The following is a 99,719-nucleotide window of genomic DNA, read 5'->3' as shown; positions in this document are numbered from 1 at the left end:
GGTGAACCCGCAAGTCAATCCGCAGGTGAACCCCAACATCAGCCCGCTGATCTCGCCGGCGAGCGCACCTCAGCTGTCACCGGTCGGCCTCGGACAGGTCGCGGCACCCCCCGTCGGCCAGCTGGGGCTTCCCCGACTCGGCTGACAGCCCGTCCAAAGACCGGCCCGCAACCCTTTTGTTGTCAAAGAACCTCGATCGACCACACGGAGAAGTCATGCGCAAGCTTCACTCGGCAGTCCTCGTCGGCGCCATCATCGGCACCGTCGGATCCCTCACCGCGCCCACCGCCCTCGCCGATGACATGGAGAAGGAACTCGAGATCACGCAGGGCATCGAGTGCCGCTCACACGACATGAACATCGAGGTGCTCGGCAGTGTCGGCGCCCTCAACGGCCTGGCAGGCAACCTGGTGAATGGTGAAGGCAACCCGGGTGCTCAGCAGAGCCACCTCGGTTCGGACATGGGCTGCAACAGCCAGGCGCTCTGACCCCACACCCCGCACCCCGCACCCCGGAGCAGGCCGGTGTGTGCTCCGTTCGAGCTCTTCCGGCGAGGAGTCGTGCCGGGGGTCCACTCCTCACCGGACCACCCCCGGCCGACGTGACCGGCTTCAGGGAAGGCCGGGGTGCGGGATGCAACTGCACGCGGATTCCCAGGGGCACTCGTCCGTCCCTGGCCGGGAGCGGCAGGGTGATGCCCCATCGATCGTGAAGGCCACAGACCGGTCGATCCTCACAGGGGGCATCCCCTGCCTTCGTCACGTATCCGCCGGAGTCGCACGACCTGCCCGGACACGCGTGGCCCGTGCACCTCGACGAGCCAAGGCCTGGCGGCCCCAGACTCTCTGACACCAGAGTGACGTGAGTCCGCCATTACGGCCGCCAGTCGCTGGTGGCGTGGAGCACGGCTTCGGCGATCTCCCGCACGCGCTCCAGGGTGATCCCCGTGCGCTGTTGCCCACACGGCCGGGGCCTCGGCCGTGTGGTTCATCGGCAGCTCAGCGTGGGGCGCGTCGCAGCGGGAGTAAACGAATCCCGGATCACAGTGTATGTGCGGGAGCCTAGTGACCGGCTGCAGCCGGGGCGGGGCGGCCTCATCGGGAGCCGACGGTGTCGATGCCCGGCCTCGGAACGGGTGGGTCACGGGACTCGACCGATGCCGGAGGAACGCTTGTGTGACGGCCCGGACTCCGGCCGTGCGTGCGTGACGACTGGGCCCCGGAAGAAGTTGCCACTTCTTCCGGGGCCCAGTTTCGACGAGGAACGCAACTTTCATAACGACACTGCGCCGCACAAGTTACGCCGCGCGGCGGCTCGTTGTCCCTGTCCGCCCCGTGCGTGTCGAGTGCGGTGTGCCTGGTCCCTGGTCCCTGGTCCCGGGTGCCGGGTCAGCGGGTGTGGGCGGGGCGGCAGCGGCGGTAGAGGAGGGCGCCGGTGAGGAGCGCTGCGCTGCCGGCAACGGCGGACGCTGTGAGGTCCGCCCCGGTGTCGGCCAGCATCGGTGCCACCGCGTCCGGGGTCTGTGGGTCGGACCGGACAGGGGCGAGGCCCGAGGGCTTCAAGGCCCGAGGCTTCGGCGCAGGGGCGTTGGAAGGCCGACTGGGCTCGTCGCCGGGGCCGTTGACCGATTCGTTCCCGAAAACCGCGTTGCCCAGGCCGGCCGCGTTGGCACTGTTACCGGACGCGTTCACCGGAAGGTCGACCGGCAGCTGGATGCCATTGCCTGCGATCAGCCCCGGGGAATCCGCAGTGAGACCCTCGGCCGACGCCCCGCCAGAAGCAACCGATCCGCCGCTTGTTTCCGGGCGGGCCTCCGAATCGCCTCCCTCCGAACCGCCGGTCTCGGAACTGTTCGCCTCGTCGGCCTTCGCCGCCCCGCCGTTGGCGCAGGCATTGCCCGCGGCCGGGTTGAGCAGCCCCACGACGTCCACCGTGTTGCCGCAGATGTTCACCGGCACGTTCACCGGGACCTGGACGGCGTTGCCGGACGCCAGTCCGGGAGAGCCGGCCGCCGTGGCGTCGGCACCGGCTCCGTCCGCCGCGAGGGCGGCGGACATCGGGAGCGCCATGGCCATCACGCCGGACGCGGCGGCGACGGCGAACACACCGTTTCGGTTGGCCCGTTTCATAGGTTCCCTGCCTTCCTGACACCGAAGCGGGCACTCACCCGCACCCCCTGGAACGCAGGGGGACCTTCATCAGTTATGGGTCCGGTCTTCGAAGCCACTCAGAGGCACCAAGGGCGTGTTTCGAAAGTGGCGTCGTCCGCCCCCGGCCAGACGGGACTTTCGAAACACGCCCTGGTCCTCAGACTTCTGCCGGAAAACCCCGGTGGAGGCCTCCGTAAGCGACGCAGGTTCCTGGACAGGATTCCGCAATCGCGTGCGTGGCTCCGCTGAGCCATGGAAGGCAGCCACCCATGTGTCGGGGTCCGTGCCGTGAGAGGCACTGCCGTCGCGTGACGTTGCCACCGACTCGACCGTGCAGCGGCCTCCGGCCGAACGAGTTCGCCCCTCCGGTGCTGTGAGCGCGACTCTGCTCGGTGGTGCGCTGCTCGGGGACGGGCAGTTGGTTGCGATGAGGTTACTTCCGTCCCGCGGGTTCCCAGCTGTGGCCGCGGTGTGCTGTGATGCAGCGCAGTTGATCAACACCAGTGAATCAGGTGACAACACATGCGTAAATTCGGACGTATCGCGCTCGTCTTCGCCTCGGTTGCGGCTCTCTTCGGGCTGCAGCAGGGCAACGCCCACGCCCTGGAGGCGTTCTGCTTCACTGACGACGGCGACGACGGCGGCAAGTCGTGCTACATCTACCACGAGGACAGCGACGGCAGAGTGGACTCGGTGAAGTTCGACGCGTGGGGCGAGTACCTCACGGTCAACGACCTGGTCCCGAACGGCGAGGGTGTCGTCGCCTATGTGAACGGCGCTCGCTACCCCGGGCAGCCGGCGGCCTACGGTCCCGTCCAGTACAACCTCAGCATCACCGAGGGCAGGTCAGTGGAACTGACCTCGTGCCAGGTGAGCGATGGCAGGGAGTACGACTGCCACACCGAGTGGGCCGTCGCCTGACCACAGGAGCCCGCTCCGGCGCCCTGGGGCGGCCGACGTCCTGCCACGGGCCTGGCGCGCGCCCATCCCCGATGTCGTCACAAGAGGACGTCCGCCGGGGGAGACACGGGCGGACGGCAAGGCCGTGAATGACTGGGCAGGCCGCGTTTCGGGGAGGTCGGCGCGAGCGTCCGGACATGGTCGGCGCCGGGGCGCGAAGGTGTTGGTCTGCCGGCGCGGTCGCGTCCCTGCTCCGGCACGACTGTTCCGGAGGCAGAAGGCCGACCCGGCCAAGGCGGGGCTGCTCCGCGGTCAGCCCGTCCCCGACCCCGGCCGTGGTCGCACGGTCTCGCGCGTTCCGAGGCTGTCGGGTCGCCCATGCGGCGTATGCCTCCGCGGGGAGGGGGCTCCGTCGTGGCGGGCGTGGCTCGATGTCCGTGCACCGGGGACGGTGCAAACTGTTGGCATGGCCGAGGACGAGGCGCAGCTCAGCCCTCCTGAGTCGCTGCTGCAGCTGATCGAGAATCTCGCGCGGTTCCATCGCGAGCACGAGGAGTACTACGCGCAGGCGCCGTTGCGTCAGGCCGGCGAGTTGCAGGCGGCGTCCCGGGTGCTGAAGGCGCTGGCTGACCGGTGGAGCGCCGTCGTCGTGCGCGAGCAGCCGTCGGCGGGCGGGTTCGCCGGTGCGGAGGACCTGAACGCCCCCGGGCTCGTCGCGGAGTCGGGGGTGCTCTTCATGGAGGGCGAGGGAGAGCCCCCCGAACTGCGGAAGCTGAAGCGTGAAGTCGGGCTGCTCGCCGATGACGTCGAGCAGACGGGTGCCTGGCTGGCTCAGGCGATGGAGCAGGCGTGGGGGCTCGCGGGCGCGCTTGCCGCCTATCCCGCGCTGGCCGACCTGCTCGGGGAGCGGCACCGGATCATCACCAACGACTGGCAGTCGGCCGTACTGCAGTCGCTGGTCGCGCGCTTGCTGCGACGGTCCCTCGACCTGCTTGACCGGGTCGACTTCGCCCCGGCGGCACTGCGGGAGGACCTGGCAGGCGACCGGACGGCCCCCGCCTACCTCTACTCGGCTTCCGAACTGCTGGACCGAGCGGCGGATCTGGTGGCGGAGTCGGCGATGCTGGTGCACGACAACGAGAGGCGCTGGCGCGTCTTCCGGGCCCGGGTTCGCGAATTGCGGTCCGCGTAGGCGAGGCCGTGGGCGGAGCGATCACATCGTCCGGGCCGTGCCGACCCGGTGGTCAGACCCCGGGGGCGTCGTCGAGGCGATAGGCGAGGTGATCGGCATCGACCGAAACAACACCGTCGACGCCCGCGCACAGCCGCAGGACGACGGGAATGAGGCTCTTGGCCTCGACGAGACCGTCGAGGGTCACCTGGCCGTCACGCACCTGCACGTTCACGGCCGAAGGCGCCAGTCGTAGCGTCCGCTGGAACAGGTCGACGCTGATCTCCTCGTGGATCGCCTCGTCCCTGCGGAGGAACACGCGCAGCAAGTCGCTGCGGCTGACGATGCCCACGAGAGTGTCCGTCTCGTCCACCACCGGCAGACGCTTGACGTTCCTTTCCGCCATGAGCCTCGCCGCCTCCGCCACGGTCCATTCCGGCCGCGCGCACATGGCCGGAGCGGACATGATCTCCTCGGCGCGAACGCCCGCGGCCTTGGCCCGCTCCCACGCGTCGGGCCGGGGCAACAGAGCCAGGCCTTCGGCGTCGGGCTGGTCGGACACCTTCCGCAGCAAGTCCGCTTCCGAGATCACGCCGACGACGCGATCGGCTCCGTCCACCACGGGCAGGGCGCTCACGGCGCCGTCGGTGAGCAGACGAACAATGTCCTTGAAAGGGGTGTCGGGGCGCACCCGGAGGACGTCGCGGGTCATGAGCTCGGTGATGCGGCGGTGGTGCATGGACTCTCCTGCCAGGCTCACGCGGCGGCAATCGGCGTCTGTCCCCCCAACCTCGCAGAGCAGCGAGTTTCACGCCAGCGGGGCACGCGGTGGCCTCGGTTCCGGGTGGCCGGGGCCGGTGGATCACCGTGGAACGCCCGGCCGGTCCAGGCGACGACGTGTCGGCGCGGCGTGCCGGTGGGGCTCCACTGCGCCATCCGGTCGAACGGCGTGGGAGGAGGCTCCGCCGACGGGCCTCGCCGCCGCGCGACCGTGGTGGGCTTCAGCAGTCCGACGAGCCGTGCCCGGGCGGCGTCGCCGGTCTGCTGCGGGTCTGCCCGCATCCGGTGCCGGGCCCCTCCGCGTGCGCACGGTGGTGGGCGTGTGGGACGGCGACGACGGGTCCGGTGTCTCATCCGTGGGGCACCACGGCGACAGGAGCAGTGGAGTGATGGATCGCCGCATGGGCCACGTGGCCGAGGCGCGGCCCCAGGGGCGCTCGCCGCGGTCGTCGGCCCACGACGACCAGGGCGGCATCGACGGATTCGTACACCAACTGCGCCCCGGGCGCGCCGGTCACCGCCTTCGCGGTGACCGGAACCTCCGGGAACGTCTTCTGCCAGGGCGCGAGCGTCGCTTCGAGGGTGTGGGTGATGGCCGCTTCCCGTTCCACCCCTGTTCCGGGGTCGACGGTCTCGGCGTAGCCGTAGGAGGAGGGCAGGGACCAGGCGTGCACCACACGCAGTGCACAGCCACGACGCGCCGCCTCGGCGAACGCGAAGGCCGGCAGGGTGTCAGCACCACCGACGTCCCCGATGCCCAGGCCGAGTACAACAGGACCGGCACCGGTCGACGAACCGTGTCCTCCCCTGTCCGCGGGCGGTTCCCCCTCGGGGCCCGGCCGGTCGCCGGCCCGTACGAGGATCACGGGGCGCTCCGCCGAACCGGCGACGGCCAGGCCGACGGACCCGACGAGGAAGCCGCGCATGCCGCTGAGCCCGCGGGAACCGAGCACGAGCACCTCGATCGCACCAGGTTGCCGCGCCTCGGCAAGGAGTACGGGACCCGGGCGGCCCATGAGCGTGCCGGTCGTGACGGTCAGACCGGGATGGCGATGCCGGACCTTCTCCGCCGCGTCGCCCAGCAGCTTTTCCGTCCACTGTGAGGGGACGGCCGGCTGGGGCGCCTCCGGTGTGAGCGGCCATTCCTGTACATGGACGATCCGCAGGGGCAACTGACGCAGTTCCGCTTCGCGGGCTGCCCACGCCACGGCGAAGTGGCTCTCGGGCGAGCCGTCCAGTCCGACGGTGACGTTGACGGTCATGATCGGCCTCCTCCAGCACACCGCCTGGCGGGTTCCTGGGAACCTGCACCGCTGCTTCGTCGAGGGGCGGGGTCTGCCGCTGCGGAAGCGGCTTCGGTGGACGCGGTGAGGCGTACCGCGGTGACCTTGTACTCGGGGCAGGACGTCACGGTGTCCGCATGGTCCGAGGTCAGCCGGTTCACACCGCTGGCGGGGAAGTGGAAGGAACAGAAGACCTGGCCGGGCGGCGTCTGTCCGCCGACCCGGGCGATGAGACGCGCGTCCCCGTGCCGGCTTTCCACCGTGACCGGCGTGCCGCTGCGCACGCCGTGCCGGGCGGCGTCGTCGGGGTGGAGGTCGAGGAAGTCGGCCGGGTCGAGGGCGAGGTTGCCGCCGCGTCGGGTCATACTGCCCGAGTTGTAGTGGGCCCAGCGCCGCCCGGTGACGAGGATCAGCGGGTAGTCGTCGTCGGGCTGTTCACCCGGCGGGAGGTAGGGGGCCGCGGCCAGGAGGGCCCGTCCGTCCGGCGTGGCGAACCTCTCCGTGTACAGCTTCGCCTCCCCCGGGCGGGTGGCGTCCGGACAGGGCCACGGGACGGCGCCCTCGCGGTCGAGCCGCTCGTGCGAGAGGCCGCCGAAGACGGGTGCGACCCGTGCGCACTCGCCCAGGGCGTCCGCCGGAGTGGCACAGCCGAGGTCGGTCCCCATCACCTCGGCCAGGGCCCGCACGATGTCGAAGTCGCTTCGCGCCTCGCCGGGTGGCGGCACGGCCGGGCGGACCCGCTGGAACCTGCGGTCGAAATTGACGAATGTGCCGTCCTTCTCCAGCCAGGAGGCCGCCGGCAGGACGACATCGGCGTGGCGGGCTGTCTCGGAGAGGAAGAGCTCGCTGCAGATGACGAGCGGGCAGGCGTCCAGGGCCTGGGTGACCCGGTTCGCGTCCGGGTCCGTGGCGCACACGTCTTCGCCGATCACCCACAGGGCCCGCAGGTCGCCGGCCCGTGCGGCGGCGAACATGTCCGGGATGCGCAGCCCGGGCCGTTCCGGAACGGGCGCCCCCCACACCGTCTCGGCCCTGGCCCTGGCGGCCGGATCGGCGACCTTCCCGTACCCGGGCAGGACGTCGGGCAGCGCGCCCATGTCGGAAGCGCCCTGCACGTTGTTCTGACCGCGCAGCGGATTGACCCCGAAGCCCCGGTCCGTGCCGACGGCCCCGCGAAGGATCGCCAGGTTCGCCAGCGAGCGCACCCCGTCCGTCCCGTGCAGATGCTCCGTGACGCCCAGGCCGTAGACGATCGCGGGCCGCTCGGCGCTGCCGTACAGCCGGGCGGCGGCGACGAGATCACCGGGGGGCACGCCGGTGACTTCGTGGACCCGTTCGGGCGGGTAGTCGGCCAGCAGCTCGGTGAGCTCGGGCAGGCCGGACGCCCTCGTCCGCAGGAACTCCTCGTCGGCCAGCCCTTCGGCGAGCAGGACGTGGGCCAGGCCGTGGAAGAGCGCCACGTTGGTGCCGGGACGCGGCCGCAGGTGTACGTCGGCGTGCCCGGCCAGGCCCACGGCGCGCGGATCGGCGACGACCAGCCGCGCCCACCCCTGCAGCACCTGCCGCAACAGCCGCGCCCCGACCACCGGGTGGGCCTCGACCGGGTTCGCCCCCACGACGAACAGGCAGTCGGCCCGCTGGAGATCGTCGAAGCTGTCGGTGCCGCCGGAGAGACCGAAGGAGGCGGTCAGACCGGCGGCGGAGGGGGAGTGACAGAGACGAGAGCAGTTGTCTACGTTGTTGGTGCCGATGACGACCCGCATGAACTTCTGTACGAGATAGTTCTCCTCATTGGTGGCACGGGCGGACGAGATCGCCGCCACGGCGTCCGGCCCGCCGGCGTCCACGGCCCCGCGCAGTCCCCGGGCGACTCGGCCGAGCGCCTCGTCCCAGCTCACGGGCTCCAAGCGGCCGTCACGCCGGATCAGCGGCCGGGTGATCCGGTCGGGGGACGTCACGTACCCGTGGGCGAAGCGCCCCTTCACACAGGCGTGCCCCTGGTTGACCGGGCCGTCCCGGGCGGGCAGCACCGAGATGACCTCACCACCGGAGGCGACGACGTCCAGGGCGCAGCCGACACCGCAGTACCCGCATGTCGTACGGGTCGCCGGCGGCCGATGGGCGGAGGTGAGCCCGCGGCCCGGACCCGGCTCGGTGAGCGCGCCGGTCGGGCAGGTGTCCACGCAGCCGCCGCATGCCACACAGTCCGACTCCGCCCACGGCCCGCCGGTGCCGGGGGCGACCTGGGTGTCGGCGCCCCGACCGACCAGGGTGAGCGCGAACGTGCCCTGCACGTCTGCGCACATCCGCACGCACCGGCCGCAGGCGATGCACAGGTCCCGGTCGAGGTGCACATAGGGGTGGGAGTCGTCATGGCCCCGGCCTCCGGCGCCCTGGGCGGTGTCCGGGCCGATGCCCAGCGAGCGGCACTCGTGCGCCAGCTCGCTCGGGTTGTCGTCGGCGAGGGCGCGGGGCGGCAGAGTGGAGACGATGACCTCCAACGCTTCCCGGCGCAGCTGCCGGAGGTCCGCCGTGGCGGTCTGCACCCGGGCACCCGAGACCGCCGGTGTCACACAGGCCGCCGCGATCCGTCCGTCCGCACGCACCAGACACGTACGGCACGAGCCGGCCGGGCTCAGCCGGTCGTCGGAGCAGAGCGCGGGCAGCTCGACCCCCGCCGCACGCACCGCCGCGAGCAGGGAAGCCCCCTCGGGCACGACGACGCCCGCGCCGTCGACCTCGATCGCGATGCCCGTCATGAAGACCACCCCGCCGGCCTGCCCCCGTAGGCGCGGGCGAGGCTGCGCACGGCGGCGGGGATCCGTCGCCCGAAGGCGCACAGACTCGCCTCCGCGAGGACGTGCGACAGCCGCTCCCACTCCTGCCCCGGCGGGGCGTCCCCGGCAGCGAGCTCCAGCCCCCTGCGCGAGCCCACGCGGCAGGGAGAGCACGCGCCGCAGCTCTCGGCGGCGGCGAATTCCCAGACGTGCCGCAGGACGTCCGCCGGAGCGACGCGCCGGTCGAACGCGACGAGACCGGCATGGCCGAGGGCGGCGCCCCGGGCGTCGAGGTCGGCGGCCGTCAGGGGTACGTCCAGGTCGCCGGGCGCGAGGAATCCGCCCAGCGGTCCGCCGACCTGGAGCACGGCCAACTCCGCCCCGTCCTTCAGGCCTCCGCCCAGTTCGGTGACGATCCGGCCCACCGGAGTGCCGAGTTCGACCTCGTACGCGCCGGGCCGGGAGAACCGCTCGGACAGGCAGACAAGCTTCGTGCCGGTCTCGTCGGGAGTCCCGCGCAGGGCGTACGCCTCGCCGCCCCGGGCGACGATCCACGGGACGGCGGCCAGGGTCTCGACGTTGTTCACCACGGTCGGCGCGTCCCACAACCCCCGCTGCGTCGGGTAGGGCGGGCGTGGCCGGGCACACCCGCGGCCGCCCTCCAGGCTCGCGATCAGGGCGGTCTCCTCACCCGCGACGTACGATCCGGCGCCCTCCACCACCCGGACCTCCAGTTCCGTGTCCGTGCCGTGCACGGACCGGCCGAAGTGCCCCTCGGCGTAGGCCTGCCCGACCGCCTCCCGCATCCGGAACAGCGCCCGCGGGTACTCCGAACGCACCAGCACCACACCGCGGCGTGCCCCGCACGCGAAGCAGGCCAGGGCCAGCCCTTCCAGCACCCTGGCGGGAGCCGACTCCATCAGCAGCCGGTCGGCGTACGAGCCCGGGTCCCCCTCGTCCCCGTTGACCACCACGACGGTGTCCGGCGCCCCGCCGGCCGCCTTCCACTTCGCCGCCACCAGGAATCCCGCGCCGCCCCGGCCCCGTAGCCCGGATGCCGCCACTTCCCGCCCGACGTCGTCGGGAGCCCCCGATGTCACCGTCAGGGGCCACACCTGCCATGCGGGCTCGCCGGCCACCAGGCCGCCGAGCAGGACGGGATCCCCGGTGTCGTCGGCCACCGGGATGTCCGGGGCCGACGGGGGCTCCTGACCGGCCAGCTGCGCGGCCAGCGCCGGACCGCTGCAGGGGGTGTCGCCGTCGAGCGCGGCGGGACCCGCGTAGCAGTAACCCAGACAGCGCACGCCCTGCGCCGACGTCGCGCCGTCCGCCGATGCCGTACCCACGGTGACGCCGAGCGCCTGCTCCACGTCGGACGGCCGCCGCCCGCCCCGGGCGGCGAAGCAGGCCGCCGCCGTGCAGACCCGGACGTGCCGTATGCCGTGCGAGGTGGCGAGATCCGCGTAGTACGCGGCCGGTCCGAGCCCGGCGGCCGCGGGCAGTCCGAGACCGGCCGCGACCGCCGGTGCCCACATCTCGGGGCCGTCCGCCGTGCCCGCCCTGGCCTCGGCCAGCGACTCCAGCAGCAGGTCTCCCGGCCGGCCACGCCGGTCCGCCAGGGCACGAAACGCGTCGAAGCGGCGCACAGGACCCACGGGAACCATGTCTTCATCGTGGCGACAGTCGGGTGCGCGCGCATCCCGGCTCCGTGGTGCGCGAGCACGCCCACGCGGGTAGTCCCCCAACGCCCCGCCCTGTTCGGGGGGCTCTCCCGGCACACGCGGGGACGCGCATCACCCGAAGTGGCGGCGCGCCGCGCGACCGCCGGGACCGGCCACGCACGAGCATCGTCAGCGGGGCGCGGCACCGTGCGCCCTGTGCTGGTGTCCTGACCGCCGTCCTGGAGGAGGAACCGCCTTGAGCCGGTCGTCAACGCCTCGTTCCGGTGGCGCGGCAGCGTCCTCACGGCCGGCGCGCATGCTCGCCCTGGCGACGGCAGGGTTCGCGCTCTGCTTCTGGGCGTGGGCCCTGCTGGCGCCGCTCGGGCCCACTCTCCGGGCGGACCTGGGCCTGTCCTCCCTTCAGCAGTCGCTCGTCGTGGCGGTCCCGGTGATCGTCGGCTCGCTCGGGAGGATTCCCGTGGGCGCCCTCACCGACCGCGTCGGAGCGCGTCGGATGTTCCCGCTCGTCTCCGTTCTCACCGTCCTGCCGGTGCTCTACCTCGGACACCTGGCCGACTCATTGCCGGAGGTGCTGGCCGGCGGGTTCTTCCTGGGCCTCGGTGGCACGACGTTCGCCGTCGGGGTGCCCTTCGTCAACGCCTGGTACCCACCTGAGCGGCGAGGACTGGCGCTGGGGATCTTCGGTATCGGCACCGGAGGCACCGCCCTCTCGTCCTTCACCACCGTGCAACTGGCCGACGCGGTGTCGTTCTCGTTTCCCTTCGACGTCGTGGCCGGCCTCCTGGCCCTGTACGGCGTCGCCTCGCACCTCCTCCTGCGTGACCGACCCGACCGGGCCGTACCCGCCGGCTCGCTGCTGACGCGCACCGTGGCGAGCCTGCGGATGCCCGTCACCGGACAACTGGCGTTCCTCTACGCCGTGGCCTTCGGCGGTTTCGTGGCCTTCAGCGTCTACCTGCCCACGTACCTCACCAACGCCTACGCTCTCGGACGGTCCGACGCCGCACTGCGCACCGCCGGCTTCGTCGTCCTGGCCGTCGCCATGCGCCCGGTGGGCGGCTGGCTCTCGGACCGGGCACACCCCGTACCCGTGCTCATCACCGCGTACACGGCCGTGTGCGGCTTCGCGCTCCTCGCAGCCTTCGAGCTTCCGCTGATTCCCGTCGGGACGGCGGCACTCCTGTGCACGGCGGCAGCACTCGGCACCGGGTCCGGAGCCGTGTTCGCACTCGTGGCACGCCTCGTGCCACCGGAGCGCGTCGGCTCCGTCACCGGCGTCGTGGGCGCCGCCGGAGGGCTGGGCGGCTTCTTCCCGCCCCTGGTCATGGGGGCCGTCTACGGAGCGGCGGACGACTACACATGGGGTTACGTGCTGCTGGCGGTCACGGCGGCCGGCGCGGCTCTCTTCACGGCCACGCTCGTACGGCGCCAGGCCCGGCGGGGCGGTGGTGACGCCGGAACGGTCCGGTGAACCGCGGAGCGTGAGCGGCTTTCGGAGATGAAGCCGCTCGGCCCCCGGTGTGGGGCCACATGGCCCTAGGAGACGCTCTCCCGCCCGGTTTCGTATGGAAGACATGGACAGTCGTCAGCCACTTCTGGCCGCCTCCGGAGTGCGGAAGGTCTACCGGACCGGCTCGGTGGAGGTCACCGCCCTCCTCGATCTGGACCTGGTCGTTCACCCGGGCGAGATGGTGGGCGTCATGGGCCCGTCGGGATCCGGGAAGACCACGCTCCTCAACTGCCTGTCCGGTCTGGACGACATCGATGCCGGGCGGGTCGAGATCGAGGGCCGCGACCTGTTCGCCATGTCGGACGCCGCACGTACCGAGCACCGTGCCCGCACCATGGGTTTCGTCTTCCAGGCGTTCAACCTGATCCCGGTGTTCTCCGCCGTGGAGAACGTGGAACTGCCGTTGCTGCTCGTCGGAACACGGCCGGCCGAGGCACGGCGCAGGGCCCTGGGCATGCTGGACCGGGTGGGCCTCGCCCACCGGGTCGAGCACCGGCCGAGCGAGATGTCCGGCGGCGAACAGCAGCGCGTGACGATCGCACGGGCGCTTGCCGGGCGCCCGGCGATCGTCTGGGCGGACGAGCCCACCGGCAACCTCGACAGCGCGATGGCCGACCAGGTCATGGACCTGCTCTGCGAGCTGAATCAGGACGAGGGACAGACGATCGTCCTGGTCACCCATGACAGCGCCATCGGAGATCGTGTGCCCCGCCTGATCCGCATGCGCGACGGGCGCCTCGTCGACGACATCCAGCGCCGAGGCCCCACGAAGACCGCGGACGCGGACGTCCGCACGGGCTGATCATGTATCCGAATCTGCTGACGCCGCTGCTCATCGCGCTCGCGATCGCTCTCGGAGCGCTCCTGACGGTCGCGGTCAGGCAACCGGTGTCCCGTCGGCTGGCCTTCCGCCAGCTCGTCCGGCGACGGACCGAGGCGGCGCTGGTGATCAGCGGATCGGTACTCGGTACGGCCATCATCGTCGGTGCTCTCGTCGTCGGCGACACCTTGAACTTCTCGGTCCGCCAGGAGGCGTACCGGACACTCGGCCCCGTGGACGAACGGGTCATCGCCCCGCCCGGGCGGGCAGATGACGTCACCCGCCGACTGGCCGGCCTCTCCTCCGACCCCGACGTCGACGGTGTGCTGAGCGCCCGGGTCACGCAGGCCGCGGCAGTCAGTCGCCCGGACGGCGACCCGGTCGCCGAACCCCGCGTGCTGGCGTGGCAGACGGACTTCACCGAGGCGTCCCGATTCGGGCGGGCGGGCGGAGACCCGGGACTCGGCGGCCCGAACCCGAAGCCCGGCGGCGTCGTGCTCAACCAGCCACTGGCCCGCTCCCTGAGCGTGGGGGCGGGTGACGCCGTGACCATCTACCTCTTCGGAACACCCCATGCGTTCACCGTGGACCGGGTGGTGCCGGAACAGGGGCTGGCAGGCGTCGGGCTGGGCGGCAGGCTGAACCGCGACGCCTTCCTGCCGCCGGGCGCCCTCGACGCCGCGGCCCGAGCGGCCGGAACAGAACCGCGATCGGTCACCTTCGTGTCCAACCGGGGTGGTGTGGAGAGCGGCGACGCGTTCACCGACGAGGTCACCGGGGACATCCGCCGTGCACTCGGCGACCTCACCGGACAGACGGTGGTCGAGACGCCGAAGCACACGGTGTTGCGCGACGCGCAGCAGGCCGGGGACTCCCTCGGCGCCCTGTTCCTCATGATCGGCAGTTTCAGCATCATCGCGGGCTCCCTGCTGCTGGTGAACATCTTCGTCATGCTGGGGGAGGAGCGGAAAGCCCAGATGGGCATGTTGCGTGCGGTCGGCATGAAACGGTCGCGCCTGGTCGGGTCCTTCACCCTCGAAGGGGCGGCCTACGCCCTCCTGTCGGCCGTGCCGGGCATCGCCATCGGCGTCGCGGTCGGCTGGGGCGTCGCCGTGGTGGCCGCCGAGATCTTCCGCGGCTGGTCGGTGGGCGGCAGCAGCATCCGGATCGTGTTCGCCGTCACCCCCACCAGCATCCTCAACGGGGTGGCCATGGGCCTGCTCATCGCCTTCGCCGCCATCCTCGTGACGACCGTACGCATCAGCCGGTTCAACATCATCGCCGCCATCAGGGATGTTCCGCCGGCCGGCGGGCGCGCACCGCGGCGCAGGCTCCTGCTCGTCTCCAGCGCGCTCGCCGTGCTCTGCGCCCTCGCCGCCGTCCCGGCGCTGGCCCGCAGCCAGGCCGAACAGACCTACCTGATGCCGGCACTCGCCATCGCCTTCGCCACCCCGGCCCTCCTGCGGGTCCTTTCCCGGCGCACGGCCGTCAACGTGGTCGCGGGCTCCGTACTGGTGTGGACCCTGCTGGCCCCGGTCGTCCGTCCCCGCATCTTCGACACACCGTCGATGTCCGTCTACGTCATCCAGGGAGCCCTCGCCGCCTTCTCCGCCGTGGTCCTCGTCAGCAACAACCAGAAGACGCTGCTCGGCCCGGTGCGACGATTTCTGGAACGACCCTCGGAGTCGGGCCTGGCCAAACGGCTCGCCATCGCCTATCCCCTCGCCAAACAGTTCCGCACCGGTGCCACGCTGGTGATGTACACGTTGATCGTCTTCGTGCTCGTCCTCCTGACCGAGATCTCCAGCATCCTCAGCGCCAGTGTCGACAGCGCCGTCGCCGACGCCACCGCGGGATATTCGCTCCGTGTCGACTACAACCCCCAGGCCGCGGGTGAGCGGCTACCGGCCGGCCTGCGCGGCGGCCCGTCGGCCGACGACATCGCCGCCGTCACCCCGCTGCTCAACGCCACCGGCCGTGCCACCGACCCCGGCCGGCGCACCGCCGCGCCCCTGGACGCCGCTGTCGTGGGCGTGCCGGACGGAGCGATCGGCACCATTGCTTTCCGAGAGCGGCTGGCGGGCCTCGAAGACGACGCGGCGGTCTGGCGCGCGCTCGCCTCGAACCCGCGCTACGTGGCGATCGACGCCTTCTTCGGCAGCACGGGAGGACCCGGAGGCGACTACTACGACCCCGGTGACACGCTCGCCCTGATCAATCCGCGTACCGGCGACGTCGAACAGAAGGTCATCGCCGGCGTCCTCACCAACGGCAGGGTCTTCTACCCGGGTACCGGAGCGAGTTCGACGGTCTATCCCGTCGTCATCGGAGAGAGCGGCATGCGCGGCCTCTTCGGGGCGGAAGCACAGAACGCCTCCGCGCTCATCAGGACCCGCCCCGGTACGTCCCCCGACGTCCTCGCGACCCAACTGCAGGGCGAGTACCTCTCGTCCAGCCTGGTCGCCACCCCGATCGCTTCCGACGTACGCCGTCAGTTCGACTCCAGCACCGCCTTCTTCCGCCTCATGCAGGGTTTCCTCGCGCTCGGACTGCTCGTCGGTGTCACCGGCCTCGGCGTCGTCATGGTCCGAGCCGTACGCGAGCGCCGGCGCACCATCGGCATCCTGCGGGCGCTGGGCTTCCGGGCCCGGACCATCCAGCGGTCCTTCCTGTGGGAGAGCTCCTTCATCGCGGTGGAGGGCATCGTGCTGGGTTCCGCGCTGGGCGTGCTGACCACCTGGCTGATGTATCGCGACAGCGCCGCGTTCGAGGGGTTGGAGGGAGGGTTCCCCATCGCATGGGCGAGCATCGGCGTGCTGGCGGCGGCCACCTTCGCCGCTTCCCTCCTGGCCACCTTCGGACCGGCGCGTCGCGCTGCCGCCATTCGTCCGGCACTGGCCGTACGGGTCACCGAGTGACGCGCGACCGCGTTCGCCCGGAAGGCGGGCGGACCGAGCCGCCGCGAGGGACGCGGCAGACCGTGCTCCGGGCGGCCCGGAGCCCCGCTCGTGCCGCCGGACGACCGCGGTGGTCCCGCGGCCCCTCCGGCCGCGCCGTCACCGCCCGGTGGCACGGTGACGGCCGCACCCGCCGTTGGGGGAACGGCCCGCCCGGTCGCCTGCACCTCCGGCCGGGGTCGCCACGCCACCAGCCCTCGTCCCACGCTCGACGAGGTAGGGGCCTGGCGGCCTCGCTCCGGGGCCGATAGGCCCAAGCGCGCTCCTCACCGCGCGACGAGGCTGGAAGAAGAGCGCGAGCAGAGAGGACGACGTCATGAAGGCACTGGTGTTCCACGGGCCTGGACGGACATCCTGGCAGGACGTCCCGGATCCCCGGATCAAGGACGCCGCCGACGCTGTGGTACGTGTCGACGCGGTCACCATCTGCGGCACCGACCTCCACATCATCAAGGGCGACGTGCCCGAGGTGGCACCCGGCACCGTTCTCGGCCACGAGGCAGTGGGCGAGGTCGTCGAGGTGGGCTCCGACGTACGCACCGTGCGCCCCGGCGACCGCGTCCTGGTCTCGTGCATCGCCGCGTGCGGCCGGTGCCGCTTCTGCCGGGAGAACCGGTACGGACAGTGCCGCGGGGGAGGCGGGTGGGTACTCGGGCACCTCATCGACGGGACCCAGGCCGAATACGTCCGTGTGCCCTTCGCCGACCTCTCCGTCCACCCGCTGCCCGCCTCCGTCGCCAGCGAGGACGCGGTACTGCTCGCGGACATCTTCCCCACCGCGTACGAGGTCGGTGTCCTCAACGGGCAGGTGCGCCCGGGAGACACGGTGGTGGTCGTCGGCGCCGGGCCCATCGGGCTGGCCACCATCGCCACCGCCCGGCTGTACACGCCACGCCGGATCGTCGCGGTCGATCCGGCGCAGGCACGGCTCGAAGCCGCGAGAGCCGTGGGGGCGGACGCGACGGCGAGCGTCGCCGAGGGACCCGAAGCACTGGTCGAGGACCTCACGGAAGGGCTCGGGGCGGATGTCGTCGTCGAGGCGGTCGGGGTTCCCGAAGCGTTCGAACAGTGCACCCGCATGGTGCGCCCGGGCGGCCACGTCGCCAATGTCGGCGTCCACGGCAAGCCCGCGGCCCTGCACCTCGAGGACCTGTGGATCAAGGACGTGACGATAACGACCGGACTCGTGGACACCCACTCCACGCCGCTGCTGCTGCGCATGATGGCCGCGGGGCGGCTGCCCGCGGCGGCGGCACTGGTCACGCACCGCTTCGAACTGGGGGAGATGGAGGAGGCATACGACGTCTTCTCCCGTGCCGCCGACACCGGAGCCCTCAAAGTCGTCCTCGGCGGCCCCCGGCACGACACGGTGGAAGTGGCCGGCTAGACCTGGGGCGTGTTGCGAACGTCCCGTCCGGCCGGGGGTGCCTGGCACGCACGCGCGCGGCGTTGCCGGTCGTCGGCGCGGCCCGCCGCGCCCTCTCCCCCCTGCGCCTGGCGGCGCGGGAGCCACCCCCGCCCTCCGTCGTGCGCTCGCACGCACCGGGCGCCCCGGCCTCCCGGGCGGGCGACGCCACTTTCGAAACACCCCCTACGTGTCCGTTCGGTCCTGGACCCTGGGAGCGCAGTTCCCGCAGGCGGCTGCGCAGCCGTCCGGCCCAAGGGGCACCGGGCCGGACGGCTGCGCACGCGGGGCCCTCGGGCTCTGGTGCCGCGTCCGGCACGGTGGGAGCCTGTAAGAGGCGGGAGGAGTTCTGAAGAGGCGCGGGGAAGCGGGTACGGGCCGCGCACCGCGCAATCGGGATCCGCGAGAAGTGGATGGGCTCCTTCCGTTTCTCGCTGTCTCCAGCAGGACGGCCTCGGAAGAACGGCGAGGCTCGTCCTGCGGCGCGACAGGCCCCTGGGCCCGCGCGAGGAAGTGGCGCGGGACGACATAGGGGCGCGGGCGGCGTCACCGCCGGCGGCGGTAAAGGCGTCGCGGGGGAGCCCGGCACGTCCTACGGTGATATGGGGACGGGGGGTCGTGTCGTAGCCGTCCGGAGGCGTCATGAAGGACAGCGAGCCCCGGGCCATCGAGCAGCTCTCCAAGCTCCGGCTCGATGAGCTGCTGGACGAGCTGAAGGCGCGCATCGACGCAGTCCGCGGCACGCGGGACAGGGTGCACGGCCTGCTGGAAGCGGTGCTCTCCGTCGGGACCGAACTCGACCTGCCCTCCGTCCTGCGCCGGATCGTCGAGGCCGCCACCGTCCTGGTGGACGCGGAATACGGTGCCCTCGGTGTGATCGGAGAGGACCAGATGCTCTCCGAATTCGTCCCGGTCGGCATCAGCGACGAGCAGTGGGCCGCCATCGGGGCACTCCCCACCGGACACGGTCTGCTGGGGGAGCTGATCCGGCACCCCGAGCCCCTGCGTCTCGCGGAGCTGTCGGAGCACCGCTCGTCCTCCGGATTCCCCCCGCACCACCCGCCCATGCACTCGTTCCTCGGCGTGCCGATCAGAGTCAGGGACAGGGTCTTCGGCAACCTCTACCTCACCGAGAAGCGCGGTGCCGAAGAGTTCGACGCCGACGACGAGGTGGTGCTGTCGACCCTGGCGGTCGCCGCGGGCGTCGCCATCGAGAACGCGCGGCTCTACGAGGAGGCCCGCCGACGCGAACACTGGCTGGCCGCGAGTGCCGAAGTGACCAGCAGCCTGCTCTCCGGCCGGCCCCGGGCGGAGGTGCTGGAGCTGATTCTCGACCGAGCCCGGGGGAACGTGGCGGCCGACCTCGGTTTCATCGCCGTCCCGGTGGAGGGGACGCCCCGTCTGCGCATCGCGCTCGCGGCGGGCGCGGACACCGAACGGCACCACGGTGCCATTCTGCCCGAGGGCGACGGCTACGTGAGCTCCGCTTTCGCCGCGTCAACGCCGGTGACCAGCGCCGACATCGAGAACGACACACGCACGCACGACGACACCGCCCAATGGGCCGGCCTGGGGCCCGCGGTGGCGGTTCCCCTCCGCTCGGGCGGGGTGGTCCGAGGTGTCCTGGTGCTGGCCCGCGGCAAGGGCCGGGCTTCCTTCATCGACGAGGAGTCGGCACCGCTGATGAATTTCGCCGGGCAGGCGGCGCTCGCGATGGAGCTCGCGGAACGCCGCGACGACGCGGAGGAGATCGCCCTGCTCGAAGACCGCGACCGCATCGCCCGGGACTTGCACGACCTGGCCATCCAGCGCCTCTTCGCCACCGGAATGACCCTGCAGAGCGCCCGGCGCCTCGTAGAGCACCCGAAGGCGGCGGAGCGGATCCAACGCGCGGTCGACGACCTCGACGAAACGATCAAGATCATTCGTTCGACGATCTTCGGCCTGCGTACCCACGAAGCCGTACCCGGCCGAGCCCAGTCCTTGCGCAGGAGGATCGCCGAGGTCGCGGAGACCGCGGCGGCATCGCTCGGCTTCGCCCCCGCCCTGCGGGTGGAAGGCCTTCTCGACACTCGCGTACCGGGGGCTGTGGGCGACCACCTCGTGGCGGTGCTCGTCGAGGCACTGTCCAACGTGGCCAGGCACGCCCGGGCCACGGCCGTCGACGTGCACGTCTCGGTGACCTCCGACCTGCTGAGCCTGACGGTGACCGACGACGGAGCCGGCATCCCTCCGGACGCCGCCCGGAGCGGGTTGAAGAACATCGAGGATCGCGCCCGGGCGGTCGGCGGCACCGCCGAGGTGGGGCGACGCGCGGAGGGCGGAACCCGCCTGCTGTGGACCGCGCCCCTGCCGCGCGCCGAGGACCCCGGCCCGTCCGCATGAGGCCCGGGGCCGCCGGGCCACCGGTGGGGTCCGAACGGCCCTAGGACCGGCACCCCGGGCGTGTGACCGTGGAACCGAGCCCGATCCCGAGGCGAAAGGCGGTGGGGACGATGGTGTTGCCCCTCGTGGTGGGCGTGGACGGCTCCGACCCCAGCTTCCTGGCCCTCGACTGGGCGGCGGACGAGGCACTCCGCCACGACCTGCCGCTGCGTCCCGTGTACGCGTCCCTGTGGCAGCGCTACGAGGGCGCGGCCCTCGCGAACAGCCTCGGCCGTCCCTCGGAACGCGTGCTCGCCGACAACATCGTGGGAACGGCCGCGGAGCGCGTACGGCGCCGGTATCCGGACCTCAAGATCGTCACCGATGTCCTCCCCGAGGACGCGGTGGCCGCCCTCCTGCGCGAGGGTGAGCACGCCTTCGCCGTGGTCACCGGAGTCCGGGGACGCGGCGACATCGCCGGGCTCCTCCTCGGTTCGGTGAGCCTGGCCGTGGCCGCGGGGGCGGTCTGCCCGGTGGTCGTCGTCCGCGGCGATCAGGCCGGACTCGGCGGCGCGCACGAGCGCATCATGCTGGGAGTCGGCGACGACGACATCGACTCCCCGGCCGTGCGGTTCGCCTTCCGTGAGGCGGAGGTACGGGGCTGCACGCTGGACGTGGTGCGAGCCTGGCGGCGTCCCGCCCATGAGACCGCTGATCACCTCCTCATCGCGGGCGACCCGGGCCGCCACCACGAGGAGCGGGCGTCGCTCCTGCTCGACCAGGCCCTGGAGAAGGCCCGGAAGGACCACCCGGACGTATCGGTCCGCCGTGCCACGGTCGAGGGACCGGCACGCAAGGTGCTCACCGAGCGTTCCGCCGCGGCCGACCTGCTGATCGTCGGAGCGCAACGCAGGCACAGCGCGATCGGCATGCAACTGGGCAGGGTCGGGCACACGGTGCTGCACCATGCCGCCTGCCCCGTCGCCGTAGTGCCCCAGCGGAGTTGAAGCCAACGTCGTCGCCGGTCGTCGCCCGGAAGGGACCAGCCATGAACCGCCGCTCACCGCACACCGTCGCCGATGTGATGACGTCGACCGTCGTCGCAGTGGGCCCGGACGCACAGTTCAAGGAGATCGCGAGCGCCATGAAGCAGTGGCGGGTCACCGCCGTTCCCGTCCTGGAAGGGGAGGGGCGCGTGGTCGGCGTGGTGTCCGAGGCGGACCTGCTGCCCAAAGAGGAGCTTCGCGACAAGGAGCCGACCCTGATCGGGCAGCGGGAGCGGCTGACGGACTACGCCAAGGCCGGCGCCGTGACCGCACGCGATCTCATGACCAGCCCCGCGGTCACGGTGCGCGCCACCGCCACCTTGCCGCAGGCCGCCCGGCTCATGGCACGACACCGGGTCAAGCGACTTCCCGTGGTCGATGCCCAGAACGTCCTGAAGGGGATCGTCAGCAGGTCCGACCTGCTCAAAGTCTTCCTGAGGACCGATGAGGACCTCGCCGCCGAGGTGCGTCAGGAGGTGATCGCCCGCTTCTTCCCCGTGTCGCGCCACGACATCCGGGTGGAGGTCGACAAGGGCCGCGTCACGATCACCGGTTCCGTGAGGGACGCCGCGCTGATCCCCGTGGCGGAGCGCCTGACGCGGGCGGTGGAGGGCGTGGTCGACGTCCGTTGCGATCTCACCGCTCCCGTGGTCAGGACGCCCGGGACGAGCTTGTGACGACGGCGGTGCCGACGACGGCGGTGCTGACACGGCGGCGCTGACGACGGCGGCGCTGACGACGGCGGTGCTACTCCACGTCGGGCCGCTCCGTCCGGCCCGGCGCATGCTGCAGCCGTCTGGCGATGTCGTCCGCCCAGGCGTCGACCTCCGCCCAGTTCCGGTGGTCTCCGTACCGACAACGCAGCAGCCGGAACAGCAGCGCGCCCTTCCGGTCGAGGTGCTCGCGTCGGATCACGCCCGAGAAGCGTCGGTGCGCGCGGGGCCGGACGAGCTCGACGAGGCGGGCGATCCGCGGCTGATCGGCCCTGGCCGCGAGCGCACGCAGCGGCAGGGGCAGAGCCGCGGTCATGCCCACGCTGAACATCCACGTCGGCCGCACGCGCAGGCGCTCGGCAGCGGCCTCGACATATGTCTCCGCCGCCGGCAGCCAGGCGCCGTTGTGCACGGCGCTGCCCACCACGAAGCTCGCGGACGGGGGCGGCTCAGGGACCTCGCCGGCCCGCTGTCGCAGGTCGTGCACCCGGACACGGTGGTCGTGCTCGCGGAGCCGCCCGACGATCCGCAGGGCGATCTCCCTCGTGGATCCGTGCTCGGACGCATAAAGGATCCACACCTCGGCCATGGCGCCCGCTCCTTCGGTGTTCGGCACTGAGGAAACGTTCTCGCCGCGGGGCGGCAGCCGCATCCGCCGGCGGGCCGAACGGACCGGGCGGGGGCCCAACGGCCCCTCCTGCGGACTGCCGACGGGGACCAGGGTGGTAGTTGGAACAGCCGCCTCCGTAGAAGGAGCCCACCATGACTCGAGCTGTCATCGCCGGCATCGACGGGTCCCACGAAAGCCTCACGGCGGCGGACTGGGCCGCCGGCGAAGCCGTCAGCCGTGGTCGCCTCCTGAGGCTGCTGCACGTGTGGAGCGACGACACCGACGCCGTCACCCGCTTCGTCGATCCGGAGACACAACGCCGTTGGGCCGAGGGCCTGCTGCACTCGGCCGCTCAGCATGTGCGAGCACGCCATCCCGACGTGCGCCTGGAGACCTCGCAACACCCCGGGGATCCCGTCGAGGCGCTCTGCGACGCGGCCGGGAAGGCGGATCTGCTGGTCCTGGGCTCGCGTGGTCTCGGCACCCTGACGGGCTTCATCGCCGGCTCGGTATCCCTCGCCGTCCTGGCACGGGTGCGTCACCCCGTGGTACTCGTCAGAACGCGCACCGCCAAGGATGAAGAAGCGGCGGTTCCCGAGAGCGGCGACGTCGTCGTCGGCCTCGACCTGCCGAAGGCCAACGACGACGTGCTGGCCTTCGCCTTCGCCGGCGCCGACCGCTACGGCCGCGGGCTGCGCGTGGTGAACTCATGGGGCCTTCCGCCGGTGTACACACCCAACACGGCCGCCGTGTTCCCGGTGCTCATGGAGCAGATGGCGGCGGAGCGGAAGAAGGAACTCGACGCCGCTCTGGCGTCCTGGACCGGCAAGTACCCCGGCGTGCGCGTGAGCGCGCAGAGCCGTCACGGGTTCGCCGCCCAGGACCTGGTCGAAGCGTCGCATGGCGCCGCACTCGTCGTCGTCGGGCTCCGGCGCCGTACCTCGCCCCTGGGCGCGCACATCGGCCCCGTCGTCCACTCCGTGATCCACCACACGGCCGCCCCGGTGGCGATCGTGCCCCACGACTGACTGCGCCCCGCCTCGGAGGGGTGAGGATCTCAACCGATGACGAGGACCTCGGACACCGGCGCGCTCGTGCATGAACGCGCCCTGACGGCGTCGGTCACCCTGCGGTCGCTGACGTCGCGTCGGGGCATGGCGCGCTCATGGCATCCCCTCCGCGGCTGCGGGCAGGCCCGGGCTCAGGGGCCGGGGGACCCCTCGGGCTGTTCCGCGGCCTCTCGGGCAGCGCGCGGCGCCGACGCCACGGGGGCACCCGTACCGAGGACGTCGGCCTCCAGGCGGCGACGTACCTCCGCGGTCAACTCGCCGAGCCGCCGCGTGGTGTCCGGCCTGAGCGGTTGCGGCGCGTGGACGCGGAGCGCGGATTCAGGAAGGGCGGCCAGGTCGGCTACGAGCCGGGCGTGCGCGTCGGCCAGGCTGTCCGGCGGCCCCGTCCTGACGCCGTCGGCCATCACCGTCCGCAGCAGGCTCTCCGCCCCCGGCGGGGGTGGCTCGTCCCGCAGGCCGATCCGGTCGGGCGTCCCGGGGATCCGGAAGACCTGCTTGCGACCGGGCGCCGTGACCTTGGCGGAGGACAGTTTCATGACGGGCCGTCCGTCGTACTCCACGAGTTTGTACGCGGAATCGAGATAGGGCGCGTCGGCCGAGGTGCCCACACGAGTACCGACCGCGTAGACGTCGACGGGGGCGCCGGAGCGGACCAGCGCGTCCACGCCGTACTCGTCCAGCCCCCCGCTGGCGATGATCGCCACATCGGGAAGGCCGGCCGCGTCGAGCATCGCGCGGGACCGCCTCGCCAGCGCCCCCAGGTCGCCGCTGTCGAGCCGGACGGCACATCCCGGACCGCGCCGCAGATCCCGCAGCACGCGTGCGGCCGTCGCGACACCTCGCGGGGTGTCGTACGTGTCGACGAGAAAGGTCACGGGCCCCGGGTGCGCCCGTGCGAACGCGCGGAAGGCCGTCTCCTCGTCCCGGAACGCCTCGACGTACGAGTGCGCCATGGTCCCGGACGCCCGCAGCCCCCACCGGGTGGCCGCGGCGACGTTGCTCGTTCCTGCGAAACCGGCCAGGGCACCGAGGCGGGCCGCCTGCATACCGGCCTGCGGCCCGTGCGTGCGGCGCAGCGAGAAGTCGATGACCGGATGACCCGACGCGGCGAGCACGCACCGCGCGGCCTTGGACGCGATCGTCGTCTGATGGTTGATCAGGCTCAGCAGGTAGGTCTCCACCAGCTGGGCCTGGGGCAGTGGTGCCGTGATCTCCAGCAGCGGCTCTCCGGCGAAGACGACGCGCCCCTCGGGGACGGCGCGTACCTCACCCCGGAAGCGGAGGCCGGCCAGCGGCTCCAGCTCGCGGGGGGGACGGTGCAGCGCGGTGGCGAAGTCCCGGACGTCGGCGGTCGTCACCCGGAAGTCCGCGAGGTAGGCGAGGGCCGGTTCCAGGCCCGCGCCGACCAGGAAGCCCCGGTCGGGCGGCAGATCCCGTACGAACAGGCTGAACGTCGCGGGCCTGTCCATGCCCTCCCGCAGGTACGACAGGGCCATCGTCACTTCGTACAGGTCCGTGGTCGTGACGTCGGACATGGTCCTCACCCTGCTTCCCGCCGCGCGATCGGAGCGGCGAGCCGGAGCCGGGTGCGTGCGCGGGGTACGCGGGGCTCGCCGGGCTGCCGTACGTCCAGCGTGGGACGGACCGGAGGAGGAAGGAAGGGCCGATCGGTCCCCCCTCCACCAGTGGGTCCGGGGCGGGAAGAGGGACCTTCGTCCCCATGACACACCTGAGCGGCCCTCGCCGCCGCACGCCGTGGATGGCACCGTGAGGATGACGAAGATCCAGCCGCCGAGGAGGGATCATGGATTACTCCAGCGCCGCAGTCCCGGAACTCGGGGCGGTCGTCGTGGGTGTCGACGGGTCGGCGCCCGCGAGGGCGGCGGCCCTCTGGGCCGCCGACGAGGCGGACAGACGTGGCACGCAGCTACGTCTCGTGTATGCCGCGAACCTCGACAGCGTGACGCGGCTCGCCTCTCCCGACACGATCGACGACATCCACGAATTCGGCCGCGATCTGCTGAAGGACACTGGCGAGGCCGTGCAGGAACGGTTTCCCCGCCTTGCAGTCGTCAGACAGCTCAGCCGGAGGGATCCCGTGGAGGGCCTGCGCTCCCTTGCCGGTGCCCATGACACCGTCGTGGTCGGCAACCGCGGCCGCGGAGGCTTCGCGTCGCTGATGCTGGGGTCGGTCGGCCTGGAGGTGGCGGCCAGGACCCCACTGCCCGTCGTGGTGGTTCGGGGTGAGCACGGAGGGCCGGAGTCCGCCGCCGTGGTCGCGGCGGTGCGCGGTGCGGCCGACGCCGACTGGCTGCGGCTTGCCGCCCGGGAAGCGGAACTCCGCAAGACCGTGCTGAGGTTGCTGAGCGTCTGGAGCCCGCTCTCTCATGTAGGGACCGCCGTCACCATGCTCGACGACATGGACGAGATGGCCGGGGCGCGCGAGCGAAGGGTGAAGGAACTGGCCGAATCGGTGCACGAGGCGTTCCCCGGCCTCACGGTCACCACCGAAGTCGCCGGAGCCATGTCGGCCGCCGGCACACTCGTCGAGGCGAGCGGGGAGGCGCAGCTGCTCGTCCTCGGCAGCCGACGGCCCCCCATGGGTCTCGGGCCGAGCCTCGGGCGGGTGGCCCACGCGCTGATCCACCACGCGCACTGCCCTGTCATGATCGTGCCCCGTGGGGGCGCGGCGCGGGGCGAGGAACAGCCATGACACACCTCGGAACACGGGGCGGCATCCTGATGGGAGTCGACCCCAGGGAACAGTCCGTACCCGCCCTGGCATGGGCTGCCGACGAAGCCGCGCGGAGGGCATCGCCCCTGCGGCTGGTGGTGGCCATCCCGCCGATGCACGACACCCAGCACGTGGACACGATCCCGCACTACATGACATCGCGGGCGAGAGGGGAGACGGCGCTCGCGGCAGCAGCCGAAACGGTCCGGTCCCTCCGCCCGGACGTGCCCGTGACCACGGAACTCTTCGACGGGATACCGGCGGCGGTGCTCTGCCGGCAGGCGGCCGCGGACGTGCACCTGATCGTCGTGGGCTCACGGCGACTGAGCCGGCCGGAGGAGATCCTGAGCGCCGGTTCCGTGGTCGTACCGGTGAGCGCACAGGCCGAATGCCCCGTCGTGGTCGTGCGGGAGCCCGAGCACACGGCACACAGCCCCGCTCATCTGGTCCTCGGTGTCGACGGCAGCGCGTCGTCCCGGACGGCCGCCGCCTTCGCCTTCGAGGAGGCGAGCCTGCGTGGAGCCGCCCTGCACGCCGTGTGGGTGTGGCAGCCGCCCGTGGTCTCGTTCCGCGACGAACGGGCCGCCGTGGACCAGCGGCGCGATCTCCTCACGGAAGCGCTCGCCGACCTGACGGACAAATACCCGGACGTCGAGGTCACGCAGGAGGTGCGGCGCGGTCATCCGGTCGAGCAGCTGGCACAGGCCTCGTCCGACGCGCTCGCGGTCGTCGTCGGACGGCGTGGAAGCGGCGGATACACCGGAATGCGCCTCGGATCCGTCGTCCACGGTCTGCTGCACCGAGCAAAGTGCCCGGTGATCACGGTACCCACGCCCACCCTGCCCGGCGTCTGAGCCCCGGGACCGGCGGAGACGCTCCTTCCCGGTGGGGCCGTATGGCCGGACGAGAGGGCCCGGTCGGCTCTGGGGCGGGGAAGGCCGTCGAGAGACGCTGGTGGAGAACCGAGTGGCGCCGTTCCGGCGCACCCGACGAGGAGGCCGTCATGGCACACGGCACAGCCAAGCAGCTCGTCACCGAGAGCAGGACCGGACTCGAGCGCGGCAGCGACACCGGGGTACGAGCGGAGACCGGGGACCAGATCGTCGTGGAGGGGCCTTCGGTCGGTGTGATGCGTCGCGACGGCGAAGTGGTCCGCCTCCACCACGAAGACGGCAGCCCGCCCTACGACGTGCGCTGGTCCGACATGGGACGGACCACGCTGTTCTTCCCCGGGCCGGACGCCCACATCCGTCATCTTCACCGAACGGCACCGGGAAAGAGCGGCGGAACGGAGCAGCCGGACCGGGGCTGAGCCGTTTCGTGCGGGTCGCCGATCCGCCGTGGCCGTCCAACAGTGGCTCCTGGGTGCCACTCGAGCGCGGGGCAGTCGTCCAACCCCGGTGTCCGTTGCCGGGGCATTGCCCGTTGTCGCGACCCGCTGCTCACGTGCCAGGCGGCGGATCGTGTCAGGCGGCGGACGCCGTCGGCCTGTGCAGGTCGAGACGGATGTCCACCACACCCTCCACCGCCCGCACCGCCCGCGCGAGCAGGGGAACCAGGGACCGGTCTCGCAACTGCCCGCCGAGGGTCACCACACCGTCCTCGACGTCCACGCTGAGATCAGCGACCGCGGGTAGCTCCGGGACGACCGCGTCGCGAATCTCGGCGGCGATGTCCTCGTCCGACCGCAGGAACACCTTCAGCAGGTCGCTTCTGCTGACCACCCCTTCGAGCAGCCCGAACTCGTTCACCACCGGCAGGCGCTTCACCCGCCGTCGGGCCATGATGCGGGCCGCCTCGGCGATGGTGGCGTCCGGATGGACGGTGACGGCCGGGGCCGACATGAGCTCCTCCGCGTACACGGCACCCGCTTTGGCCGCGTCGCCGCGCGGCCGGTCGGGGACCTCGCCGCCGTCGACGTGGTACTCCTCCTTGGGCAGCAGGTCGGCCTCCGACACCACACCGATCACCCGGCCCTCACCCGCGAGCACGGGGAGCGCGCTGACCTTCCACTGGTCCATCAGCTCGACGATCTCCTTGTACGACGCGCGGCTGCCCACCGCCACCGCGGTATGGGTCATCACATCGCTCACGGTGTGGGGTGATGCGCTCATCGCTTCCTCCTTCGCGGAAGGTGCGCCGGCTCGGGCAGCGCAACTCGGCTCGAGCGGGCCGTCGTCACGCCCGGTTGTTCCATCTCGGTTCCACCTGGTTCCACTCGTCGTCCCACTCGGCCGCGCGGCGCCGGTCGCACCCGATGCGGACGCCCGCCACGGCCACGGCGCCGGCGCCCGCGCTCAGGGCCGCACCGAACAGCCCCGCGGCCACCGTTCCGATCCAGATGTCCCGATCGTTCAGCGGAGCGGCCGAGACGTTTCCCTGCCGGTCCACCCATACGGCGACGCGGTCACCGCGCTCGGTACCGGCGGGAACCGGGACGGTGCCCTTCCTCGGTTCCCCGTCGGCCGTGGTCCACCGCGCCGGGACCGGCACTCTCGCGAGGTGACCGCTCCCGTCGGCGGAGGGCGACGGCGCGGCGGCGCCGGCGAGCACCTCGGCGCGGACTTGGTGCCGGGACTGCTGTTGTGCCGCGGCGACCGCCCGGTCATGACGATAGGCGTGAACGCCGAGTGTCGTACCGAGCACCGGGGCGCACACCAGTACCGCGCCGTAGATGACTACGAGAGCCCGGCGTTCCAGCACGTCGACGCGGCGACGCAGTGGATGCTCCCGCCATGCGCGCGTCCATACCGCGGCGGCCATCCCTCATCGTCCTTCCGGGTCCCTGATCTCCCCGGCCAGGTCGGCGGCCCACGCCGCGACGCGGTTCAGGTCACGGAAGTCGCCGCCGCGGTTCTCGTCGAGGATCGCCCTGGCCATGCGGCCCTTCGCACCGGCCTGGAGCCGGCCGCCGAAAGTGATGTGCCCCCTGGCCCTCGTCCGGCGTTCCGCGCGGCGAGCGCCGGGTACCGACGGTATGTCCCTCTGCGACGCGGACGGGTCGAGGGGGCCGCTGCTGAACAGCCAGACCGGCCGTTCCCGCAGGGCCTTGCGGTGCTGCCGGGCGAAGCGCCGCGCGTCGCGGTGCCAGCGGCCCATGTAGAGGGCGCCCCCGATGACGACCGCGTCGTACCGCTCCACGTCCGCCACCTCCGAGGGCGGACGGGCCTCCGCCGTCAGCCCTTCGTCCCGCAGGACGGAAGCGATGACGCGGGCGATCTCGGCGGTCGACCCGTTCTTCGTTCCGTACGTGACGAGTACATTGCCGGGCACGGGTTCCACCGCCCTTCCACGGCTGCGTGCCGAGGGGCGCCGCGCTCACCGTCCGCGGGTGTGCGTGGGCCACCACTGACGATTTTGCCGCCGGCGCAGCGAGCCGCTGAAGGGCCTTTCAGGCACGGGCGCAGGGCCGAATGGCCCCCGTCGGACCGCTCGCCGGTCGGCACCGGCCCGGGCGGAGGACGTTTCCACGGCGGTCACGGCGGTCACGGCGGTCACGGCGGTCACCGCCACGGCCACGGCCACGGCGCCAGGCCACGTGTCCGGCCGGGACGGCACGGTTGCGTGGCGGTCCTCTGCTCGTCGCGATGCCCACGGCGATCCGCGGCGGCGGCGAATCGCCCGTACGGTGCAGTGCGACGGTTCGCGAACGATCGTCGATACGGGGCACGGCCGGTCAGAGGCGCGACGCCATGCGCGTGGACGAGAACGGCGCGGCAGCCGGGTGCACGAGCTGCGCGCGGCGCAGACGCGGAACCCAACGCGTTCCGCGGCCGCCGACGGCGGTGGTGGTTCCGGCGGTCGCGTCACACGATGGGAGAAGGCCGCCGGCGACGGGCGGTGGACCGGGACGCAAGACCGCCGAGCTCCAGGGAGTCCTTGATGGCTGCCTCGTACAAGGCCACCCGCGCGATCCGCCCGGTGCCGCCCGCGGCGCCCCCCGCACCGTGCGGAGCGGGATGATGCGCACCGGTGCGGCCCCGCCGCCGGCCGGAGGCACGGCCCCGGCCGCCGGCGCCCCGCCCGGCGCGAGCCCGAGGACCCCCTCGGTGCGGCAGATGGCCGCCGACGACGCGGTCACGGCGCTGCACTCGTCACGGCGCGGCCTCTCGCCGGCCCAGGCCACGACCGCACTCGAGAAGTACGGACCCAACGAACTGCCCCGCGCACGGCGCCGCGGCCTGTGGCGGCCGCTGGCAGCGCAGTTCACGGACCTCTTCGCCGTGGTTCTGCTCGTCGCCTCGGCCGTCACCTTTCTCGCGTACGTACTGGAGGAGCCGCGCGAGGCGGGCACCTTCCAGCTGGCGGTCGCCATCCTGGGCGTCGTGGTGCTGAACGCCGCCATCGGCTTCGCCCAGGAGTACTCGGCCGAGCGGACCGCGCAGGCACTGGCGGCGATGGTCCCCCACACCTCCCGGGTGCTGCGGGGCGGCCGGCGGATGGAGCTGCCGGCCCGGGAACTGGTGCCGGGCGACCTGGTGCTGCTGGAGGCCGGTGACGCGGTGTCGGCGGACTGCAGGGTCGTCGAGGCTCACGAGCTGGCGGTGAACAACGCCCCGCTCACCGGTGAGAGCACCGCCGTCGGCCGCACGGCCGACCCGGTGGCCGCCGGGCCGCCGCTGGAGGCCCGCAACTGTGTGTTCATGGGAACCGACGTCGTGGCCGGATCGGGGAGAGCCGTGGTCTTCGCCACCGGAGCGGCGACCGAGTTCGGCCGGATCTACCGGCTGGCCGCGGCCGCTCCCCGGCAGAAGACCCCGCTGCAGCATCAGGTGGCCTCCATGGCACGTCGGGTGGCGGGCGCCGCCCTGGCGATCGGCGCGCTGATGTTCGCCGTCCGGCTGCCCACCGGAGAGTCCGCGGTGACCACGTTCGTCTTCGCGCTGGGCGTGATGGTCGCGCTGGTTCCGGAGGGGCTGCCCGCCACCCTCTCGGTGTCCCTGGCGATCGGCGTACGGCGGATGGCGCGCCGCCACGCCCTGGTGAAGCAGCTCCTGGCGGTGGAGGCGCTCGGATCGACCACCGTGGTGTGCACCGACAAGACCGGAACGCTGACCCAGGCGGAGATGACCGTCACCCAGGTGTGGGCGGGTGGCGTGGGCCACGCGGTGACCGGCGTCGGGTACGAGCCGAGCGGCGAGGTCGCCGACGCGGCCCCGGTGCGCGAGCTGCTGCGGGTGGCGGCCCTGTGCTGCAACGCCCGTCTGGTCCCCTCCGACCCGTCCCGGGGGCGGGAACGCCGCCGGGTCCTTGGCGACACCACCGAGGGCGCGCTGCTCGTCGCCGCCGCCAAGGCCGGCCTTGACGTCGAGGCGGAGGAGGCTCGGGCCCCGCGCGTGACGGAGTTCCCCTTCGACTCCGACCGCAAGCTGATGACCACGGTGCACAAGAGCGGCGCGGGCTACCGGGCGTGCGTCAAGGGAGCCCCCGTGGAACTGCTGGAGCGGTGCACCGAGGTGCGGTGGGAGGGGCGGCACGGACCGCTGACCGAACAGGACCGAACGCTGGTCGTCGCGGCGAGTGACGCGCTGGCGTCGCAGGGGCTGCGGGTGCTGGCGGTCGCGCAACGGGAGCTGGACGGGCCCCGACCGCCGCAGGCTGAAGCGGAGTCCGCGCTGACGCTGCTGGGTCTGGTCGGCATGCTGGACCCACCCCGCCCCGAGGTCACCGACGCGGTCGCCGCCTGCCGCCGGGCCGGCATCCGGATCGTCATGGTCACCGGTGACCACCCGCTCACCGGGGAGGCCGTCGCCCGTCGGGTGGGGATCGTACGGAGCCAGGACCCGCTGGTGGTGACGGGCGCCCGGCTCGACACGATGGACGACGAGGCGCTGGACGCGCTGCTCGCCCGGCCGTCCGAACTGCTGCTGTGCCGAGTCAGCCCCGAGCACAAGACCCGCGTGGTCACCGCTTTCCAGCGGCGCGGCGAGGTGGTGGCGGTCACCGGCGACGGCGCGAACGACGCCCCCGCGCTCAAGCACGCGGACATCGGCGTGGCGATGGGAGCGTCGGGCACCGACGTGGCGCGGGAGGCGGCCTCCATGGTGCTCCTGGACGACTCGTTCGCGTCGATCGCCGCGGCGGTGCGGCTCGGCAGGTCCGTCTACCAGAACATCCGCAAGTTCCTGGTCTACGTCTTCAGCAGCAACGTCGGCGAACTGGGTCCGATCCTGGCGGCGACGTTCGCCGGGTTCCCGCTCGTGCCGATCAGCGCGGTCCAGATCCTGGCCGTCGACCTGGGATCGGACGTGATGCCCGCCCTGGCGCTCGGCGCGGAACGACCCGAGCCGGACGTGATGGACCGTCCGCCGCGCTCCCGGCGCGAGCGCCTCTTCTCGTCGGCCGTGGTGGGACGCATCCTGTTCCTGGGAGGCATCCAGGCCCTCGGCGTGTGCGCGGTGTTCTTCCTGCACATCCACGCGTCCGGTCTCCCCTTCGACGAATTCACCGAGGACAACGCCGTCTACCGGGAGGCCGTCACCCTGGCCCAGGGCGGGATCGTCCTCAGCCAGTTCTTCATCTCCCTCGCCGTCCGCACCGACCGCCAGAGCGTCCTCAAGGCGGGACTGCTGTCCAATCCCGCCCTGCTCGCCGCAGGAGGCTGCGGCGTCGCCTTCATGGCCGCCATCAGCTATCTGCCGCCGCTGCAGGCCGTCTTCAACACCGCACCGCTCGACGCCGCCGACTGGGCGCTCCTGGCCGGACTCGGCACCCTGCCCCTGATCGCGGACGAGGTGCGCAAGGCCTGGCTGCGCCACGCCGACCGCAGGAAAGGAGCCCTCCGATGAGGGTGATCGTCGTCGGCTGCGGACGGGTGGGCTCCGCCCTCGCCGGTCTGCTCGCCGTGGAAGGACACGACGTGCGGGTCGTCGACCGGCACCCCGAAGCGGCCCGGCGGCTGCCCGACAGCCCCCGCATCCGCTTCCACGAGGGCAACGGCTACAGCCGCGCCGTACTCCGGGCGGCCGGCATCGAGCACGCGGACGCCTTCGTCGCCGTCACCTCCCGCGACAACAACAACATCGTCAGCGCCCGGACAGCGAAGGAGACCTACCGGGTGCCGGTCGTCCTCGCCCGCATCTACGACTCCCGCAGCGCCGACGTCTACCGCGACCTCGGCATCCCGACCATCACCAGCGTGCAGTGGACCGTGCAGCAGATGCACCGGATGCTGCTGCACCGGCACCTGAACCCCGAACTCAGTTTCGGCAACGGCGAGACGATGCTCGTCCGCTCAGAGATACCCGACTACCTCGTCGGGCGCCGGCTGACCGAGTTCGACGTCGACGGCGAGATCCGCGTCGTCGAGGTCACGCGCGCGGGCCGCTCCCTGATCCCCGCCCACAGCACACCCGCACAGGCGGGCGACCTGGTCACCTTCGCCGTCGCCGCCACCGCGCTGGGCAGGCTGCGCGGCTTCCTGGACAAGGAGCTGGGGACGTGAACGTACTCATCGCCGGCGCGGGGCGGCTCGGCACCCAGATCGCCCAGGTACTCTCCGCAGCCCGCAACGAGGTCACGCTGATCGACGTCGACGACGTGCGCGTCGCCGAACTCCGGGGCCGCGTCCCCGCCGTGCGGCTCGTCACGGGGGACGCCAGCGATCCCGTACTGCTCGAACACGCCGGTGCGCTGACCGCCGACCTGCTCATCGCCACCACCGGGACCGACGAGGACAACCTCGTCATCAGCCTCCTCGCCAAGCGGCAGTTCTCGGTGCCGCGCGTGGCCGCCCGGGTCAACGACGCCGACAACGCCTGGCTGTTCGACGAACGCTGGGGAGTCGACGTCCCCGTGCCCGCCGCCACTCCGCTGATCTCCCTCATCGAGGAGGCCACCGGGGCCACCGACACGGTCGCCCTGCTGAGACTCAGCAAGGCCGGCGTCGACGTCATCGAGACGGCCATCACACCGCAGTCCAGAGCCTCCGGCCGGGCCCTGGGAGAGGTCCGGCTCCCCGAGGGCACCGTCGTCGCCACCATCGTCCGCGACGGGCAGCCCACCGTGCCCGACCCGGCCGTCCGCCTGCGGCCCGGCGACGAACTGCTCCTCGTCTCGCACACCGCGACCGAACAGGAGATCCACGCGGCGTTCCAGTGATCACCGGAAGCGGGACACCGGGACCACCGGAAGCGGGACTCCGGGGACGGTCATCCCGCCGCCGTCCCGTGCCCACCACCCCGGCCTGCGACCCAGCGGCGGCGGACGGCGACCTCGTGCTCGGACCGCTCCAGCGCCAGATCGTTGCTGGCCTGCCTGTCCGCGCCCGACAGGTCCGCGACCTCGCCGACCTGATCGGCCGGGCCGGGCCGAGCCCGACCGACCGCCGCCACGTCGACTTCGAGGAGGCGTTCCTGCGGGACTTCGCCGACCAGCGGGCGGACGAGTCCCGGATGACGATCGGCTGGACCGTCCTCAGGGGCGCACGACACCCGGAGGGGGTGGCGACGACCGTACCCACCCGCCCGCCCGCCCACCGCCGCCCCCGAAACACGGCTCTCGTCCCCGCCGAGGCGGCCTGCGGCCGCGCTCTACGGGCACCTGGGGGACCATGCCGGCGGCGTGACATCACCCCTCCGGTGCCGGACCTGACGAGTCACATCACGGAGGGTCGGATCGTCCCGTCGCCCGAGACTCACGCGCGGGGCGTCCGACCGCCGGTGGACGCGCGGTCGTTCGCTCTCCCGGCCGATGCGCAAGAGGGCCGGTCCCGGGCGGACCCGGGACGACCACCTGGACGCCGAGGCCCAGTTTGGGCGGTGGCCCGACGCGCCGCGCCGCTCGGCCCTCCGCGACGGCGAGACGCTTCGGCCGGCTTTCACGGCGCGCGGGCCATGAGGAAGTCGGCACTCCCGGACAGTGTGGTGAGCCGGGGCGCGTCCTCGTCGTCGATGCGGACGCCGGACCGGTCACTGAGGATCTCGACGAAACTCAGGAAGTCCAGCGAGTCCATCTCGAGCACGTCGCGGAACGCGTCGTCGGGGCCCAGTGTGTCCACGTCGGCGTCGGGGACGACGCGGGAGATCGATTCCTTCACCATGTCCAGGGCAACGGTTCGGTTCATGGTCACAGGTGCTCCGGGTTCTGCAGGAGGCGGGTGACCGCCGTGAGGTAACGGGCGCCGACAGCGCCGTCGGTCGCCCGGTGGTCCGCCGAAAGGGTCGCCGTGACCAGGGGCCGCACGCCCAACAGGCCACCGACGGCCCACGGCCCGTCCGCCACCCTGCCGAAGCCGACCAGGGCCACCTGCGGCGGGTGGATCACCCCGAAGACGGCCTCCACGCCCTGATCGCCGAGGTTGGTGACCGTGATCGTCGTTCCGGACACCTCGGAACCCCGCAGTCGGCCCGTACGGGCCCTGGTCACCACGTCCTTCAGCGAGGCCATCAGCCGTGGCAGCGTCAGGGTGTCGGCGTGGCGGAGAGCGGGGGCGATCAGCCCGCCGCCGCGCAGGGACACGGCGACACCGAGGTTGACTTCCTCGGCCGCGGAGAAGTGGTCCTCGGTCCAGAAACCGTTGAGGTCGGGCACCTCCCGGGCGGCCAGTGCGGCCGCCTTGAGCAGCAGGGCCGCCGGCAGCAGCCGCTCGCCGACCGGACTGCTCCGGTTGTGCTCGTGCAGCCAGTCCGTTGCGGCGGCCATGTCCACCGTGGTGGAGAGGTAGTAGTGGGGGATGTCACGGTTGGCACGCGTCATCAGCCCGGCGATCGCGCGGCGCATGGATGCCGCCCGGTCCTCCGGCGGAGTCGCGGAACGTTCCTGGGCGACGCCGGGGTGAGGGGGCGCCGCCCGGTCCGGCGCCGCCCGGTCCGGAGCAGCCCGGTCCGGCCCGACCCGGCGTACGTCGTCGGCACGGACGGCCGCCCCCCGGCCCGTGCCCCGAACCGTGCCGAGGTCGACGCCCAGTTCCGAGGCGAGCCGGCGGGCGAGAGGGGTGGCGCGCACGCGCTCCGTTCGGCGATCGGTCCGGAGCGCCTCCTCGACGTCCCCCCGGGTGATGCGTCCGCCGGGGCCGGAGCCGTGCAGCGTCTCCAGGTCGACGCCGCTGTGCTCGGCGAGATGCCGCACCAGGGGTCCCGCCTCGATGTGGTCGCGCTGCCCCTCGCCGGTGGTGGCCGGGTCCGGGGCGGGTTCGCCAGGTGGGCGCAGGGGCGCGGAGGGGGGCCCGGGCGGTCCTCCTCCGGACGGGCCGTGCCGGACCCGTCGTCCCTCCTCGGCCTTCCCGGCCGCCACGGCCTCTTCGTGCTCGCCCGTCTTGACGGGCTTTCCGGCCTCCCCGTGCTTCCCGCGCTTGCCGGCCGCCTCCTTCTTCCCGGCCTTGCCGGGCTTCCGGCGGCCCGCCGGCTCGGGTGGCTCCTCCGGGTGCCGCGGCTCCTCCGCCACCGGACCGATCACCGCGAGCGGCGTGCCCACCGGCACCGTCGTGCCCGGCTCGACGAGCACTTCCGCGACGGTGCCGTCTTCGAAACACTCCACCTCGATGGCGGATTTCGCGGTCTCCACCACCGCGACCGGATCGCCCTTGTGCACGACGTCTCCGGGAGCGACCAGCCATTCCTGGAGCGTGCCCTCGTCCATGTCGGCGCCGAGGGACGGCATGGTGAACTCGGCCATGATCAGCCCACCGCCCGATGGGCGGCCGCGACGATGTCGGCGGGCTGAGGCAGGGCGGCCTCCTCGAGCCGCCGGGCGTACGGTATGGGCACCTCGGCGCTGCACACCCGCTCGACGGGCGCGTCCAGGTCGTAGAACGAGCCCTCCGCGATCCGCGCGGACACCTCCGCGGCGAGGCTGCCCGTGCGCCACGCCTCGTCGATGACCACCACACGGTGGGTGCGGGACACCGAGGCGGTGATGGTGGCGTCGTCGAGGGGCCGGAGCGTGCGCAGGTCGATGACCTCGGCGCTGATGCCCTCGGCGGCCAGTTCGTCCGCCGCCGCGAGAGCCTTGGGCAGCGAACCGCCGTACGTGATCAGGGAGATGTCGTTACCGGCCCTCCGGATGGCCGAGTGATCCAGGCTCGTGGGTGCGGAGGCCGGGGGAAGGTCGGCGGAGGCGTTGTAGAGGCTTCCGTGCTCGAAGATGAGCACGGGGTCGGGATCCGCCAGGGCCGGGGCGAGCATGTGCCGAGCGTCCTCGACGGTGGCGGGAGCGAGGACCCGCATGCCGGGGATGTGCGCGTACCAGCCCTCCAGGCTGTGCGAGTGCTGGGCGGCGAGCTGCCGTCCCGCACCCGTCGTCATCCGGATGACCAGCGGAACGGGCAACTGGCCGCCCGACATGTGCAGGAGGGTGGCGGCGTTGTTGAGGATCTGGTCCAGGGCGAGCAGGCTGAAGTTGACGGTCATGATCTCGACGATGGGCCGCATCCCGGCCAGGGCGGCGCCGATGCCGGCACCCACGAACGCGGACTCCGAGAGCGGTGTGTCGCGCACCCGCTCCGGGCCGAACTCCTCCAGCAGACCGAAGCTGACGCCGAAGCAACCGCCGTACCGGCCGACGTCCTCGCCCATCAGGAAGACACGGTCGTCGGAGCGCAGTGCCTCCCTCAGCGCCTCCCGCATCGCCTCGCGGTAGGTCGTCTTCTCGGGCCCCGCCTCCCGCTTCGTGCCGGCGTTCACGGTCCGCTCACCGCCCCCGCCGAAGAACTGGTCACATGACGGAGCAGGTGCTCCACCGGCTCCTCGGGCGCCGCTTCGGCGGCCTCGACGGCGCGGTCGATCTCGCCGGTGACCCGCTGTTCGATGCGGGCGAGCTTCTTGTCATCCAGCTCTCCGCTTCGGCGCATACGCTCCGCGAGCAGGCCGATCGGGTCACGGGACCGCCACTGCTCGATCTCCCCCTTCTCCCGGTAACGGTCGGGGTCGTACATCGAATGGGCGCGGAAGCGGTACGTCCGCAGCTCCAGGAAGTGCGGGCCGGCCCCGGCCCGGATGCCGTCGACCGCTCGTCGTGCCGCCCGCTCCACGGCTTCGACGTCCATGCCGTCCACGGCCCAGGCGACCATGCCGTAGGAAGCGGCGCGCATCGCCAGATCGGTCTGGGCCTCGTGCCGTTCCAGCGCCGTGCCCATGGCGTAGAGATTGTTCTCGCAGACGAACAGGAGCGGCAGATCCCACAGGGCCGCCAGGTTCGCCGTCTCGTGGAACTCGCCTTCCGCGAAGGCCCCGTCGCCGAAAAAGCAGCAGGTGACACCGGCCCGTCCGCGCATACGATCGGCGAGCGCCAACCCGCCGGCGAGGGGCAGCCCGCCCGCGACGATCGCATTGCCGCCGTAGAAGCGGCGGCCGGCGTCGAACAGGTGCATCGACCCGCCTCTGCCGCCGCTGCACCCCGTCGTCCTGCCGTACATCTCGGCCATGACGGCCTCCGGGGCGATGCCACGGGCCAGGGCGTGGCCGTGCTCGCGATAGGTGGAGACCACCGCGTCCTCCGGCCGCAGCACTTCGTTGACGCCTGTGGCGACCGCCTCCTCGCCGATGTAGAGGTGGACGAAGCCGCGGATCTTCGCCGCGCTGTACAGCTCGACGCACCGCTCCTCGAAACGACGGATGCGCAGCATCCCCTCGAGGAGGGCCGACCGGTGCCCGGGGTCCGGCTGCCGGCCAGGTTCTTCGACGCCGCTGCTCCGCCCGGCCGTCCCGGTCCTCCTGCCGGACTTGGCGGGCGCCGGGGCCCTTCGTGTGCGGTCGGGGCGGGCCACGCTCATGCGGATCCCTCCAAAGTGGACACATCGCCCGTGGGCAGGCCGAGTTCCCGTGCGCGCAGCAAGCGGCGCATCACCTTCCCGCTGCGGGTCTTGGGCAGGTTCTGGTCGAACGCGATCTCCCTGGGAGCGACGGCGGGGCCCAGCTTGCGGCGTCCGAACGCCAGTAGTTCGCGCTCCAGGTCCGGGGTCGGCTCGGCCCCCGGCCGCAGCGACACGAACGCTTTGACGATGTTCCCGGCGACCGGATCGGGACGCCCGATCACCCCGGCCTCGACGACGGACGGATGCTCCATGAGCGCGCTCTCCACCTCGAACGGCCCGATCAGATGCCCCGCCGACTTGATGACGTCGTCCGCCCGGCCCACGAACCAGTACCAGCCGTCCGCGTCCCGGCGGACCAGGTCACCGGTCAGGTACCAGCCGTCCGCGAACGCGGCTCCGTAACGCTTGTCGTCGTGCAGGTAACCGCGGAACATCGAGGGCCAGCCCGTTCGCAGAGCCAACTCGCCCTCCGTCCCGGGGGCGTCCACCTCCGTGACCGTTCCGTCGGAGACGAGCGCCCGGCCATCCTCGCCACGCTTCAGTACGGTCGCTTCCACACCGGGCAGAGGACGGCCCATCGACCCGGGCCGGATCTCGCAGGCGGCGAAGTTCGCGATCATGATGCAACCGGTCTCCGTCTGCCACCAGTTGTCGTGAACGGGCAGCCCCAGCACGTCCCGCCCCCATACGACGGCCTCCGGATTGAGGGGCTCACCGACCGAGGCGATGAAACGCAGGGCCGACAAGTCGTGGGCGCGGGGGAGGTCGTACGGACCCTGCCTTGGGGTGGCACGCATGAGCATGCGCAGGGCCGTGGGCGCCGTGTACCAGACGGTGACCCGCTGTTCGCCGAGAATCCGGTACCAGCGCCTGGCGTCGTAGTCGCCCTCGTCGACGACCAGCGTCACGCCGTGGACGAGCGGGGCGATGATGCCGTACGACATGCCGGTGACCCATCCGGGGTCCGCGGTGCACCAGTACACGTCCTCGGGGTGCAGGTCGAGCGCGTACGCCGCCGTGGCGAAGTGAGCCACCACCGCCTCGTGCACATGCGCCGCGCCCTTGGGGATGCCGGTGGTGCCGCTGGTGAAGTGCAGCAGGGCCATGTCCTCGGGCGCCGTCGGCGGGATGGTGAAGGTGTCGGGGGCACCGGACATGAGCGCGTCGAAGGAGATCGTGCCCGGCAGCTGCTCGGCACCCGGTCCCACGATCAGGACGTGCTTCAGGCCGGGAACCGACGCCCGGCGCTCGGCGACCTTGCGTCGGTAGAGGGCAGCGGTCGTGACCAGAATCCGGGCGTCGCCGAGACGCAGCCGCTGTTCCACCGGGTCGGGTCCGAATGCGGAGAAGAGAGGACACAGGACACTGGTGTTCTTGAGGGCGCCCAGCACCACCGTGTACAGCTCGGGGCAGCGGCCGAGCAGTGTGAACACCCGGTCCCCCCGGCCGGCGCCGAGTGTCCTCAGAACGTGCGCGAAACGGGCCGTGCGGCGCGCCAGCTCCGCGTACGTGACGGTGGAGACGGAATCGTCGCGGGCTACGCACCGCAGCGCGACCTTGTCCGCGTGGCCCGACAGCGCGTGCCGGTCGACCGCCTCGTAAGCCATGTTGAGACCGCCGTCGGGGAGCCCGGCCAGCTCGGCACGTGCCTGCGCCCAGGTGAAGTCGGAACGGGTCCGGCCGTAGTCGGTGAGACGGGGCGGGACGACCGGTGCGGAATCCTTGTCGATGGTTTCCCACTGCATGGGTGCTCCTCCGGCGCTGTCCCCGGTCTCCAGAGTCGCCGAGCCCGGTGTCCGCCGCCACTTCGGCAGCGGAGCCGGTTCACCTCGCCCGGTGGCTCGCTTCCAATGGCATCGCCGCCGCGGGGCGAGCGCCAGGGCCGGACGACCCAGGGAGGAGGTACCGGCCGGTCCCACGCGGGCCGGCGCGTCACTCACGGTGCAGTACGACCTTGAGCGTGCCCGTCAGGGTGGCCTGTGCGACCAGCTCGTAGGCGTCCTCGATGCGGCTGAGGCCGAGGGTGTGGCTGACCAGCCGTGAGACGGGCAGCCGTCCGAACCGCACCAGCTCCAGCAGCCACGGTGTGGAGGACGTGTCCACCTGACCCGTGCTGATCGTCACGTTCTTGCGCCACAGGGACTCGAGATGCAGCGCGGCCGGCTTTCCGTGCGCGCCGATGTTGGCGATGTGCCCTCCCGTGCGGACAGCGCGCGTGCACAGGACGAAGCCGTCCGGTTCGCCCGAGGCCTCGATGACCACGTCGGCACCGGGTCCGTCCGACAGTTCCGCGATCATCGTGCCCGGTAGTTCGGCGGCGTCGGGCCGCACACGGGCGGCGGCCTCCAGCCGCGCGCCGGACAGGTCCACCACGATGATCCGGCGGGGCGAGTACAGCCGCGCGACGATCACCGACGCCAGGCCCACCGGACCCGCGCCCACCACGACGACGGTGTCGCCGGGGGACACATGCCCGTTGCGCACCCCCACCTCGTACGCGGTGGGAAGGAGCTCGGAGAGCAGGATCGCGTCGTCGACCGGAAGGGCGGAGGCCGGGTGAGTCGAGTGGTCGGCGAAGGGAACCCGCACGAACTCCGCCTGAGTCCCGTGGATCAGACTGCCCAGGATCCACCCGCCGCCCTCCTGACACTGGCCGTGGATGCCGTCACGGCACGACCGGCAGTTGCCGCAGGCCGAGACGGACGACACGATCACCTCGTCTCCGGGGCGCACGTGGTGGACCTCGCGGCCGGCTTCCAGGACTTCACCGACGGCCTCGTGACCGAGGATCGTGCCCGGCTTCACCTCGGGGAGTTCTCCCCGCCGGATGTGCAGGTCGGTGCCGCACACCGTGGTCGCGTCGACGCGCACGATCGCGTCGGTCGGACTTTCGAGCGCGGGGTCGGGGGCGGTGTCCCAGGAGACGTGTTCCGGGCCGTGGTAGACGAGTGCTCGCACAGTACTCACTCCCCTCGCCCCCTCACCTCCACGGTCACCCCGGCGGGAACCCCGGGCAACACGAACGCCGAGCCCGCCTGCCTCAGCCCGGCTCCATGAAGGGCCGCCGGAACACGGGGGCCTGTCCGGCCCCCCACGGCCGTACCGCGGCCATCGCCCGGGCGACCGCCGACTCCAACGGCCCGCCGGTGTCGATCGCGACGGCCTCGGGCCACGGCGGCTCCCCGGCCGCCATCGCCGTGGCGACGGCGGCGTCGGCATCGGAGACCCCCGAGGGGCGTGTCCGCAGTCGCGCCGCCGACACCTCGGCGGGCACGTGGCAGTGCAGGGCGACCAGTTCGGCACCGGTGCGCTCGGCCATGTGCACGGCGGCTTCCCGCTGCGCCCCGGCGGACCACGAGGCGTCCAGGACGACCGACTCGCCCGAGGACAGCAGAGCCGCCGCGCGGTCGAGCAGAGCGGCATAGGTCCGGGCGGTCCACTCGGGCGTGTACAGGCCTTCGCCGTAAGCGGCCGCCGCGGACCGTTCCGGAGGGATGCCCGCCAGTTCCTTGCGGACGCGGTCGCTGCTGAGCAGCGTGACGCCCAGCCGGTCGGCCAGCGCCCCGGAGAGCGTGGACTTCCCGCTGCCCGGCAGCCCGCCGACAAGCGTCAGGCTCACGGCCGACGTGCGCAGGTGGCGCAGTGCCGTCGCCACCAGCCGGCGCGACGCGGCCTCGGCGCCGGGGGCGCCCTGGCGCGCCTGGACCAGGGACACCTTGGCCCGGACGAAGGCGCGGTAGGCGACGTAGTGGTGCCACAGGGAGGGCGGCGCGGGGTCTCCCGAGTACTCGCTGTACTGGGCGAGGAAGTACGCGGCGGCGCCCGGCGCGCCCAGTTGCTCCAGGTCCATGGCGAGGAAGGCCGCGTCGTCGAGGCCGTCGACGTAGCGGAGTCGGTCGTCGAACTCCAGGCAGTCCAGGACCCGGGGACCGTCGTCGAGGCAGAAGATGTCGTCGGCGAGCAGGTCACCGTGACCGTCGACGACGCGCCCTTGCCGGATGCGGGTGTCGAACAGCCGCCTGCGCCCCGCGAGGTAGCGGCGGACCAGCCGCTCGACCTCTTCCAGCCCCTCGGGCACGACACCGCCTTCCGCCTGCGCGCGCACCTGCCCGAAGCTCGCCTCCCAGCGCGACGACAGCGCGTCCCGGGTGCCCTGCTCGTCGACCTCCGGGCCGCGAGGCGCCCCCGCATGCCATGCGGCGAGGTTCCGGGCGATGACCCGCAGGACGTCGTCTACGTCCGCCGCTCCCTCCCGCACCAGCTGCGCGAGGCGGCGGTCCTCGGGCATGCGGCGCATTACCACCAGCGGCTCGGGCGCCTCCACGCCAGGGCTGCGGACCTCACCCACGCCCAGATAGACGTCGGGAGCGAAGCGACGGTTGAGCGCGACCTCCCGCTCGCATGCCGCCCATCGGGCCGACGGCGTGGTGTAGTCGAGGAACTCCAGGTCGACCGGCTTCTTGAGTTTGCAGGCCCGGTCCCCGACGAAGAACACGATCGCGGTATGGGTCTCGCGCACCTCCGCCCGGGGCAGCGGCCCACCGCCGTGCCCGGCACCGGAACGAAGCACGGACGGGTCGCCCCGGGACAGGTCCGGCTCACTCATGGGGAACGACGGCGACGGGACAACGCCCGTGATGGACGGCGGCCTGGGCCACCGGGCCGGGATGGCGAGCCGGCCCGTGACGGTGCACACGTCGGCCCACGACCAGCAGCGCGGCGTCCTCGGCCGCCCCCAGCACGGCCTTGGCCGGGCTGTCGAAACGGAAGCTGCCGATCACCTCGACGCGGGGGAACTTCTCGCGCCAGGGTTCCAACGTCTCCCGCAGCTGTGTCCGCGACTCCCGCGTCAGTTCATCGGTGACGTCGTGGTCCACGCCCCACGGCACATACGCCTGAAGGGGAATGCTCCAGCCGTGCACGGCCCGGAGCGGCACGCCCCTCGCTGCCGCGGTGGTGAAGGCGAAGTCCAGCAGAGCGTCGCAGGGGCCGGGCATTTTCAGGCCCACCACCACGGGTGCCGTCCGCGCCGGGGGCTCGGCGCCGCTCGCGGCGCGGACCAGGACCACCGGCCGCTCCGCGCGTGCCACCACCGGCATGCTGACATCGCCCATGAAGTACGCCTCCGCGGACTCCAGACCCCGCGATCCGAGCACGAGCATCTCGGACTCGGACGCTGCCTGCAGCAGGGCCCGCTGGGCGTCGTCGGCCACCAGGTTGCCCACCACGGACAGGCCCGGGTGCCGTGCCTGGAGCTCCGCCCGCACGCTGCGCACCAGACGCTTCGCCCAGTAGTTCTGGTCGATCTCGGCGGGGCCCAGGGCCGGCTCCGGGGCGAGCAGCGGCCACGCGTGCAGCAGACGCAGGGTGAGCCTGCGCCGTTCCGCCTCGTCGGCGGCCCAGTGGGCGGCCGTGAGACTCTCGGATGAGCCGTCGAGGCCCACGGTGATGACGGGTTGCATGGCGGCGGCCTCCGTCCCGTAAGAAGCTGGATGTGACGGTGAGCGGCGGTGAACCAGCCCGGTCGATGGCCGCTCGGACTCTCGCCGACATGGCCGGGTGCGGAGTTCCGCCTCCTTCGAGGAGTACCCCAATCACCTGCGAGGCGCATGTGGACCCGTGAAGGAGCGGACCGGATGGGGAGTGAGGCCGGAGGGGGAGTGGTGACCGGAGGAGGAGTGGTGACCGGAGGAGCGGTGACGATTCCCCTCGTGGTCGGAGTCGACGGGTCCGAGGCGAGTCTCGAGGCGGTGGACTGGGCGGCCGGCGAGGCGGGTCGGCACGGCGTGCCGCTGCATCTCCTTCATGCGACCGCGACGGGCGACCGCCACGCGTCCGACGTGGTCGGAGCCGCCTCCGAGCGAGCCAGGGCAGGCGCCCCCACAGTGCCGCTGTCGAGCGAGGTACTGCCCGAGGATCCGGCCTCCGCCCTGATCGGCAAAGGGCGCAACGCTTTTGCGCTGGTGCTCGGGTCCCGGGGGCTCGGAGACCTCGCCGGAATGCTTCTGGGCTCGGTCAGCCTCGCCGTGGCGGCCCGGGCGGACTGCCCGGTCGTCGTTGTGCGCGGCGCGGCGGAGCACAGAGGGGACCGCTTCGGAAGCGTCGTGGTCGGCGTCGAGGAGGGAGGGGGCAGTGGCACGGCACTGGAGTTCGCGTACCGCGAGGCCGATGTGCGTGGCTGCCGACTGGTGGCGGTGCACGCCTGGACCGCACCGCTCGGCGCCGCTCCGCCCCGTCAGGGCTCCTCGTGGGACGTGCTGGAGCGCCGCCGCCGCACGCCGGCGCAGGTGCTGGACGAGGCCCTGGGGCACCCCTCCGACCGGTACCGCGACGCCGCGGCGATCCGGCGGCTGGTCGAGGGACCCGCGCGCCGGGCGTTGCTGGACGCCGCCGCGGAGGCGGACCTGCTGGTCGTCGGTGCCCGCAGACGACAGGGACACCTGGGTCTGCAACTGGGACTGATCAACCACGCGGTTCTGCATCATGCGCCCTGCCCGGTGGCCGTCGTGCCCCAGAGATGACCGTGTTCGGCCGCGCGCGGACGGCGATCACCGCCACCGCGGGGCCGGGCGGTGGCCGGGCGGGAAGGGGCCCGGCGGGGACTTTCGGCCCTGGGACCGGGCGCCGTCGCCGTTGGATGGTTGATGAGGAACGGACGCCCCGATCCGCGTGGTGCCCGTACCCGATCGGTCCCCACCGAGGAGGAGGAAGGCCGTGCCGCACACAGTGGAATGGAAGGTTCGTCTCCATCTCTTCGAGGACGACGAAGGAACGACCAAGGCCCACGTGGTGCTGGACACCGGCACCACGGCGCTCACCGGCCACGGAACCGCGCACCGTCACCCGGCGGACGCCAACGTGCCGGAGATCGGCGACGAACTGGCGGCCGGCCGGGCCATGCGCGATCTCGGCCGGCAGCTGCTCGACACCGCCGAGCGTGACCTCGAAGGTGTGGGCGCGGGCCCGGCGAGGCCACAACAGGTCACCACACCGCCCGCGTGACCGGAGGCAGGCCCTGGGCCGGCCCGCGCGTCACCCCCGGCTCCCAGGGTCGTCCGCGGCCGCCTCCTCACCGCTGAACCTGCAGTCGACGTCCACCACGCCTTCCACCGCCCGGACGAGGCGGTCGGCGACCCAGCCGAGCGAAGGGTTGTGAACATGCCCTCGCAGCGTGACGACTCCGTCCCGCACGGACAGTCGGACGGTGTGAGCGACGGTGGGGAAGAGGTAGGACACCACAGTGCGGCGGACCTCCTCCTCGATGTCCTCGTCCGCTCGGAGGAACACCTTCAGCAGATCACCGCGGCTGACGATGCCACGCAGCGCGGCCTGGTCGTCGACCACAGGAAGCCGTTTGACGTGCCGCACGGCCATGATCCGGGCAGCCTGACCCAGTGTGGCGTCCGGGCGCACCGTGATCGCGGGGCTGTTCATCAGTTCCCCGGCGGTCACCGCTCGTGCCTTGGCGAGATCGGAGAGACGCCGGAGCTGTTCGACGGGGGTGAGTTCACGGTCCCGGAACTCCTCCTTCGGCAGCAGGTCGGCATGGGACACCACGCCGACGACCCGCCCGTCGTCGCCCGTCACCGGCAGGGCGCCGACCCTCCGCTGTTCCATGATCCGCACGATGTCCTTGAAGCGCGCGTCGCGTCCGACGGTCGCCACCGACCGGGTCATCACATCACTCACGATGTGAGGGGTGTCAGGCATGTCGTCCATCCTCGGAGCGGCGTGACGAAGGGACCGTCTTCTCCAGCATCACCGCGACCCGGCTCGGCGCAATCGGACGCATGCCGAGGCCCCGGGGCGCGTCTGTGTCGCGGCCGTTGGCGCACGGTGCGACGGTAAACACAGGGAAATCCGCGGGAGCCGTGAACGGAAGGCGGTGGCGAGGATGGAACAACCCTTGGTCGTGGGCGTCGACGGGTCGGACTCCAGTCTGGCCGCCGTCGACTGGGCGGTGGACGAAGCGGCACGGCACGGTCTGCCCCTGCGGCTGCTCCACGCCTCACTGTGGGAGCGCTATGAGAGGGCCCGGCCGTCCTTGTCCACCGGACGCCCGGCCGAGGAGGTCATGGAGCAGCACATCATCGGCTCCTGCGTGGAGCGCGCCCGGCTTCGCGACCCCAAGGTGAAGGCGTCGGGCGAGGTGGTGCCCGACGACGCCGTGTCCGCGCTCCTGCGCACGGCGCACGAGTCGTTCGCCCTGGTCACCGGCGTCCGTGGGCGCGGCGATGTCGTCGGCCTGCTGCTGGGATCGGTCAGCCTCTCGGTGGCGGCGCGCGCCGTCTGCCCGGTCATCGTGGTCCGTGGCGCGGAGCGTAACCGCCAGGGGTCGTTCGGCCGGGTCGTGGTGGGCGTCGGCGACTCGACGGGGGGAGTCGGCGCCGTCCGGTTCGCCCTGCGGGAGGCCCAGGTGCGAGGCTGTGCCCTGACGGCCGTACGGGCGTGGCGCAGCCCCGCCCACGACCACCCGGACCCGGCCCGTCAGGACGCCGGCCAAGGGGAGCCCGGACCCGGGGAAGCCCCTGCCCCGGGGCACCAACAGCGGGCGTCCGACCGCCTCGCCGAAGCCCTCCGGGAAGCAGTACGGGAGAGCCCGGAGCTGGAAGTGCACCGCAAGCCGATGGAGGGCCCCGCCCACCGGGTCCTGCTCGACGCGTCGACCGAGGCGGACCTGATCGTCGTCGGTGCCGTCCGCCGGCACGGCCGCTTCGGCCTTCAGCTCGGCCGGACCGCCCACACCCTGCTGCATCACGCGGCGTGCCCCGTCGCCGTCGTCCCCCAACCGGTCTGACATGAGCCGCGACGGCCCGGTCCCGACAGCCTCCACCGCGCAGGAGGCGGGGGACGCGTCGGAATGGACCTGGGAGTACGACGGCTACGACCCCTCCGCCGAGCGGCTGCGTGAATCCCTCTGCACACTCGGCAACGGCTACTTCGCCACGAGGGGCGCCCTACCCGAGTGCCGGGCGAGCCTGGTGCACTACCCGGGGACCTACGCGGCCGGCTGCTACAACCGCCTGGAGTCCACCGTCGCCGGGCGGAAGGTGGTGAACGAGGATCTGGTCAATCTCCCGAACTGGCTGCTGCTGCGGTTTCGCCTGCGCCCCTCGGGAGGAGAGTGGGGCTCGTGGTTCTCCCCGGACAAGCAGCCCCTCCTGAACCACCGGCACATCCTGGACGTGCGCCGCGCCACGCTCACCCGAACCTTCCGCCACCGCGCCGATGGAACAGGCGTACTCGCGGTGGAGCAAACCCGCTTGGTGCACATGGGAGACCCACATCTGGCCGCGCTGCGGACACGCTTCACCGCGGAGGACTGGTCGGGAGACATAGAGATCGAGTCCGCCCTGGACGGCGAGGTGATCAACGGCAACGTCCATCGCTACCGCGCTCTCAACCGCAGCCACCTGACCCATGTGCGTACCGGAGCAGGGGGGCCCCACACCATCTGGCTGAGCTGCCGGACCAGCACCTCGGAGATCGCCGTCACCATGGCCGCCCGCACGGTGGTCGCCGATCCCTCCGGGGCCGCCGGGGAGTTCCGCCCCGCCCGTCACCGCGCCGTCCACCGTCTCGTGGTCCCGATCGGCCCCGACCGGCCCGTCGACGTGGAGAAGACCGTCGCGGTGCACACTTCGCACGACCGGGCGATCGGTGACCCGCTCGAAGCCGCGGTCGACCGGGTGGCGACGGCGGCGGGTTTCCCGGAGCTGCTGGACTCCCATGCCGCCGCCTGGGAGCGGTTGTGGCGCCGCGCCGAGCTCCGGGTACCCGGCGCGGCCGGCCGAACCCTGCGCTTCCACCTTTTCCACGTACTGCAGACGCTGTCGCCGCACACCGCCGAGCTGGACGTCGGGGTGCCGGCCCGGGGGCTGCACGGTGAGGCCTACCGGGGACATGTCTTCTGGGACGAGTTGTTCGTCCTGCCCTACCTCAACCTGCACTTCCCCGAGGTCTCCCGGGCCCTGCTGGACTACCGTCACCGGCGCCTCCCGCGCGCCTGCCGCGCCGCCGCCGCGATCGGCAGAACCGGGGCGATGTACCCCTGGCAGAGTGGCAGCGACGGCCGCGAGGAGACCCAGGAGTGGCATCTCAACCCGCGCTCGGGCCGATGGCTCCCCGACCACTCCCGGCTCCAGCACCACGTGGGATCGGCGGTCGCCTACAACGTGTGGCAGTACTGCGAGGCCACCGGCGACACGGAGTACCTGCACACCAAGGGCGCGGAGATGCTCCTGCAGATCGCCCGGTTCTGGGCGGACGTCGCCGTCCTCGACGCCGACACGGGCCGCTACCGGATCCGCGGTGTCGTCGGACCCGACGAATACCACGACGCCTACCCGGGTGCGTCCCGGGCGGGTCTGGACGACAACGCGTACACCAACGTCACCGCCGCCTGGGTCCTCGGCCGCGCCCTGGACCTGCTGCGGCGCCTTCCCGCATGGCGCAGGGACGAACTGTCGGAGCGCATCGGGCTCCGCACCGACGAACTGCCCCGGTGGGAGGAGGTCTCCCGCAGGCTACGGGTGCCCTTTCACCAGGGTGTCATCAGCCAGTTCGAGGGCTACGACGACCTGGCCGAGCTCGACTGGGACGCCTACCTGGCGCGCTATGACAGCATCAGGCGGCTGGACCGGATCCTCGAGGCCGAGGGCGACACCGTCAACCGTTACAAGGCGTCGAAGCAGGCCGATGTCCTCATGCTCGGTCACCTCTTCTCACCGGCCGAGCTGCGGCGGCTGTTCCACAGCCTCGGCTACCGGCTGGACGACGAATTGTGGCGCAGAACCGTCGACTACTACCTCCGGCGCACCAGCCACGGGTCCACACTCAGCGAGCTCGTCCACGGTCTGGTTCTCGCCCGTGCGAGACGCGCCGAGGCATGGCGCTTCGTGCAGGACGCCCTCGAGGCGGACATCGCCGACCTCCAGGGCGGTACGACCGGTGAAGGCGTCCACCTCGGAGCCATGGCAGGAACCCTCGACCTCGTACAGAGGGGGCTGACAGGGCTGGAGACCCGCGAGGACGCCCTGTGGCTGGACCCGGTCCCTCTGCCGGCCCTCTCCGAGTACGGCTTCTCGCTGCGCTACCGAGGCCACTGGGGTGTGGGTGTCCGACGCCGCAGCGGCCAGTTGGAGATCGGCGTACCGGACTCGGAGGAGTCGCCGATCCGCGTGGTGCTGGCCGACCGGGCGGTGACCGTCGCGCCGGGGGAAACCTGCACACTGACGCTGCCCGGAAGCTGAGGCCCGGTGCCGCCTGCCTGCCTGACCGCCCGCCTGCCTGCACTGCCCGCCCGCACCGCGGGCCCGCCCGCCTGCCCGCCGGCACCCGCGGCCCGTGGGACGCAGCCGTGCGAGACACCCGGCGAGGGTGCACCCTGAAGGGGCGAGGGTCCTCCTCGTGGCGGTCTCCGGGGCGACGACGGGAGCGGTCGATGGCACCCCACGCACTGCACCGTCCGGCTGCGGCCTCGCCACGGACGTGAACCGGCGCGAGGACGACCGGCAGCCGGCCGCGGAGGACGACCCGCCTCGGAGCACGAACCCCACCACGGGGCTCTCGTCCCACGAGGCCGTGCGGCGACTGGCGCTCCACGGGCCCAACGAACTCCCCTCCGAGCCGCGGACACCGGTGTGGCGGCGCGTGCTGCAGCAACTGCGCGATCCGCTCATCCTCGTGCTGCTCGCGGCCGCCGTCCTCACGCTCGCCACCGGTGATCTTTCCGATGCCGCCGTGATCCTGTTCGTGATCACCGTGAACACCGTCGTCGGAGTCGTCCAGGAAGTACGGGCGGAGCAGGCGGTCATGGCCCTGTCCGCCATGAGTGCCCCGGCCGCCAGGGTGGTCCGCGACGCCGCCGAACGCTCCGTTCCGTCGGCCGAGGTGGTACCGGGCGACCTCGTCCTCCTGGCCGAGGGAGACATCGTCCCCGCGGACGCGGACGTGCTCACCTCGGCCTTGCTGCTGGTGGACGAGTCGTCGCTGACGGGTGAGTCCGTCCCGGTGGAAAAGGCGCCGGGCCCGGACCCTTCGCGCGGTGCGGTGGCGGCGGGCACGGTCGTCGTCCGCGGCCGCGGGCGTGTCGTGGTCACCGCCACGGGAGCCGGCAGCGCGCTCGGCCGGATCGCCTCGCTGATGGGCGTCGCTCCCGGTCTGACACCGCTGCAGCACCGTCTGGCGAGGTTCGGCCGGACTCTGGCGGTCGTCATCTTGGCGCTGTGCGCCGTGGTCCTCGCCCTGGGGCTGGTGCGGGGACAGCCCGTCGAGCTGATGATCGTGGCGGCGATCAGCCTCGCCGTCGCCGCCGTCCCGGAGTCGCTTCCCGCCGTGGTGACGCTCGCTCTCGCTCTCGGGGCACGGCGCATGGCGGACCGGCACGCCATCGTCCGCAGATTGCCGGCGGTGGAGACACTGGGGTCCGTGACGGTGATCGCGACCGACAAGACGGGCACCCTGACCGAGGGACGCATGGCGGCCGAGCGACTGTGGACCCCACGCGCGGAGGCCGCTGTCGTGGGGACGGGGTACGAACCCGTGGGGCGCGTCGTGTGCGACGGCGAGACCGTGACGGCCACCGACGCGCCCGACCTCGAGGCCCTCCTGCGCGTCGCCATATTGTGCAACGACGCCGCCGTGGAACCCGCGACGGACGGCACCGGGGAATGGACGGCGCTCGGCGACCCCACGGAAGCGGCTCTGCTCGTGGCCGGGGCACGCCTCGGGCTGGACCGGGCGGCGCTGGACCAGGCATGGCCACGCCTGAGCGAGATCCCCTTCGACAGCGACCGCAAGCGCATGACGACCGTGCACAACAGCCCGGAGGGCGGCGTCCTGGTCGCGTGCAAGGGCGCACCGGAATCAGTGATCCGGTCCCAGGTTCTGGCCGACGAGCCCGGACTGCTCGACCGAGCGGCCGCACAGGCGGAGAGCCTGGCACGTCAGGGATACCGGGTCCTCGCCGTCGCCTCGGCCGGTCACCGGGACCCTGCGCGCATGCCCCGGGCACCCGAGTCCGCCCTCACCCTCCTCGGCCTCGTCGGCATCCTCGACCCGCCCCGCGGCGCCTCCGAACCCACCATCACCGCGTGCAAACGTGCGGGCATCGTCCCCGTGCTCATCACCGGCGACCACCCGCTGACGGCCCGGGCCGTCGCCGGCCGGCTGGGCATGGCCGCCGGGGACGACGAGGTCACCACGGGCGACCGGATCAGGGGCGGCACAGCGGGTGACCTGACGGGTGTCCGCGTCTACGCCCGGACCACACCGGAGCAGAAACTGGACATCGTGCAGGCCTGGCGCGGGGCCGGGCACGTGGTGGCGATGACGGGGGACGGCGTCAACGACGGCCCCGCCCTGCGACAGGCCGACATCGGCGTCGCCATGGGGCGGCGCGGCACCGAGGTGGCGCGTCAGGCGGCCGATCTCGTGCTGGCCGACGACGATCCGGCCACCATCGTGTCGGCCGTCGAGGAGGGGCGCCGGGTCTATGCCAACGTGCGCCGCTTCCTGCTCTACGGATTGGCCGGAGGGACCGCGGAGATCCTCGTCATGCTCGTAGGCCCGTTCCTGGGCATGCCACTGCCCCTGCTGCCCGCGCAGATCCTGTGGATCAACCTGCTCACCCACGGCCTGCCGGGCGTCGCACTCGGCGCGGAACCCGTGGACCCCGGCACCATGCGACGTCCGCCCCGGCCGCCGGAGGAGAGCGTGCTCGGGGCAGGCCTGTGGCCCCGCATCCTCTTGATGGGCGCCTTCATCGCCACGGTGACCCTGACGGTCGGCCTGTGGGCCCGCGAGACCGGACGTCCCTGGCAGTCCATGGTCTTCCTGGTGCTCGGCGCGACCCAGCTCGGTGTCGCGCTCGGCTCCCGGGCCCGCCCCGGAACCATGGCCAATCCCTTCCTGCTGGTCGCCGTCGGCGCGGCGCTGGGCCTCCAGGCCGCCGGTGTCTATCTGCCGCCCCTGCAGGACCTGCTGGGCACGGAACCGCTTGCCCCGGCAGACTTTGCGATCGCCTGTGCGCTGTCCGGCCTCGGCCATGTCGTCATGCGTCTCCAGACGCGGCTGAGACCGGAACGCCCGCCGCTCGCCCGCCCACCGGGGTGTTGAGCGGCCGCCGGCTCCGCACGACGGCCACCCCGGCGCCGCCTTCGTGTGACGAGGCCGATCAGGCGGCGTCGACGCCGTGTTGCGCCTCGGCCGGTGCCGGGGTCAGACGGAAACCCGTGACGAGGTCGGGGTGGATACGTACCGCGTGGTTCAGCGGCTGCGCGACCCAGGGCCGGAACAAACCCCTGTACCGGCGCAGTTCGTCGGCATTGGTCACGAGGTGGGCGAACCCCGTGACAACGACGCTCCAGCCCAGATGTGTCTCGGGATCGATGGAGTCCGCCTCGTAGGCGACGACGACGGCCGCGCCGGACGGATCGCCGATGGCGGACAGCGTCGTACCGTCGTTGAGGCGGACCACCAGGTCGTCGCCGTCCACGTAGTGATTGACCGGTCGGATGGCAGGCAGCGCGTGCTGTGTGAACACGATCCGCCCCAGGGATACGGTGCCCAGAAGCGCCAGCGCCTCGGCCCGGGACAACTTCGTCAGATGCTGTGGCGCTGCCTCACGCCGCTGTTGCCCTTGTTGCTCGCGTTCACTCATCTCGTACACCCCCAACTGCGAGGGCGCCGGATCTGCCGCCGCCCACCGCCCAGCATGTCCAGCACCAGTCCTCCTGGACCAGGGCCGTATGACCTCGGCGCCCCGGCAATCGGGCCATGCCGAGCGGCAGCGCGGGTCACCGGTCGGGTGCCTTTCATGGGAACGAGCCGGCGACGGCACGGTCGATGCCCAGGAGGCGGAACACCAGGCCGACCCGTTGCGGGACGTGGAGCAGCTCGAGCCGGCTGCCGTTCGCGAGGCACCGGTCCCGCAGCCGCGTGATCAACTCGGCGCCCGACGAGTCGCAGAAGGTGATGCCCGACAGATCCAGCCGAATGGCACGGCGGGGCCCCGCGGTGACCGAGACCAACTCGGGTTCGATCCGGGCGGCCGTGTAGGTGTCCAGCTCACCGGCCAGGGCGACGGTCGTCCCAGTCCCATTGCGTGACTGGACTGTCAGCGTGATCGGAGTGGTAGTCATGACGCGCCGCCTCCCGAGTGCTGCATGTGCCGGCAAGGCCAGACCATCATGAACAAGACGCGCGGCGGGAGGTCCGCAGGCCCCCTTTCAAGGGCCCGAAGGTCCTGCATCCAGGTCCGCCCGGGCCTCGGGCGGGCGCGTCCAACAGCCGCCCGACGGTCCAGCCGCCCGACGGTCCTCGTCCGAGCCCGGACACGATGCGGGCCCGGCAAGGGCCGTTCGGCCCTGTCCGCGGGTCCGGCCGGGCCTGTCGCGGTGCGGGCGAACGGTGCTTCACTCAACGTGACGCAGTGAGCCGCCCAGGCGCGCGGACGCGGACGGGCCGCGTACGCGACCGGAACCCGCGAGGGGCGGAGGGCGAACGCGGCTTCTCCCGACTTACTGGCGGAAGCAGGCGCCGCGACACCTCGCCCGGCCGCCGGCCGGCGTCCCCACCTACCCGAGGTGCACGATGCCACCGATCATCACAGCAGGCGTCGACGGTTCCACCGAGAGCATCGCGGCCGCCGAGTGGGCGGCCCGCGAGGCCGTGCTGCGCAAGGCTCCGCTGCGCCTGTTGCAGGCAGGTTATGAGCCGCCGCCCCGGACTCACCTGCCCGAGGTGGACGTACCTGCGGAGCGTCACGCCCACGCCCTCGACAACGCCGTGCGCAGACTCTTGTCCGGCCACCCCGGGCTGGACATCGATCCCGTCCGCACGGCGGACCCACCGGTGGACGCGCTCGTGCGGATCAGCCGGGAATCCGTGCTCCTCGCTCTCGGGTCACGCGGGTTCAGCGCTCTCCAGGGCTACGTGATCGGGTCCGTCGCCCTCGACGTCACCGCCTCGGCCCGGGGGCCGGTCGTCCTGGTGCGGGCGGGGGAGCGGGCGGAAGAGGAGCACGTTTCCGCCGACCCGTCCACCCCGGCGGAGGCGACGCCGTTCCGCCCCGTCGTGCTGGGCCTCGATCTCGAACACGCGGGTGAAGCACTCACAGCCTTCGCGTTCGAGGCGGCACGGGCACGCCGGGCGCCGCTCCGCGTCGTGTACGCGTGGCACGCACCCGCCTTCCCCACCCGTGGGCATGCGCAGACCGCCGCACCGACACCCGACGAGGACACACCGCGCAGCGAGCGGCGCCTCAGCCTGGCAGCGGCGCTGCACCGCTGGCGGAACGCGTATCCGGACGTCACGGTCACCGATCACGTGACGGACATGCACGCCGCCCACGGACTGCTGTCGGCCGCGAAGGACGCGAGCCTTCTGGTCGTCGGGCGCCGCGACAGCGCCGGCGGACGCCTCGGTCCCGTCACACACGCCGCGATCCACCATGCGGCGTGCCCCGTCGCGGTCGTTCCCCACGAAGCCTGAGGAAAGGACACGGTCGTTCCGCCCGGACGAAGCCTGAGGCAAGCACACGGGCAAGCGACCCGGGGTCACCGCAGTCGGCGCAGGTACGGGTCACGTGGTTCCCGCGGCTCCAGCCGGATCCGCACGTCCAGCAGGCTGACGCCGTCGGCGCGGGCGAGCAGCGGGTTGGCGTCCAGCTCGGCGAGTTCGGGCACGTCACAAGCCAGCCTGCTGAGCCGGAGCAGCACCTGCTCGATGCCCGCGACGTCCACCGCCTGCCCGGCCTCGGTCCCGAAGACGAGGGGCGCGCACCTCGGCTCGCGCATCAGGTCACTCACGTCCACGTCGGTCAGCGGAGCCAGCCGGGCCGCGTGGTCGGCCAGGATCTCGGTGGCCGTGCCGCCCAGCCCGAACAGCACCAGTGGGCCGAAGACCACGTCCTGCACGACACCCGCGAAAAGCTCGGTGCCGCGCGCCGCGAGTGGCTGGACGACCACGCCGGTCATCCGGTCCCCGAAGCGTCCCGCCAACTCCCGGTAGCCGTCACGTACCTGTGAGGCGCCGCGCAGATCCAGCACCACGGCGCGCTCGGCACTCTTGTGGACCAGACCCGGCCAGTATGCCTTGAGGACGACACGCCCGCCGCGCCCCGCCAGCCGCTCCGCGGCGAGGACGGTGTCGGTCTCGTTCTCCGCCCACGCCCAGGGGCACAGGGGCACGCGGTAGTGGCTCAGCAGCTCCGCGACCGTCCTCGGATGCAGCCATCCACCCCCGGGCTGCCCGGCCAGGAACCGGTCGACGACCGCCCGCGCGGCCTTGCCGTCCACGTCCCTCAGCTCCGGAACCGTACCGGGCGGACGCGCGAGCCAACGTGCCCGCGCCACCGCGTGCGCCAGCGCACGGGCGGCATCCTGAGCATCCCCGTAGGCGGGCACGGACCCGGCCGGTGAGGCCGGCAGGAGCGTGACGCGCGTACTCTGCGACGGCAGGACCGCCACGACGGGCCTCGGCCGGCCGGAGTCCTGTCGTGTCACGGAGCGTACGAGGTCGTCGCCCACCGCCGCGGCTGCCGCGGTCGGTACCAGCACCACGAGTACCGCGTCCACCTCCGGGCACTGGGCCACACGGTCGACGGCCCGGCGCAGCTGGGCCTCCCCGATCGCCGCAGTCGTGTCCACGGGGTTGCCCGCGCTCGCTCCCGGAGGCAGATCACCCGCCAGAAGGGTGGCGAAATCCCGACTGAACTCCGGCACGGAAAGCCCCGCTTCCGCGCAGCTGTCGGCCGCGAGCACGCCGACGCCGCCCGCGTTGCTGACGACCGCGACGCGCGCCCCTGTTGGCAACGGTTGTGACTTCAACAGCGCCACGACATCCAGGAGTTCGCCGAGCGAACGCGTCGCGGTGATGCCCGCCTGGGTGAACAGCGCGCCACGAGTCATCGTGGGTGTGGCGGCGGCCGCCGTGTGCGAGGCGGCGGCGCGCCGCCCGGCCGTGGACCGTCCGGCGTCCACCGTCACGATGGGCATGGTGCGCGAGACCCGGCGGGCGGTACGGGAGAAGCCGCGCGGATTGCCGAAGGACTCCAGGTGCAGCACGGCGAGGTCCGTACACCCGTCACACTCCCACCACCTCAGCAGGTCGTTGCCGCTGACGTCGTACTTGTCGCCGAGCGAAACGAACGTCGAGACGCCGACGCCCAGCCGCGACAGACCGTCGAGCACCGCGATGCCCACTCCGCCGGACTGGACGCCCACACCGGCCGTTCCCGCGAGCGGCGTACCGGCCGCGAAGGTGGCGTTCAGGCGTACGTCGGGCGCCGTGTTGAGCAGACCGAGACAGTTCGGCCCGACCAGACGCATCCCGTACCGGCGGCAGAGCGCCAGCAGCCGGGACGCCTGCGTGCGGCCGAGCCCCGCGGTGAGCACCAGCACGGCGCGCACACCGGCCTGGCCGCACTCCTCGGCGACGTCCGGCACGGCGGCCGCAGGCACGGCGAGGACGGCCAGCTCGGGGACGTACGGCAGGGCGGACACCGTCGGATGGCAGTTCACCCACTCGATCAGCTCCGCATGCGGGTTGACGGCTCGCAGGAGACCGGCGTACCGGCCGCCGCGGATGTTCCGCAACACCGCCCGGCCCACGGAGCCGGGCGTCCGCCCGGCCCCCACCACGACGACGGACCGCGGCGCGAGCAGCGGACGCAGGCTGGCCACGCCCGCGACACCCGCGCGCGTGTCGAGGGCGGTCAGATACGGCTCGGTCGACGTCAGATCGACGACGCAGTGCACCTCGGGGCCGTCGAAGGACCGCTCCACACGCAGCCCGAGGTCGGCGAAGACCTTGAGCACACCGCGGTTGGCGCTGAGCGCGTCGGCCGTGAAGGCGGTGACCCCCGCCCTGCGTGCCGCGTCGGCGAGGTGCTCCAGCAGCAGGGTGCCCAGACCGCGGTGGTGCTGGTCGTCGGCGACGGCCAAGGAGATGTCGGCCGATGTGGTTCCCGGCGCCCGCGTGTAGTCCGCGATGCCCACGACCCGGCCACCCGACTCGGCCAGCAGCGCACGGTATCCCTCGGGCTGCTCCGCCACCCTGGCGGCCGCCAGCTTCGCCGGGCGATGTCCCGTGGCGAAGAACCGCAGGCGCAGGTTCTCCGGGGACATCGCCTCGTAGAAGCGCAGCACCCGCTGGGCGTCGTCGCGGGCGGCCGGGCGAATCCGCACGGTCGATCCGTCCAGGAGCAGCGCGTGCGTGAGCGGCTCCGCAGTCGTCATGGGCCCTCTCCTCCTCATTCCGGAACACCACCAGCGTCCGTCGGCGGGTGGGTGCCCAGGAGGGCCCGGTGGGGCACCCATGGGGCCCGACCGGCCCCGGGCCGGACGGGCACGTTGGCCGGGCAGGCACGGGCGCGGCGCACCTGGGTGGTGGCGCGGGGGAGGGGGACGGAGACGGGTGAGGAGACGGCAGGAGGAGCGAACAGAAAAGACGAGGGCCGTGAAAACCACGCGCGTGGTGGCGGGGAGCGCCGGGCGCTCCCTTCAAGGAGCCGTGACCCTCATGAAGCGGTTGCGATCAATGCCGTAGCCGTAGCCGTAGCCGTAGCCGTAGCCGTAGCCGTAGCCGTTCCGGACGGCGAGCGGCGTGTCATCGAGCGGTGTCCGAGGCCGGCCCGGCGCCCGCCGTCACCGCGCGAGAGCCCGGGCACCGGCTCCTACCCGCCCCGTGCTGCGCGGGCGGCGAAGGGTCACGCGGCTCGTGCGGGCCGCCCCCGGACAGGCGCGGAGTGTCCGGGCGACCCCCGATGCCGGCGCGGCGTGTCCGGGCGGTGGCCTTGTGGGCCGTGTGCGCCGCGACGTCATCACCCCTGTGGTGCCCGGCTTGTCGTCAAATGGCCGAACCCGCGGGCTGGTCAGCCGCCGTCCGCGGCATCCCCGCGCACGACGACCACGGGGCAGGAGGCGTGCTGCGCACAACGCTGACTGACCGAGCCCAGCATGGCGCGGGCGAATCCACCACGACCGCGGCTGCCGACAACGAGCAGCTCTGCACCCTGCGAAGCCTGGACCAGCACCTCGGACGGGTCTCCACGGACGAGCTCCGTCCGTACCTCGGCGGGCTGCTCCTCACCGAACACGGCCGAGATCTCCTCGGAGAGCCCGCGGCGTGCCTCCTCGGCGTCGAAGCCGCTCTCCATCGCCGGGCCCGACCACCCGATCGTGTCGGGTGTGTCCCATGCCCACACCGCCTCCACGGCACCTCCGACGAGCTGGGCGTGCCGCGTCGCCCACCTCAGAGCCGCCCGGGACGAAGGTGAACCATCCACACCGACGACGATGCGCGGGACCGCTCCACTGGTGGCCATAAGCCGCCTCACTCTCCTCAGGGACCAGCATGTACACGCTGCTCCCGCGTGACGTGGCGTGCCAACCTTTACTGCTCCGTCCGGCTGCGGCCGGGCCCGCCGTGGCGGGACCGCGGGCGTCTCGCGTCGGAGGGACTCGGGCCGGCCGACGGCCTCGCGGAGCAGTGCGTGCGCCTTTCCCCCGCGCCCGGGGCTGCCTCGTGGTGCCGCCACGGGGCCCGCGGCCCCCATCCGTGGGGCGCGCCGAGCGAAAGCCGACGCCCGGCGCCCGGGCCCCGGGGGGACGGTCGGCGGTGGGCAGGGACCGTTCGGCCCTGACACTCGCCGCTCACTCGTCCCACAGTGGGAGGTGCACGTCCTGTCAGGTGAGGAGCCGGTGATGTCTCGCACAGTGACCGTCGGCATGGACGGCTCGCGGGAAAGCTTCGCGGCCGCGCGGTGGGCCGCCGAAGAGGCCCTGCTCCGCGACCGTCCTCTCCTGCTGCTGAACGTATGGAGCCTCGATGCCGCCCCCGTGACCCGCTCCGAGGACACCGCAACGCTCCGTCGCCGCGCCGAGACCCTGCTGCACACCGCGGCCGGAGACATCCGTCGTGACCGTCCCGCAGTGCGGGTGGAAACCCGTCAGACGGAAGGCGACCCGGTGGAAGTGCTGTGCGCCGCCGGCGAGAGCGCCGATCTCCTGGTCCTCGGCTCCCGGGGCCTGGGCGGCCTGGCCGGCTTCATCGCCGGATCGGTCTCGCTCGCGGTACTGGCGCGGGTACGCCACCCAGTGGCCCTCGTCCGGGCCCCAGACCCTGCGGACGCCCCGGAGCCCGGATCGTCGGGCGACGTCCTGGTGGGTCTGGACGTGGAATCCGGCGCCTGCGACCACGTGCTGTCCTTCGCGTTCGCCTCCGCCGAACGCCACGACTGCGGGCTCCGCGTCTCGCACAGCTGGTCCCTGCCACCGGTGTACGGGCCGGACACGGGCGGCGTCCTCCCGGCGATCGTGGCGGACTTCGCCACCGAGCGGCGCAACGAGCTCGATCGCATCGTCGCTCCCTGGGCCGGGAAGCATCCCGAGGTCCCGCTCACCGTCGACTGCCGTCCGGGACGGCCGGCGGCGGACCTGGTGGCGGAGGCCCGGCAGGCCCGGCTCGTGGTCGTGGGCCTCCGGCACCGCGACAGTCCGCTGGGCACCCGTGTCGGTCATGTGGTCCACGCCCTGGTGCACCACGCGCACGCCCCGGTCGCCGTCGTACCGCACAACTGACACCGCTCCGGAGGGACAGGAGGCGCCATGGAATCCCGCTACGTGTACGACTTCTCCGAGGGCGACCGGGACATGGCGGACCTCCTCGGAGGCAAAGGAGCCAACCTCGCCGAGATGACCCGCATGGGCCTGCCGGTCCCTCCCGGTTTCATCGTGACCACCGAAGCCTGCCGGGTGTTCCTGAGCACCGGTCGTCCCCCGCCCGAACTCGACCGGCAGATCGGCGAGCACCTGGCCCGCCTGGAGCGGGCGACGGGCAGAAAGCTCGGGCAGGTGGACGACCCGCTGCTCCTCTCCGTCCGCTCCGGGGCCCGGTTCTCCATGCCGGGCATGATGGACACCGTCCTCGACATCGGCCTGAACGAATACGCGGTCCTCGGCCTCGGCAAGTCGCCGGACCGTGAACGGTTCGCGTGGGACTCCTACCGCCGGCTCGTCCAGATGTTCGCCGCCACCGTCATGGGAGTGGACGGGGCTCTCTTCGAAGACGCCCTCGCCACGATCAAGCGGCAACATCACCTCGCGGACGACACCCGGCTGGACACCTGCGACCTCATCCGGCTCACCGAGACCTACAAAGACCTCGTCCACGACGCGACGGGCGAGGAATTCCCGCAGGACCCGGCCGAACAGCTCCGACGGGCGGTCCTGGCCGTCTTCGCGTCCTGGAACGGGGAGCGCGCCCGGCTCTACCGCCGCCGCGAGCACATCCCCGACGACCTGGGCACCGCCGTCACCGTCCAGGCCATGGTCTTCGGCAACCTCGGCCCCGACTCCGGCAGTGGCGTCGCCTTCACCCGTGACCCCGCCACCGGCCGCCCCGGCCTCTACGGCGACTACCTCCCCAACGCCCAGGGCGAGGACGTGGTCAGCGGAACCCGCAACACCGTGCCACTCCAGGACCTGGAGCGACTTGATCCGGCATCGTTCGCGCGGCTGCGCACCTGCGTGGAGCGGCTGGAGGCCCACTACCGCGACCTGTGCGACATCGAGTTCACCATCGAACGCGGCAGGCTGTGGATGCTGCAGACCCGCGTCGGCAAGCGCACCGCCGAGGCCGCTTTCGCGATCGCGGCACACCTGGCCGACGAAGGGCTGATCACCGCCGAAGAGGCACTCACCCGGGTCGACGGTGCGGAACTCGCCCGGCTGATGTTCCCCCGCTTCGAGGCCACCCGTACGCATCAGGTGATCGCCCGTGGCATCGCCGCGTCGCCCGGCGCGGCCGTGGGAGCCGTCACCTTCGATTCGGCCGAGGCGGTCGCGAGGGCGGCCGCGGGGGAGAAGGTCGTCCTCGTCCGGCAGGAGACCACTCCCGACGACCTGCCCGGGATGGTCGCCGCCGAGGCCGTGCTGACCAGCAGGGGCGGCAAGACCAGCCACGCCGCCGTCGTGGCCCGGGGCATGGGCAAGGTCTGCGTGTGCGGAGCCGAGGCCATGACCGTCGACGCCCGTCGGCGCACGCTCACCACGTCGTCCGGCGCGACGGTCGCCGAGGGGACGGTCGTGTCCGTCGACGGGACCGGCGGAGTGGCCTACCTGGGCGCCGTGCCCCTGGTCGACTCCGCCGCCATGGCGTACTTCGACAGTGGCGGACAACCGCCCGGCCCCGAGGCACCGCAGGTCGTCCACCACGTCCACCGCATGATGCGGCAGGCCGACGACGTACGCCGGATGGAGGTGCGGGCCAACGCCGACACCCCTCAGGACGCCGCACGCGCACGCCGCCTCGGCGCCCAGGGCATCGGGCTGTGCCGCACCGAGCACATGTTCCTCGGAGACCGGCGCCCCCTGGTCGAGGCCATGATCCTGGCCCGGGACGACAGCGCGCGCGAGGCGGCCCTGGCCGACCTGCTGCCGCTGCAGCGGGAGGATTTCACGGGCATCCTCGAAGCCATGGACGGGCTCCCGGTCACCATCCGGCTGCTCGACCCGCCCCTGCACGAGTTCCTCCCCGACCGCACCGAGCTCTCCGTACGCCTGGCCCGGCTCGAGGCGTTGGGCAGGACTCCCCCTCCGCGCGACATCACCCTGCTGGCCGCAGTGAACCGCCTGCACGAGGAGAACCCCATGCTGGGTCTGCGCGGCGTCCGGCTGGCCCTGGTGGTGCCCGGACTGGTCGCGATGCAGGCGCGTGCCGTCGCCGAAGCGGTCGTGGCACGCAAGCGGGCCGGCGGCGACCCACGGGCGGAGATCATGGTGCCCCTGGTGGACACGGTGGAGGAGTTGCGCCTGGTACGGCACGAGGTCGACCAGGTCCTGCACGACGTCGCCACTGAGTCCGGCATGCCACTGCACTGTCCGCTCGGCACCATGATCGAGCTGCCCAGGGCCGCACTCACCGCAGGGCGGATCGCCCGGGACGCCGAGTTCTTCTCGTTCGGCACGAACGACCTCACACAGACGACATGGGGCTTCTCCCGGGACGACGTCGAGGCGGCCTTCTTCTCCGCCTATCTCGACAAAGGCGTCTTCCGGGCGTCCCCCTTCGAGACGATCGACCGCGAAGGGGTGGGGCGGCTGGTGGAGATCGCCCTGGCGGAAGGCCGGAGCACCCGTCCGGGCCTGACGACGGGGGTGTGCGGCGAGCACGCCGGCGATCCGCAGTCGGTGCACTTCTTCCACGCCGCCGGAATCGACTACGTCTCCTGCTCACCCTTCCGCGTTCCCGTGGCGCGCCTGGAGGCGGGCCGGGCCGCGCTCGGCCCACCTCCCGGGACACCCGCCGGTACATGAAACCGGCTCGTGGTGCGCACAAGCCGCCGTCTGCCTAGCGTGAGACAAGGCGTGCCGCCCACGGATCCGTGCGGACCACGGCACCTGCCGACCGACGCCTCCGACTCGTCGAGTGAGGAACAGCAGGAATGCCGGAACGATCAGAAGACGCCTCACCGGCCTCCGGACCGGAGCAGGGGCACGCGGGCAGTGACCTGGGCCGGCGGGTGGCCGCACGGCGGACGCAGCTCGGACTCACCCGGGAGGACGTCGCGGCCCGCGCCGGTGCGGCCCCCGGCTACATCCAGTACGTGGAGGAGTGGACCTCCACGCCCGACATCGGCTTTCTCCTGCGCCTCGCCGACGCGCTGGAGACGACGCTGGACGAACTCGCCGGCGGACTCGCGGAACTTCCCCCCGGCATCGGACAAGCAGCCTACCGCCCGGAGTTCGTCGCCCTGTCCGAGCGGGAGTGCTGGGACCTTCTCGGCAGCCACGGTGTGGGCCGGGTGGCCGTCACCACCGGCGAAGGACCGGCCGTCCTGCCCGTCAACTACCTTGTCGCCGAGGGCCGGATCGCTTTCCGGACCGGGCCCGACTCCGCCCCGGCCGCCGCCGCCGGACACGAAGTCGCCTTCGAAGTGGACCGCATCGACGAAGCGTTCAGCCGCGGCTGGAGCGTCCTGGCCGTGGGCGAGGCACGCGCCGTCACCGAACCGGACGAGGAACGCCGCCTCGACGGCTTCGCCTACAGCCGGCCGTGGGCGGGCGGCGACCGCGGTGTCTGGATCGCTCTGACACCCGGCCGCGTGACCGGGCGCCGCATCATCGTGCACGCAGTATGACCGTGCCACGCCCGTACGTTCGGCGGGCCTATGAACCACATGTGACAAGGGGAAGCGGCCGAGTCGAGGAGCATCGGCATCCGCGGCCGCAGGCGGTGGGCGCTGTCGACCGTCGACCGTCCGCCAAGCGTGGTTGGCGGGGGCGCGGGCTCCCCGCCGGATCCGGTTCGGAGCTGCCGCCCTACCTGTCCGGTCTGCCCCTGGGAACGGCCCCGGACAGGCAAGGCACTCCCACTCTGCTCGGGACTACGCCCTTGACCTGCGCAGAAAGACTGCCACGCCATGTCGGCGCGGCCTCTATACATACGGTGTATACATGCTGTGTATAGTCCTCGGCATGTCAATCGGTCACACCCTTCTCGGACTCCTGGAGTCCGGACCCCGCCACCGTCACGACCTCACGCGCGCCTTCGACGACAAGATCGGCCACGACCGGCCGCCGCACTACGGACACGTCTGTTCACCGATGTCGCGGCTGCTGAGGCACGGCCTCGTCGAGGTCCACGGGATCGAGGCGGGAGGCGGCCCCGAGCGCAAGCGGTACGCGATCGCCGATGTCGGCGTCACCGATGTCGCCGAGTGGATCGCCACCCCCGAGAAGCCGGGGCCGTCCCTCCAGTCGACTCCCTGCACCAAACCCGTCCTCGCGCTGCTCACCGGCCGCGGCGCAGCCGAACCGCTCGACACCCGGCGCGCGGAACAGGCGGTGACCGCATGACCGCCGCCGGCTCCCTGCTCGCCGCCGAAGACCTGCGCAAGGCGTACGGGCCCACCACCGCGCTGGACGGCGCCGAGTTCTCCATCCACCCCGGTGAGGTCGTCGCCGTCATGGGCCCCTCCGGCTCCGGCAAGTCGACGCTGCTGCACTGCCTGGCCGGGATCGTCACCCCCGACTCGGGCACCATCACCTACGACGGACGAGAGCTGTCGGCGATGAACGACGCGGAGCGCAGCGCGCTGCGCCGCAGCCACTTCGGCTTCGTCTTCCAGTTCGGCCGGCTCGTGCCCGAGCTGACCTGCGCCGAGAACGTGGCACTGCCGCTACGGCTGAACGGCACCAAGCGCAAGGACGCCGAGCACGCCGCCCTGCGGTGGATGCAGCGCCTGGAGGTCGACGACCTCGCCGACAAGCGCCCCGGCGAGGTCTCCGGCGGCCAGGGCCAGCGCGTCGCCGTCGCCCGCTCCCTGGTCACCTGCCCGCGCGTGCTCTTCGCCGACGAACCGACCGGCGCCCTCGACTCCCTCAACGGCGAACGGGTGATGCGGCTGCTCACCGAGGCCGCCCGCTCCACGAACGCCGCCGTCGTCCTCGTCACCCACGAGACCCGGGTGGCCGCCCACTCCGACCGCGAGATCGTCGTACGCGACGGAAAATCCCGGGACATGGAGATGGCGGGATGAACGCGCAGACAGGCATACGCGGCTGGGTCCACGCTCTTCTCATGGGCGCCAAGTTCGCGATCAGCGACGGCCGCGAGGGCTGGACGCGCACCCTGCTCACCGGTGTCGGCGTCGGTCTGGGCGTGGCCCTGCTCCTGGTCACGACGGCGATTCCGAGTGCGCTGGGTGCCCGCGATCTGCGCGGGAGCGCCCGTAGCGTGCAGGAGGCGCCGTCGGGCGAAAAGGCGGGACACGACGCACTGCTCATGGGCGAGGCGGACACCCGTTTCGGCGGCCGGGACATATACGGCAGGCTGCTGATGCCGGAGGGCCCCGACGCGCCGCTGCCGCCGGGATTGGAGAAGTTCCCCGCCGACGGTGAGATGGCTGTCTCCCCGGCCCTGGACGAGCTGATGCGGTCGGACGAGGGGACGCTGCTGCGCGAGCGGCTGGACGCGAAGGTCACCGCGGTCATCGGCGACGAGGGCCTGCTCGGCCCCGGTGAACTCGCCTACTACGAAGGCAGCGACACGCTCGATCAGCTCGGCGGAAAGCTGGTCACCGGTTTCGGCAACCCCGCCGAACAGGCGACGCTCGATCCGGTCCTGGCCCTGCTGATCGTGCTGGTCTTCGTCGCCCTGCTCACGCCGGTCGCCGTCTTCATCGCCGCCGCGGTCCGCTTCGGTGGCGAACGCCGCGACCGCCGCCTCGCCGCGCTGCGTCTGGTCGGCGCTGACGCACGGATGACGCGCAGGATCGCGGCGGGCGAGGCCCTCGCCGGGGCACTGGCCGGGCTGGTCCTCGGGGCCGGGTTCTTCACCGCGGCACGCCAGTCGGCATCCGGGATCGAGCTGTACGCGATGACCGTCTTCCCCGGCGATCTCGACCCGTCCCCGGCGCTCGCCGCCCTGGTCGCACTGGCCGTACCCGCGGTCGCGGTCGCCGTGACGCTGCTGGCCATGCGCAGCGTCGTGATCGAGCCGCTGGGCGTGGTCCGCACCGCGAAGCCGTCGCGGCGACGGGTGTGGTGGCGGTTGCTGCTCCCCGTGGGAGGGCTCGGACTGCTCTACCCGATGATCGGCATGGGCAACGACAACGGGGGGTTCAGCCGCTGGCGGGTGAGCATGGGCGTGGTGATGCTGCTGGTCGGGATCACAGCGCTGCTGCCCTGGCTGGTCGAGACCGTCGTGGCACGGCTCGGCCGCGGTGGCGGAGTGTCCTGGCAACTGGCCGTGCGGCGGCTCCAGCTGAGCAGCGGCGCCGCGGCCCGGCTGGTCAACGGCATCGCCGTCGCGATCGCCGGCGCGATCGCGCTGCAGATGATGTTCACGGGCGTCGAGAGTATGTACACCAGGAGCACGGGCAACGACCCCTCGCGCGCCGCGATCTCCGCCTCCGCAGGCCCCGGCGACGCCGCCGCGGGCCGCGCCGACGCCATCGCCCGAGAGATCGGCGGAACCAAGGGGGTCGCCGAGGCGATCGCGCTGAGCGAGACCCACCTCGTCACCTCCCCGACGGACCGGACGACGACCGCCGATCTGACCATGGGCAGCTGCGACGCGCTGCGCGAGGTGGCGCACCTGCCCTCCTGCAAGGACGGCGACACGTTCGTGCTGCGCGGCGGCTGGGACGACGACTCCACCACGGCGGTGGCGAAACCGGGCCGGACGCTCTATGCCGTACACCTCGGCGGCAGCAGCGGCCACAGGCCGGTGGCCTGGACCCTGCCGGCATCCGCGAAGGTGGCCACGAGCCGCAGTGACCCCACCGGCCTGGAACGCAGCGGCATCCTCGCCACCACGAAGGCCGTGCCGAAGGGCCTCGGCCGGGAACAGGGAGCGGACATCTACATCCGGCTGGATCCGTCTGTGCCGCAGGCCGTCGAGAGGGCCAGGACGGCGTCCCGCAAGGCCGATCCGACGCTGTCCCTGATCCAGCTCCAGACCACCGAGCAGTCCAACCGCTTCGCGTCGATCCGCACCGGCCTGTTCATCGGAGCGACCTGTGTACTGCTGCTGATCGGGGGCAGTCTGCTGGTCTCCCAGCTGGAGCAGCTGCGCGAGCGCAAGAAGCTGCTCTCCGCACTGGTCGCCTTCGGCACCCCCCGCTCGACGCTGAGCCTGTCGGTGCTGTGGCAGACCGCCGTACCGGTCGCCGTCGGACTACTGCTCTCCTCGGCCGTGGGCGTCGCCCTCGGCGCGGTGCTGCTGAAGATGGTGGCCACCCGCGTGGTCGTCGACTGGACGTCGGTGATCGCGATGGCCGGGGCCGGCGCCGGGGTCGTCCTGCTGGTGACACTGCTCAGCCTGCCGCCGCTGTTGCGGCTGATGCGCCCGGGGGGCCTCCGCACGGAGTGACGCCGTCGGATTCCCGGTCGGTCACACCCGCTCCGGGAGGACCCGCCAGGGCCTCCCGGAGCGCGACCTCGTAAAGGCGATGAGCCGTCCCGCGAACCACGTCGCCTCCGGCCGCCCGCACCATCAGGCCGGATGCGCAGCCCTTGTCCCCATCAGCGGCAGGCGGCACCGACGGCGCGAAGCCCAAGTGCACAGGCCTCGCCTGGGACCGGAGGCCGCCCGACCCCCGCCCAAGCCGGATTCTCCGACGTCGACGCCTGCACCAAGCGCTCATGCACAGCATCGCCCCGCCCGGCCGACAGTGCACGGCTGACCCCGGGTTCCCGCGACTCGCGGACGGCGAGACCGGGGGTGAGGCCATGGCAGGCGGAGGCCGCGAGGTGGGGGAGGACAGGACACCAGGTGGGGACCGCGCCCCAGGGCTCGGCGCGGCCGTCAGTGGCCCCTGCTAGCTTTCGCGCATGGCGGATTTCACCAACAGGCGGCGGATCACAGCGGTGGCGCAGCTCACGCCCCTTCAGGCCGAGCAGGTGGCGCTTTGCGGTGCCGCTTACGACGACGAGGATCTCCCGGCCGACCGGCGCCTCTCCTCGGACCCCGAGGACGAGTCCGTGCTGAACTTCTGCGAGCTGTGGGACGTGGTGGCCGACGGGTCACCCGTCTACGAGGCCTGGTTCTACCAGTCGGACAGCGGGTCGATCTTTCTGGCCGGTACCACCGAGATGGTCGCCCAGATCATCCAGTGCGGCCTGGAGTGCGCCGACGAAGACCGCGAGCTGGAGCTCGGCACGGCAATGGTGAGGGCCGGCCTGCTCCCGCCGGGGGACTCGGAGTTCGAGCGGTTCCAACGAGCCGCCGACGCGACACCGTAAGACCTCGTGACCGGCGAACGGGGCGCACCGGCCTCGCCTGCTGCACCCCGTACCAGCAGACCTCCGAAGTCCCGCCATGCGCCACGCGGCGGCGCTCGCGGTCTCGTGAGCGTCCCGGGCCGCGGCGCCCGGGAGGGAACGCCGGGCCGGCCGCGACCCCGCGGTGACGCCCAACCCTGTTACGACCTCACTCAGACCGCCGGGCCGTCGACGGGGACGTCCAGCCGGTCGGCCACCGTCGTAAGGGCCCTGCCCAGGGGGAGGTTGATCCGGGTGAGCGCGTGCCGGTCGCCCCGGGTCGGATCCCGGTTGATGATCAATACCGGCTTTCCGGCCTGAGCCGCCTGGCGGACGAACCTGAGCCCGGACATCACCGTCAGCGAGGAGCCCAGGACCAGCAGCGAGGTCGCCCCATGGACCAGGGCGCGGCAGTGCTCGACCCGCCGCGGCGGAACCGCTTCCCCGAAGAACACCACATCCGGTTTGAGGACACCGCCGCACATCGAGCAGGGCAGCACACGGAATTGCGCCGCCTGTTCGTCGGTGAGGTCGGCGTCACCGTCCGGGTTCAATCCGGCGGCCACCGGTTCGAAGCCCGGATTGGCCGCCTCGAGCCGCCGGGCGAGCGCACGCCGCGAGGTGAAGGTGTCGCACGAAAGACAGACCACCCGCTCCAGGCTTCCGTGCAGTTCCACCACGCCCTCGCTGCCGGCGGCCTGGTGCAGCCCATCGACGTTCTGGGTGATCACACCGGACAGCAGGCCTCGTCGGCCGAACGCGGCGACAGCCCGGTGCCCGGCATTGGGCCGGGCACGTCGGAACGTGCGCCAGCCGAGGTGACCGCGCGCCCAGTAGCGGCGCCGCGCCTGAGCGCTGGCGGTGAATTCCTGGTAGGTCATCGGCGTGTGGCGGCTCAGGCTCCCGCCCTCTCCCCGATAGTCGGGGATGCCCGACTCCGTGGACATGCCCGCCCCGCTGAGCACCAGCACACCGCCCGTACTCAGCGCATCGGCGACCGGCTCCAGGTCCGTGGTGCCGGACAGCACGCCCTCGGTCTGGGTCCAGCTCAGCGTGGGACGCATGCGCATGCTGCCAGCCTACGTAAGTCGCACGCCACCGGCACGGGGTCGTGAGGCCCGGGGCGCGCCACGCCGGGCGACGCGGCTCCGCCGGTCACGGTGCCCCAGCGGCCGTTTCCGCCTCCGTCCCACGGAGGGTCTGCGCCCCTGACAGGCGGATTCCATCGGTGCACCGGAGGGTGGGCAGGGGCTGAGAACGGCTCGGAGCGCTCCCGTCACGTTCGCGCGGTTCGATGATCACGCTCTGTAGCAGGTGATGTGCGCTCCTTGTCCCGCCGTGACCGTCCGGCGTGTGGTGAGGGATCCGGCCTCCGGGAGCCGGGGGAGGGGGACGGCAGGGCGCGGACGTGGTCGGGTGACAGGTGGAGCTCGTAAGGCAGGCAGCAGTCGGAAGAGAGAGTTGCGACCGGCGTTCCGCAGGAGCAGAGCTGGTTCGGTCCACCGAAAGGAGTCGCCCCGCAACACGCGGCGGAGGCGTGCCGCGTCTCCAGCCCGAGGACGTCGCCCGGGTTGATCACGTTGCTCTGTCCAGGCTGCCTCAGATGGGGATCGGCGTGACGAGTGATCCCGGCCCGCTGGATACGCGCGGAAGGCCGCGTCGAACTCCTCGTCGGAGACGAGGAACGCGTGGCTCAACCGCCCGTGCAGGTCTGCAAGTCCAACCTGTCGATGACCGCGAGCACCAGCACGGAACACGCACCCCAGGCCGCCGTTGGGTGGGGGACGGGACGAAGCGCGTAGTGAGGAACGACGTCCGCAGCGCGCGAGGCTCATCGATTGGGTCGCTCCCCATGCTCCGGCGGTGAGCCAACGACACCTCGGGTTTCGATTAGCCTCCGGTCCGTGAGCGTTTTCACGATCGAGCCGTTGCTCCCGGACCGGACGCCGAAGCGGGGTGGCCGCTGGCGGGACCACCGGGACGTGATCGACGCGATCGCCTGCAAGTTCCAGACCGGAACGCGGTGGGTCCCACCTGCCGGAGAAGTACGGCAACTGGTGAGGGGTCGGCAACCGGCTGCGGATGTGGGCTGTCGACGGTACCTGGAGCGGTTGTTCACGGCGCTGGTGGCTCAGGCCGACGCCGACGAGGACCTGACCTGGGCGGTCTCGGTGGACTCCACGATGGTGCGTGCTCACCAGCACGCGGCCGGGGCCCGGAAGAGGGGGCCCGGCCGGCGAACCGGCCGATCATGCCATTGGCCGGTCCCGCGGTGGACGTAGCGGCCTGTGCGGTCCGCCGCCCAGATCCCCGGGGTGCCGTGCCCACCCGGAGGGTCCACTCCGAGCAGTGCCTGGTTGAGCGGCCCCTGGCCGGACAGAAGCTGCTGGTCAGGCTGAGGGGTCGACGGTTCTTCTGCGACTGACAGACATGCCGCGACGGGGTGTTCGTTGAGCAGGTCAGCGTGCTGAGTCAGCGGTATCGCCGCTCCCGCCTTGGGCTGCAGGGCTGGCTGCGCCAGGTCGCAGGCGGCCTGCTCGTCGGTAAGCGTGTGGGTCATGCCCAGGGTAGGACCGTTGCCGCGCTCGGCGAGGTCTACTTCCGCGACTCCGTCCGCCGCGCCCACGGCCCTGGGCCCATGAGCGGAGCGGCGCGCGGTGGAAAACTGTGTAGACCCCTCTGGTCGCACCCTTGGCAGATCGAGACCGGTTCGCGAGGGCGCGCATGGGGCAAGCGTTGGCGTCGACTTCAAGATCAAGTTAGGATTCGTGCTGGCTTGGATTCGACCAACTTTCCATTCTCATGTGGGGGATCAGATGAAACCTGTCAATTCCATTGTTGGACGGCGCATTGTTTCCGTGTTGGCCTTGGCGGTCACGGCGACGGCCCTAGCGTCTTCCCCCGCATCTGCTGATGCGGCAACGCAGATTATCAACATGAACAGCGGTAAGTGCCTTGAGGTCGCTGACTGGAGTACGGCCAATGGTGCCGCTGTTCGCCAGTGGACGTGTGGCAGCTTTCAGGCAAACCAGATGTGGTACGAGGTGAGCGCTGGTGACGGAACCGTCCAGATCGTAAATCAGCACAGCGGCAAGTGCCTTGAGATTGCAGACTGGAGCCAGGCCAACGGCGCCGTTGCGCGGCAATGGGCCTGTACGGGTGGGGCGAATCAGAAATGGATCCCCGCCTGGACTAGCAATGGAATTGCCTTCGTGAACGCCAACAGCGGCAAGGCCCTGGAGATTGCCGACTGGAGTCAAGCCAATGGCGCTATCGCCAGGCAATGGACGCCGGGTTGGCAGCCGAATGAAGCAATTCAGAAGAATCAGGCCTGGGGGCAGGTTGGGCCGTAAGGTTTGCCTCTGAGGGCTGTTCCGCGACCGCTGGTCAGTGAGCGTTTTCAGCGTTGCCTCTCCAGGGTGACGACAGCTTTGGCGATTCGGTCATGCGGTTCGGACCGATGCGGGATCTGCGGAAGATCTGCCAGGACTTGAGCCGTGCCATGCCGCGTCCGACCGGTGCCCTGGCTGCTGCCGGGGCCCGGTTGACGGTGCGCTGGGTGAGGGTGAGCTCGCCGCCCGGTGGCCGTTTGCATCCGATGGTGACCCAGGGTCCGGCGCCCTGGTAGGCGCGGTCGGCGAGGAGCGGGACGCCCTGGCGTTCGCAGATCCGGGTGATGCGGTGGGTGCGGGCTGCGGTCAGGTCGTGGGTGCGGCCCGGCAGCGTGGGAGAGATCCACAGCACCTCGCCAGCGGGATCGGTGAGGACCTGGATGTTCACGCCGTTCCGGTGGTGACGTACGCGTGGACGGTGCCGACGGATATCCCGAAGCCGGACGCGATCCGGGCGAGGGTGTCGTGGCGGCGCAGGTACGCCAGAGCGATGAGCGCCCGCTGGTGCGGTGGGAGTTTGCACCTGCGGCCACCCTCACGGGTGACGATGAGCATCGTGACCCACTCGACGAGGGCATGCCGAAGGTCGAGTGCGGCAGGATAGGGAACCAACAGGGCTGCTGTGCCGATGGGTTGAGACTTCGAACACCTCCCCCAACGGCACGGGAGCCTTGTGCGTTGCGGTCCTCACCTCGACCTGACGACGGCGACGGCATCTTCGACGAGACGATCTGGCTCCTCGTGCCCGACTCCGCCCACGAGTACTGCAACCTGCACGCGCAGACGAAGGAACGCGACGAGATCCTGGCGCGCCTGTGGGAGATGGGCGAGGACAAGCCCCCCGCACTGAGGGAGGCAGGGACGCGCGTCCTGCCGTGGGCCTTCGAGGAGGGGACGGGAGCTTTCCTGTACTGGCTGGTGCGACCCGGCCTGCACCCCGACCAGTGGACCGTCCTCTACAACGAGGGGCGCGGCCCCCTGTGGGAGCACCACGACATGGGGTGCCTCCCCTTCCTGCTGGCGGTGCTCACCGGAACGGCGCGAACGGAGTACTTCTCCTCCCTCTACGAGCTCACGCCGACGGAGCACCGTTTCGCGACCGCCGACCAGGCCCTCGGAGAGTGCCAGTGACCGCCGGCCATGGCTCCCTGGTGCCCTGCCCTTCACCGCGGCGTGCACACCCGCGTAGATCCCCCGACAATCGCGGGCAACCCCGGCCGCAGGAGTCCGAAGCCTGCACCGGGGAAAGCCACCTGTCCAGGCGTGGTCCGCGGGTGGCGCCGGGCATCGGAGGCTCGGGCCGCCGAGTGAGCGCGATGGAAGACCAAACGCCCGCCCGCGGGAGGCCGTTCGCCGGGGCGGGCACGGGCCGGCCGACAGCCCGGGGACGGGACGTGCCGGTGGAGAAGATCGCCGGGCGCGCCGATGGAGACGGGCGATGACGTCGAAAACACCGGGGCCGCATTCCTGGGGTAGCAGGGTCGTCGGCGATGGCGTGCCGGCACGTGGTGGGGGAGGCGTCCACCGGAGGTCTGGCGGCGGGGGCGAGTTCAGGGGCGCAGCGCGTAGCAGCGGAGGACGTCGAGGTCGGCTGTGCGGACTACGGACCATCCCGCGGTGAGCGTCTCGGCCTCCGTGCGCGTGATGCCGAGGTTCTTCGGGGGGCCGCTGTGCGCGCGGCGGCCGGCGATCTCGGTGACCACCCAGAAGATCCCGCCGGGAGCGAGGAGTCGTCGGGCGCGGTTGACGAAGTCCGCCTTGTCGTCCATCCACCGATAGACCAGACGGCAGGTGATGACCCCGTACGCCTGTTCCGGCAGGTCACCGGGATCGCAGGCGGTGATGTCCGGGCACCGCCACACCGGCCCGGGCCCGGTGGCGTCGTCGTCGGCGGCGGCAAGCGACACAGCGCTGCGAGAACAGTCCACGCCGGTCGTCCGGTACCCGAGCTCATGATGAAGATGCCGGACCAGGTTGCCGTCGCCGCATCCGATGTCGAGGGCCGGGCGGGCCCGGCCCGGACCGACGTGCTGGCGCAGCAGCCGGGTCTCGGTGCCGTCGAGCTGCCGGTAGCGGCGTCCTTCGGCCCAGAGGGGCTCCCAGTAGGTGGCGGTGGCCGTGGTCTCGGTGGTCATGTCGTTCCTTCGCGGCCAGGCGGTACAGTCCCAGGGGAGTGCGCGGGCGAAGGTCCCCCACAGATCGCTTTCCAGCGCGCTCTCAGCACAGGGTTCATTTTGCATGGCGCGGTCCAGGCGACCAGCGTGGTGGCGAAGCGGGGTCACCGCGGTCCGTCATGCACGGGGGTGCCGCCGAGCGGACGATCACATCACGGGCCTCGGCGGAGCCGGGCGATACACGGCAACCAGTCCCCTCGTCCGACCGCCTCGCCGCATCCACTGCCCCGGGACGAGGACGCCTCAGGCCGCGAGGCCGCTCGTAGGGGGAGGGGCCCCGTGGCTGTCGGATCGCCATCGACTGGTCCTCAGCCGCGTCGAATCAGGTCTTCGACCTGGAAGACGTGGTATTCGCCGTAGCCGAACCGTCCACCGACGGCCTCTTACAGGGCGTACTGCGCCTCGGACAGTGGTACGGACGGCACCACCAGCACGCGCAGGAGCAGCCGGAGTCCGAGGTCGGGATCGACCCTGGTGATGACCTGCTCCAGCGAGCGAGGACCGTCGTGGCGGGCACGGGACGCCAGCCGGGGCTGACCACCCTGTCCGCGCACAGCAGCATCGCCCCCCGCTCCCGGCGGCGCTTCCTCCCCCCGGGGCGCGTCCCTGCCACTCCGTGGTGACACGCAGAGTCATGTCCGGGGGGCCGGAAGGGCCCACCGGGGTGAAGATGCGGTGCCCAACTGGCAGTAAAGCCGGACTCTTCGTAAGTTCGAACACGTTCGGGCATATGCGCCCGGGAGACAATCCTCGAAGGAGGTGGGAGCTCATGGGCGACAACCCCGAAGAGTCCCCCGAGGAAGAAGTAGGCCGTTCGGCGCGGTCCGTCGAGGAGAAGGCGAAGCGAGCCGAGGAGAAGAAGGTCCGCAGTTCCCCTGACAAACGGGGACGATGACCATCCGCCTCGCCGCAGACGCGCTCCGCGACGCTCTCGGACCGTTCGATGAAGACGGGCGTTGCGGCGGTCGAATGGTGACGGACACCGCAGGCCTGCGGTGTGTCGACCCAGCACACCGCAGGCCGTTCCCCGAGAACACGCCCCGGTCGCCGCCTGCCCGCCGCCCAACGGTTCCGAGGCGCTGCGGGAGGTGCTGCGGCAGATCCTCGAGAGGCCCGTGACTACCTGGCGCTACCGCACCGGCCGGACCGAAGTCCGCCACCAGGGGCCCGTGACCCAGGGACTGGTGGGCGGCGTTCGGTCTCGGAGGCGGCGACAGCACCATCAGCGTCTTCGTCGGCCCCACCCTGCCCTTTACCCCGTCCGGGACCGGTTCCCCGCGCGGCTCCCCGCGGCAGTTGTGCCTGTGCCGGTTCGGGCCGGCTCGGCACGGCGCCCCCATCCGGCTCGACTCGATGCCGCACGACAGCGCGGCCCCGACGGCCTGTAGCGCCGGAGCCCTCCACTGCGGCACAAGGGGATCCTCCGGGGCACGCAATGGCCCGGTGCCATCCCGCCCTGGTGCCCCAGGCCGAGGCAGTAGCCCGAAGCGTCTCGCGGGATCAGCTCCGCCACAGCCTCAAGGCGTTCGACCTCTGTCCCGGACGGGGGTGCCACGCCTGTCACGAGATCCACGGCCGTGCTACGCGCCGTGACCTGCCACTCCCACCGTCACACCACAGGAGGAACCTCATGCCCAAGGGACTGTCGATCCACATCGGTCTCAATGAGATCGACCAGACCAAGTACGGCGTCAAGGCAGAGCTCAAGAATCCCGAGAACGACGCGGCCTGCATGACCGAGCTCGCCAGGAACAACAGGTTCGACGTCGTCGCCACCCTGCTCACCAAGGACGCAACGGCCGAGAAGGTGACGGCCGCGCTGAAGGAAGCCGCCTCGCAACTCTCGGCCGGAGACATGCTCCTGCTCACCTACGCCGGGCACGGCGCACAGGTCCCGGACAAGAACAGCGACGAGCCCGACCGGCGCGACGAGACCTGGGTGCTGTACGACCGCCAGCTGATCGACGACGAACTGTACGCGCTCTTCGACACCTTCGCGGAGGACGTACGGATCCTGGTGCTCTCCGACAGCTGTCACAGCGGCACGGTGGCACGGGACCTCTCCCTCTTCCTCGACTCCTCGGAACTGCAGCGCAGCTTCGACACCAGTGAGCCGAACGAGGTCCGCGCCCGCGTGCGGGCCCTCCCGCAGGACGTGCAGTTCCGCAACTACCAGCGGGATCAGGAACTCTACGACGAGATCCAGCGATCACTGCCCGCTCTGGACCAGCAGGAGATCAAGGCCGACGTGCTGCTGATCTCCGGATGCCAGGACAACCAGACGTCCAGCGACGGCACCGGCACCAACGGGCTGTTCACCGAGACCCTGCTGAAGACCTGGAGAAACGGTGCCTTCCAGGGCACGTACCACACCCTGCACCGGCAGATCGTGGACCAGATGCCCTTCTACCAGACCCCCAACCTGTTCCAGTCGGGCAAGTGCACTCCGGGCTTCGTCGCCCGGGCGCCCTTCGCCGTCTAGGGGGTGTTCCGGATGTAGCGTCGTCCGCCCGGAGGGCGGGGCCGGGGGTGTCTGGTGCGTGCGATCGCAAGGCGGAGAGCGCAGCGGGCTGCGCCGACGACCGACAACGCCGCGAGCGTGCGTGCCGGACGTTCCCGGCCGGACGGGACTTTCGAAGCACGCCATAGACCGTACACCGGGGCGCGGGGAGCATCCTCGGACCTCCTCGCGCTCCGGCGTCCTCACTGTCGGCCAGGCGCCGAGTGCTGCCGGGCCGGCGCAACAGCCGCTGTCGCCGTTCGGTGCCGCACGGGCCCGTCCGGCCGGGCGCCGGCCCGAGCGGCGCTGAACGCGATCACGGTCCGACACGTCCAGGCCGACCCGGGCACGCGCAGTCTCCGGTGGCCCCGGGGCACCGTGCGTGGGCACGCCGACCGCCCCAGCCGGGGCCGGCTCTTGTACGGGTCAGGCGGCCGCTGCGCCATGGTGCGTCTCGCTGTCGGCCAGGAGCGCTGCCCGGCGGACCGAGCTGGTGGATGCTGCCAGCAGGGGCATGCGAACGGCCGGGCTGGGAATGCGTCCCTGCGCGTGCAGCACTCCCTTGATCACGGTGGGGTTCGGCTCGTCGAAGAGCGCGGCGGACAGCCGGGCCAGCTCGGCTCCGAGCCTGCGGGCGGGTGCGGCGGAGCCGCGGCTCCACAGGGCGACCAGCTCCGCATAGGAGGCGGTGCGGACATTCGCCGACGCGACGATTCCACCATGGGCGCCCGCCCCGAGGAGTGGTGACAGGACGATGTCGTCGCCGCCCAGCACGGCGAAGCCGGGCAGGGGGCAGCCGAGCAACTCCACTGTGGTCGCGTCGATCGCGCCGGTCGCGTGCTTGACGCCGACGATTCCTGGCAGACGGCCGAGTGCGGAGAGTGTGCCGGCGCTGAGCGTCTGACCGGTGCGATAGGGGATGTCGTACACGATCAGGGGTATGCCACCGTGCTCGGCCAAAGCCGTGAAATGCGCCAGTGTCCCCGCTTCACCGGGCCGGATGTAGGGCGGCGCGGGAACCAGCGCCGCGGCGACCACACCCGTGGCCGCCAGCTCACGCAGCGACTCGATGGCGGTCGCGGTGTCATTGGTGCCGACCCCCACGATCAGCGGGGCGTCGTGTGCCCGGCAGGCGGCCGAGCAGATGCGCACCACGGTCTGCTTCTCCTCCGCGGTCAGTGTGGCCGATTCCGCGGTGGTGCCGAGGGCTACGAGCCCGGAGGCGCCGGCCGACAGGGCCTCGTCGGCGAGTCGGGCCAGCGCGTCGGGGGCCAGGCGCAGGTCGTCGGTGAACGGGGTCACCAAGGGGACGTACAGGCCGTTGAACATCGGGTTGGGCTTCATGGACCCACTCTCGCTCAGGCTGACCCGGTAGATCCATTTCTGATTTCTGTCTTTATGCCTAAGCTCAGCTTATGCTCGATGTTCGTCGTCTCTACCTGCTTCGCGAGCTGGACCGGCGGGGCACGATCGCGGCCGTGGCCGAGGCGCTGTCGTTCACGGCGTCCGCCGTGTCCCAGCAACTGGGCGTGCTGGAACGAGAAGCAGGCGTGGCCCTGCTGGAACGCAGCGGCAGGAGGGTGGTGCTCACGCCCGCGGGCCGGTCCCTCGTCGCTCATGCCGACGCCGTGCTGCAGCGTCTTGAGCTGGCGGTGTCCGAGCTGGCCGGCGCGCGAGAGGGTATCGGCGGGCCGCTACGCATCGGGACCTTCCCCTCCGCCGGACACACCATCGTGCCCGCCGCGCTGGCCGAGCTGACCCAACGGCATCCCGCGCTGGAACCGATGGTGCAAGAGATCGACTCCGCGCGTGTTTCCGACGGTCTCAGGGCCGGCGAACTGGACGTCGCCCTCGTCCACGACTATGACTTCGTACCGGCGTCGCCGGACACCACGGTGGACGAGGTGCCCCTGCTGGAGGAACCGATGTACCTCGTCACGAGCACCGGGACAAGGACCGTCAGCGGCGGTGACACGCTGGCGGAGCTGCTCGGACCCTGTGCCGAGGTCCCGTGGATCACCGCACGGGACGGCACGACCGGTCACGCGATGGCCGTGCGCGCATGCCAGGCAGCGGGGTTCCAGCCGAGGATTCGCCACCAGGTCAACGACTTCCGAACCGTGCTGGCCCTGTCTGCCAGTGGGCAAGGGGCAGGACTCGTGCCCCAAATGGCCACCGGGCCAAGCCCGGCCGGAGTGGTCCTGACCAGGTTGCCGTTGTTCCGCCGCTCGAAGGTCGCGTTTCGGGCGGGCGGCGGTGCTCATCCCGCGATCGCCGCGTTCGTGGCCGCGGCCAAGGCAGCGGTGGAGCGTCTGAGCGATCCCGCGTAGGGCTGGTGGCGCACCGGACGGTGGTGATGTCGCCGCGCGCTCCGGCAGCCGACCCGGGGAACGCGGCGGCACGGTCACCGGACCGGCCCCGCCCACACGCCACCCCGAAGAAGACGGTCAGCCCGCGTTGCGTACCCCGAGAATGTACGTCGCGGTGAGCGCAATGACGCGGTCCTCGTCGTGCGTCAGATCCACGAGGGCACGTGACGCCGCGATTCCCGGGATGTCCGCCAGCGCCTGCGTCAGCCGACGGCGCGCAGGCGACCCGAGGGTTTCCTGGGCGAGGCAATGAACGAGCCTGGTGGCGATCACGTCCGCCACAGGGGGACAGCTCGCCAATGCGCTCAGTGCATCGGCCGCATCGGCGTCGCTCACATCCTCGACGATCATGTCGATGAGTGTCGGAATCGCGTCGTCCACCCCATCCACTCCATCCGCTCCATCCGCGCCATGCGCCCCCTGCGCTCCGAGTGCCAGAGCCGCATATCTGCGGACCACGATGTCGGGGTCCGCGAGGGCTTCCCGCAGCAGTTCGGTCGCCTCACGGCTCGGAATCTCGGCGATGGACTGGACGGCACGTTTCCGTACGTCGGCTTCCCGTGAACCGAGGCCCTGTGCCAACAGCGCCAGGGCGCCGTCGCCCGCCCGCGTCAGGGCCCACCTGAGGGCTCCGGCGACGCTCGGGTCGGTCTCGCTCAACGCTGCCTCGACCAGAGCCTCCACTGGCACCGGGACCGTTTGAACGGAGGACAGGGCCGCGCGCTGGCGCTTGCCGGCGCTCTCCGAGCCCAGCGCTTGGAGGAGCGCGGTGATCTGGAGGACGTCCTCCCAGCCGGCGGGTTCCGCGGCGTCGATTCGACTGAGTCGGGTGAGCAACTCCATCTCGGCCGTGATGCGTTCTCGTGTCTGGCGGATGAGGTCGCCGACGAGCTGCGAGGGCCTGAAGTCGGGATCATCCAGCGCGGACCCCACCTCACGCAGTGACAGCCCCAACGACCGCAGGCTTTCGACATGGAAGATCCGCCGGATGTCGTCGCTGGAGTACTCCCGATAGCCGGACCCGGTGCGCCCCGTCGGCCGTACCAGTCCGAGCGACTCGTAGTGCCTGAGCATACGGGCGCTGACCCCGGACTGGCGTGCCACATCACCGATCAACACCGCGTATCACTTCTCCTGGCTCGTGGTGCCGAGAGCCACGACGCGCTTCGCCTCCTCGATCGCGAACTCGAATCCGATGTCCGGGTCGCGCAACAGCCGTTCCGTGGCGATCGCGTGTGCGCGAACGTGAGGGTTGGGATCCTTCGTCGCAGCACGCAGCGTGGGCACCATACTCTCACCGAGTGCGATCAGCGCACGGCTGAGGCTCAACTGCGTCGCGCGCTCGCCGCGGCCGAGCTGTGTCGACAACACCGCGGCCAGTTCGGACTCTTCGCTTTCGGGTACGAGCACGACCGCTGCCCGCCAAGCGCTGCGGGCCACCTCGTCGTCGGGGTCGGACAGAAGCGCGGGTGTGATCGCCGGCCACGCCCGCCGATCCCCGATCTTGGACAGCGTGTGCAACGCCTGGCTTCGTGCCTGCGCACGCTCCGAGCGGACTTCGCCGAGGAGCTCTGGAACCGTCATTGACGCCGGGTGGCGGGTGAGTGCCCATGTGAGCATCTCACGCACGTGGAAATCGGGTTCGATCGCGCATCGTCCGACGAGCTTGCCGATGAAGCGCGGGTCAGGGGTCGTGCCGATTGCCAGCGCGGCCCGCAGTCGCACCGATGAGCGACTGTCCTCCAGTGCCTGGAGAGCCCGAATGGTGTCCGTGTCATGTGTCGGCATGGTCATGGGGACCACCTCCTCGGCGACAGTGAAGACCTTGTCACTGTGTCAAGGTCAAGCGAAGTCGCGCCGCTGGGGCCCCCGTGCGCCCTCCGCCCACTGAGTTCGGCGCCATGGGGCCGGAAGCTCCGTGGGTCGCGAGCCGAGCGGGAGCCGGCTCACCCGCCGCCCACACGATGTGTTCGCCGGAGTTCCTCGCGGGCCGCCCACAGGATCGTCGTCGCACACGTCGCGGCTCGGAGCTCAATCGTCCCGCTGCGAGCCACGTTCGAAGCAGTGCGAGCGGCCGATGGCCGTGAAGCCACGGCGCTCGTACCAGTGTCGTGGCCAGTCCGCCGCATCGGCGGTCAGGAACCGGGTACTGCACCCACCGTCGGCGGCCAGGCGCAAGGCGGTGCTCACGACGGCATCGGCGTAACCGCGCCTGAGGTGCGCCTCCGAGGTGATCAGATCCTCGATCTGGGCCATGCCGGTCGCCGGGTCCAGGTAGAGGTCGGCCCAGGAGGCCACCTCGCCCTCCTCGCTGCGGGCACCGAGGAAGCGAACGACGTCGGCCCCGCGGCGGCGGGCTTCACGCCGGTCGACGAGGTGGTGGAGGACCTCGTCATCGACGTCCGGAAGGAGGCTCCGCCATCGCCGGGTGAGGGGGACACGTATCGCGTCGAGATCCACCTCCTCCGCGGAGCCACCGGCCGGCACGGGGCCTGTGTGCAGCATGACCAGATGGACGGAGTGGCTGTACCCGGCCCGGACCAGAGGCTCTGCGCACGCCGTCCCGACTTCGTCGTCAAGGACGGAGATCATACGGTGCGGCAGGTGCCGCAATGCCTCCTCCGCGACGGCGGGCAGCAGCTCGGAGTCAACGGTCGTGTCGATGATGACCTGATTGTTCGCGCGGGAATGTACGAAGGCTTCGTCGTATACGGCGAACCCGCCCGGAAGGTCGACCGTGCGCGCCGCCTGTCGGCGGGCGAAGGCCGAGACGAAGACGTTGATCCGCTGCATCACCGAAGGCATGCGGGGAGCCTATGCGGCGCTGAACCAGGGCCGCCCCCCAAATACCGCGGAGGGACACTCCGGGAATACCGCGGAGGGACACTCCGGGCTCCTTGGGCGCCCACCTTTTCGGCAGCCCGCGGCGGTCGGTCAGCGCTCACCGGTCGCCCGGGCGTGTCACGAGGCAGGCGGTCAGCCGACCCGAACGGCCCGTCATCGTGAGCCGGTTCCTCGCCGAACGCAATGCGACAACCGGGGGAGGGACGCCCCGCTCGCGCGCGACGCGAACCTGGGGATGAGACGGGCGAGACATTGAGAAACAAAGGTTTTTGGCCACTACCGCCTGACATGTGGTCAGGATGGGAGTGATTTTGCGATATCTTCTACGGCGTTCCCTCGTGATCGTGCGTCCCACGCGACGCCGGAACGACGTCGAGAGTGCGATGCAAACGCACCTCGCGGAACACACAGCACAGCTATGCCTCCGGCGAACCCACCGGGTCCCGCCACGCATCGCCCTGCCACGAACTCTCCCGACCACTACCGTTTCACCTAGGCAAAGGCAGCATGCCCGTCCATCAGCTCTCGGACCTCATACGTCATAGCCGTCACAACTCTCCCTTCTATGCCGGTCTCTACGCGGACCTGCCGCCGGTCGTGGAACGTCTCGCCGACCTTCCGGCCGTGGACCAGGCCGACTTCTGGAAAGCCAACACCCTCCACGACAACCGCGTGCTGACCGCACCGCTCGGAGAAGCGGTGGTCTACAAGACCGGCGGTACCACTGGGGCACCGAAGTTCTCCTGCTACACACGCGAGGAGTGGCGGGATTTCGTCACCGCCTTCGGCCATGGGCTCGTCGACGCCGGGCTGCGCCCCGGCCACCGGGTGGCGGACCTGTTCTACGCCGGCGAGCTCTACGCCAGCTTCCTCTTCATCCTGGACTCGCTCGCCCACGCCCCCGTCGACAACGTGCGCCTGCCCATCGGGGGCGCCGCGCCGCTGGAGACGACGGTCCCCACACTCGAGGACTTCGGCGCCCAGGTCGTCGCGGGCACCCCCACCACGCTGTGCCGGCTCGCCGAGCACCTGATGGCGACAGGCCGTCAGCTGCCCGCCGTGGAACTGCTGTTCTTCGGCGGCGAGGCGCTCTTCTCCGACCAGCGGCGCCTGCTCGCCGCCGCCTTCCCCAACGCCGAGCCACGGTCCCTCGGTTACGCCAGCGTCGACGCCGGTCTCCTCGGCGCCCCCGTACCCGGCCCCGATCCGCGCGTGCACCGGGCCTTCACCCCGCACACGATCGTCGAGATCGTCGACGAGACGACCGGTGAGCCCCTCCACGAGCCGGGCCGGCCCGGGCGCATCCTGGTGACCCAGCTGTTCCGCCGCCTCATGCCCGTCATCCGCTACCCCGCGGGCGACCGCGGCGAGTGGACCGACCCCGAAGCGGGCCACTTCCGCATCCTCGGACGGGCCGAGGAAGGCGTGCGCGTCGGCCCCGTGTCGCTGTACTCCCAGGACGCCCTCGCCGCCGTCGCCGAAGCCGACACCGACGGCCGCGTCATGGGCACCCAGCTCGTCGTACGCCGCTGGGACGGCCGCGACGGACTCGTCCTGCGCCTGGCCACCGCCCCCGGCGACGACGACCCGGCCTCGCTCCAGATCCTCGCCAAGGCGGTCGTCACGGAGCTGGACACCGCCCGGCCGCTGTACCCCGACAGTGTCCGCGCCGGATACGTGCACCCCCTGACCGTGGAGTGGGTGCGCCACAGTGACCTGGCCGTCAACCCCCGCTCCGGCAAGCTCGTGCGCGTCATCGACGAGAGGCCGACCGCATGACCGCCACCCCGGTGGACGAGCGGCGCCGACTGCCGCTCGTCCTGCGCAACCGTGCCTTCGGCACCGTATGGCTCGCCCAGATACTCACCCAGGCAGCTGTCCGCATGTTCCAGGTCGGCGTGTCCTGGTGGCTCATCGCCTACGCCGTCAGCGGCAGCCGCGGACTGGCGTCCGGGCTCTTCATGGCGGTCAGCACCCTGCCGGCCGTCGCTCTGGCACCGGTCGTCGCCCGGACCGTCGCCCGCTTCGCTCACCGCTCGGTGCTGCGCGCCGCGGCCGCCGGCGCAGGCATGGCGGCCGCGGGCCTCGCGGTGTGGGCCTACGCGAGCGAACTGCCGCTCGCCGCCGCCTATGCCGCGACGCTTGCCCTCGCCGCGGGCCAGGCCCTCTTCGACCCCTGCCTCACCACGTCCGTGCCCGAACTCGTCGACGACGAGGACATCGAGGCCGCCACCGGCTTCGAGCTGTCCACCCAGTCGCTGGCCGGCCTCAGCGGGGCCCTGCTGGGCGCCCTGATCGTCGACGGCGCCGGAGTGGCGGGTCTGGCGCTCGGCTGCGCTGCCGCCTACCTGACGGCCGCCCTGCTCATCACCACCGTCAGGTTCCGGCCCGCCGCCCCGCCGCCCGAGGACGAGGCGGCCGAGACCGGCGAGGCGGCCGACGAGGGGCGGCGCACGCTGCGCGGCATCCTCGCCGACCTGCCCTTCGTCCGCGGGATCCTGCTCTGCTTCACCGTGGCCAACCTCTTCACCACCGCCGTCTTCATCGTCATCCCGCTCTACACCAAGTCCGTGCTCCACGACGGCGGCGGCACCGTCGCCCTGCTCGAGGCATCGCTGGGCACCGGCACGCTGATCGGGTCCTTCACCGGCGCCCGCGTGCCCGGCCGGCCCACCGTCCTCGGCTCGTGGCTCCTCGGCGTGATGGCCGTCGTGCTCGCCGTCCCCGGCCTCTTCGCCGGACGGGTCGTCATCGCGGGCTGCCTGGTCGTGGCCGGCTGGTGCGTCGGTGTCATCGGGGTCCGCTTCGTGGCGCTGTTCCAGCGGCTCGTCCCCGCGGCCGACAAGCCGGGCTTCTTCGCCGTCATGCAGGCCGTGCTCGGCGCCACCTTCCCCCTCGCATCGCTCCTGTTCGGCCTGCTCGGCGACCACGTGTCCCCGCAGAGCCTGTGCCTCATCCAGGCCGCAGGCCTGGTGCCCGCCGCCTGCGCGCTGGCCCTGCTGCGCGACCGCAGCGGCGACGCCGCGGCCGTGCCCACCCCCGCGCCCACCCCCGCGGCCGTGCCCACCCCCGGGCCCACCCCCGCGGCTGTGACCGCGCCCGCGCCCGCGCCCACGACCGCGACCGCGGCAGAGGCGGACTCGTCCGAGCTCGTCAGCGCAGGAGACAACACATGACCGAGGCCACGATCGACCGGGCGACTCCCGCCGACATCGCCGACCTTCGCCAGCTCTACTACGCCGTCTACGGCCCGCACTACCCCACGGCCCTGGGCACCGACCCCGCCGAGATGTCCCGCCTCATCGAGGACCCGCACACCCTCTGGCTCGTCGCCCGCTGCCGCCGCACCGGCAGCCTCGCCGCCTCCGCGGCGATCCACGGCGAGCCCGGCAGCCGCACCGGCCGCCTGGAGGGCCTCGCCGTCCACCCGGACCACCGGGCGGCCGGACTGGCCGGAGCCCTGACCGAGGAACTGTGCACGCGGATGCTCGGCACCGGGCGACTGGACTCGGTGTACGCCACCGTCCGCACCGTCAGCGCCGGACCGCAGCGCGTCGTCTCCCGCAACGGCTTCCGCCCCATGGGCATCCTGCCCAACGCCGTGGACCTCAGCAACCGCGAAAGCCTCGCCCTCTACGCGCGTCACTCCACCGGGGTGCTCGACCGCCGCATCCCCGTGCCCGAGGTGCCCACCCCGCTCGCACCGCTCCTGCGCACCGCCGAACGGACCCTTGGCATCAGCTTCTGGCAGACCCGCGTCACCGCCCCCCTCCCCGCACCGAAGCCACCCGTGACCGCACGGCTGGAGACCGTCGAGGCACCGGCGTTCGTCCGCCGCCGCTTCCACGACCGCTTCCCCGACGCCGGACAGTGGTTCTATCCCCTCCACGCGCCCAACACCCTGCTGGTGGCCGAGGACGGCTCCTTCGAGGTGTACGCCTACCTCAACCGGACCGGCCGCTACTGCGCCCTGGTCGCCGCCCATCCCGACCCGGCCACCGCCGCCGCCTGCCTGGAACCGATCACCCGGACCCTCACCCGCGCCGGCGCGGGCTACGTCGAGGCCCTGCTGCCGCTGTCGGAGCACGGCCTGCTCTCCGCCTTCCTCGCCCAGGGCTTCATCCCCAGCGCCCTCTACCCGGCGATGCGACCGGACAGCGGCGGCGACGGCTTCCACGACTACGTCGTGATGTCCCGCACCGCCGAACAGATCGACTTCCGCGGCGTGGTCGTCGACGAACCGCTCCAGCCCTACCTGGACGCCTATGTGTCGGCCTGGGCGTCGACCTACCTGCCCACACTCGAGGTTGCCTCATGAATCCGATGAACCCCCACCTCGCCCCCGTCGAGGTTCCCGACCCGGAACTCCTGCCCCGGGTCCAGGAACTGTGCGACCTGAGCGACCCCTACGCCTGCGGCCCCGCCGAGGACGAGCTGTTCGCCGCCGCCATGGCCGAGATCAACGCCTGGCACACCGAACGCTCCCCGTTCTTCCGCAAGCTCCACCAAAGCACCGCCCACGGCGGGACGTTCCGCACCCCCCTGGTGCACGCGAACTTCTTCAAGCGCCACGAAATCCTCTCCATCCCCCGGGAGGAGGTCCACCTGCACCTGACGTCGTCCGGCACCACCGGCCAGAAGTCGCAGATGTTCTTCGACCGGTGGACGATCCGCTCGGCCCAGCGCATGGTCGCCCGCATCTTCGAGCGCAACGGCTGGATCACACCCGATCAGCAGGTCAACTACCTGCTCTACAGCTACGAACCCGCCCGCGACCTCAAGCTCGGCACCTCCTTCACCGACAACTACCTGTGCGACTTCGCCCCCGCCCGGCAGGTCGAGTACGCCCTGCGCAACACCGGCAGCGGACACGAATTCGATCCCTTCGGCTGCATCGCCGCGCTACGCCGTTTCGAACAGGACGACGCGCCCGTACGCATCCTGGGCTTCCCGGCGTTCCTCTGGTTCACCCTGGAGCGGATGCGCGCCATCGGGCTGCCGCCCCTGCGGCTGCCCGAGAACTCACTGATCGTCCTCGGCGGCGGCTGGAAGGGCCACGCCGACAAACGGATCGGCAAGGACGAGCTCTACGCGCGCGTCACCGAGCAACTGGGCGTCCCCTCCGAGCGGATACGCGACACCTTCGGCTCCGTCGAACACTGCATCCCCTACATCGAGTGCGACCACCACCGCCTGCACGCCCCCGTCTGGTCCCGGGTGTTCATCCGCTCCACCCGAACGCTCGAACCACTCCCGTACGGCGAGCCCGGCTATCTGCACCTCGTCTCGCCCTACATCACCTCCGTCCCGGCGCAGAGCGTCGTCATGGGCGACCTCGCCACGCTGCACCCGGGCGAGGAGTGCGCCTGCGAGCTGAGCACCCCCTGGTTCACCGTCCACGGCCGCGCCGGAGTGAGCCGCAACAAGAGCTGCGCGGTGGCCGCCGCCGAACTGATGGAGGGCATGTCGTGATGACCGAAAGCGTGCAGCACCACTACTGGCAGGGCGCCTTCATCGACGACGAGGAGGCGGGCCGCCGCCTGGCCGGCCTGTCCGCCACCGTCGAAGCGGCTCTGGCCGAGCCGCTGGACACCGAGACCGTCCTGGCCGCCTGCGATCAGCTCGCGGACGCCCTGATCGACCCGTCCCACCCCACTCATGTGCGGCTGGCCGGACACCTGGCGGAGGGTGAGGACGGGACCGTCCTCACCGAACTGGCCAACTTCCTCAGCCGTCCGCAACTCACCCGCAAGCTGCGCCGGGAGCTCGGCGGCGCCGCCCCGCAGCGGCTCACGCGTCCCGACGCCAAGGAGACCGTCTACGAGGCATGGGCGCCGGTCGGCCTGGTCGCCCACATCGCCCCGGGCAACGCCGCCACCGTCGCGCCCCTCAGCCTCGTCGAGGGCCTGCTGGCCGGAAACGTCAACGTCCTCAAGACCAGCAGCGCCGACACCCTCCTCGCTCAGCACCTGCTCGCCGAACTCGCCGCCCTGGACCCCACGGGAGCCATCGCCGAGCGCGTCATCGTGCTGCGCTTCTCCTCGTCCCGGCAGGACTGGCTGTCCCTGATGTGCGCGCCCGCGGACGCCGTCGCGGTGTGGGGCGGTGAAGCCGCCGTCGAAGGAGTGGCCGCCCATGTGCCGCCCGGCTGCCGCCTGGTGGAGTGGGGCCACAAGATTTCCTTCGCCTACCTGACCCGCGACGCCTGGCAGGAGGCCGGTACGCTCCAGGCCCTGGCGGCCGACGCGTGCCTGCACGAACAGCAGGCGTGCTCCAGCCCCCAGGTGGTCTATCTCGACACCGAGGACGACGCCGAGGTCTTCGCCTTCGCGGAGCGCTTCGCCACCGTCCTCGCCCAGATGCCCCCCGCCACGGGGGAGGACGACCTCGGCCCGGCCGAGGCGGCCGAACTCACCACCACCGAACTCGTCGCCCGCCTCGAAGAGCACCTCGGCCTGACCCGCGTCATCGCCGCCCCCGACGGCTCATGGCGCGTCATGGCCGACACCCGGCCGGCCCTCACGGCCTCCCCGCTGCACCGCAGTGTGTGGGTCAAGCCCCTGCCCCGCAAGAACCTCCTCGCCACCCTGCGCCCCATGCGCCGTTACCTGCAGACCGCCGGCATCGCCGGTGGCCGCACCGATGTCGCGGAGCTGTCCCGCCTCGCCCTGGCCGCCGGGGCCACCCGCGTGACGCCCCTCGGCCGGATGCTGGGCGGCTACTCCGGCGAGCCGCACGACGGCGTCTACGCCCTCCAGCGCTACAGCCGCCGCGTGGCCGTCCAGGCCGACGAGCGCTTCGCCACCACCGCCTGCCTCGACGACCTGACCAGGCCGATCACCCGCCCGGCGCCCACCGGACCGCTGCTCGACAAGGCCGCAGTCCAGGAGCTCAACCAGAACGTCGACCGGCGCGACGCCGAGCTGTACTTCCGCAGCGGCGGCAGCACCGGCAAGCCCGCCCTGTCCCTGTTCTCCTACGACGACTACGACACCCAGATGCGCGCCGCCGGCCGCGGCCTGCTCGCAGCCGGCTACGACCCGGCACGCGACCGCACCGCCAACCTCTTCTTCTGCGGTGGCATGTACGGCGGCTTCATCAGCTTCTTCTCCATCCTGGAGAGGCTGGGCGGCACCCAGCTGCCGATGGCGGCAGGCCCCGACCACCGGGTCACGGCCGAGATGCTGGTCGCCCACCAGGCGGACACCCTCTTCGGCATGCCGTCCTACCTGTGGCAGCTCCTGCACGAGCAGGCCGACCTGCTGCGCTCCTACGGCGGAATCCGCAAGATCTTCTACGGTGGCGAGCACTTCACCGCGGAGCAGCGCCGCGTCCTGGCCGAAACGTTCGGCATCGAGACCATCCGCTCCATCACCTACGGCAGCACCGACCTCGGCCCGCTCGGCTACCAGTGCACCGAGTCCACCGGCGGAGTCCACCACCTGCACACCGACCTGCACACGATGGAGATCCTGAAGACCGACGCCGACCTGCCGGTGGCACCGGGCGAGATCGGCCGGCTGGTGTTCTCCACGCACGCCCGGCGCGGTCAGAACCTGGGCCGGTACGTCATCGGCGACCTCGGCCGCGCCCTGCCCGGCCCCTGTCCCTGCGGCGACCGGGCGCCGCGCTTCGAACTGCTCGGCCGGGGCGGCGACGTGATGCGCGTGGCGTCGTACTTCCTCAACCACCGCCGCTTCGTGGCCATCGCCGGGCAGGACTGCGGCTACAGCGGAGAGCTGCAGATCGTGCTCAGCCGCTCCAGTGTCCGCGAACAACTCACCGTCCGGGTCGAGAGCGCGGACACGGCCGGACCGCAGGAGCTGCGGGCGGCTTTCCTCGCCGGCTACGAGGAGTTGCGGTCCGCCGTCGACGACCGGCTGCTCGACCTCGTCGTGGAGGTCGTGGACGGCGCCGCGCTCGACCGTACGGCAACCAGTGGCAAGCTGCGGGCCGTCGTGGACGCACGGCACGACTGACGCCACACACACGCGGGTGGGCGGTATCCCGCCCACCCGCGTCCCCCCGTCGAGGGCAGCCACCCACCCCGCGCCGCGAGCCCGCCCTGGGCCTCTCCTTCCGGGACCCGGGCCGGCTCGACGAAGCAGCCGGGCACGACGTCCTGGCCGCCGGCGCCGGGCAGCTGACCCGGCTCCCTTGGCGCCGGGCGACACGATGGGTGCCCGACCGGGCACGGCCGGGGCTGCCTGGCCGGATCGTCAGCGGGCGCAGACGACGTAGAGGGTGCCGCTGCCCCACGAGCCGTTCGCCTTCCTCGCAACCGTGCCCCTCCAGCCGACGGGCGTACCCGAGTAGTTCCGGAGGGGCTCGGTGCGCGCCACGTACATGCTCGCGGTGAGGTCGGCGCTGACGCCCCCGCCCGTGGCCACCCACCCGGCCGGGCAGGCGATCGTCGCACTGCCGCTGGTGAAGTACTTCGACTTCACGAGGGGGTGGGCCACCGCTGCGCCGGCCGGCGACGAGTTGGCCAGAATGACGGCCGCGAGGACCGAGGCGGCTGTGCCCAGGCCGTATCCGGCGCGACGGGCGGAGGAGCTCATGCTCATGAGGGGTTCCTTTCGAGTGACGTACGGCAGGGTTCCGGCGAGCGGAAGGTCCCCGGATCCAGTACGCCCACGATGGGCCCCGTACGTAGCCCGGGTCGTCAGTGCTGGTACTGAACCCGGTGCGCAGAAACGGCGTTGCCCGACCAGACCCCCGCTCGCGCGATACTGCTGCAATGGCAGGCGACTTCGTGGGGCGAGCCGTCGAGCTCGAGTCCCTGGCCCGGCGGATCGAGGCCGCGGCGAACGGCACCGGATCGGTCGTGCTGCTCGCCGGCCCGGCGGGCATCGGCAAGAGCACACTCGCGGCCGAGGCGCTGCGCCGCCACGCCGAACCAGCGGGCCTCACCGTCGTACGGGGCCATTGCCCCAGGGACGCGGCGGCACCCCCACTATGGCCGTGGCAGCGCGCACTGAGGCACGCGGGCGTCGGCCCGGCGCTGTCCGCTGGGCAGTCGGGGCGGCCTTCGGCCGCTCCCTCGGATGCGGCCGGAGCGGCGGCGGCGCGGTTCCTGGAACTGGCACGGATGAGCGAAGCGCTGGTCGCGGCGGCCGCTGAACGCCCCCTGCTCGTCTGGCTGGAGGACCTGCACTGGGCCGACACCGCCAGCCTCGACCTTCTCCGGCAGGTCGCCGAGCAGGGAGACGACTGCGGGCTGCTCGTGCTGGGCACCGTCCGGGAGCCGGTTCCCGAGGAGGTCACCGGACCCCTCATGGACGTGCGCCGCTGTGGCGCCGAGACGCTCAGCCTCGCGCCGTTCAGCAAGGCGGAGGTCGCCCAGTGCCTGGGGGCCCGGGCGCCGGGCGCGGCGGAGGCGGCCGGGGAGTCGTACCGGCGAACGGGCGGACTGCCGCTGCTTGTCGCCGCGCTGCGCATCCATGCGAGCGAGGACCTCGGCACCGTCGTCGGCGGGCTGTTGAGCGGGCTCACCGCCCCGCAGCAGGACGTCGTAAGGGCCGCGGCCGTGCTCGGCGAACGGCTCGAAGCGGGCCTGCTCGCCGCCGTCCTGCCGGAGCCGGACGACATCGCCGTCGCCGAAGCGCTGACGGCGGCCCGGCACGCCGGTGTCCTCACCGTCGCGGAGACCACGGTGGACAATGGACGCACCTACCGCTTCGCCCACGACCTCGTACGCGACGAGGTGCTCGCCCGCACCACCCCCGAGGCCACGCGAGCCCTGCACCGGGCCGCCGCACTGGCACTGGAGCAGGCCGCGGCCGACGACGACGCCGAGGCGGCCCGCATCGCCGCGCACTGGCGGCGCGCGGGCCGGGAACCCGCCCACCGCTCCGCCGCCGCACGCTGGTCGCGGACCGCCGCCGATCTGGCCCGCCGGCGGCACGCCTACGACGATGCGGCCCGGCACCTGGCGCACGCCGCCGCCGTACTCGATGCGGCCCACCCGGAACGCGCCGCCGCACTCGTCGAGCTGGCCCGCGCCGAATACCTCCGCGGGCGCTACGACGCCTGCCTGCGCGACTGCGCGCGGGCAGCGGCCGCCGCGCGAGAGACGGGAAGGACGGAGCTGCTCGCCGAGGCCGCCCTGGTGCTCCAGGGCGTCAGCTTCCCCAAGGCGTCGCAGGCGATCACCCGGCTGTGCCGGGACGCGCTCGCGGTGGAGAACCTTCCGAACGCGATACGTGCCCGGCTGCTCGCCCAACTCGCCTCCGCCACGGCCGATCTCGGCGCGCTCGACGCGGCGGCCGAACACGCCCGTGCCGCCCTCGCCCTGGCCGAATCCACCGGTGACCCGCGGGCCGAGCTGGAGGCGGCCCGGGCGGTCGAGATGACCCTGGCCGACCCGGACGACACTCCCGAGCGTCTGCGCCTGGGCGAACTGACCGTGGCCCGCGCCGAACGGCTCGGTGACCCGCTTGCCGCCGTGATGGGCCACGAGTGGCGCGTTCAGGCCGCGTACCTGCTCGGCCGCCCGGACCTGGTGGACGAGGCCGTCCGTGGCATCGAGGAAGTCGCCGACCGGTGCCGGCTGCCACTGGCGCGCTGGCACCTACTGCGCGTGAACGCCGCGCGCGCCCTGCTGGAAGGGCGCTTCGACGCCGCCCGTCGCCACAACGATGACGCCACCGCACTGTCCCTGCCGAGCGGAGACGCGACCGCGATCATCATGAACCACGTCATGCGCATACAGCTGGCCCTGGTGCGCGGCGACGCGACGGAGCTGACGGCGGAGATGTGGCCCGTCCTCGACCGTGCACCGCGCCGGCCGCTGCCCCTCTCCGTACGGGCCACGGCACTGCTCCTCACGGGGCGGCTGGACGAGGCGCGCGAAGCCTACGCCCAGCTGCGCCCGATGCTGCCGCTCGCGACGGCGAACCCGACATGGCCGGCGGTGCTGCTGCACATGGTCGACCTGATCGCCCTGGTCGGGGACGTGGAGGGCGCACGGCTGGCGTACGACCGGCTCGCGTTGTTCCGCCCCTACCCGGGCGCGCTCGGCACGCCCACGGCGTACTTCTCCGGCACGGTCAGCCGCGACCTCGGGCGTCTGGCCGCGGTCGCGGGCCGCCCGGGCCTGGCCGAGGAACTGCTGCGCGAGGCGCTGCAGCGCAACCGTGTACTGGGCGCGCGGCCGCACGTGGCGCTGACCTGCCTGGACCTCGCCGCCGTGCGATGCGATCAGGGTGAGCGGGACGGGGACCGAAGCGCACTCGCGGAGGCGGCCGTACTGGCCGGGGAAGCTCTGGCGATCGCCGAACAACTGGGCCAGCCCGGGCCGGCCGCCGCCGCGGTACGCCGGCTCAGTCAGATCGCCGCTGTACGGAACGAGCGGAACCCCCTCACCCCACGTGAACGCGAGATCGCCGAGTTCCTGGTGCGGGCTCGTACGAACCGGCAGATCGCGGCGGACCTGTTCATCTCGGAGCGCACGGTGGAGTCCCACGTCCGCAAAATCCTCGCCAAACTCGGCTGCGCCAACCGGACGGAACTGGTGGCGCGATGGGCGGCCGGCGAGGACTGACGAGGACTGACGAGGACGGACGAGGCGGGCCGCGCGAAGGGCCTGTGGGCGCCGGAACGGTCTTCCAGGACCGCTTTTCCCGCAGCCCGCAGCCCGCAGCCCGCAGCCCGCAGCCCGCAGCCCGCCGGTCGCACCGGCCTGCGGACGACGGCATTCCTTCCATGCGACAGCCGAGGCTGGCAGACTCCCGGACCATGGGGAACAGTGCGTTGTGGGTCGGCATCCTCACCGCTTTGACTGCGCTCGCAGCCAGCTACATCACCGGCCGGGCGACGTTACGCGCGGCGCTCGCCCAGGCTCGAACAGCCGCAACCTCACAAGCACTTCGTGAGCAACGTGACCGTCGCCGCTCCGCCTACCGGGAAATGATGAGCTGCGTACACGCCTTCAACGTGGTCACCTGGCAGATTCTCGACGCCGATGCGGCGCGTGACGGCGAAGGCAGGGACCGAATCCTGATGCGGATGTACGAGGACATCGAGGCCCTCTCCACCCTGCGGCACCTCGGCTGCCGGGACATGTACCACTACGGCATACGCAGCTTCTGCGACTACATCACCGACGACAAACGCAAGCACGACCCGGCTTTCTACGCCGCCCTCGAAAAGCTCGAACTCGCCACAACCGACCGAACACCCTACATACACACCGCCCGCCTCTTTCAGATCACCGCCCGGAAGTCGGCCGACTGACATCGTTCAACCAGCGAGGGGGAGTGGGGGCAGGCGGCCCTCCCCCCCAACGCTCTCGGCGGCACCCAGCCGCTGGCCGGCGACGGCGGACCCCCCTCGCGTCGGACCGCCCACGCCCCGCGTCCCTCCGGGAGGCCTGCTCCTTGCCCGAGAGCTGACGCGTGCGGTATTTGCTCGCCCGGCTGGGACCGAAGGGCGGCGAGGCCGAAGGCCAGTCCTCCAGCGATGAATGCACCTGTCCTCTCCGCCCGGCGTCTGACGCCCAAGGGCTGCGGCGGATCGCTGACGGAGCCGCCAGACCCGTCACAGGACCCGTCGGACAGGCCTCGAAGCCGAGTCACCTGAGGCCGGTGACATTGCACGTCGAGGTGTCACCTCTCTGTCTGCCGCCCCCGCTCCGCGGCCCGCAACGGGCAGCCGGTGCCGACGCGCGCGTTCAGCTCGGCCCGCAGAGCGGCAAGTTCGGCCATGCGGGCGTCGATGACGCGGATCTTCTCGGCGAAGAGCGCGGAAAGCGCCTCCGCGCTGTCGGTCGACTCGCGCAGCTCCTCACCGACCCGGGCGATCTCGGCGAGCGAGAAGCCGAGGGAGCGGGCAGTGCGCACGTAGTGCAGCCAGGGCACCGTCTCGGGCGGGAAGTCGCGGTACCCGTTGGGTAGTCGCCGGCCGGAGACAAGGCCGATCCGCTCGTAGAAGCGAATGGTGTCCCGGGTTGTCCCCGCCCGCTCGGCCAGCTCCCCGATCCGCATGACGTCCCGTCGCCCCCTGTGTCGCCCATGGACTTGACCTTGGAGCGTAGTCCACGGTTCAGCATGGGGGCCCGATGTCCCCGACAGCCTGGAGTTCCCGTGTTCCGCGTTCCCGACCCGTCCGACGCCGCCTACCTCCGTCTCGTCCGCTCCAGCGGCTGGTACGACCTCATCGTCACGGCCGCCTTCGCCACACCGTGGACCTACCCCCTCGCGCACCGCGCCCTGTCGGCGCTGGGCGACGCGACCGGGTGGGGCGTGCTGCCGCCGCTCGACCCGATGCAGATCCTCTACGCGAACCTGATGGGTTCGGTCATCATCGTCTGGTCCCTCCTGCGGATCGTCGCCACCGTGCCGGCCCACGGTCTCGGCGACGGCATTGCCCGCGTGCTGTTCGCGGCCTGGCAGCTCCACGCGGTGGTCCACGGCGCCCCCCGGTTCCTCCTGCTCTTCTTCGCCGTCGAGACGGCCTTCGGCATCCTCCAGCTCGCCCCCTGGTGGCGCGCCCGTCGGCGTGGGGCCCTGATCCGTACCTGATCGAGCGCCCGTGGTCTCGAGTTGGCCCGATGGGAGAAGAGACCGACGCGGCGCCACGGTTCCATGCCGGCCGGGAGGCATCTCGCACGCCCGCCCGGGGATGTCAGTGCCGCCCGGTAGCGTCCACTCATGGCGCGTGCCCCACTGCGGCACCGACGCGGGTTTGGCAGCTCCACTGCCCCCGTGAGGAGAGTTGAGACCGGAGGGATCGGGCGCGTGCCGCGCCGGGGCCTCGCCTCCCCGTCGCGCCAGGAGGGTTCCTCCCGGCGCGACGGGGGGGCGTGCGCACTGGCCAGAGGCGCACGTTCACGCTCCACTCCACTGAGGTGGGGACCTTGATCAGGCCAGGAGGGACCGGACAAACCCAGCTCCCGGGACAGCTGCCGCTCGGGGGTGCAGGTGCGGAACCTGGTGGCCGGTACATTCCCGACGGATTCGGCCGCGAGGTCGACCCGGACCTCCACCCCCGTGGTGAGCCGGTCATCTCCACCAGCTCCCAGCCGAGGCCGGACAGCTGCCGCTTCAGCTTGCGGACGTCGTCCAGGGGGCTGTATCTCCACACTCCCGACCTGATCAATCCCACCGGTAAGCGCAAGGGACAGAACGCCTCCGTCGCCAGCGTCTACCGGGCGCTCGCCGAACACGCCAAGCACGAGGCGTACCCCGAAGCCGTCGAACAAGCGCACGCCGACTTCGCCGCCCTCCAGGACGGCGAGGTCCCCGGCCCCCGGGCTGAACCGGAGTCCGTCCGGTGACCCGACTCCCCTTCAAGATCCACTATTGGCGGCTTTTGGGCTTACCTCGGCGGTACCCGAGCACCGACGGCCCATCTCTGCTGAAACGCTGCGCAAGCGGCTTGGTGTGGGTGCGGCACGGTCTCGGGCGCTCGTGTCAATAATCCGAAGTGGTCAGGCTGCACCGCTTCCGCTGCACGCAGTTCACAACACGGACTGAACTGCCGCCCGCGCACAAGGCATGGCATATAGAGTAATTTCGGTCACGCGAGAAAGGTGCGGCAGACACGAGATCTGCGAGGGCGACAGCGGCCACCGAGACCGGGGGTCGGCTACCTGCAGACCGGTGGGTCGGGGTAGGAGCATCCTGCGTAGGTGTCGCCCTCGTACGTGATGCCACCTTCCATCGGCTGGTCGCAGGTGGCGCAGTTGACGGCGAAGTACGGGTTGACGCGGAGGAAGGCCGCGTCCTTCAGCTCGAAGATCGCCCTCACCGCCTCCGGCCCGTGTTCCCGGATGCCGTGCTGCAGGAAGTCGAACGCGCTGAACTCGTGGCCCTGCTTGCATGCGAAGCGGCCGAATCGGAAGGCGCCGATGTCCGCGATCCCCAGCTCGGCCTCGATCCGCGCTTTCTCATCGGCCGTCACCGGCTCCAGCCTGGAGGCTTTGACGAGCTCGGGGGTCCAGTGGAGGTCCCGGATGGTTCGGGCTTGTTTACGAGACAGGTAGAAGGAAGTGGTTCTGCCGCTCTTGATGGCCTCCTGGACGAGGGCCACGATCGCGTCGTCGTCCGCCGAGACGACAACCTTCCCCTTTCCCACGGCTGCTTCGATCTGGGCCAGCAAAGAACTGTCCACGACGCGTCCTTCCATGTCCGCACCCTGAATCCGATCCTGTGTTCGCGCAGAACTATTCCGCCAGGCCGCGCCTTTTGGACGGCGCCACACGGGGGTCTCACCCACACGGCAGCCTCGGCCGCTCCGCTGTGCCACCCAGCCGACACGAGTCGGCCGCTCCCAGGCGCCGGACAACGAGGGAAAGGGGAGTACCGAGCACTCCGTACACCCGGCGCCGCGTTCCCAGCAGGCGCAGCGGGTCGGCTCCTCGACTCTTCCGGGCGCGGAACGACAAGGCCCCGCGGAGGCCAGGGCGGTCGGACCCGCCGGGAGACGGCAGCTTCACGCCCGGGTGAGGCCCTGCTTGAAGTCGAAGACCTTGTCCGGGTCGTAGTCGTGCGCGATGGAACGCAGCCGCCCCAGGTTCGGCCCGTAATAGGACTCGGGCCAGTGGGGGAGGGCCGGGTCGATGTAGCTTATGTATCCGCCGCCTATGTTCTGCGCGGCCAGCCCGGCCACCACGGTGGCGACACTCCGCGTCACCTCGGCTTCGGACGCCGCCGTGGCGCTCGCGTACACCTGCGCGGTGGCGAATGCGTTCCGGTACGGAAACGCGGTTTGGTGCACACTCAGATCGGCCACCGCACCCCCGAGGGGGTCGAGGATGAGCGCCATGCCCGTGTGCCTGGTGAGCAGGGCGGTCACAGCGGCCGGATCGGCGGCGGGCGTCCTCAGCACTCGCGACGAAGCGACGAACGACTCGCGGTCGGGACGCCCCGCGAAGAATCGCATGGCATTGAAGTAGTCACGATCCTGCACGGTCCGGCGAACGGGCAGTACGCCACAGCGTGAGACAAGGTCGTCCAGCAGGGTGTGACAGCCGCTGCTCGGCCCGACGAAGCAGCCGGCGACCCGGCAGGCCGGCGGTTCGCCGCTCGCAATGTTGAGGTTTCCCCACAGCTCCCTGGGAGCTTCGGATATCCAGGGCTGCCAGGCGCTCATCACCTGGGGCACCTTCCCGGCCGGAAACTGCACCACGAACACTGTCAGCGCGGGAGCGGGATCGGTCGCGAAAGTGAACCGCGTGGCGATCCCGAAGTTGCCGCCGCCACCTCCGCGCAGGCCCCAGAAGAGGTCCGGAGTGCATGTGGCGGACGCAGTGAGTCCTCTTCCGTCCGCGGTGACGATCTCAGCCGCGACCAGATGGTCGGAGGTGAGCCCGAACTTGCGGTCGAGCACGCCGATTCCGCCGCCCAAGGTCACTCCGGCGATGCCGACGGTGAAGCATGATCCTGCGGGCAAGCAGCGGCCGGCTTGCCCCAGTGCGCTGTAGACGTTCCGCAGAGTGGCGCCGGCGCCGACAGTGACGGTCCCGTCCGCGTTGACGGTCACATCGGACATACGGCGCAGGTCCACGACGAGCCCGCCGTGCGGCGCCGAGTATCCGGCGTAGGAATGTCCCCCGCTGCGGGCAGCCAACGGAACCCGGCCCGCGGCCGCGAGGACCGCCTCCATGACGTCTGACGCGGACTCGCACTGTGCCACCGCGGCGGGAACGTGATCATCGTTGAGTGGATTGAAGAGCTTCCGAGCATCCTCGAATCCTGGCTCTCCCGGCCGCAGCAGCGCACCGCGCATGCGCTCACGCAGGGCCTTCCAGTCCACCGGAGTGTGGCGAGGCTCGCGGGCCGGATGCCCGGACCGGGACGCGCGGAACAGTGATTCCCGCGCCATGCTCACCATCTCCTCCACGGAATCCGAGGGCAGGGCTGGAGCGGATACTTCCACGCTAACACGGTGCGACGAGCCCCCTCCATGCCTCGCCGCTGCGGTTCCGGTTCCGGTTCCACCGCAGGTGGGGCCAGGTCCGGCGTGCATCCGCCCCGAGATCCGCAGGCCTGCGGAGGAGGCGCCGATACCAGCGGACTTTGTTGTTGGTGCAACGGTTGCATCGTGGACTTCCGGTCAGGCCACGGACGCTGGTCTGGAAGTTGTGCAGCACGTCCCGGGCCCGGTCAGGTCGGGGGGAACGTCATCGCCTCAGCGATTCTTCCCCAGCCGCCGCCGAGGATCCCCGGCTCGTCCTGTCCTGTGGGTGGTGCCTCAGCGTTTGTCGTCCTCGACAGGAAAGCCTGCTCAGCAGTGGGCTGTTGCCAACAGGCGTCCGAGTGCGGTGCACGTTGGCGTGGGCTGCGTCATCTCCTGTCACCCGCCCTGCGTCACAGACGGGAGGATCATGCGACCGGGGGCAAGTCGGTGCCGGCGAGACAGGCGGCGACGCCTCCGCCGGCCCTGGGGTGGCTGCTTGGGACGCTGCTCATCGTCCGGGTGACTTGACTCGGCCGAGGCTCGCATCGACCTTGGGCTTCCCCTATGGACTCCTGAGGAATTCGGCGCAGCACGGAGTGCTCTCTTGCGTTCGGTCCGCCGGAGGAGGGACGGCTGCGCCTGGAGGACGACGTGGCCCCCTCGCACGCTGTGCGGAGGGGGCCGGTGCTTCCGGGCGGTCACGCCGACACAGGTCGACGGGGACCACGAGGAGCGGAATTCCTTATTCTGGAGAACGTCACGTGCGCATCAAGCGGGAATGATGCATTCCGCTGTACGTAATGTGCGGCCCGGCCGTTGGTGCTGACGGCCGGACTATTCGTTGAACCACTGAGACTTCACCGTGGCGCCGCCGCCGTCCCAGCGGAGCCACATCTGGTATTCCCGCATGTTGCCGATGTTGTAGCCGTCCTTGTCGCAGCCGGCGTCGCCGCCGTCCGTGACGGTGAGCAGGAAGTCGTTGCTTCCGGACTCCAGCAGCTTGCCGGTTACACCGAAGCCGTCGGCCTTGGTGTCACAGACCTC

78 protein-coding genes and 3 pseudogenes are annotated in these 99,719 nt (G+C 71.7%); 44 read left to right on the top strand and 37 right to left on the bottom strand.

Features of this window, described 5'->3' with window-relative positions; genetic code table 11:
- Positions 1-215: 215 nt before the first annotated feature.
- On the top strand, positions 216-488 hold the full coding sequence (locus ACY34K_RS25195; RefSeq protein WP_462750944.1) for a hypothetical protein: 273 nt from the start codon (positions 216-218) through the stop codon (positions 486-488).
- A 900-nt stretch (positions 489-1,388) separates the two neighbouring features.
- Here ACY34K_RS25195 and ACY34K_RS25190 read toward each other — a convergent pair.
- Positions 1,389-2,129 (bottom strand): chaplin, encoded by a 741-nt coding sequence (locus ACY34K_RS25190; RefSeq protein WP_462750942.1) that lies wholly within the window; start codon positions 2,127-2,129, stop codon positions 1,389-1,391.
- Between the two features lie 543 nt (positions 2,130-2,672).
- Between ACY34K_RS25190 and ACY34K_RS25185 the strand changes: the two genes are divergently transcribed.
- Together ACY34K_RS25185 and ACY34K_RS25180 are read left to right on the top strand one after the other, a co-directional pair.
- The gene (locus ACY34K_RS25185; protein WP_462750940.1) at positions 2,673-3,071 is read left to right on the top strand and encodes a hypothetical protein; all 399 of its coding nucleotides are present in this window, start codon (positions 2,673-2,675) and stop codon (positions 3,069-3,071) included.
- Between the two features lie 445 nt (positions 3,072-3,516).
- Positions 3,517-4,242 (top strand): hypothetical protein, encoded by a 726-nt coding sequence (locus ACY34K_RS25180; protein ID WP_462750938.1) that lies wholly within the window; start codon positions 3,517-3,519, stop codon positions 4,240-4,242.
- Positions 4,243-4,294: 52 nt separating this feature from the next.
- On the opposite strand, the gene ACY34K_RS25175 is transcribed toward ACY34K_RS25180, so the two are convergent.
- The 4 genes from ACY34K_RS25175 to ACY34K_RS25160 form a co-directional block, all read right to left on the bottom strand.
- Positions 4,295-4,960 carry a CBS domain-containing protein gene (locus tag ACY34K_RS25175; RefSeq protein ID WP_462750936.1) on the bottom strand — a complete coding sequence of 222 codons (666 nt, stop codon included), beginning with the start codon at positions 4,958-4,960 and terminating at the stop codon, positions 4,295-4,297.
- A gap of 391 nt (positions 4,961-5,351) precedes the next feature.
- Complete coding sequence (locus tag ACY34K_RS25170; protein ID WP_462750934.1) at positions 5,352-6,263, bottom strand: universal stress protein; 912 nt, start codon at positions 6,261-6,263, stop codon at positions 5,352-5,354.
- A complete protein-coding gene (gene fdhF, locus ACY34K_RS25165; protein WP_462750932.1) occupies positions 6,260-9,043 on the bottom strand; it encodes a formate dehydrogenase subunit alpha in 2,784 nt (927 codons plus the stop codon). The genes ACY34K_RS25170 and fdhF overlap by 4 nt, the downstream gene beginning before the upstream one ends.
- Positions 9,040-10,725 carry an NADH-ubiquinone oxidoreductase-F iron-sulfur binding region domain-containing protein gene (locus ACY34K_RS25160; protein ID WP_462750930.1) on the bottom strand — a complete coding sequence of 562 codons (1,686 nt, stop codon included), beginning with the start codon at positions 10,723-10,725 and terminating at the stop codon, positions 9,040-9,042. Before ACY34K_RS25160 ends, fdhF begins: the two co-directional genes overlap by 4 nt.
- A 313-nt stretch (positions 10,726-11,038) precedes the next feature.
- Here ACY34K_RS25160 and ACY34K_RS25155 point away from each other — a divergent pair, with 313 nt between their 5' ends.
- The 7 genes from ACY34K_RS25155 to ACY34K_RS25125 all read left to right on the top strand — a co-directional run bounded on the left by ACY34K_RS25155 (position 11,039) and on the right by ACY34K_RS25125 (position 21,522).
- Positions 11,039-12,214: an MFS transporter gene (locus ACY34K_RS25155; RefSeq protein WP_462750928.1), complete on the top strand. Its 1,176-nt coding sequence runs from the start codon at positions 11,039-11,041 to the stop codon at positions 12,212-12,214.
- A 103-nt stretch (positions 12,215-12,317) separates the two neighbouring features.
- The gene (locus tag ACY34K_RS25150) at positions 12,318-13,055 is read left to right on the top strand and encodes an ABC transporter ATP-binding protein (protein ID WP_462750926.1); all 738 of its coding nucleotides are present in this window, start codon (positions 12,318-12,320) and stop codon (positions 13,053-13,055) included.
- A 2-nt stretch (positions 13,056-13,057) separates the two neighbouring features.
- Positions 13,058-15,991, top strand: coding sequence for an FtsX-like permease family protein (locus tag ACY34K_RS25145; RefSeq protein WP_462750924.1), 2,934 nt, complete (start codon positions 13,058-13,060; stop codon positions 15,989-15,991).
- 355 nt (positions 15,992-16,346) lie between these two features.
- Positions 16,347-17,417: a zinc-dependent alcohol dehydrogenase family protein gene (locus tag ACY34K_RS25140; RefSeq protein ID WP_462750922.1), complete on the top strand. Its 1,071-nt coding sequence runs from the start codon at positions 16,347-16,349 to the stop codon at positions 17,415-17,417.
- Between the two features lie 660 nt (positions 17,418-18,077).
- Positions 18,078-19,820, top strand: coding sequence for a sensor histidine kinase (locus ACY34K_RS25135; RefSeq protein WP_462750920.1), 1,743 nt, complete (start codon positions 18,078-18,080; stop codon positions 19,818-19,820).
- 101 nt (positions 19,821-19,921) lie between these two features.
- Positions 19,922-20,806: a universal stress protein gene (locus ACY34K_RS25130; protein ID WP_462750918.1), complete on the top strand. Its 885-nt coding sequence runs from the start codon at positions 19,922-19,924 to the stop codon at positions 20,804-20,806.
- A gap of 41 nt (positions 20,807-20,847) precedes the next feature.
- Positions 20,848-21,522, top strand: coding sequence for a CBS domain-containing protein (locus tag ACY34K_RS25125; RefSeq protein ID WP_462750916.1), 675 nt, complete (start codon positions 20,848-20,850; stop codon positions 21,520-21,522).
- A gap of 70 nt (positions 21,523-21,592) precedes the next feature.
- Here the strand turns inward: ACY34K_RS25125 and ACY34K_RS25120 are convergent, their stop codons facing one another.
- A complete protein-coding gene (locus ACY34K_RS25120; protein WP_462750914.1) occupies positions 21,593-22,174 on the bottom strand; it encodes a flavodoxin domain-containing protein in 582 nt (193 codons plus the stop codon).
- A 146-nt stretch (positions 22,175-22,320) separates the two neighbouring features.
- Between ACY34K_RS25120 and ACY34K_RS25115 the strand changes: the two genes are divergently transcribed.
- The gene (locus tag ACY34K_RS25115; RefSeq protein WP_462750912.1) at positions 22,321-23,196 is read left to right on the top strand and encodes a universal stress protein; all 876 of its coding nucleotides are present in this window, start codon (positions 22,321-22,323) and stop codon (positions 23,194-23,196) included.
- A 173-nt stretch (positions 23,197-23,369) separates the two neighbouring features.
- Here the strand turns inward: ACY34K_RS25115 and ACY34K_RS25110 are convergent, their stop codons facing one another.
- Positions 23,370-24,773, bottom strand: coding sequence for a nicotinate phosphoribosyltransferase (locus tag ACY34K_RS25110; protein ID WP_462750910.1), 1,404 nt, complete (start codon positions 24,771-24,773; stop codon positions 23,370-23,372).
- A 269-nt stretch (positions 24,774-25,042) separates the two neighbouring features.
- Here ACY34K_RS25110 and ACY34K_RS25105 point away from each other — a divergent pair, with 269 nt between their 5' ends.
- From ACY34K_RS25105 to ACY34K_RS25095, 3 genes are all read left to right on the top strand, one after another.
- Entirely contained in the window at positions 25,043-25,951 is a 909-nt protein-coding gene (locus tag ACY34K_RS25105) for a universal stress protein (RefSeq protein ID WP_462750908.1), read from the top strand.
- Positions 25,948-26,826, top strand: coding sequence for a universal stress protein (locus ACY34K_RS25100; RefSeq protein ID WP_462750906.1), 879 nt, complete (start codon positions 25,948-25,950; stop codon positions 26,824-26,826). The genes ACY34K_RS25105 and ACY34K_RS25100 overlap by 4 nt, the downstream gene beginning before the upstream one ends.
- 149 nt (positions 26,827-26,975) lie before the next feature.
- A complete protein-coding gene (locus ACY34K_RS25095; protein WP_462750904.1) occupies positions 26,976-27,284 on the top strand; it encodes a DUF1918 domain-containing protein in 309 nt (102 codons plus the stop codon).
- 154 nt (positions 27,285-27,438) lie between these two features.
- Here the strand turns inward: ACY34K_RS25095 and ACY34K_RS25090 are convergent, their stop codons facing one another.
- The 3 genes from ACY34K_RS25090 to ACY34K_RS25080 all read right to left on the bottom strand — a co-directional run bounded on the left by ACY34K_RS25090 (position 27,439) and on the right by ACY34K_RS25080 (position 29,245).
- Positions 27,439-28,086, bottom strand: a complete 648-nt coding sequence (locus tag ACY34K_RS25090; RefSeq protein WP_462750902.1) for a CBS domain-containing protein — start codon at positions 28,084-28,086, stop codon at positions 27,439-27,441.
- A gap of 64 nt (positions 28,087-28,150) precedes the next feature.
- Positions 28,151-28,735: an Rv1733c family protein gene (locus tag ACY34K_RS25085; protein ID WP_462750900.1), complete on the bottom strand. Its 585-nt coding sequence runs from the start codon at positions 28,733-28,735 to the stop codon at positions 28,151-28,153.
- 3 nt (positions 28,736-28,738) lie between these two features.
- Positions 28,739-29,245, bottom strand: a complete 507-nt coding sequence (locus ACY34K_RS25080; RefSeq protein WP_462750898.1) for a flavodoxin domain-containing protein — start codon at positions 29,243-29,245, stop codon at positions 28,739-28,741.
- 785 nt (positions 29,246-30,030) lie between these two features.
- Here ACY34K_RS25080 and ACY34K_RS25075 point away from each other — a divergent pair.
- Genes ACY34K_RS25075 through ACY34K_RS25065 form a run of 3 tightly spaced genes read left to right on the top strand, consistent with a single transcriptional unit; the run spans position 30,031 to position 34,072 of the window.
- Positions 30,031-32,760: a cation-translocating P-type ATPase gene (locus ACY34K_RS25075; protein ID WP_462750952.1), complete on the top strand. Its 2,730-nt coding sequence runs from the start codon at positions 30,031-30,033 to the stop codon at positions 32,758-32,760.
- The gene (locus ACY34K_RS25070; protein ID WP_462750896.1) at positions 32,757-33,416 is read left to right on the top strand and encodes a potassium channel family protein; all 660 of its coding nucleotides are present in this window, start codon (positions 32,757-32,759) and stop codon (positions 33,414-33,416) included. The genes ACY34K_RS25075 and ACY34K_RS25070 overlap by 4 nt, the downstream gene beginning before the upstream one ends.
- Positions 33,413-34,072: a potassium channel family protein gene (locus ACY34K_RS25065; RefSeq protein ID WP_462750894.1), complete on the top strand. Its 660-nt coding sequence runs from the start codon at positions 33,413-33,415 to the stop codon at positions 34,070-34,072. The genes ACY34K_RS25070 and ACY34K_RS25065 overlap by 4 nt, the downstream gene beginning before the upstream one ends.
- A gap of 50 nt (positions 34,073-34,122) precedes the next feature.
- On the opposite strand, the gene ACY34K_RS25060 is transcribed toward ACY34K_RS25065, so the two are convergent.
- From ACY34K_RS25060 to ACY34K_RS25020, 9 genes are all read right to left on the bottom strand, one after another.
- Complete coding sequence (locus ACY34K_RS25060) at positions 34,123-34,404, bottom strand: hypothetical protein (RefSeq protein ID WP_462750892.1); 282 nt, start codon at positions 34,402-34,404, stop codon at positions 34,123-34,125.
- Positions 34,405-34,790: 386 nt separating this feature from the next.
- Positions 34,791-35,036 (bottom strand): acyl carrier protein, encoded by a 246-nt coding sequence (locus ACY34K_RS25055; protein ID WP_462750890.1) that lies wholly within the window; start codon positions 35,034-35,036, stop codon positions 34,791-34,793.
- A gap of 2 nt (positions 35,037-35,038) precedes the next feature.
- Positions 35,039-36,586 (bottom strand): 2-oxo acid dehydrogenase subunit E2, encoded by a 1,548-nt coding sequence (locus ACY34K_RS25050; RefSeq protein WP_462750888.1) that lies wholly within the window; start codon positions 36,584-36,586, stop codon positions 35,039-35,041.
- 2 nt (positions 36,587-36,588) lie between these two features.
- Entirely contained in the window at positions 36,589-37,593 is a 1,005-nt protein-coding gene (locus ACY34K_RS25045; RefSeq protein WP_462750886.1) for an alpha-ketoacid dehydrogenase subunit beta, read from the bottom strand.
- A complete protein-coding gene (gene pdhA, locus ACY34K_RS25040) occupies positions 37,590-38,534 on the bottom strand; it encodes a pyruvate dehydrogenase (acetyl-transferring) E1 component subunit alpha (protein ID WP_462750884.1) in 945 nt (314 codons plus the stop codon). Before pdhA ends, ACY34K_RS25045 begins: the two co-directional genes overlap by 4 nt.
- Positions 38,535-38,677: 143 nt before the next feature.
- Positions 38,678-40,468: an acetate--CoA ligase gene (acsA, locus tag ACY34K_RS25035; RefSeq protein WP_462750882.1), complete on the bottom strand. Its 1,791-nt coding sequence runs from the start codon at positions 40,466-40,468 to the stop codon at positions 38,678-38,680.
- Positions 40,469-40,655: 187 nt separating this feature from the next.
- The gene (locus tag ACY34K_RS25030; RefSeq protein WP_462750950.1) at positions 40,656-41,681 is read right to left on the bottom strand and encodes an alcohol dehydrogenase catalytic domain-containing protein; all 1,026 of its coding nucleotides are present in this window, start codon (positions 41,679-41,681) and stop codon (positions 40,656-40,658) included.
- Positions 41,682-41,763: 82 nt separating this feature from the next.
- Positions 41,764-43,242 (bottom strand): bifunctional aminoglycoside phosphotransferase/ATP-binding protein, encoded by a 1,479-nt coding sequence (locus tag ACY34K_RS25025; RefSeq protein ID WP_462750948.1) that lies wholly within the window; start codon positions 43,240-43,242, stop codon positions 41,764-41,766.
- Between the two features lie 79 nt (positions 43,243-43,321).
- Entirely contained in the window at positions 43,322-44,185 is an 864-nt protein-coding gene (locus tag ACY34K_RS25020) for a universal stress protein (RefSeq protein WP_462750881.1), read from the bottom strand.
- A gap of 234 nt (positions 44,186-44,419) precedes the next feature.
- On the opposite strand from ACY34K_RS25020, the gene ACY34K_RS25015 reads away from it, so the two are divergent.
- Positions 44,420-45,244: a universal stress protein gene (locus tag ACY34K_RS25015; protein ID WP_462750880.1), complete on the top strand. Its 825-nt coding sequence runs from the start codon at positions 44,420-44,422 to the stop codon at positions 45,242-45,244.
- Positions 45,245-45,437: 193 nt separating this feature from the next.
- On the top strand, positions 45,438-45,725 hold the full coding sequence (locus ACY34K_RS25010; protein WP_462750878.1) for a DUF1876 domain-containing protein: 288 nt from the start codon (positions 45,438-45,440) through the stop codon (positions 45,723-45,725).
- A gap of 30 nt (positions 45,726-45,755) precedes the next feature.
- Here ACY34K_RS25010 and ACY34K_RS25005 read toward each other — a convergent pair whose 3' ends face one another.
- Complete coding sequence (locus tag ACY34K_RS25005; RefSeq protein WP_462750876.1) at positions 45,756-46,433, bottom strand: CBS domain-containing protein; 678 nt, start codon at positions 46,431-46,433, stop codon at positions 45,756-45,758.
- 184 nt (positions 46,434-46,617) lie between these two features.
- On the opposite strand from ACY34K_RS25005, the gene ACY34K_RS25000 reads away from it, so the two are divergent.
- The 3 genes from ACY34K_RS25000 (at position 46,618) to ACY34K_RS24990 (ending at position 52,841) form a co-directional block, all read left to right on the top strand.
- Positions 46,618-47,520, top strand: a complete 903-nt coding sequence (locus ACY34K_RS25000; protein ID WP_462750874.1) for a universal stress protein — start codon at positions 46,618-46,620, stop codon at positions 47,518-47,520.
- 1 nt (position 47,521) lies between these two features.
- Positions 47,522-49,975, top strand: a complete 2,454-nt coding sequence (locus ACY34K_RS24995) for a glycoside hydrolase family 65 protein (protein ID WP_462750872.1) — start codon at positions 47,522-47,524, stop codon at positions 49,973-49,975.
- A 157-nt stretch (positions 49,976-50,132) separates the two neighbouring features.
- Positions 50,133-52,841, top strand: coding sequence for a cation-translocating P-type ATPase (locus ACY34K_RS24990; RefSeq protein ID WP_462750870.1), 2,709 nt, complete (start codon positions 50,133-50,135; stop codon positions 52,839-52,841).
- A 58-nt stretch (positions 52,842-52,899) separates the two neighbouring features.
- On the opposite strand, the gene ACY34K_RS24985 is transcribed toward ACY34K_RS24990, so the two are convergent.
- Both ACY34K_RS24985 and ACY34K_RS24980 read right to left on the bottom strand, forming a co-directional pair.
- On the bottom strand, positions 52,900-53,385 hold the full coding sequence (locus tag ACY34K_RS24985) for a pyridoxamine 5'-phosphate oxidase family protein (protein ID WP_462750868.1): 486 nt from the start codon (positions 53,383-53,385) through the stop codon (positions 52,900-52,902).
- Positions 53,386-53,539: 154 nt separating this feature from the next.
- Positions 53,540-53,866, bottom strand: a complete 327-nt coding sequence (locus tag ACY34K_RS24980) for an STAS domain-containing protein (RefSeq protein WP_462750866.1) — start codon at positions 53,864-53,866, stop codon at positions 53,540-53,542.
- A 451-nt stretch (positions 53,867-54,317) separates the two neighbouring features.
- On the opposite strand from ACY34K_RS24980, the gene ACY34K_RS24975 reads away from it, so the two are divergent.
- Entirely contained in the window at positions 54,318-55,217 is a 900-nt protein-coding gene (locus tag ACY34K_RS24975) for a universal stress protein (protein ID WP_462750864.1), read from the top strand.
- A gap of 65 nt (positions 55,218-55,282) precedes the next feature.
- On the opposite strand, the gene ACY34K_RS24970 is transcribed toward ACY34K_RS24975, so the two are convergent.
- Entirely contained in the window at positions 55,283-57,964 is a 2,682-nt protein-coding gene (locus ACY34K_RS24970; protein WP_462750862.1) for a bifunctional acetate--CoA ligase family protein/GNAT family N-acetyltransferase, read from the bottom strand.
- A 635-nt stretch (positions 57,965-58,599) separates the two neighbouring features.
- Positions 58,600-59,052, bottom strand: coding sequence for a universal stress protein (locus ACY34K_RS24965; protein WP_462750860.1), 453 nt, complete (start codon positions 59,050-59,052; stop codon positions 58,600-58,602).
- 379 nt (positions 59,053-59,431) lie between these two features.
- Between ACY34K_RS24965 and ACY34K_RS24960 the strand changes: the two genes are divergently transcribed.
- The 7 genes and pseudogenes from ACY34K_RS24960 (at position 59,432) to ACY34K_RS24930 (ending at position 68,476) form a co-directional block, all read left to right on the top strand.
- On the top strand, positions 59,432-60,307 hold the full coding sequence (locus tag ACY34K_RS24960) for a universal stress protein (RefSeq protein WP_462750858.1): 876 nt from the start codon (positions 59,432-59,434) through the stop codon (positions 60,305-60,307).
- Between the two features lie 27 nt (positions 60,308-60,334).
- Positions 60,335-63,043: a pyruvate, phosphate dikinase gene (gene ppdK / locus ACY34K_RS24955; RefSeq protein WP_462750856.1), complete on the top strand. Its 2,709-nt coding sequence runs from the start codon at positions 60,335-60,337 to the stop codon at positions 63,041-63,043.
- Positions 63,044-63,171: 128 nt separating this feature from the next.
- A complete protein-coding gene (locus ACY34K_RS24950; protein ID WP_462750854.1) occupies positions 63,172-63,867 on the top strand; it encodes a helix-turn-helix domain-containing protein in 696 nt (231 codons plus the stop codon).
- Positions 63,868-64,204: 337 nt separating this feature from the next.
- A pseudogene (locus tag ACY34K_RS24945) lies at positions 64,205-64,567 on the top strand (PadR family transcriptional regulator); the annotation flags it as partial.
- 14 nt (positions 64,568-64,581) lie between these two features.
- Entirely contained in the window at positions 64,582-65,268 is a 687-nt protein-coding gene (locus ACY34K_RS24940; RefSeq protein ID WP_462750852.1) for an ABC transporter ATP-binding protein, read from the top strand.
- Positions 65,265-67,604: an ABC transporter permease gene (locus ACY34K_RS24935; RefSeq protein ID WP_462750850.1), complete on the top strand. Its 2,340-nt coding sequence runs from the start codon at positions 65,265-65,267 to the stop codon at positions 67,602-67,604. The genes ACY34K_RS24940 and ACY34K_RS24935 overlap by 4 nt, the downstream gene beginning before the upstream one ends.
- A gap of 461 nt (positions 67,605-68,065) precedes the next feature.
- Positions 68,066-68,476, top strand: coding sequence for a hypothetical protein (locus ACY34K_RS24930; RefSeq protein WP_462750848.1), 411 nt, complete (start codon positions 68,066-68,068; stop codon positions 68,474-68,476).
- 191 nt (positions 68,477-68,667) lie between these two features.
- Here the strand turns inward: ACY34K_RS24930 and ACY34K_RS24925 are convergent, their stop codons facing one another.
- On the bottom strand, positions 68,668-69,564 hold the full coding sequence (locus ACY34K_RS24925; protein WP_462750846.1) for an NAD-dependent protein deacetylase: 897 nt from the start codon (positions 69,562-69,564) through the stop codon (positions 68,668-68,670).
- A 1,734-nt stretch (positions 69,565-71,298) separates the two neighbouring features.
- Between ACY34K_RS24925 and ACY34K_RS24920 the strand changes: the two genes are divergently transcribed.
- Positions 71,299-71,847: an RICIN domain-containing protein gene (locus ACY34K_RS24920; RefSeq protein WP_462750844.1), complete on the top strand. Its 549-nt coding sequence runs from the start codon at positions 71,299-71,301 to the stop codon at positions 71,845-71,847.
- Between the two features lie 47 nt (positions 71,848-71,894).
- Here ACY34K_RS24920 and ACY34K_RS24915 read toward each other — a convergent pair.
- A pseudogene (locus ACY34K_RS24915) lies at positions 71,895-72,498 on the bottom strand (transposase).
- A gap of 66 nt (positions 72,499-72,564) precedes the next feature.
- Between ACY34K_RS24915 and ACY34K_RS24910 the strand changes: the two are divergent.
- Positions 72,565-73,017, top strand: a complete 453-nt coding sequence (locus ACY34K_RS24910) for a hypothetical protein (protein ID WP_462750842.1) — start codon at positions 72,565-72,567, stop codon at positions 73,015-73,017.
- Between the two features lie 419 nt (positions 73,018-73,436).
- On the opposite strand, the gene ACY34K_RS24905 is transcribed toward ACY34K_RS24910, so the two are convergent.
- Together ACY34K_RS24905 and ACY34K_RS24900 are read right to left on the bottom strand one after the other, a co-directional pair.
- Positions 73,437-74,021 carry a methyltransferase gene (locus ACY34K_RS24905; protein ID WP_462750840.1) on the bottom strand — a complete coding sequence of 195 codons (585 nt, stop codon included), beginning with the start codon at positions 74,019-74,021 and terminating at the stop codon, positions 73,437-73,439.
- Positions 74,022-74,443: 422 nt separating this feature from the next.
- A complete protein-coding gene (locus ACY34K_RS24900) occupies positions 74,444-74,614 on the bottom strand; it encodes a hypothetical protein (protein ID WP_462750838.1) in 171 nt (56 codons plus the stop codon).
- Positions 74,615-74,829: 215 nt separating this feature from the next.
- Here ACY34K_RS24900 and ACY34K_RS24895 point away from each other — a divergent pair, with 215 nt between their 5' ends.
- Together ACY34K_RS24895 and ACY34K_RS24890 are read left to right on the top strand one after the other, a co-directional pair.
- Positions 74,830-74,955, top strand: coding sequence for a hypothetical protein (locus ACY34K_RS24895; protein ID WP_462750836.1), 126 nt, complete (start codon positions 74,830-74,832; stop codon positions 74,953-74,955).
- Between the two features lie 735 nt (positions 74,956-75,690).
- A complete protein-coding gene (locus ACY34K_RS24890) occupies positions 75,691-76,542 on the top strand; it encodes a caspase family protein (protein WP_462750834.1) in 852 nt (283 codons plus the stop codon).
- Positions 76,543-76,986: 444 nt separating this feature from the next.
- Here the strand turns inward: ACY34K_RS24890 and ACY34K_RS24885 are convergent, their stop codons facing one another.
- Positions 76,987-77,904, bottom strand: a complete 918-nt coding sequence (locus ACY34K_RS24885; protein ID WP_462750832.1) for a 4-hydroxy-tetrahydrodipicolinate synthase family protein — start codon at positions 77,902-77,904, stop codon at positions 76,987-76,989.
- 71 nt (positions 77,905-77,975) lie between these two features.
- On the opposite strand from ACY34K_RS24885, the gene ACY34K_RS24880 reads away from it, so the two are divergent.
- Positions 77,976-78,890: a LysR family transcriptional regulator gene (locus tag ACY34K_RS24880; RefSeq protein WP_462750830.1), complete on the top strand. Its 915-nt coding sequence runs from the start codon at positions 77,976-77,978 to the stop codon at positions 78,888-78,890.
- A 117-nt stretch (positions 78,891-79,007) separates the two neighbouring features.
- Here ACY34K_RS24880 and ACY34K_RS24875 read toward each other — a convergent pair whose 3' ends face one another.
- The 3 genes from ACY34K_RS24875 to ACY34K_RS24865 all read right to left on the bottom strand — a co-directional run bounded on the left by ACY34K_RS24875 (position 79,008) and on the right by ACY34K_RS24865 (position 81,734).
- The gene (locus ACY34K_RS24875; protein WP_462750828.1) at positions 79,008-80,048 is read right to left on the bottom strand and encodes a MerR family transcriptional regulator; all 1,041 of its coding nucleotides are present in this window, start codon (positions 80,046-80,048) and stop codon (positions 79,008-79,010) included.
- Between the two features lie 6 nt (positions 80,049-80,054).
- Positions 80,055-80,723: a HEAT repeat domain-containing protein gene (locus tag ACY34K_RS24870; protein ID WP_462750826.1), complete on the bottom strand. Its 669-nt coding sequence runs from the start codon at positions 80,721-80,723 to the stop codon at positions 80,055-80,057.
- A 237-nt stretch (positions 80,724-80,960) separates the two neighbouring features.
- Entirely contained in the window at positions 80,961-81,734 is a 774-nt protein-coding gene (locus tag ACY34K_RS24865; RefSeq protein WP_462750824.1) for a GNAT family N-acetyltransferase, read from the bottom strand.
- 546 nt (positions 81,735-82,280) lie between these two features.
- On the opposite strand from ACY34K_RS24865, the gene ACY34K_RS24860 reads away from it, so the two are divergent.
- The 5 genes from ACY34K_RS24860 to ACY34K_RS24840 are packed head-to-tail and all read left to right on the top strand — an operon-like array spanning position 82,281 to position 89,752.
- Entirely contained in the window at positions 82,281-83,552 is a 1,272-nt protein-coding gene (locus tag ACY34K_RS24860) for a phenylacetate--CoA ligase family protein (protein ID WP_462750822.1), read from the top strand.
- Positions 83,549-84,949 carry an MFS transporter gene (locus ACY34K_RS24855; RefSeq protein WP_462750820.1) on the top strand — a complete coding sequence of 467 codons (1,401 nt, stop codon included), beginning with the start codon at positions 83,549-83,551 and terminating at the stop codon, positions 84,947-84,949. Before ACY34K_RS24860 ends, ACY34K_RS24855 begins: the two co-directional genes overlap by 4 nt.
- Positions 84,946-86,091, top strand: a complete 1,146-nt coding sequence (locus ACY34K_RS24850) for a GNAT family N-acetyltransferase (protein WP_462750818.1) — start codon at positions 84,946-84,948, stop codon at positions 86,089-86,091. The genes ACY34K_RS24855 and ACY34K_RS24850 overlap by 4 nt, the downstream gene beginning before the upstream one ends.
- Before the next feature lie 5 nt (positions 86,092-86,096).
- On the top strand, positions 86,097-87,245 hold the full coding sequence (locus ACY34K_RS24845; protein WP_462750946.1) for a LuxE/PaaK family acyltransferase: 1,149 nt from the start codon (positions 86,097-86,099) through the stop codon (positions 87,243-87,245).
- The gene (locus ACY34K_RS24840) at positions 87,245-89,752 is read left to right on the top strand and encodes an acyl-CoA reductase (RefSeq protein WP_462750816.1); all 2,508 of its coding nucleotides are present in this window, start codon (positions 87,245-87,247) and stop codon (positions 89,750-89,752) included. The genes ACY34K_RS24845 and ACY34K_RS24840 overlap by 1 nt, the downstream gene beginning before the upstream one ends.
- A gap of 240 nt (positions 89,753-89,992) precedes the next feature.
- Here ACY34K_RS24840 and ACY34K_RS24835 read toward each other — a convergent pair whose 3' ends face one another.
- Positions 89,993-90,340 carry a hypothetical protein gene (locus tag ACY34K_RS24835; protein WP_462750814.1) on the bottom strand — a complete coding sequence of 116 codons (348 nt, stop codon included), beginning with the start codon at positions 90,338-90,340 and terminating at the stop codon, positions 89,993-89,995.
- A gap of 173 nt (positions 90,341-90,513) precedes the next feature.
- Between ACY34K_RS24835 and ACY34K_RS24830 the strand changes: the two genes are divergently transcribed.
- Both ACY34K_RS24830 and ACY34K_RS24825 read left to right on the top strand, forming a co-directional pair.
- Positions 90,514-93,318, top strand: coding sequence for an ATP-binding protein (locus ACY34K_RS24830; RefSeq protein WP_462750812.1), 2,805 nt, complete (start codon positions 90,514-90,516; stop codon positions 93,316-93,318).
- Between the two features lie 194 nt (positions 93,319-93,512).
- Entirely contained in the window at positions 93,513-94,010 is a 498-nt protein-coding gene (locus ACY34K_RS24825; RefSeq protein WP_462750810.1) for a hypothetical protein, read from the top strand.
- A 371-nt stretch (positions 94,011-94,381) separates the two neighbouring features.
- Here ACY34K_RS24825 and ACY34K_RS24820 read toward each other — a convergent pair whose 3' ends face one another.
- Positions 94,382-94,759 carry a MerR family transcriptional regulator gene (locus tag ACY34K_RS24820; protein ID WP_462750808.1) on the bottom strand — a complete coding sequence of 126 codons (378 nt, stop codon included), beginning with the start codon at positions 94,757-94,759 and terminating at the stop codon, positions 94,382-94,384.
- A 99-nt stretch (positions 94,760-94,858) separates the two neighbouring features.
- On the opposite strand from ACY34K_RS24820, the gene ACY34K_RS24815 reads away from it, so the two are divergent.
- Entirely contained in the window at positions 94,859-95,296 is a 438-nt protein-coding gene (locus tag ACY34K_RS24815; RefSeq protein ID WP_462750806.1) for a hypothetical protein, read from the top strand.
- Between the two features lie 335 nt (positions 95,297-95,631).
- Positions 95,632-96,051: a hypothetical protein gene (locus tag ACY34K_RS24810; protein WP_462750804.1), complete on the top strand. Its 420-nt coding sequence runs from the start codon at positions 95,632-95,634 to the stop codon at positions 96,049-96,051.
- A gap of 311 nt (positions 96,052-96,362) precedes the next feature.
- Here ACY34K_RS24810 and ACY34K_RS24805 read toward each other — a convergent pair whose 3' ends face one another.
- From ACY34K_RS24805 to ACY34K_RS24795, 3 genes and pseudogenes are all read right to left on the bottom strand, one after another.
- Positions 96,363-96,887 carry a hypothetical protein gene (locus ACY34K_RS24805; RefSeq protein ID WP_462750802.1) on the bottom strand — a complete coding sequence of 175 codons (525 nt, stop codon included), beginning with the start codon at positions 96,885-96,887 and terminating at the stop codon, positions 96,363-96,365.
- 321 nt (positions 96,888-97,208) lie between these two features.
- Positions 97,209-98,600 carry an FAD-binding oxidoreductase gene (locus tag ACY34K_RS24800; protein ID WP_462750800.1) on the bottom strand — a complete coding sequence of 464 codons (1,392 nt, stop codon included), beginning with the start codon at positions 98,598-98,600 and terminating at the stop codon, positions 97,209-97,211.
- 909 nt (positions 98,601-99,509) lie between these two features.
- Positions 99,510-99,719: pseudogene (locus ACY34K_RS24795) on the bottom strand (hypothetical protein); the annotation flags it as partial.

It is taken from the genome of Streptomyces sp. STAM6 (assembly GCF_054963715.1).
The sequence above is the reverse complement of the archived record's forward strand: the minus strand, read 5'-3'. Positions and strand labels throughout refer to the sequence as shown.

Excerpts from the sequence above, each read along its gene's own strand:
- ACY34K_RS24905 (WP_462750840.1), bottom strand. The coding sequence starts at position 74,021 with ATGACCACCGAGACCACGGCCACCGCCACCTACTGGGAGCCCCTCTGG.
- ACY34K_RS24830 (WP_462750812.1), top strand. The coding sequence starts at position 90,514 with ATGGCAGGCGACTTCGTGGGGCGAGCCGTCGAGCTCGAGTCCCTGGCC.
- ACY34K_RS24930 (WP_462750848.1), top strand. The coding sequence starts at position 68,066 with ATGGCGGATTTCACCAACAGGCGGCGGATCACAGCGGTGGCGCAGCTC.
- ACY34K_RS25105 (WP_462750908.1), top strand. The coding sequence starts at position 25,043 with ATGGATTACTCCAGCGCCGCAGTCCCGGAACTCGGGGCGGTCGTCGTG.
- ACY34K_RS25110 (WP_462750910.1), bottom strand. The coding sequence starts at position 24,773 with ATGTCCGACGTCACGACCACGGACCTGTACGAAGTGACGATGGCCCTG.
- ACY34K_RS24995 (WP_462750872.1), top strand. The coding sequence starts at position 47,522 with ATGAGCCGCGACGGCCCGGTCCCGACAGCCTCCACCGCGCAGGAGGCG.
- ACY34K_RS24885 (WP_462750832.1), bottom strand. The coding sequence starts at position 77,904 with ATGAAGCCCAACCCGATGTTCAACGGCCTGTACGTCCCCTTGGTGACC.
- ACY34K_RS24950 (WP_462750854.1), top strand. The coding sequence starts at position 63,172 with ATGCCGGAACGATCAGAAGACGCCTCACCGGCCTCCGGACCGGAGCAG.
- ACY34K_RS24970 (WP_462750862.1), bottom strand. The coding sequence starts at position 57,964 with ATGACGACTGCGGAGCCGCTCACGCACGCGCTGCTCCTGGACGGATCG.
- ACY34K_RS24820 (WP_462750808.1), bottom strand. The coding sequence starts at position 94,759 with ATGCGGATCGGGGAGCTGGCCGAGCGGGCGGGGACAACCCGGGACACC.
- ACY34K_RS25070 (WP_462750896.1), top strand. The coding sequence starts at position 32,757 with ATGAGGGTGATCGTCGTCGGCTGCGGACGGGTGGGCTCCGCCCTCGCC.
- ACY34K_RS25160 (WP_462750930.1), bottom strand. The coding sequence starts at position 10,725 with ATGGTTCCCGTGGGTCCTGTGCGCCGCTTCGACGCGTTTCGTGCCCTG.
- ACY34K_RS25175 (WP_462750936.1), bottom strand. The coding sequence starts at position 4,960 with ATGCACCACCGCCGCATCACCGAGCTCATGACCCGCGACGTCCTCCGG.
- ACY34K_RS25150 (WP_462750926.1), top strand. The coding sequence starts at position 12,318 with ATGGACAGTCGTCAGCCACTTCTGGCCGCCTCCGGAGTGCGGAAGGTC.
- ACY34K_RS25140 (WP_462750922.1), top strand. The coding sequence starts at position 16,347 with ATGAAGGCACTGGTGTTCCACGGGCCTGGACGGACATCCTGGCAGGAC.
- ACY34K_RS24825 (WP_462750810.1), top strand. The coding sequence starts at position 93,513 with ATGGGGAACAGTGCGTTGTGGGTCGGCATCCTCACCGCTTTGACTGCG.
- ACY34K_RS25090 (WP_462750902.1), bottom strand. The coding sequence starts at position 28,086 with ATGAGCGCATCACCCCACACCGTGAGCGATGTGATGACCCATACCGCG.
- ACY34K_RS24880 (WP_462750830.1), top strand. The coding sequence starts at position 77,976 with ATGCTCGATGTTCGTCGTCTCTACCTGCTTCGCGAGCTGGACCGGCGG.
- ACY34K_RS24890 (WP_462750834.1), top strand. The coding sequence starts at position 75,691 with ATGCCCAAGGGACTGTCGATCCACATCGGTCTCAATGAGATCGACCAG.
- ACY34K_RS24860 (WP_462750822.1), top strand. The coding sequence starts at position 82,281 with ATGCCCGTCCATCAGCTCTCGGACCTCATACGTCATAGCCGTCACAAC.
- ACY34K_RS25145 (WP_462750924.1), top strand. The coding sequence starts at position 13,058 with ATGTATCCGAATCTGCTGACGCCGCTGCTCATCGCGCTCGCGATCGCT.
- ACY34K_RS24975 (WP_462750864.1), top strand. The coding sequence starts at position 54,318 with ATGCCACCGATCATCACAGCAGGCGTCGACGGTTCCACCGAGAGCATC.
- ACY34K_RS25050 (WP_462750888.1), bottom strand. The coding sequence starts at position 36,586 with ATGGCCGAGTTCACCATGCCGTCCCTCGGCGCCGACATGGACGAGGGC.
- ACY34K_RS24840 (WP_462750816.1), top strand. The coding sequence starts at position 87,245 with ATGACCGAAAGCGTGCAGCACCACTACTGGCAGGGCGCCTTCATCGAC.
- ACY34K_RS24865 (WP_462750824.1), bottom strand. The coding sequence starts at position 81,734 with ATGCCTTCGGTGATGCAGCGGATCAACGTCTTCGTCTCGGCCTTCGCC.
- ACY34K_RS24935 (WP_462750850.1), top strand. The coding sequence starts at position 65,265 with ATGAACGCGCAGACAGGCATACGCGGCTGGGTCCACGCTCTTCTCATG.
- ACY34K_RS25005 (WP_462750876.1), bottom strand. The coding sequence starts at position 46,433 with ATGCCTGACACCCCTCACATCGTGAGTGATGTGATGACCCGGTCGGTG.
- ACY34K_RS25100 (WP_462750906.1), top strand. The coding sequence starts at position 25,948 with ATGACACACCTCGGAACACGGGGCGGCATCCTGATGGGAGTCGACCCC.
- ACY34K_RS25135 (WP_462750920.1), top strand. The coding sequence starts at position 18,078 with ATGAAGGACAGCGAGCCCCGGGCCATCGAGCAGCTCTCCAAGCTCCGG.
- ACY34K_RS24800 (WP_462750800.1), bottom strand. The coding sequence starts at position 98,600 with ATGGCGCGGGAATCACTGTTCCGCGCGTCCCGGTCCGGGCATCCGGCC.
- ACY34K_RS24940 (WP_462750852.1), top strand. The coding sequence starts at position 64,582 with ATGACCGCCGCCGGCTCCCTGCTCGCCGCCGAAGACCTGCGCAAGGCG.
- ACY34K_RS25085 (WP_462750900.1), bottom strand. The coding sequence starts at position 28,735 with ATGGCCGCCGCGGTATGGACGCGCGCATGGCGGGAGCATCCACTGCGT.
- ACY34K_RS25115 (WP_462750912.1), top strand. The coding sequence starts at position 22,321 with ATGACTCGAGCTGTCATCGCCGGCATCGACGGGTCCCACGAAAGCCTC.
- ACY34K_RS25185 (WP_462750940.1), top strand. The coding sequence starts at position 2,673 with ATGCGTAAATTCGGACGTATCGCGCTCGTCTTCGCCTCGGTTGCGGCT.
- acsA (WP_462750882.1), bottom strand. The coding sequence starts at position 40,468 with ATGCAGTGGGAAACCATCGACAAGGATTCCGCACCGGTCGTCCCGCCC.
- ACY34K_RS25095 (WP_462750904.1), top strand. The coding sequence starts at position 26,976 with ATGGCACACGGCACAGCCAAGCAGCTCGTCACCGAGAGCAGGACCGGA.
- ACY34K_RS25155 (WP_462750928.1), top strand. The coding sequence starts at position 11,039 with ATGCTCGCCCTGGCGACGGCAGGGTTCGCGCTCTGCTTCTGGGCGTGG.
- ppdK (WP_462750856.1), top strand. The coding sequence starts at position 60,335 with ATGGAATCCCGCTACGTGTACGACTTCTCCGAGGGCGACCGGGACATG.
- ACY34K_RS24925 (WP_462750846.1), bottom strand. The coding sequence starts at position 69,564 with ATGCGCATGCGTCCCACGCTGAGCTGGACCCAGACCGAGGGCGTGCTG.
- ACY34K_RS25125 (WP_462750916.1), top strand. The coding sequence starts at position 20,848 with ATGAACCGCCGCTCACCGCACACCGTCGCCGATGTGATGACGTCGACC.
- fdhF (WP_462750932.1), bottom strand. The coding sequence starts at position 9,043 with ATGACGGGCATCGCGATCGAGGTCGACGGCGCGGGCGTCGTCGTGCCC.
- ACY34K_RS24855 (WP_462750820.1), top strand. The coding sequence starts at position 83,549 with ATGACCGCCACCCCGGTGGACGAGCGGCGCCGACTGCCGCTCGTCCTG.
- ACY34K_RS24895 (WP_462750836.1), top strand. The coding sequence starts at position 74,830 with ATGGGCGACAACCCCGAAGAGTCCCCCGAGGAAGAAGTAGGCCGTTCG.
- ACY34K_RS25020 (WP_462750881.1), bottom strand. The coding sequence starts at position 44,185 with ATGCAACCCGTCATCACCGTGGGCCTCGACGGCTCATCCGAGAGTCTC.
- ACY34K_RS25000 (WP_462750874.1), top strand. The coding sequence starts at position 46,618 with ATGGAACAACCCTTGGTCGTGGGCGTCGACGGGTCGGACTCCAGTCTG.
- pdhA (WP_462750884.1), bottom strand. The coding sequence starts at position 38,534 with ATGCTGCGCATCCGTCGTTTCGAGGAGCGGTGCGTCGAGCTGTACAGC.
- ACY34K_RS24835 (WP_462750814.1), bottom strand. The coding sequence starts at position 90,340 with ATGAGCATGAGCTCCTCCGCCCGTCGCGCCGGATACGGCCTGGGCACA.
- ACY34K_RS25055 (WP_462750890.1), bottom strand. The coding sequence starts at position 35,036 with ATGAACCGAACCGTTGCCCTGGACATGGTGAAGGAATCGATCTCCCGC.
- ACY34K_RS24985 (WP_462750868.1), bottom strand. The coding sequence starts at position 53,385 with ATGAGTGAACGCGAGCAACAAGGGCAACAGCGGCGTGAGGCAGCGCCA.
- ACY34K_RS24870 (WP_462750826.1), bottom strand. The coding sequence starts at position 80,723 with ATGACCATGCCGACACATGACACGGACACCATTCGGGCTCTCCAGGCA.
- ACY34K_RS25195 (WP_462750944.1), top strand. The coding sequence starts at position 216 with ATGCGCAAGCTTCACTCGGCAGTCCTCGTCGGCGCCATCATCGGCACC.
- ACY34K_RS24980 (WP_462750866.1), bottom strand. The coding sequence starts at position 53,866 with ATGACTACCACTCCGATCACGCTGACAGTCCAGTCACGCAATGGGACT.
- ACY34K_RS25190 (WP_462750942.1), bottom strand. The coding sequence starts at position 2,129 with ATGAAACGGGCCAACCGAAACGGTGTGTTCGCCGTCGCCGCCGCGTCC.
- ACY34K_RS24960 (WP_462750858.1), top strand. The coding sequence starts at position 59,432 with ATGTCTCGCACAGTGACCGTCGGCATGGACGGCTCGCGGGAAAGCTTC.
- ACY34K_RS25170 (WP_462750934.1), bottom strand. The coding sequence starts at position 6,263 with ATGACCGTCAACGTCACCGTCGGACTGGACGGCTCGCCCGAGAGCCAC.
- ACY34K_RS24845 (WP_462750946.1), top strand. The coding sequence starts at position 86,097 with ATGAACCCCCACCTCGCCCCCGTCGAGGTTCCCGACCCGGAACTCCTG.
- ACY34K_RS24965 (WP_462750860.1), bottom strand. The coding sequence starts at position 59,052 with ATGGCCACCAGTGGAGCGGTCCCGCGCATCGTCGTCGGTGTGGATGGT.
- ACY34K_RS25075 (WP_462750952.1), top strand. The coding sequence starts at position 30,031 with ATGGCCGCCGACGACGCGGTCACGGCGCTGCACTCGTCACGGCGCGGC.
- ACY34K_RS25180 (WP_462750938.1), top strand. The coding sequence starts at position 3,517 with ATGGCCGAGGACGAGGCGCAGCTCAGCCCTCCTGAGTCGCTGCTGCAG.
- ACY34K_RS24850 (WP_462750818.1), top strand. The coding sequence starts at position 84,946 with ATGACCGAGGCCACGATCGACCGGGCGACTCCCGCCGACATCGCCGAC.